This window comes from Lysinibacillus sp. FSL P4-0201, assembly GCF_038593425.1.
GTDB classification, from domain to species: Bacteria; Bacillota; Bacilli; order Bacillales_A; family Planococcaceae; genus Lysinibacillus; species Lysinibacillus capsici.
Map to the genome: position 1 here is coordinate 2589645 of NZ_CP151995.1, position 115343 is coordinate 2704987.

121 protein-coding genes (1 of these 121 only partly in view) are annotated in these 115343 nt (G+C 36.1%); 45 read left to right on the forward strand and 76 right to left on the reverse strand.

From position 1 onward, the window contains the following. Nucleotides 1–72: 72 nt before the first annotated feature. Together MKY76_RS13020 and MKY76_RS13025 are read right to left on the reverse strand one after the other, a co-directional pair. Nucleotides 73–462, reverse strand: a complete 390-nt coding sequence (locus tag MKY76_RS13020; RefSeq protein ID WP_342556691.1) for a VOC family protein — start codon at nt 460–462, stop codon at nt 73–75. Nucleotides 463–695: 233 nt separating this feature from the next. Then, the gene (locus MKY76_RS13025) at nt 696–1100 is read right to left on the reverse strand and encodes a MerR family transcriptional regulator (protein WP_342556692.1); all 405 of its coding nucleotides are present in this window, start codon (nt 1098–1100) and stop codon (nt 696–698) included. Between the two features lie 552 nt (nt 1101–1652). On the opposite strand from MKY76_RS13025, the gene MKY76_RS13030 reads away from it, so the two are divergent. Beyond that, complete coding sequence (locus tag MKY76_RS13030; protein WP_342556693.1) at nt 1653–2282, forward strand: TetR/AcrR family transcriptional regulator; 630 nt, start codon at nt 1653–1655, stop codon at nt 2280–2282. 28 nt (nt 2283–2310) lie between these two features. Further along, nucleotides 2311–2475: a DUF2197 domain-containing protein gene (locus MKY76_RS13035; RefSeq protein ID WP_066037314.1), complete on the forward strand. Its 165-nt coding sequence runs from the start codon at nt 2311–2313 to the stop codon at nt 2473–2475. Nucleotides 2476–2809: 334 nt separating this feature from the next. Here MKY76_RS13035 and MKY76_RS13040 read toward each other — a convergent pair whose 3' ends face one another. Then, the gene (locus MKY76_RS13040; protein WP_342556694.1) at nt 2810–3370 is read right to left on the reverse strand and encodes a hypothetical protein; all 561 of its coding nucleotides are present in this window, start codon (nt 3368–3370) and stop codon (nt 2810–2812) included. Nucleotides 3371–3676: 306 nt separating this feature from the next. On the opposite strand from MKY76_RS13040, the gene MKY76_RS13045 reads away from it, so the two are divergent. Beyond that, nucleotides 3677–4618 carry a DMT family transporter gene (locus MKY76_RS13045; RefSeq protein WP_048392645.1) on the forward strand — a complete coding sequence of 314 codons (942 nt, stop codon included), beginning with the start codon at nt 3677–3679 and terminating at the stop codon, nt 4616–4618. A gap of 131 nt (nt 4619–4749) precedes the next feature. Here MKY76_RS13045 and MKY76_RS13050 read toward each other — a convergent pair whose 3' ends face one another. The 11 genes from MKY76_RS13050 to MKY76_RS13100 form a co-directional block, all read right to left on the reverse strand. Further along, nucleotides 4750–5229, reverse strand: coding sequence for a GNAT family N-acetyltransferase (locus tag MKY76_RS13050; RefSeq protein WP_342556695.1), 480 nt, complete (start codon nt 5227–5229; stop codon nt 4750–4752). 247 nt (nt 5230–5476) lie between these two features. Next, on the reverse strand, nt 5477–6328 hold the full coding sequence (locus MKY76_RS13055) for a hypothetical protein (protein ID WP_342556696.1): 852 nt from the start codon (nt 6326–6328) through the stop codon (nt 5477–5479). Between the two features lie 846 nt (nt 6329–7174). Then, on the reverse strand, nt 7175–7345 hold the full coding sequence (locus tag MKY76_RS13060) for a hypothetical protein (protein ID WP_181574716.1): 171 nt from the start codon (nt 7343–7345) through the stop codon (nt 7175–7177). Between the two features lie 118 nt (nt 7346–7463). Continuing rightward, nucleotides 7464–7832, reverse strand: a complete 369-nt coding sequence (locus MKY76_RS13065; protein ID WP_048392639.1) for a hypothetical protein — start codon at nt 7830–7832, stop codon at nt 7464–7466. A 95-nt stretch (nt 7833–7927) separates the two neighbouring features. After that, nucleotides 7928–8302: a DUF6713 family protein gene (locus MKY76_RS13070; RefSeq protein ID WP_342556697.1), complete on the reverse strand. Its 375-nt coding sequence runs from the start codon at nt 8300–8302 to the stop codon at nt 7928–7930. Between the two features lie 267 nt (nt 8303–8569). Then, the gene (locus tag MKY76_RS13075) at nt 8570–9175 is read right to left on the reverse strand and encodes an ABC-2 transporter permease (RefSeq protein WP_054550271.1); all 606 of its coding nucleotides are present in this window, start codon (nt 9173–9175) and stop codon (nt 8570–8572) included. Next, on the reverse strand, nt 9168–10034 hold the full coding sequence (locus tag MKY76_RS13080) for an ABC transporter ATP-binding protein (protein WP_048392631.1): 867 nt from the start codon (nt 10032–10034) through the stop codon (nt 9168–9170). The genes MKY76_RS13075 and MKY76_RS13080 overlap by 8 nt, the downstream gene beginning before the upstream one ends. Nucleotides 10035–10039: 5 nt before the next feature. Further along, complete coding sequence (locus MKY76_RS13085) at nt 10040–10411, reverse strand: GntR family transcriptional regulator (RefSeq protein ID WP_004225203.1); 372 nt, start codon at nt 10409–10411, stop codon at nt 10040–10042. 15 nt (nt 10412–10426) lie between these two features. Beyond that, nucleotides 10427–10732, reverse strand: a complete 306-nt coding sequence (locus tag MKY76_RS13090; RefSeq protein WP_342556698.1) for a YfzA family protein — start codon at nt 10730–10732, stop codon at nt 10427–10429. A gap of 346 nt (nt 10733–11078) precedes the next feature. Beyond that, nucleotides 11079–11924: an MBL fold metallo-hydrolase gene (locus MKY76_RS13095; protein WP_342556699.1), complete on the reverse strand. Its 846-nt coding sequence runs from the start codon at nt 11922–11924 to the stop codon at nt 11079–11081. Between the two features lie 86 nt (nt 11925–12010). Then, nucleotides 12011–12151: a hypothetical protein gene (locus tag MKY76_RS13100; protein ID WP_342556700.1), complete on the reverse strand. Its 141-nt coding sequence runs from the start codon at nt 12149–12151 to the stop codon at nt 12011–12013. A 273-nt stretch (nt 12152–12424) separates the two neighbouring features. Here MKY76_RS13100 and MKY76_RS13105 point away from each other — a divergent pair, with 273 nt between their 5' ends. The 4 genes from MKY76_RS13105 to MKY76_RS13120 all read left to right on the forward strand — a co-directional run bounded on the left by MKY76_RS13105 (nt 12425) and on the right by MKY76_RS13120 (nt 14898). Continuing rightward, nucleotides 12425–12934 carry a DUF3231 family protein gene (locus MKY76_RS13105; protein ID WP_048392625.1) on the forward strand — a complete coding sequence of 170 codons (510 nt, stop codon included), beginning with the start codon at nt 12425–12427 and terminating at the stop codon, nt 12932–12934. Between the two features lie 29 nt (nt 12935–12963). Further along, on the forward strand, nt 12964–13821 hold the full coding sequence (locus tag MKY76_RS13110; protein ID WP_048392622.1) for a manganese catalase family protein: 858 nt from the start codon (nt 12964–12966) through the stop codon (nt 13819–13821). Nucleotides 13822–14179: 358 nt separating this feature from the next. Then, the gene (locus tag MKY76_RS13115; protein ID WP_004225198.1) at nt 14180–14296 is read left to right on the forward strand and encodes a YjcZ family sporulation protein; all 117 of its coding nucleotides are present in this window, start codon (nt 14180–14182) and stop codon (nt 14294–14296) included. Between the two features lie 203 nt (nt 14297–14499). Then, nucleotides 14500–14898, forward strand: coding sequence for a hypothetical protein (locus MKY76_RS13120; RefSeq protein ID WP_257960856.1), 399 nt, complete (start codon nt 14500–14502; stop codon nt 14896–14898). Nucleotides 14899–15104: 206 nt separating this feature from the next. Here the strand turns inward: MKY76_RS13120 and MKY76_RS13125 are convergent, their stop codons facing one another. The 7 genes from MKY76_RS13125 to MKY76_RS13155 form a co-directional block, all read right to left on the reverse strand. Then, nucleotides 15105–15305, reverse strand: coding sequence for a cold-shock protein (locus MKY76_RS13125; RefSeq protein WP_004225195.1), 201 nt, complete (start codon nt 15303–15305; stop codon nt 15105–15107). A 289-nt stretch (nt 15306–15594) separates the two neighbouring features. After that, nucleotides 15595–15711, reverse strand: a complete 117-nt coding sequence (locus MKY76_RS13130) for an RCC1 domain-containing protein (RefSeq protein WP_259950391.1) — start codon at nt 15709–15711, stop codon at nt 15595–15597. 80 nt (nt 15712–15791) lie between these two features. Next, complete coding sequence (locus MKY76_RS13135; RefSeq protein WP_328024565.1) at nt 15792–16676, reverse strand: cation diffusion facilitator family transporter; 885 nt, start codon at nt 16674–16676, stop codon at nt 15792–15794. 342 nt (nt 16677–17018) lie between these two features. Next, nucleotides 17019–17774: an SDR family oxidoreductase gene (locus MKY76_RS13140; protein ID WP_342556701.1), complete on the reverse strand. Its 756-nt coding sequence runs from the start codon at nt 17772–17774 to the stop codon at nt 17019–17021. 209 nt (nt 17775–17983) lie between these two features. Further along, nucleotides 17984–18640 carry a hypothetical protein gene (locus tag MKY76_RS13145; RefSeq protein ID WP_305192827.1) on the reverse strand — a complete coding sequence of 219 codons (657 nt, stop codon included), beginning with the start codon at nt 18638–18640 and terminating at the stop codon, nt 17984–17986. A gap of 46 nt (nt 18641–18686) precedes the next feature. Further along, entirely contained in the window at nt 18687–19160 is a 474-nt protein-coding gene (locus MKY76_RS13150) for a GNAT family N-acetyltransferase (protein WP_112118527.1), read from the reverse strand. A gap of 270 nt (nt 19161–19430) precedes the next feature. Beyond that, complete coding sequence (locus tag MKY76_RS13155) at nt 19431–20906, reverse strand: methyl-accepting chemotaxis protein (RefSeq protein WP_066037302.1); 1476 nt, start codon at nt 20904–20906, stop codon at nt 19431–19433. A 137-nt stretch (nt 20907–21043) separates the two neighbouring features. On the opposite strand from MKY76_RS13155, the gene MKY76_RS13160 reads away from it, so the two are divergent. Then, nucleotides 21044–22006 carry an MBL fold metallo-hydrolase gene (locus MKY76_RS13160; RefSeq protein ID WP_342556702.1) on the forward strand — a complete coding sequence of 321 codons (963 nt, stop codon included), beginning with the start codon at nt 21044–21046 and terminating at the stop codon, nt 22004–22006. Nucleotides 22007–22200: 194 nt separating this feature from the next. On the opposite strand, the gene MKY76_RS13165 is transcribed toward MKY76_RS13160, so the two are convergent. Next, nucleotides 22201–24018 (reverse strand): DNA ligase D, encoded by a 1818-nt coding sequence (locus MKY76_RS13165; protein ID WP_342556703.1) that lies wholly within the window; start codon nt 24016–24018, stop codon nt 22201–22203. A gap of 106 nt (nt 24019–24124) precedes the next feature. Here MKY76_RS13165 and MKY76_RS13170 point away from each other — a divergent pair, with 106 nt between their 5' ends. Next, a complete protein-coding gene (locus MKY76_RS13170; RefSeq protein WP_004225181.1) occupies nt 24125–24946 on the forward strand; it encodes a Ku protein in 822 nt (273 codons plus the stop codon). A 31-nt stretch (nt 24947–24977) separates the two neighbouring features. Here the strand turns inward: MKY76_RS13170 and MKY76_RS13175 are convergent, their stop codons facing one another. Beyond that, on the reverse strand, nt 24978–25499 hold the full coding sequence (locus MKY76_RS13175; protein ID WP_066037299.1) for an AAA family ATPase: 522 nt from the start codon (nt 25497–25499) through the stop codon (nt 24978–24980). 140 nt (nt 25500–25639) lie between these two features. Here MKY76_RS13175 and MKY76_RS13180 point away from each other — a divergent pair, with 140 nt between their 5' ends. Then, on the forward strand, nt 25640–26647 hold the full coding sequence (locus MKY76_RS13180; protein WP_342556704.1) for a serine hydrolase domain-containing protein: 1008 nt from the start codon (nt 25640–25642) through the stop codon (nt 26645–26647). A 14-nt stretch (nt 26648–26661) separates the two neighbouring features. Here MKY76_RS13180 and MKY76_RS13185 read toward each other — a convergent pair whose 3' ends face one another. After that, a complete protein-coding gene (locus tag MKY76_RS13185; RefSeq protein WP_342556705.1) occupies nt 26662–27192 on the reverse strand; it encodes a dihydrofolate reductase family protein in 531 nt (176 codons plus the stop codon). A gap of 100 nt (nt 27193–27292) precedes the next feature. Between MKY76_RS13185 and MKY76_RS13190 the strand changes: the two genes are divergently transcribed. Together MKY76_RS13190 and MKY76_RS13195 are read left to right on the forward strand one after the other, a co-directional pair. Then, nucleotides 27293–28246, forward strand: a complete 954-nt coding sequence (locus MKY76_RS13190; protein WP_066037296.1) for a YafY family protein — start codon at nt 27293–27295, stop codon at nt 28244–28246. A 90-nt stretch (nt 28247–28336) separates the two neighbouring features. Then, nucleotides 28337–29383 (forward strand): DUF418 domain-containing protein, encoded by a 1047-nt coding sequence (locus MKY76_RS13195; protein ID WP_342556706.1) that lies wholly within the window; start codon nt 28337–28339, stop codon nt 29381–29383. A 358-nt stretch (nt 29384–29741) separates the two neighbouring features. Here the strand turns inward: MKY76_RS13195 and MKY76_RS13200 are convergent, their stop codons facing one another. Next, nucleotides 29742–30596, reverse strand: a complete 855-nt coding sequence (locus MKY76_RS13200; protein WP_342556707.1) for a malate synthase — start codon at nt 30594–30596, stop codon at nt 29742–29744. A 426-nt stretch (nt 30597–31022) separates the two neighbouring features. Between MKY76_RS13200 and MKY76_RS13205 the strand changes: the two genes are divergently transcribed. Then, nucleotides 31023–31268, forward strand: coding sequence for a hypothetical protein (locus MKY76_RS13205; protein ID WP_048392591.1), 246 nt, complete (start codon nt 31023–31025; stop codon nt 31266–31268). A gap of 53 nt (nt 31269–31321) precedes the next feature. On the opposite strand, the gene MKY76_RS13210 is transcribed toward MKY76_RS13205, so the two are convergent. Together MKY76_RS13210 and MKY76_RS13215 are read right to left on the reverse strand one after the other, a co-directional pair. After that, nucleotides 31322–31714, reverse strand: a complete 393-nt coding sequence (locus tag MKY76_RS13210; RefSeq protein WP_036076405.1) for a RidA family protein — start codon at nt 31712–31714, stop codon at nt 31322–31324. 708 nt (nt 31715–32422) lie between these two features. Continuing rightward, nucleotides 32423–32971, reverse strand: coding sequence for a hypothetical protein (locus tag MKY76_RS13215; protein ID WP_054550288.1), 549 nt, complete (start codon nt 32969–32971; stop codon nt 32423–32425). A 217-nt stretch (nt 32972–33188) separates the two neighbouring features. Here MKY76_RS13215 and MKY76_RS13220 point away from each other — a divergent pair, with 217 nt between their 5' ends. After that, the gene (locus tag MKY76_RS13220) at nt 33189–33854 is read left to right on the forward strand and encodes a response regulator transcription factor (protein ID WP_036076407.1); all 666 of its coding nucleotides are present in this window, start codon (nt 33189–33191) and stop codon (nt 33852–33854) included. Between the two features lie 106 nt (nt 33855–33960). After that, nucleotides 33961–35103: a HAMP domain-containing sensor histidine kinase gene (locus MKY76_RS13225; protein WP_244205574.1), complete on the forward strand. Its 1143-nt coding sequence runs from the start codon at nt 33961–33963 to the stop codon at nt 35101–35103. 141 nt (nt 35104–35244) lie between these two features. Here MKY76_RS13225 and MKY76_RS13230 read toward each other — a convergent pair whose 3' ends face one another. The 11 genes from MKY76_RS13230 to MKY76_RS13280 form a co-directional block, all read right to left on the reverse strand. Beyond that, nucleotides 35245–35799, reverse strand: a complete 555-nt coding sequence (locus MKY76_RS13230) for a ferric reductase-like transmembrane domain-containing protein (protein WP_036076409.1) — start codon at nt 35797–35799, stop codon at nt 35245–35247. Beyond that, a complete protein-coding gene (locus MKY76_RS13235) occupies nt 35789–36694 on the reverse strand; it encodes an FAD:protein FMN transferase (RefSeq protein ID WP_066037293.1) in 906 nt (301 codons plus the stop codon). The genes MKY76_RS13230 and MKY76_RS13235 overlap by 11 nt, the downstream gene beginning before the upstream one ends. 28 nt (nt 36695–36722) lie before the next feature. Then, entirely contained in the window at nt 36723–36980 is a 258-nt protein-coding gene (locus MKY76_RS13240; protein WP_054550292.1) for a hypothetical protein, read from the reverse strand. 17 nt (nt 36981–36997) lie between these two features. Next, nucleotides 36998–37642, reverse strand: a complete 645-nt coding sequence (locus tag MKY76_RS13245) for a copper amine oxidase N-terminal domain-containing protein (protein ID WP_342556708.1) — start codon at nt 37640–37642, stop codon at nt 36998–37000. Between the two features lie 325 nt (nt 37643–37967). Further along, nucleotides 37968–39173: an EAL-associated domain-containing protein gene (locus MKY76_RS13250; protein ID WP_036076413.1), complete on the reverse strand. Its 1206-nt coding sequence runs from the start codon at nt 39171–39173 to the stop codon at nt 37968–37970. A gap of 443 nt (nt 39174–39616) precedes the next feature. Beyond that, complete coding sequence (locus MKY76_RS13255) at nt 39617–40720, reverse strand: hypothetical protein (RefSeq protein ID WP_048392586.1); 1104 nt, start codon at nt 40718–40720, stop codon at nt 39617–39619. A gap of 14 nt (nt 40721–40734) precedes the next feature. Further along, on the reverse strand, nt 40735–42066 hold the full coding sequence (locus tag MKY76_RS13260) for an SPFH domain-containing protein (protein ID WP_048392584.1): 1332 nt from the start codon (nt 42064–42066) through the stop codon (nt 40735–40737). A gap of 163 nt (nt 42067–42229) precedes the next feature. Continuing rightward, complete coding sequence (locus MKY76_RS13265) at nt 42230–42604, reverse strand: DUF423 domain-containing protein (protein ID WP_048392583.1); 375 nt, start codon at nt 42602–42604, stop codon at nt 42230–42232. Between the two features lie 11 nt (nt 42605–42615). Then, entirely contained in the window at nt 42616–43041 is a 426-nt protein-coding gene (locus tag MKY76_RS13270) for a thioesterase family protein (protein WP_004225136.1), read from the reverse strand. 711 nt (nt 43042–43752) lie between these two features. Further along, nucleotides 43753–44256, reverse strand: coding sequence for a hypothetical protein (locus MKY76_RS13275; protein WP_281216338.1), 504 nt, complete (start codon nt 44254–44256; stop codon nt 43753–43755). 203 nt (nt 44257–44459) lie between these two features. After that, nucleotides 44460–44636: a hypothetical protein gene (locus MKY76_RS13280; protein WP_342556709.1), complete on the reverse strand. Its 177-nt coding sequence runs from the start codon at nt 44634–44636 to the stop codon at nt 44460–44462. Nucleotides 44637–45121: 485 nt separating this feature from the next. Between MKY76_RS13280 and catA the strand changes: the two genes are divergently transcribed. Continuing rightward, nucleotides 45122–45772, forward strand: a complete 651-nt coding sequence (gene catA / locus MKY76_RS13285) for a type A chloramphenicol O-acetyltransferase (protein ID WP_054550359.1) — start codon at nt 45122–45124, stop codon at nt 45770–45772. A 521-nt stretch (nt 45773–46293) separates the two neighbouring features. Here the strand turns inward: catA and MKY76_RS13290 are convergent. From MKY76_RS13290 to MKY76_RS13300, 3 genes are all read right to left on the reverse strand, one after another. Further along, the gene (locus MKY76_RS13290) at nt 46294–46482 is read right to left on the reverse strand and encodes a hypothetical protein (RefSeq protein WP_054550360.1); all 189 of its coding nucleotides are present in this window, start codon (nt 46480–46482) and stop codon (nt 46294–46296) included. Nucleotides 46483–46692: 210 nt separating this feature from the next. Further along, nucleotides 46693–48051, reverse strand: coding sequence for an aspartate aminotransferase family protein (locus tag MKY76_RS13295; protein WP_054550361.1), 1359 nt, complete (start codon nt 48049–48051; stop codon nt 46693–46695). 641 nt (nt 48052–48692) lie between these two features. Next, nucleotides 48693–49373 carry a TraR/DksA C4-type zinc finger protein gene (locus MKY76_RS13300; RefSeq protein WP_342557907.1) on the reverse strand — a complete coding sequence of 227 codons (681 nt, stop codon included), beginning with the start codon at nt 49371–49373 and terminating at the stop codon, nt 48693–48695. A 235-nt stretch (nt 49374–49608) separates the two neighbouring features. On the opposite strand from MKY76_RS13300, the gene MKY76_RS13305 reads away from it, so the two are divergent. The 7 genes from MKY76_RS13305 to MKY76_RS13335 all read left to right on the forward strand — a co-directional run bounded on the left by MKY76_RS13305 (nt 49609) and on the right by MKY76_RS13335 (nt 57355). After that, nucleotides 49609–50238: a LysE family transporter gene (locus MKY76_RS13305; protein ID WP_342556710.1), complete on the forward strand. Its 630-nt coding sequence runs from the start codon at nt 49609–49611 to the stop codon at nt 50236–50238. A 72-nt stretch (nt 50239–50310) separates the two neighbouring features. Then, nucleotides 50311–51543: an MFS transporter gene (locus MKY76_RS13310; RefSeq protein WP_342556711.1), complete on the forward strand. Its 1233-nt coding sequence runs from the start codon at nt 50311–50313 to the stop codon at nt 51541–51543. 902 nt (nt 51544–52445) lie between these two features. After that, nucleotides 52446–52784: an ATPase gene (locus MKY76_RS13315; protein ID WP_342556712.1), complete on the forward strand. Its 339-nt coding sequence runs from the start codon at nt 52446–52448 to the stop codon at nt 52782–52784. 270 nt (nt 52785–53054) lie between these two features. Next, on the forward strand, nt 53055–53444 hold the full coding sequence (locus tag MKY76_RS13320) for a hypothetical protein (protein ID WP_048392570.1): 390 nt from the start codon (nt 53055–53057) through the stop codon (nt 53442–53444). A gap of 287 nt (nt 53445–53731) precedes the next feature. Continuing rightward, nucleotides 53732–54856, forward strand: coding sequence for a tyrosine-type recombinase/integrase (locus tag MKY76_RS13325; RefSeq protein WP_112118499.1), 1125 nt, complete (start codon nt 53732–53734; stop codon nt 54854–54856). A 14-nt stretch (nt 54857–54870) separates the two neighbouring features. Next, nucleotides 54871–56982: a tyrosine-type recombinase/integrase gene (locus MKY76_RS13330; protein WP_112118498.1), complete on the forward strand. Its 2112-nt coding sequence runs from the start codon at nt 54871–54873 to the stop codon at nt 56980–56982. Beyond that, complete coding sequence (locus MKY76_RS13335; RefSeq protein ID WP_112118497.1) at nt 56975–57355, forward strand: DUF6262 family protein; 381 nt, start codon at nt 56975–56977, stop codon at nt 57353–57355. The genes MKY76_RS13330 and MKY76_RS13335 overlap by 8 nt, the downstream gene beginning before the upstream one ends. Nucleotides 57356–57681: 326 nt before the next feature. Here MKY76_RS13335 and MKY76_RS13340 read toward each other — a convergent pair whose 3' ends face one another. Beyond that, nucleotides 57682–58506, reverse strand: coding sequence for a cupin domain-containing protein (locus tag MKY76_RS13340; protein ID WP_112118496.1), 825 nt, complete (start codon nt 58504–58506; stop codon nt 57682–57684). 1054 nt (nt 58507–59560) lie between these two features. Between MKY76_RS13340 and MKY76_RS13345 the strand changes: the two genes are divergently transcribed. Then, nucleotides 59561–59830, forward strand: a complete 270-nt coding sequence (locus MKY76_RS13345; protein ID WP_342556713.1) for a hypothetical protein — start codon at nt 59561–59563, stop codon at nt 59828–59830. 208 nt (nt 59831–60038) lie between these two features. Continuing rightward, on the forward strand, nt 60039–61418 hold the full coding sequence (locus MKY76_RS13350; protein WP_342556714.1) for a flagellin: 1380 nt from the start codon (nt 60039–60041) through the stop codon (nt 61416–61418). 58 nt (nt 61419–61476) lie between these two features. Here the strand turns inward: MKY76_RS13350 and MKY76_RS13355 are convergent, their stop codons facing one another. The 3 genes from MKY76_RS13355 to MKY76_RS13365 all read right to left on the reverse strand — a co-directional run bounded on the left by MKY76_RS13355 (nt 61477) and on the right by MKY76_RS13365 (nt 68545). Then, entirely contained in the window at nt 61477–65604 is a 4128-nt protein-coding gene (locus tag MKY76_RS13355; protein ID WP_342556715.1) for a chitobiase/beta-hexosaminidase C-terminal domain-containing protein, read from the reverse strand. A gap of 63 nt (nt 65605–65667) precedes the next feature. After that, entirely contained in the window at nt 65668–67524 is a 1857-nt protein-coding gene (locus MKY76_RS13360; protein WP_315059014.1) for an S-layer homology domain-containing protein, read from the reverse strand. 511 nt (nt 67525–68035) lie between these two features. Beyond that, nucleotides 68036–68545, reverse strand: a complete 510-nt coding sequence (locus MKY76_RS13365) for a ClbS/DfsB family four-helix bundle protein (protein WP_054550367.1) — start codon at nt 68543–68545, stop codon at nt 68036–68038. Nucleotides 68546–68791: 246 nt separating this feature from the next. Between MKY76_RS13365 and MKY76_RS13370 the strand changes: the two genes are divergently transcribed. Further along, a complete protein-coding gene (locus MKY76_RS13370) occupies nt 68792–68995 on the forward strand; it encodes a hypothetical protein (RefSeq protein ID WP_048392560.1) in 204 nt (67 codons plus the stop codon). A 174-nt stretch (nt 68996–69169) separates the two neighbouring features. Continuing rightward, nucleotides 69170–69631, forward strand: coding sequence for a DinB family protein (locus MKY76_RS13375; RefSeq protein ID WP_048392558.1), 462 nt, complete (start codon nt 69170–69172; stop codon nt 69629–69631). A 463-nt stretch (nt 69632–70094) separates the two neighbouring features. Here MKY76_RS13375 and MKY76_RS13380 read toward each other — a convergent pair whose 3' ends face one another. After that, on the reverse strand, nt 70095–70256 hold the full coding sequence (locus MKY76_RS13380) for a hypothetical protein (RefSeq protein WP_199768259.1): 162 nt from the start codon (nt 70254–70256) through the stop codon (nt 70095–70097). A gap of 398 nt (nt 70257–70654) precedes the next feature. Between MKY76_RS13380 and MKY76_RS13385 the strand changes: the two genes are divergently transcribed. Then, a complete protein-coding gene (locus MKY76_RS13385; RefSeq protein WP_288584944.1) occupies nt 70655–72079 on the forward strand; it encodes a VanZ family protein in 1425 nt (474 codons plus the stop codon). 1922 nt (nt 72080–74001) lie between these two features. Here the strand turns inward: MKY76_RS13385 and MKY76_RS13390 are convergent. After that, nucleotides 74002–74436: a hypothetical protein gene (locus tag MKY76_RS13390; protein ID WP_112118491.1), complete on the reverse strand. Its 435-nt coding sequence runs from the start codon at nt 74434–74436 to the stop codon at nt 74002–74004. Nucleotides 74437–74570: 134 nt separating this feature from the next. Between MKY76_RS13390 and MKY76_RS13395 the strand changes: the two genes are divergently transcribed. Then, nucleotides 74571–75485 (forward strand): class I SAM-dependent methyltransferase, encoded by a 915-nt coding sequence (locus tag MKY76_RS13395; RefSeq protein WP_342556716.1) that lies wholly within the window; start codon nt 74571–74573, stop codon nt 75483–75485. Nucleotides 75486–75646: 161 nt separating this feature from the next. Here the strand turns inward: MKY76_RS13395 and MKY76_RS13400 are convergent, their stop codons facing one another. Next, nucleotides 75647–76018, reverse strand: a complete 372-nt coding sequence (locus MKY76_RS13400) for a VOC family protein (RefSeq protein ID WP_342557908.1) — start codon at nt 76016–76018, stop codon at nt 75647–75649. A 142-nt stretch (nt 76019–76160) separates the two neighbouring features. Here MKY76_RS13400 and MKY76_RS13405 point away from each other — a divergent pair, with 142 nt between their 5' ends. After that, nucleotides 76161–77354 (forward strand): Ger(x)C family spore germination protein, encoded by a 1194-nt coding sequence (locus tag MKY76_RS13405; RefSeq protein WP_103118276.1) that lies wholly within the window; start codon nt 76161–76163, stop codon nt 77352–77354. Between the two features lie 47 nt (nt 77355–77401). Here the strand turns inward: MKY76_RS13405 and MKY76_RS13410 are convergent, their stop codons facing one another. Then, the gene (locus tag MKY76_RS13410; protein WP_066037270.1) at nt 77402–78157 is read right to left on the reverse strand and encodes a class I SAM-dependent methyltransferase; all 756 of its coding nucleotides are present in this window, start codon (nt 78155–78157) and stop codon (nt 77402–77404) included. Between the two features lie 267 nt (nt 78158–78424). On the opposite strand from MKY76_RS13410, the gene MKY76_RS13415 reads away from it, so the two are divergent. From MKY76_RS13415 to MKY76_RS13425, 3 genes are all read left to right on the forward strand, one after another. Further along, nucleotides 78425–79291, forward strand: a complete 867-nt coding sequence (locus tag MKY76_RS13415) for an AraC family transcriptional regulator (RefSeq protein ID WP_342556717.1) — start codon at nt 78425–78427, stop codon at nt 79289–79291. Nucleotides 79292–79307: 16 nt separating this feature from the next. Next, nucleotides 79308–79883: a GNAT family protein gene (locus MKY76_RS13420; protein WP_342556718.1), complete on the forward strand. Its 576-nt coding sequence runs from the start codon at nt 79308–79310 to the stop codon at nt 79881–79883. A 142-nt stretch (nt 79884–80025) separates the two neighbouring features. Continuing rightward, nucleotides 80026–80448 carry a hypothetical protein gene (locus tag MKY76_RS13425; RefSeq protein WP_305192850.1) on the forward strand — a complete coding sequence of 141 codons (423 nt, stop codon included), beginning with the start codon at nt 80026–80028 and terminating at the stop codon, nt 80446–80448. Nucleotides 80449–80529: 81 nt separating this feature from the next. Here MKY76_RS13425 and MKY76_RS13430 read toward each other — a convergent pair whose 3' ends face one another. Further along, nucleotides 80530–81372, reverse strand: coding sequence for an alpha/beta hydrolase (locus MKY76_RS13430; protein ID WP_066037267.1), 843 nt, complete (start codon nt 81370–81372; stop codon nt 80530–80532). 185 nt (nt 81373–81557) lie between these two features. Here MKY76_RS13430 and MKY76_RS13435 point away from each other — a divergent pair, with 185 nt between their 5' ends. Next, a complete protein-coding gene (locus MKY76_RS13435; protein ID WP_054550378.1) occupies nt 81558–82001 on the forward strand; it encodes an SMI1/KNR4 family protein in 444 nt (147 codons plus the stop codon). 30 nt (nt 82002–82031) lie between these two features. Further along, on the forward strand, nt 82032–82517 hold the full coding sequence (locus MKY76_RS13440) for a tetratricopeptide repeat protein (protein WP_319839267.1): 486 nt from the start codon (nt 82032–82034) through the stop codon (nt 82515–82517). A gap of 36 nt (nt 82518–82553) precedes the next feature. On the opposite strand, the gene MKY76_RS13445 is transcribed toward MKY76_RS13440, so the two are convergent. The 5 genes from MKY76_RS13445 to MKY76_RS13465 all read right to left on the reverse strand — a co-directional run bounded on the left by MKY76_RS13445 (nt 82554) and on the right by MKY76_RS13465 (nt 87163). Then, nucleotides 82554–82769, reverse strand: a complete 216-nt coding sequence (locus tag MKY76_RS13445; RefSeq protein ID WP_342556719.1) for a DUF3955 domain-containing protein — start codon at nt 82767–82769, stop codon at nt 82554–82556. A gap of 290 nt (nt 82770–83059) precedes the next feature. Then, nucleotides 83060–84103, reverse strand: a complete 1044-nt coding sequence (locus MKY76_RS13450; protein WP_269898298.1) for a phosphotransferase family protein — start codon at nt 84101–84103, stop codon at nt 83060–83062. Nucleotides 84104–84116: 13 nt separating this feature from the next. Further along, complete coding sequence (locus MKY76_RS13455; protein WP_259951128.1) at nt 84117–84893, reverse strand: SDR family oxidoreductase; 777 nt, start codon at nt 84891–84893, stop codon at nt 84117–84119. Further along, a complete protein-coding gene (locus MKY76_RS13460; protein ID WP_257960822.1) occupies nt 84890–86125 on the reverse strand; it encodes an acyl-CoA dehydrogenase family protein in 1236 nt (411 codons plus the stop codon). Before MKY76_RS13460 ends, MKY76_RS13455 begins: the two co-directional genes overlap by 4 nt. Before the next feature lie 150 nt (nt 86126–86275). Then, nucleotides 86276–87163 (reverse strand): LysR family transcriptional regulator, encoded by an 888-nt coding sequence (locus MKY76_RS13465; protein ID WP_342556720.1) that lies wholly within the window; start codon nt 87161–87163, stop codon nt 86276–86278. A gap of 140 nt (nt 87164–87303) precedes the next feature. Here MKY76_RS13465 and hutG point away from each other — a divergent pair, with 140 nt between their 5' ends. Further along, nucleotides 87304–88269 carry a formimidoylglutamase gene (gene hutG, locus MKY76_RS13470; protein ID WP_054550383.1) on the forward strand — a complete coding sequence of 322 codons (966 nt, stop codon included), beginning with the start codon at nt 87304–87306 and terminating at the stop codon, nt 88267–88269. Beyond that, nucleotides 88266–89450, forward strand: a complete 1185-nt coding sequence (gene gltS / locus MKY76_RS13475) for a sodium/glutamate symporter (protein WP_048392524.1) — start codon at nt 88266–88268, stop codon at nt 89448–89450. Before hutG ends, gltS begins: the two co-directional genes overlap by 4 nt. A gap of 48 nt (nt 89451–89498) precedes the next feature. Here the strand turns inward: gltS and MKY76_RS13480 are convergent, their stop codons facing one another. The 6 genes from MKY76_RS13480 to MKY76_RS13505 form a co-directional block, all read right to left on the reverse strand. Further along, complete coding sequence (locus tag MKY76_RS13480) at nt 89499–90761, reverse strand: polysaccharide deacetylase family protein (protein ID WP_342556721.1); 1263 nt, start codon at nt 90759–90761, stop codon at nt 89499–89501. A 467-nt stretch (nt 90762–91228) separates the two neighbouring features. Further along, nucleotides 91229–92065 (reverse strand): serine hydrolase, encoded by an 837-nt coding sequence (locus tag MKY76_RS13485; RefSeq protein ID WP_259951130.1) that lies wholly within the window; start codon nt 92063–92065, stop codon nt 91229–91231. 78 nt (nt 92066–92143) lie between these two features. Beyond that, nucleotides 92144–92761 carry a histidine phosphatase family protein gene (locus tag MKY76_RS13490; RefSeq protein ID WP_131520044.1) on the reverse strand — a complete coding sequence of 206 codons (618 nt, stop codon included), beginning with the start codon at nt 92759–92761 and terminating at the stop codon, nt 92144–92146. A 44-nt stretch (nt 92762–92805) separates the two neighbouring features. Then, nucleotides 92806–93225 (reverse strand): DUF3995 domain-containing protein, encoded by a 420-nt coding sequence (locus tag MKY76_RS13495; RefSeq protein WP_342556722.1) that lies wholly within the window; start codon nt 93223–93225, stop codon nt 92806–92808. A 90-nt stretch (nt 93226–93315) separates the two neighbouring features. Next, complete coding sequence (locus tag MKY76_RS13500; RefSeq protein ID WP_054550387.1) at nt 93316–93825, reverse strand: TetR/AcrR family transcriptional regulator; 510 nt, start codon at nt 93823–93825, stop codon at nt 93316–93318. A gap of 198 nt (nt 93826–94023) precedes the next feature. Further along, entirely contained in the window at nt 94024–95712 is a 1689-nt protein-coding gene (locus MKY76_RS13505; RefSeq protein ID WP_115673285.1) for an AAA family ATPase, read from the reverse strand. Between the two features lie 93 nt (nt 95713–95805). On the opposite strand from MKY76_RS13505, the gene MKY76_RS13510 reads away from it, so the two are divergent. Then, the gene (locus MKY76_RS13510) at nt 95806–96237 is read left to right on the forward strand and encodes a hypothetical protein (RefSeq protein ID WP_048392515.1); all 432 of its coding nucleotides are present in this window, start codon (nt 95806–95808) and stop codon (nt 96235–96237) included. A gap of 32 nt (nt 96238–96269) precedes the next feature. Here the strand turns inward: MKY76_RS13510 and MKY76_RS13515 are convergent, their stop codons facing one another. The 4 genes from MKY76_RS13515 to MKY76_RS13530 all read right to left on the reverse strand — a co-directional run bounded on the left by MKY76_RS13515 (nt 96270) and on the right by MKY76_RS13530 (nt 98839). Beyond that, nucleotides 96270–97190 (reverse strand): WYL domain-containing protein, encoded by a 921-nt coding sequence (locus MKY76_RS13515; RefSeq protein WP_342556723.1) that lies wholly within the window; start codon nt 97188–97190, stop codon nt 96270–96272. Nucleotides 97191–97586: 396 nt separating this feature from the next. Then, nucleotides 97587–97901 (reverse strand): YbjQ family protein, encoded by a 315-nt coding sequence (locus tag MKY76_RS13520; RefSeq protein WP_004225046.1) that lies wholly within the window; start codon nt 97899–97901, stop codon nt 97587–97589. Next, nucleotides 97901–98392, reverse strand: coding sequence for a nucleoside 2-deoxyribosyltransferase (locus MKY76_RS13525; RefSeq protein WP_115673287.1), 492 nt, complete (start codon nt 98390–98392; stop codon nt 97901–97903). Before MKY76_RS13525 ends, MKY76_RS13520 begins: the two co-directional genes overlap by 1 nt. 12 nt (nt 98393–98404) lie before the next feature. Next, nucleotides 98405–98839, reverse strand: a complete 435-nt coding sequence (locus MKY76_RS13530) for a GNAT family N-acetyltransferase (protein ID WP_115673288.1) — start codon at nt 98837–98839, stop codon at nt 98405–98407. 183 nt (nt 98840–99022) lie between these two features. Between MKY76_RS13530 and MKY76_RS13535 the strand changes: the two genes are divergently transcribed. Both MKY76_RS13535 and MKY76_RS13540 read left to right on the forward strand, forming a co-directional pair. Beyond that, complete coding sequence (locus tag MKY76_RS13535) at nt 99023–100189, forward strand: immunity 26/phosphotriesterase HocA family protein (RefSeq protein WP_115673289.1); 1167 nt, start codon at nt 99023–99025, stop codon at nt 100187–100189. Nucleotides 100190–100305: 116 nt separating this feature from the next. Then, nucleotides 100306–101340 carry a YdcF family protein gene (locus tag MKY76_RS13540; RefSeq protein ID WP_342556724.1) on the forward strand — a complete coding sequence of 345 codons (1035 nt, stop codon included), beginning with the start codon at nt 100306–100308 and terminating at the stop codon, nt 101338–101340. A gap of 61 nt (nt 101341–101401) precedes the next feature. Here MKY76_RS13540 and MKY76_RS13545 read toward each other — a convergent pair whose 3' ends face one another. The 9 genes from MKY76_RS13545 to MKY76_RS13585 form a co-directional block, all read right to left on the reverse strand. Then, nucleotides 101402–101650 carry a hypothetical protein gene (locus tag MKY76_RS13545; RefSeq protein ID WP_342556725.1) on the reverse strand — a complete coding sequence of 83 codons (249 nt, stop codon included), beginning with the start codon at nt 101648–101650 and terminating at the stop codon, nt 101402–101404. Between the two features lie 32 nt (nt 101651–101682). Beyond that, on the reverse strand, nt 101683–101868 hold the full coding sequence (locus MKY76_RS13550; protein WP_342556726.1) for a hypothetical protein: 186 nt from the start codon (nt 101866–101868) through the stop codon (nt 101683–101685). A gap of 21 nt (nt 101869–101889) precedes the next feature. After that, nucleotides 101890–102357 (reverse strand): DUF4259 domain-containing protein, encoded by a 468-nt coding sequence (locus tag MKY76_RS13555; protein WP_048392504.1) that lies wholly within the window; start codon nt 102355–102357, stop codon nt 101890–101892. A 129-nt stretch (nt 102358–102486) separates the two neighbouring features. Then, complete coding sequence (locus tag MKY76_RS13560; protein ID WP_048392502.1) at nt 102487–103287, reverse strand: hypothetical protein; 801 nt, start codon at nt 103285–103287, stop codon at nt 102487–102489. 17 nt (nt 103288–103304) lie between these two features. Next, entirely contained in the window at nt 103305–104000 is a 696-nt protein-coding gene (locus tag MKY76_RS13565; RefSeq protein WP_342556727.1) for a DUF4274 domain-containing protein, read from the reverse strand. Nucleotides 104001–104013: 13 nt separating this feature from the next. Then, nucleotides 104014–105675: a DUF6138 family protein gene (locus MKY76_RS13570; protein ID WP_342556728.1), complete on the reverse strand. Its 1662-nt coding sequence runs from the start codon at nt 105673–105675 to the stop codon at nt 104014–104016. Between the two features lie 65 nt (nt 105676–105740). After that, a complete protein-coding gene (locus MKY76_RS13575) occupies nt 105741–106802 on the reverse strand; it encodes a suppressor of fused domain protein (protein WP_342556729.1) in 1062 nt (353 codons plus the stop codon). Between the two features lie 371 nt (nt 106803–107173). After that, nucleotides 107174–107722 (reverse strand): hypothetical protein, encoded by a 549-nt coding sequence (locus MKY76_RS13580; RefSeq protein ID WP_036076496.1) that lies wholly within the window; start codon nt 107720–107722, stop codon nt 107174–107176. 813 nt (nt 107723–108535) lie between these two features. Then, a complete protein-coding gene (locus MKY76_RS13585) occupies nt 108536–109258 on the reverse strand; it encodes an SDR family NAD(P)-dependent oxidoreductase (RefSeq protein ID WP_048392494.1) in 723 nt (240 codons plus the stop codon). Nucleotides 109259–109654: 396 nt separating this feature from the next. Here MKY76_RS13585 and MKY76_RS13590 point away from each other — a divergent pair, with 396 nt between their 5' ends. Then, a complete protein-coding gene (locus tag MKY76_RS13590) occupies nt 109655–111211 on the forward strand; it encodes an S-layer homology domain-containing protein (protein ID WP_342556730.1) in 1557 nt (518 codons plus the stop codon). Between the two features lie 68 nt (nt 111212–111279). Here MKY76_RS13590 and MKY76_RS13595 read toward each other — a convergent pair whose 3' ends face one another. Further along, nucleotides 111280–111450 (reverse strand): hypothetical protein, encoded by a 171-nt coding sequence (locus MKY76_RS13595; protein WP_167444824.1) that lies wholly within the window; start codon nt 111448–111450, stop codon nt 111280–111282. 137 nt (nt 111451–111587) lie between these two features. On the opposite strand from MKY76_RS13595, the gene MKY76_RS13600 reads away from it, so the two are divergent. Beyond that, complete coding sequence (locus MKY76_RS13600) at nt 111588–112529, forward strand: SDR family oxidoreductase (protein ID WP_167334363.1); 942 nt, start codon at nt 111588–111590, stop codon at nt 112527–112529. A gap of 445 nt (nt 112530–112974) precedes the next feature. Here MKY76_RS13600 and MKY76_RS13605 read toward each other — a convergent pair whose 3' ends face one another. After that, nucleotides 112975–113955, reverse strand: a complete 981-nt coding sequence (locus MKY76_RS13605) for a DUF2268 domain-containing putative Zn-dependent protease (protein ID WP_342556731.1) — start codon at nt 113953–113955, stop codon at nt 112975–112977. 199 nt (nt 113956–114154) lie between these two features. Between MKY76_RS13605 and MKY76_RS13610 the strand changes: the two genes are divergently transcribed. The 3 genes from MKY76_RS13610 to MKY76_RS13620 all read left to right on the forward strand — a co-directional run. Next, nucleotides 114155–114379 (forward strand): hypothetical protein, encoded by a 225-nt coding sequence (locus tag MKY76_RS13610; protein WP_004224247.1) that lies wholly within the window; start codon nt 114155–114157, stop codon nt 114377–114379. A gap of 251 nt (nt 114380–114630) precedes the next feature. Then, entirely contained in the window at nt 114631–114756 is a 126-nt protein-coding gene (locus MKY76_RS13615) for a YjcZ family sporulation protein (protein WP_081011033.1), read from the forward strand. A gap of 359 nt (nt 114757–115115) precedes the next feature. Beyond that, nucleotides 115116–115343 carry the 5' portion of a hypothetical protein gene (locus MKY76_RS13620; RefSeq protein WP_036076476.1) on the forward strand. Its footprint extends 57 nt past the window's final position, so 228 of the gene's 285 nt are visible here — the first part of the coding sequence; it begins with the start codon at nt 115116–115118; the stop codon falls past the right edge of the window.

A 115343-nucleotide genomic window follows, 5' to 3' on the forward strand; every position in this document is an offset into this window, starting at 1 on the left:
ACAATGCATATTCAGCTGCTATTGACTCCCCACTTTCTTTCCAGTAGTCCAAAGAACAATTTTCGCATTTTATTAAGTAGTTTCTTTACAAATCATTAGTAAATTGCCATCTAAATCTTTGAACACAAAATAAAAATTATCCTGAATCTCTGTAACCAGTTCAACATTATTCTCTTTCATAAATTGATATGAAGCTTCAATATCATCGGTCAAAAGCTGAATTGATGGAACTTGATAAGTGGTAATATCACCATCTTCTTTTCTCCACTTTGGCATGGAATCTAAAATTAATCCAGCTGTACCTTTCATGGGTACCACGAATAAATGTCCAAAATATTCTTCTCCCCCTTCCAAACCAAGTATTTTTCTGTACCATTCTTTTGCTTCCTCTAGGTTACGAACTGGAACAAATACACCGCCGATTCTGTTTTTTATTGGTGATTTATAGTCATGGCTAGTCACAAATACATCCTCCTTACTAATTTATTTCTACTTCTATTTCAACGTGATATTCTACTATTCCTTCTTGCACACCTTCTCGATAAGTTGAAGAAACAACACTTTTAGAAATAACTAAATAGAAGAGCTTAAAATATTGTTTCTCACCTAAAGACGTTCGTTTCAAACGTTCAATTAGAACGTCAAACAGCTTTAATTATTAGTACATTCTTTTCCTTTATTTTCTAAACACATCGTTAAAACCAGCAATTTTCTTCTTTATTTTTCTCTAAAAGGTGCTTTATTTTATTATCTATATTTAATAAAACCTGTTTAATTTGTTTAAGCTGATGTTCTCTTTGTAACATCTGCTCATACTTTTCTTGGAATATAACTTTTATTTCAAGTAGATTTTGTATATCTTCTTTTGTCAGTTTTTTATTTTGATCAATATTTCCCGACCAATCAAAAAGCATTTTGATTTCTTGGAGAGAAAATCCCGTTTGTTTAAGTTTAAGAATTGTTTCCACTGTATCAATGTCTTTCTTGTTATAATAGCGGTGCTTATTTTTAATTTCCGGTTGCAATAAATTCATTTTTTCATAATAACGAATAGTATCTTTACTAAGACCAGTACATATTGCAAATTCACCAATTTTCATTAAAATCTCCTTCTACAATATAAATTTATAAACCATTAGGGCAATTATACAATGGAAAATGAAACGAATGATATGATGGCTGAAAGTAATTCGTCCATTTGTTAACCTCCCTTCTATAACTGCTAGTATATGTAACAAGATAAATGCAATTATCAGTAATATAAATAACCAACCTTTGCTTGGTATCCATAATATTAAGAGAATACTAATTGATATGATAACAAATATGAATGTTCGTACTTCAAATCCAACTTCTTTCCATTTTTTTATCCCTGCCACTCCTATTAAAACGGCATATAACACAATTAGTATAGTTGTCAAAATTACCATCCCATCACTCCATTCTTTGATTTCATTCATCTTAAAAGATGGAGCCGACTCCATGTCAACAGATAAGAAATAGTTCCATTAAGCTCAAGTATCATAATCTTCCTCACGAAACGCCCTAGTCTAGCCCTTGACATTTCAAAGTAAAAGAAAAGCCTTCATTTAGGAACCTCTCTAAATGTTTTTTTAATCGCTTAATTAGTACAACCGTGCTAAAATAAATACATGAGTAAAAAAAATAAAACAACTAATCAAAAAGAAATGTCATTTATTGAAAAAGCTCGTAGAACTCAAATTGTGGAATGTGCTATTGAAACCATTGCAGAGGTGGGTTACGCTCAAGCTTCTTTAGGTCAAATTGCAAAACGTGCACAAATCAGTAAGGGGGTTATCTCCTATCACTTTGCAAGTAAGGGGGAATTGTTAGAGCAAGTAATTTATGATTACTATATGGCATGTCAAGCTTATACTGCTCCTCTAATCGAAAATCAAAAATCTCCTATAGATATGCTTAGCATTTATATTGAATCAAACCTTAGATTCATAGATGAAAATCAGCAACATGTTTTCGCTGTCATTGAAATTGTTTCTAATGAAAGAACTGCTGATGGCAAACTTCGTTTTGCGGCGGATCATGATGATACTATTTTTCTTCCCATTGAAAACATACTTACACTGGGAATGCACGCGGGTGTCTTCCGCGAATTCACCAAATTGGCTTCAAGAGTTATGGCGTTAACGATACGAAATTCCATTGACGGTTTCACTATTGAATTAATGAGAAATCCCCAGTTAAATGTTGAGGAATATACGAGAGAACTGATTACAATATTCGATAAATCAACTAAAAAGTAATATGTCAGAAAACTTGAGGAGGATAGCTATGCATTACTATGAGGTAATTTGTTCTAGTTGTAGAAATAAATTCAGAGTATACGAGGGGTCACTGAGATTTAGACAGTTAAAGGAAAGAACCGATAAGATTTTTCGTTGCGAAGAATGTTATAGCAAAATTCGTATGGATGCTATTAAAAATTTCTTTAGATAGCTCCATCAGCCGATCTTGAGAATAATAAAAGGGATTACAAGTTAAATAAGTATAAAGCCCAGGCTCAAAATTAATGAGTATCTGGGCTTTGTGGAATCATTTAGTTCTATCTCTACTTACAACTATGCTATCGTCAGTCGTTTCTCAAAACAAATTCTATCATTTTCTTATGCCTATCCATGTTTGCATTAAGAATTTGCTGCTGACATTCTACTTTGAACACAAAACCTTTGCAAAAATAAAAAGCAATCAAGAATCAGGAACAACTACTACTGCCCAACTCGATTGCACTCAAAGCATTTAAAAAGAACACCTATGTTAGGTGCTCTTCCGATCAATTTTTCTTGTTTAAATCATCTGGATAAACTATCGTGTTAATTACATCTCCATTTGATTCATCTTTAAAAATTACTTTGACTTTATAATCCTTTTCATCCACACCATTAAATAATTGATAGTACATACCTGTTAAAGCTAGTCCGAATGAGGCCATTGTGTCAAGACTATTATCGAATTCTTCTTTGTTTACAGATAAAGTGAATTCTGAAAAAGACTTGTCATAGGTTACATCTTTAATAGATTTGAACTCTTCACTTGTTTTAAGCTCATCTACACTTGCTAGAATGCCTTCTTTTAAACCTTTCATCATTTCTTTATGTTCTGTTTCTGACATTTTATAAGTTAAAGAACCATCATCATTCTTACTGACTTCCTTCATCCCACTGCTTTTTGCCTTTGAAATAACAGAATCAATGTCCTGACCCTCAAAAAATAGAGCTGGAATAGTTACTTCTACATCTCCACCATCTTTGCTACCTTTTTCCTGACCCTCACTACAACCAGAGATCAAAACACCTAGTAATATAAATAATGGTAGTATCCATTTTCTTGCCATTAAATCTCCTCCTCATACACCAATATACAGAATATGAAGAGATTACACTATACTTTATTAACATAAAGCTCTATTTCTTAACCGCTTCTATACATGAAAAATCATTTCTTTTTTGAGAAACTGATTTTTTATCGTTATCTTAATGTGTTTGGTGATGTTCCACATCATAAATAAAATCTATTTCTTACTTAGTGTTCAGTGCTTAATTTTATAAAATTCAACACGTACTCTGATATAATCAATCATGCGTTGTTTTACATTTCTTTTTCTTTACATTTTCTTCAACAAAGGTTGTGATGAATTTTTATGTTTGCAGTACTTTTGGCTATAAGTATTGGAGCTATTCTTGCTGTGCAAACAGCCATTAATGCTCAATTAAGAAAGTTTGTGATTTCTCCTTTTTTAGCTTCAATGATTTCCTTCGCTGTTGGTGTCATCTTCTTAACTATTACATTAGTAAGTAGTGGTTCATCACTGGGGATTCCATTAGATTTATTGTTGAACCAACCTATCTATATTTGGTTGGGGGGAATTGGTGGCGCTATTGCGATAACTACTAACATTCTCTTGTTTCCTAAATTGGGAAGTGTGCAAACAACTATCCTACCGATCTTTGGCATGACTCTCATGAGTATGTTAATCGATCATAATGGCTGGTTTAATGCAACACAATATTCCTTTGGATGGAATCGAATCTTTGGCATATTACTAGTCTTACTAGGCGTCCTTTTAGCTACAGCTATACGAAGCAAGAAAAATGAACAGTATTCTCCCCAAACAAATAAGGAGAGTGTGCGGAATCTATGGATTTGGCGCATAGTAGGGATTCTAGCAGGAATGTTACTAGCTATCCAAATCGCTGTTAATGGGCAATTAGGAAAAGTTCTTCACTCTTCTTCTCATGCTGCCCTTGTTTCATTCTTTGTTGGTACTATTACCTTGATTATAATTGTTGGGTTAAAAGATCGATCTTACACAAGTATTAAAGAGCCTTTTAAACAAGCTGCTCCTTGGTGGATATGGATTGGCGGGATCTTAGGAGGATCTTATGTTCTCATCAATGTATTTCTTGTCAATCAAATTGGAAATGGCCAAACTGTAGTTCTTGCTTTATTCGGTCAAATCACTGGTAGCTTGCTGGTACAGCAATTCGGATTGTTTAACTCGCTAAAGAATCGAATTCAACCATTACAAATAATTGGTTTAATGGTGATGATAGCCGGTGTATTTTTAATCAGGATATTTTAAATAATTTTCTTTGCTAATCTTGATCGATAAAACTCTTTTTCAAGAATGGATGCGACAATTCCCCCAAAACATAAAACCAGAGTTCATCTACAAAATGTAGCATAAACTCTGGTGACAATGGTGGTCTAACTTTATTTTATGAATTGCCTCATGATTATTTCTTCGCCGATACGTCCTATTAGCCTTTCATTCGTATCTTCAAACCCTACTTTTACATATAGTTTCTGTGCTGGAATATTAGCTTTGTCTACAACTAAAACAATTTCATCACAATTAGGAAATTCTGCTTTAACAAACTCAGCTAGTAATGTCATTCCTTGTTTTGCATAGCCCTTCCCTTGTTCTGTATGATTAATTGATAATGCAGATAATAGCATCGCATTTCTATTCGTAGAATATTTCTTAACTCGTTCATTTGCATTTAGGAGAAAGAAACCAACAGGTGTATTTTCACTTAGAATTACAATGCGATGCTGTCCTTCATTAATTTCCTCAAAATTGCTCGGCAGTGCAGAAAATTGTTTTTGCTCTTCAGTAAGTACAAAAGCGTTCAGTCCTTGCATATATTCACTTGAAAAATGTTTTAATTCAACCTTCTTCAGTTTTTCCATTACATAATTCTCCATTCACTTTTTCTATACTTTACCACTTTATTAGGTTGTGGTCATTCATTTATTTGAAATTTCGAAAAACAAGACGTTCGTTAGATAAATAAATCACGTAAAAAATGCCCAGGCTCAACATTAATTTGAGTACCTAGGCTTTGTTGTTACTTAGTATATTCATTCTAGTTACGTTTGTGGATTTGCCGCTAACACTCTACTGGCTTCATGTTGTACTTAGCAATGTATGTAATCTTTACTTGATTTCGTTCACTAACACTGCAGTATTTGGAGCAACAATCGCTTCAATGCCCGAAGCTTTGTAGCTAACTCGAATTGAGTCGTTGCTTTTATATAAATGGAAAGTATCCGAACTAAAAACAAATTCCCCGTTCTCATCTAAAACCGGTGAATAGGTGATGTCATAATGGAACTTTATGTCCTTTGCATCGGCTGGCATATCTGGTTCAGGTTGATAATCCTCAGGAACTTCCGTTGTAACGTATCTAAAAAATAGTTGTATGTCGTTATCATCTATTTTTTCCCAAAGGTCATATGTATTTCCTTGTGTCTTCATACCATCAAAATAAGTTGTTTCCTTTTCTTTATCAGTAAGGGGCAGATAAGGAACGGCTGCTTTTGCTAATTCAGTTATTTTAATTCTTTTCGTTTCTTTCCCTACGGCATTATAAACCAATAGTGTTTTGTCTATACTTCCAAGCAAATCATCTCTTTTTCCAACGAGAAGATGATTTTGAAAGGTTAAAAACACCTCATCAGTTTGCAAATTTACATTATATTGATTTACAACTTTATTCATCTCTTTATTCATTAAATGTTCTTCAAGGATATATTTTAAATTTCCAAATCCCAATAAAGGAATTATTGCTGCGATAATCATACTTAAAAACAACAAACCAAATTTTTTGGATAAACTAATCTTATTTTTAATAAAGATAATTGGAATACCCACCGCAAAAGTAAAACCTAATAAGCCAGCATATGCAAAAAATTGCATCAACCCTAATTCATCTATTTCGTACATATTAATATATACACACACACCAAGTAGAGCGATAGTGATTATTCGTATCAATTGATTTTTCATAAAATACTTCCTTCCTTTTACAAACCTCTAAAAGCTATGGTCGCACTAAGAAAAGTTCGGATAATTTCTCTACAATAGTTTGTCTATTCTCAATTATCAGCTCTGTTTTTCCTTCCTTTATTACGTAAGGACTGCCATTTCTGCTCCTATATTTTATTTTGACTACTTTTTTAATTGGCCCTAAGTTTAGACCTATGTACCATTTTTTAAAGTTTGTAATGACTAACTAGCGTTCTATTCCAATTCCATCGAATACTTTACCTATCAAATCTTAACAATGTCTCACCTAATTTTATATATGTAATATTTTCCTTTTTCTACTTCCCTTCTTCATAAATGGAAGGAGCATTACTTTTAGAAATGTGCAACTAAGTAATATCATTATTGTTGGAGGAGACTGGAATAGTTCATAAGACATTTTTCTTACTTTATCGTATATTGTTTATTTTGTAATCGTACTTTTCTTAACTTATAGTATCCAATGGGTGACTGTGCTTTTTATGGGAGGTATTTGATTTACAGCTGCAGAAAGTTATCCAGGGGATTTGAGTAGTATTTCTTTAGTTATATGGAGCTTCTTATTTTCTTGCATTCATTTTGTTATTTTAACAATGTATTTATTTCTTCATCATTTAGTGTTGTCTCTCTTTAAAATTAGGTTTCAAAGCAAGATAGCATTTTTGTTTAATACTTTTGTGACTGTTTAATTTTCTATTACTTAAAATCATTTTTATAGAACGTATCAGCAAGATAACTCGTTACTTATGAATAATACTACTCTTTAGGATCAATATCACGAGTGTGTCTCTACAATCTCTAGACACCAAGTATTTAAATCTCAATGGATTACTTTCTCTTGGATATTGTTACAGGGAGAGTGGCAACCATTAATATTAACCCTAGATAGAGAGGATATTTTAAACATTCATTCGTTGAATACCCCAATAAATAAGGCATACCTATTAAGGCCATTACTACTCCAACTACAAACAAACCCATTTCAATTTTTCTAATCATATTTTTCTCCCATCCCTTAACATTTCTTATTCATTTCTCCCTACAACCAGAGAGGCTTTATCTAAGAAGCTTCTTTAAAATAAAAGACACCCCTCAGAAATAAGGAATGTCTAACTTTTTATCTATACACATCTAACAGATTTAACAAATATCTTTCTAATTCATTAATCGCAAACAAAACTTCCTTATGAAGTCTATCCTCGACGACGCTATCATCATTAAAGACCTCTAAGTATTTATTCACTTCTACAAAGAATTTTTCATACTCCTGTAAAAACTTATCAATCGTTTGATCACCAGGTGTTACAGATAAATAAATTGTTTTAAATAAATTAAAATCACTATACGCATTACTTAAAAAATAGATAGCCAGTATTCTATCGCTATTAATATACAATTTCACAAAAGATAGATTTTGCTTCAATTTTTTCAATGCATTGATAAGATTGTTCGTTTGCTTCAACATATTTGCCGTATTACTATACATCTGATAATCACCTCCATCTTTATAATAAGCAGAAAACCAACAAATTGGAATAATTTTCTGCAAATTACTAGCTGAAAACTTCCTTTACAATACAATTAAGTCGAAATATTAATTAATAATGCTAAATGTATGACAGAAAGGACCCCCATTGGATAAATAATGGATCTTGAAAAGCTATTTTTAAATTCATTTCGAGGATGCCTTTCAAAAAATAAATGCAGGATTGCATGAATGATAAAGAATAGATCAAGGACCCAAAAAATGATGGTTTGATACTGACTGAAAAGTAAGGAAAGGATTAATACGTATAGAAACAGGTGAATAAAAGTGAATACTTTATAAGCCTTTGAATCTTCCATATCTTTAAGTATTATAAACAATCGCCACTCAGAGCGTCTTATTGCATCCATTTCGTGCAAAAGAAATAAAGAAAAGTTAAATAAAAAAAGAACGAGTAATAAATCAGGCATATAAAACCTCCTACAGACTATATACCAAATATTACTATAAAACCACTTTCGAAATACTAAGTAAACATGCCTAAATATGTCGATTTGTAGGCATATGGAGGCTTTCATTCTTTCCCTTATATTAAGCAATATAACCTTTTTACTTCATTCATTTTTGCATAAAGACATTTAAATTCCATCTTACATTCAGCTCCCAATGAAATTTTATCAAGGGCACCATTCTAAAATTGACCACTTTCCTTGCTAAGAGTAAACAAAAGCACACAATCAGAAGGCTTTTCGTTGGTAAATAATATGTGTAATCCCCCAAGAAATAATATAGATTAGCATAATAAAAAACGTCGCCCCTGTATATAAAACCGTAACGGATGTATTATCAACAAAATCAATAATTGTTGTTAAGTGTTCATTCATATACAATGCAATCGGTCTTGAAATCCAAGTTAAGAGGATAAAGCTAATAAGTATAACCGTTGTAATATAACCCTGTTTAAATATCTGAAATAATGGGAAGGTCAACGCAGCAAATAGTAAGAATAAGCCACTACCAATGGCAATGTCAGATACCGTAAAATGTTTATTGAAAGCTAGCAGCGCTAGACTTGTAACACCTATGGATAAAATCATATAGACAATCGCTCCAAGATAGCGGGATGCGATAATTTCTGTACGTGTGTATGGCAAGGAGTTTAATAATATGTTCGTCTCAACTTTTTCATCGTATGCATACGTGTTAAAGGGAATAAAAATACTGGCGACCAGAAAAATTAAAACGGGTGGTGCCCCCAACAAAATAAAAACTAAGATAAAAGGAATAAAAAGCAATAGCTGCCTTTTCTGTAGTATGACATCGCGTTTAATTAAATTAAGCATGATGGATGCCTCCTTTAAAGTAATACATGATATCTTCCAGAGAGGCACGTTCAATAATAACTGTGTCTCCAAAAATATTTTTCGCTGCTTTAATATTATCCGTTAATGCTTCAAATCCTGTGGATGCACGATGAACATGGACAAATGCTTTTTCAGTGTCTCTATCAAGTAGATTCAACTCACCTTTAACGAGCGCATAGTTTTCAGCTACATCGTGTATAGATTGATTAAATACTAATTCCCCTTTCTGTATAAAAGCTATGTAATCTGCGATACGATCTAAATCAGTTGTAATGTGCGTAGAAAAGAAAATAGTGCGATTGCCATCAACCATTAATTCCTGTAATAGATCTAACAGCTCCCGTCTAAAAATGGGATCTAATCCTGCTGTCGGCTCATCCATAATGATTAGCTCTGCATGATGTGAGAGGGCTATTGCTAATGAAGCCTTCATTTGCATCCCTTTAGAAAATGTTTTTATTGCTTTGTTAAGCGGTAATTCGAATTGTTCTACATATTGATAAAATATTGTATCGTCCCAGCGCTTGTAGGCAGGTGCAACTATACGTTTTATATCTTTTAAGTTCAACCCTTCAAAAAATATATTGCCATCGTATACAAACCCAATGCGCTGCTTAATCTCCTTCTCATGCGTCTTGTAGTCTAATCCGAAAAGCTTTACTTCTCCAGCATCTGGCCTTAATAGATTCATCATCGTTTTTATCGTTGTAGACTTACCAGCTCCATTTGCCCCAATGAAACCCGTTACAAAGCCTCTCTTTACCTGTAAATTTATATGATTTACGGAAAAGCCCTTGAACCTCTTTGTGACATTCTTTAATTCGACTACATTTTCCATACCTTTCACTCCTCGTATAAAATCTTCAATAATTCCTTTAGTTCATCAAGAGACAGGCCTATTTCTCTGCTATTCGCAATGACCGCACTTAGCTGTTCCTCAATAACCTTCAGCTTCTTTTCTCGTATAACCTCCAAATTTTGCTCCGCTACAAAAGATCCTTTGCCAACAATGGAATAGATAAAGCCCGCCTTCTCCAATTCTTCATAAGCCCGTTTTGTCGTTATTACACTAATTTGTAAATCCTTTGCGAGGTTACGCATGGAGGGTATTGCTGTGCCCTCCTGTAGTTCACCTGCTAAAATAAGTGATTTAATTTGATTTGTAATTTGTTCATAAATTGGCTCCTTTGAACTGTTCGAAATAATTATTTGCATGCCAATCCCTCTTCTTTATTTTTTTGAAAATATCGTTGAAATAATATTCCCTAGTGCTGCAATCAGTATAGCAATAACATGGATTGTGATGAACATATTAAAAAAAGGAAAGGAATAAGGCGTTATCCATTCGGTGAAAAGCCTCGAATCCAAAATCCATCTTCCCATTCTGGCAACTAAATTATTACTATCGTTCATGTTCGGCTCCAGATTAGTGCCATCGACCGCGATAAAGATCAATTGAACAATTAAAAATATACCAATAGTGATGATCCATCGTTTTAACAGATTACTTTCATCCGCTTTTTCAGTGCCTATCACTTAAACAATTCCCCCCACAAATTCATTATATTGTATATATACTATATAAACATTATATACATAAATAAAAAATTTGTTCAACCACTTTTTTTAAAAAGGAAATTTTATACCATGAAATGATCTATGACATTCAAATACAAAGAAGGAGCCTGTTTTGATAGCTATTATCAAAACAGGCTCCTATTAACAACTTGGCCATTCATCGTGTCTTGTCATTCAAATATGTTCATTCTTCAGTTGCAATCTGATAATTTATGATATAATGAATCATCTGACTAAATTGGTAAGACAATGGCTGTAGCGTGTGACGACGCTGCGGCTTTTTCTTTGTTTTTTCCTTACGTGATTAATTTAAATATTTACCCTGCTTGGGTAGTGCGATTTGTTCAAAATCATCGACTAGTTTTTTTAGGTTGCTTGTCAGTTCTTCGCCCTTCATAGGTAATCCGTGCCCTGTGATAGCAACTGAAGGTTTTAGTATTGCTAATTTTTCAATAGATGCTCGAGCATCCGACCAATCTGTTGTAAAATATTGAGGGGGACCACTGATTTCTTTTGTCTGCGTAATCACCTTATAAAGAGATTCTTGTTTGACTGTAACAAATGCATCTCCAGCAATAAGCACCTTATCCTTCTCACGGAATAAAGATATATGCCCTGGTGAATGGCCTGGCGTATGAATCCATCGGAAACCTGCCATAAATGGAACACTACCATCAGAAGGTAAAACTTTGAGGTTACCACCTAAATTTATAGCTTCATTTGGAAAAATAGGTGACATTTTAGCAACCAAGCCGTTATTTACCGTTGGATCAGGCTCGGGATAATTTTGTTTTCCAGATAAAAAGGGTATTTCCAATGTATGCGCATAGACAGGAACATCCCACCGCTCTATTAATTCTATGATTCCTCCGACATGATCAAAATGACCGTGAGTCAGTATGATTGCCTTCGGTCGAGACTTAGAACCATAACGTTCTTCAACAACTGAAATGATCTCATCCGCACTTTTGGGCATCCCCGCATCTATTAGCACAAAATCTTTCATCTGCGGTTCACCATAAAGTACAATATTTACAATTTGAATCGTATATTGATATAAATCAGGTAATATGTCTATACCTACACCGCTTCCAACAGAAGTTGCTGGGATAAATTTATAATCTTCCCCGTAATTCAAATTCTTGTCCATTTTAAATCATCTTCTTTCAATTAAGTCATTGGAGGTTCAAGCATAACCTTTATGGAAATGCCATAACCGTAGATGAAGGCATAATATTAACTTCTTACTTCTTTTTTATTGAAGGGCTGTACTTTCTGTTGCTCTTGTTCCTCTTTTACTGCTTCTAATTCTTCAGGATTAAATTCCATTGCTATTTCTTCTTGCTCTACTTCATTCTTTTGCTTTTCTTTTGTCAAAACACTCACCTCCAATATGCTTTAAAGTGGCCTTTCTTAAGAAAATCTATACTTTTCACTTTTTCAAAGCTACATTAAACGTATAACTAAACAAAAAACATCCATTCTATAAGTGCGTAGTGTCTCACTACTTAAAGAGCTGCAGAGATTTCTTTCTCTGTGGCTTCTTTTGATTTTTAGCATTAAAAATTTTATTAAAAGTGAATTTTACTTATTTTTTCAGCCATACTAACATGGCTTTAATGGCGAAAAATAAGAAAAGGATGTGTACAGATGGGTATTCTTGGTGGAAATCCAAAAGATGAACCGTTGCATTATGGTGAGGTATTTAGTGTTTGGTCGGGTTTAATTGCAGACTATGGCATGATTTCTGGCTATCAAACGTTTTATAATCATGCTGGTGATGAAGATCTTAAAAAAATTATTGAAGATATCATCGAAACATGCAGGGAAGAAGTAAAGCAATTAGAAAAAATTCTAAAAACAAATGGGATTGCACTACCTCCTGCATCACCCGAGAGACCTGTAGCAAGACTGGAAGATATTCCTCCAGGTGCAAAGTTTAATGATCCAGAAATAAGCGCTGCCCTAAGTGCTGACCTAGCAGCTGGATTAGTTGCATGTAGTCAGGCAATGGGTACTTCTACTCGTGAAGATATCGCATTAATGTTTGGGCAATTCCATATGGCTAAAGCTCAACTTGGTGCAAAGCTTTTACGTTTAAACAAAAATAAAGGCTGGCTTGTACCACCACCATTACATGTTAATTATCCTGAAAAATAAAGACTATTCCCCCGAATTGAGGAATGTAAATGTATTATTATAAAGAAGAATTGATAAACATTATTAAACCTGACAAACCAGATCCTCAAGCAGCACGAGTAATGCAAGAAATACTTGGTGGTCATTATGGTGAAATGAGAACCATGATGCAGTACTTTTTTCAAAGCTCTAATTTTAGAGGCAAAGAGACCCAATATCGTGATTTATTACGGGGCGTTTTCTTAGAAGAAATTGCACACGTTGAACTTGTACAAAATACAATCAACCAATTACTAAATGATTCTGGGGAATCCTCTGCTCCTGGAAATAACGGCATGGACCAAGCACCTTTAGATGAGGCAGTTAAACATGCCAATCCACACCATTATATTGTGGGTGCACAATCATCTTTGCCTGTAGATGCAGCAGGTAATCCCTGGAATGGCTCGTGGGTTTATGCACATGGAAACCTTATTGCAGATTTATTGGATAATTTAGTACTGGAGTCAACGGGTGTACTTCAAAAGACACGTATATATGAGATGAGCTCTAATCAGACATTTAGAGAAACACTTGCTTTTCTAATTGTTCGTGACAATGCTCATCAAAATGCATTTGCCAAAGCATTAGAAACTTTAGGGGTAGATTGGGGAAAATTATTCCCTGTACCGAACTACGATATCAACAAATACCCAGAGTGTAGAAAATTTGTTGAAATGGGTTATCACAATGCTCAATTTAACTTTAGATTAGATCCAACTCGTATCGGGGAAATCTTCCAAGGACAAACTCCAAGTAGAAATGGTGGAGAATTAAATGTGACCCCTCCACCAGAAGGATTCCCAGTACCTGTTATGCCAGAGATGCCAAATGAACACAGTCCTGGCCTGAAGGATATGAATAACTAAAATACTTTTAGCTGTAGCGTTTGTCGACGCTGCGGCTTTTTGAATGTAAAAATAGACTGTATTTACACAAACTATTAATAAGTGTATCGCATAGGCTGTGACATTGTTGACCGTCATAGTCTTATTTTTATTTTAAAGGCAATAAACTATGCACAATGAGTTAACTTTTCATATAAATAGTAGTGTTAAGCTAATCTAGTTTAACATGTACCTCCCGAATTGTTACTTAGGGTCACTTTCAGCCGAGTGACCCTTAAATATTTATTCATTTATATAAACCTCGTTTTAAAGGAGATTATTTGGCCTGAAGCTTTCTATACTTTACATATTCTAGATTTTCGAAAGGAGGGACTTTCATATGGGATATGAAGTATACGGTTCAAACTATGGCAAGCATGATAATTTATCATTCGCTCTAATTGTTGTCCTCTTTATTCTTTTAATTATTGCTGGCGCTACTTTCTTATATCATTAATAATTACCTTCTATTATCCTCAAATATTCATGCTATGATCAAAGGGTCGTCTCCCACCCTGGTGACCCTTTTTTATACTTACTTTGTAGCATAGAAGAATGTATGTAGGAAGTTTGTTTTGTTGCTTAGTGTACTAATCTAATAAACAGTTCATAGAATATATCAAGCATAATTAGGGCTAAAAATAACAAAAGAGAATGCCTATGAGCATTGATTTTATTACACTTGCCCCAACAGTCATGCAGGTGTTTAAAGCAGGAGATGCAAATCCCAAAAAAGTAAAGCGCATTGTTTATGGACAAGCTACCTCTGATGCAAATGGAATAGCCACATTATATTTTACAGACAATGCATTAGCGAATGGCAATCCTCTCTTATCTACTATTGACTATGCAGTGGCAAGTGTATACTCGACAAATCCAACGATAAACTTAAGACCGAGAGTTCAAATGAGAGAGAAGAATATTAGTGGGAAATATGTCTCTGCTAATATTACAAATATTAGTGGTGTGACAGTATTAGGAATTAATGTATTAGGAGCGGAAAATCCTGTAAGTGGCGTGATTGTAGATTTTATGATTTTAGGTAGTTTTGATTTGTAAACAGATCATACTGAACAAACTCCCTCGTGTTGCTTTTACATTCTTCTTGGTAAAACCTCATATCCTCACTTCTTTCATCGAGAATAGGCAAGTAACAAATGTATTTTGATTTGAAATGTAATGAAAAAAAATAAAGACAAAGTCGAAAAAATCGACTTTGTCTACTGAAACCACTCTATTTAAGAATGTTTTTCTTCATTTAAAAATTAAAGTTTAACGATGTTAGCAGCTTGTGGTCCACGTTGACCTTCTTCAACTGTGAATTCAACTTTTTGACCTTCTTCAAGTGATTTGAAACCTTCACCTTGGATAGCTGAGAAGTGAGCGAATACGTCTTGTCCGCCTTCTACTTCGATGAAACCAAAACCTTTTTCTGCGTTAAACCATTTTACTGTACCTTGTGTCATTTAAATGACCTCCAATAATGTTATTAAATAAAATCATACTACTTCCAAAGAAAAAAATTCACATATTACAAAAAGTAACTAACAAAACACGATTACTCTTTGTAATATGTGAATTTATTATTTCTTTAAGAAAGATTCTATTACATACAGTATATGATAAAAAATCGTATTAGTCCAGTGAAAAGTGAATTTTTTTATCAATGAAGGCTAAAACCTGCACGTACCACCAATTTTAAAGGTTAAAATTAGCCATTTCACCGCCATTAAGTAGCTACAGATTATTTATTGTTTAGTTTGAAACTACATTACCTTGGCTTTCATTATTCCTGCTCACAGCTAACATCGTGCCGTCAGCCTTTAGCCCAACAGTATGACGATAACCCGCAGCTATAGCAGCTAGAGGCAATTGTTTTTGTTTTTCAATAGCGACATTCCTTACCTCATTAATCCGTATATTTTTTGAAGCTGAATATTACATTTTAGGACTTATATGCCCTTTGCATCCTTAGGCTCTACATGGACATGCACTTCATAAACCCCTTGCTCTTCCACCATATTTTTTTCAACAACCGAAGCAACATCATGCGCTTTCGTGATATCTAACTTTGCATCTACAAGTATAACGACATCAATTACCTCATTATTCCCATAGTTTCTTCCTCTGATTTCTTTCAATCCTTTAACGCCATCTATTTTTAAAATAATCTCTTTATATGTTTGAAGAATTTTCTCATCAAATCCATCCGATAGTTCATGAGAGGCTTCCTTGAAAATCTCCCAAGCTGTTTTACAAATGATGAAACCTACGACAATCGCAGTACCCGTATCTAACCAAGGCATATGTAGTTGTGACCCTAAAATTCCTACAGCGGTTCCAATACTTACCCAAGCGTCTGACAAATTATCTTTAGCTGCAGCCATAACGGCTTTACTATTGATTTTTTTAGCCAATTGTTTGTTGTAACGATAGACTAAATACATCACCAATGCTGATCCTATCCCTACATAGGCTGCGACCATATCCGGCGATTCTTTTCCACCTTGAAAAAAGGAAGAAAAACCACCGACCAATACTTGTATACCAACGGCCATCATAATAAATGAAGCGACCATTGATGCAATGGTTTCACTTTTCCAATGACCATAGCGATGATCATGATCTGCTGGTTTTTGTGAAAGCTTTAGCCCAATAAGTACTGCAATAGAGGCAATAATATCTGTCGTATTATTCAACCCATCAGCTTTTAAAGCTTCTGAACCACTCAAGTAACCAATGCCAACTTTTATGATGGATAAAATTATATAAGCAATAATACTGATAATGGCACCACGTTCACCTAATTTAAGATTATTATATCTTTCTGCTTCCAATTCACTTACCTCCCACTTACGTACATTATCATCATAACAACCCAACATCGAGTGGGTCTACAGCAACCTTTTTGCCTTGCTATACATAAGTAGGAGGACTATAAAAGTGTTGATATGGGGAAAAAATAAAGCCCTTAGGAAGATACGCTGTCACTGGTTTAAAGCCTAGAAATTATTATACTAACCGAATAAAATAGTAGTGTATCTGTTCTTTAAGATTTTTTCCTCCAACGAACACACCTAACAAACCTTGGTCATTCCCAATTTCGGGAGTGACCCTTTTTACGTACATATAAGCACGTAGAAAAGCCTCGCCACAACTGTAGCAAGGCTTTTAATCAATTATCCTCGTAAAAATCCGCCCTCTGAGTGGATTATTTGACCAGTTATCCATGTAGCCTCCTCGCTAGCAAGAAAGCTAATCACCTTGGCCACATCCACTGGTGTCCCAATCCGTCCCATTGGAAATTTGGGTAACAGATAACTTCTAATCTCATCATTCATCCATGTGGAATCTGTTGGCCCTGGATTGACAGCATTGACGGTAATGCCCAGCGGTGCTAGCTCCTGTGCTAATGATCTAGTAAAGGCTGAAATTGCCCCTTTCGTTGCCACATAGGCTAGCTCTCCCATCATAGGACCTAAATCTTGACCAGAAGTCATATTAATAATTCTCCCTGAGTTTAAATTAACTTTTTCAAAAAGACGTGCAAATTCCACACAAAGTAGTAGGGTTGACCTTATATTCACCGCGTAATGCTCGTCTAATGTTTGAGCATCTAATGCTAGATAACCATCTTGTGCTGAATGGGCAGCATTATTCACTAAAATGGAAGGTACACCTAGTTTTTCGAAAACCGTTTGGAGTATCGTTTTTGGAGCTTGGGAATCTGATAAATCAATCGACAATTCTTCACATGAAACACCCTTACTCAAAATTTCCTGTTTGAATTCTCCTATCCACTTACGATCAGCATGCCAGTGTGTGAAAAAAACATTAACACCATCCATAGCCAATCTTCTACAAATAGCTGTTCCAATATCTTGAGGGTGGCTTGCACCCGTAATGATTGCTATTTTATGTTGTGTTTTATTCATTTCTTTTTACCCCCATGGTTATTGAGATTATTAATAAAAAAAAGAGCATCACCATAATGGTCCGCTCCGTTTTTAGAAATCAAAACCCTTACACTGCACTTCTTTGAAAATGACCATCATACCTTGACACACACCTATAAAGGAAAAAGATACAGAGTTTGTCACATGTAGAGTATGTATTCCCCTCTTCATCTAATCTGAATTATTTTTTAATCTAAAGTTTTCATCGTATTTTGAACATCAATAGAAAAGGTTTCTACATCAAATTGATGCTGCTTTATCGTATCTTCCGCTAACTGTTGAGCCTTCTTTTTAGCCTTGTGATTTTTCTCTTGAGTTAAATTAATTCTTACTTGAATTTCCTCAGACGTCATACTATGGTCAATGCTGAAAGTGCCAAAATTTTCTGCAAACATAACCTCAAATAGATTGGCCATGACATCATTATAACTTAGCCGAGTTGAGATCGCTTCTGCTGGCTCATAGAGTTGCTTTAACGTTATTTGAAAAGAGATAGGGTTTAATTCATTAGCTTTGATAACGTCCAGCATTGTTTCTTCTATATGTTGCTTTGTCTTGTGATCGACCTTGTCGGGTAATGACACAAGGAGCTCTATTTTTCCATTAGGTAAAATTCCATAATCTAATAGAAAGCTATAGGATTCTTTGCGCAATGTATAGGAAATCTCACTAATTAAAAATTGATATTGCTGAATATAACGCAATAATTCATCATTACTAGGCTGTGGCATAGAAACATTGGTTTTTTCAGCATATTGAATAGGTGCATTTGCCAAAAAGAAAAATGCACCACAAACAATGCTTAAAAGTAGAAACCATAACGTAAATAACCTTTTAATAAACATGTATAGCCCCCTTATTCGGGACTATATGCCAACTATCGAAAGTAAATTACGGTAGAATTTTATAAAACAACACACGATCTTGATTTTCACCACCATAATTACTATGAATGGACATATTTTCTATCACTTTGTCACCTTTTTCCATTCTAAAACCCAGATTCGTATGGAAGGCGATGGATACTTCATTAATAGGCGACGTGACACATTTCACAATATTTCGATGGTATTGCTTCACCACATGAAAGAATACATCATATAATCTTTTTGCAATATTCTGTTTTCTGTAATCAGGATGGACCCCAACAAAATGGATGAACGCTTCATTTGTTTTGGACTGCGATAAAAAGCCAATGAGGAAGCCAATAATTTCGCCATCCTTCTCCATAATAAGGCTTGTATTTGTAAAGTGATCAAAAAATAATTTAGGCAGCTTGTCTGACATATTCCTACCACCCCACCACTCATTAATCAATGGAGATAAAGTATAGTAATCTGAACTCTGTACACTACGAATGTTCATGGAATCCCTCCTCCTTTTCAAGTCATACAACAGATTTATGGTCTGAATGTATCTACAGCTAATATATAAATGGTGACAATCACCATAACAAACACACTACAAATGCATATTTAAGTTATTGTGCTGAGACTCATACAAACTCAAAAACAATCACCACAACCAGATATGGATAAAACAATGTCGATGAATACTATCTCTATACCCTCCATCTAGGAAGGTTAATCCTACTCTTATTTTACCCTACCATTTATTTCAATATCAATGGTTCTATTATACCTTTGCCATCACTAATGCCTTTAACGTGTTACTTAAAGCCTGAATATGATTTGTTGTATCCGTCATGCTTACTAGAAGCTGATTTTCGTCCTCCACTGAATGTAGAATAGCACCAGTAGAAGCCGCATTTTGCTCGGTCATGTGATTCAGTTTTTCAATTTGCTTTTGGATTACCTCGAATTGTGAGATGGCACTGCTTAATTCATGCATCCCTCTTGTTAAATCTGTATTCGTTTCCGTAAAAGAGTCCTTTAAACTATTAAAGAAATGACTGACATCCTGTAAAAGCTGTTCTCCATGCTGGAGTGCCTTTTCACCGTCATCAGAGCGTTGATGAGCCTCTGTTGATTTTTCAAACAAGGTTTTTGTCACATTGGTAATGCTGACAGTAATTGCAGCGCTTTCCTCTGCTAGCTTACGCACTTCATCTGCTACAATAGCAAATCCTTTTCCATGTTCTCCCGCTCTAGCTGCTTCTATCGCCGCATTTAAGGCCAATAAATTAGTCTGTTCTGCAATATGGGTAATCCCCTTTAATAGACTATCCACTGTTTGCAGGCTGTGTTGCAGCTCGTTGACAGTTTCTGCAGTTGAGCCCATGGCATGACTCATGACGCTCATTTGAGTCATTGCATCCTGCATTTTATCCCACCCTGCTAATACTTCTTGTTGTAGATCAGTAGATTTAGCGACCGTATCCTTCGAAATCGTCAATGTTTTATTGACAAAATGAACCGAGTCGCCCATTGTGCCATGAATCATTTGCAAACTGGATGCCTCCTGCTGAATACTTGCAGAAATATCCTCTGTCGCTACTAAAATTTGCTTACTAGAGCCAGAAATCCTTTGCATTGTTTGTTGGAATTGCGTGACATGTTTGTCCAATGCCTGACTGCTCTTTTCGATTTCCTGAAATGTATTTTGTAGTTGATTGAAGGATGCTTGCACTTCATTTTGCTGGATTTCTGCATGTTGAATCAATTCATTTCCCCATTTTGCCAGCAAATAAAAAGCAATAATGACCCCATTCATAATTGCCAGAAGTGTCACAAAGACAATGGTGTCATCAAATGGTCCTAACAATGATGACGAGTTGACCATATATAAAATGAAAAAACTAAAATTGGTTAGAATCCCAAAGAAAACAATCAATTCTTTTTTAAAATATAGGGCAATGATGGCCACTGTGCACAGTAAAATATAATGTTTATTTAATGAGAAGCTATCAAGCAAAAATAAGGTAAACACAACACTTGATGGAATGAGACCAAAAATAAAGCCTTTGACATACGTTTTTATAGGTAAAAAATAATTACATACCGCCAAAGCAATGACAGCTAACCCAATAAATAAAAAATGGATGCCCTTTGATAGAATCATAGGTCCACATATTAGAATGGCCAAAATTGAGATAATAGCCAAATTTACACGATGAACTTTTCGTGTATCATAACGAATTTTATGCTCCATTACTATCCCCCTAAAAAAATGAATAGACATTCAGTTTAATTTTCTATTATTATATAGTATAACAACTACTTTTTGTAGATAAATATTGCATTTATAAGCAGAATTAGCTTATTTTTGAAAAAAAGGGGGAAATTGAATTGACTAGTGTCCAACAAATCGCACCAAATTTCTACTGTATCGATACACATGATTTAGGTCGAGAGCAGCGAACAAGCTCCTATCTATTAATCGATGAAAAGATTGCTCTTATCGAAACTTCGGCCAGTCCATCCGTACCTTATATTATGGAAGGGTTACAGAAATTAAATATTGCAGTAGAGGATATAGACTATGTCATCGTGACACACATTCATTTAGACCATGCAGGCGGAGCAGGGTTATTTTTGCAAAGCTGTCCTAATGCTAAATTAGTGGTTCATCCACGAGGCGCAGCCCACATGATTGATCCCAGTCGTCTTATCCGCAGTGCTAAAGGGGTTTATGGCGCTGAATTTGACCGCCTTTTTGATCCAATTGTACCCATTGACGCTACAAGAATTATTGAAGTTCTTCACGAACAGCGTTTACAATTAGGTCAACATCATTTAACGTTTTATCATACTGAGGGGCATGCTAAGCATCATGTTTCAATGCTTTATTCCGCAACAAATGGCTTGTTTGTAGGAGATACAACAGGTGTTCGCTATCCCGAAATGGATGAGGAAGCAATTGATTTAATCATTCCGTCCACCTCTCCAAATCAATACAACCCTGAAACAATGGAACAATCCTTAAAATTGTACGAAAAGCTACAAGCAAGTGAATTATACTTCGGTCACTATGGGGCTTATAAAAATCCAGCTGAAGCCTATCGTCAGGTGCGCTATTGGACACCACTCTTTTTAGAAGAAGGTAGAAAAGCGCAAGCAGCATCCAGCCAGTTCCAAGAACAAGTTCACTACTTAGATGCTCGCTTAAAGGAACTTTTATTTAACTATCTACAGGAAAACGGCATTCCGTCCGATCATCCTGTCTATCAAACCATCCCATTCGATACCATTGTGTCCGCAATGGGCATACTGGATTATCTCGAAAAAGCAAATGCGCAGATTCCACTTTAACGGCAATAAGAGGTGTTCCCAATGACATTAGGGACACCTCTTTTTTAGAAGCGCTTATAGTACTGGTCAAAGCAAGCTTTTTGTAAAACCTGCCCTTTTACATCGGAGGGCACTCTTTTTTCAGGTGAACCGCTCGCTTTACATCGCACTGCGCTTATGCCCTGTCCAAGCTTTCCCTATCTCCATAAGTGTCCTCATTCCTTTAATTGATCTAGAACTGCTTGAAAATTTTGTTGCTCCCCTACTTCACGAAATAATTGAAAGGGATTACTCATTTTTTTCATGCGCTCCATGACAAAGGGAATCGTAAAAAGTGTTGGCGTTAGGTTTTCATTGACCTCCTCCCATAGAAGCGGTGTTGCTACTAAACCCATTTCATTGCCCCGAGTAGAATACGGGGCAATGATAGTCTTGCCCTCTGCATGCTGCACATAATCTAAATATAATTTTTCATGACGATTCTTTTTTAAACGCTCAATTGTATATAAATTTGGCTTTTGCTCACATAAAAAGCGACAAACAAACTCTGTAAATATACGTACCTCTTCATAAGTAAATGTATTTGCGGGTAAAGGAATATACAGCTGTAAACCTTTTCCACCTGATGTTTTGACGAAGGATTGGAGCTGAAAATAATCCATAATGTTCTTTAAATCAAGTGCTCCTGAAACGGCTAATGAAAAATCTTGTACTGAGGGAGGATCTAAGTCGAAAACGATTTCTGTCGGGTACGGAGAATGATGTGTTTGAAATGGAATGTGGAACTCTAATGCCAGCTGATTTCCAAGCCACAATAACGTTTCCAAGTTATTACACACGATATAATCAATATCATCCATCACAGCTGTTGCCACAAAATTAGGCATTTTTTCTGGTTTACTTTTTTGATAAAAACTTTCGCCTGGAACACCATGTGGATAGCGTATTAGCGTTAGAGGACGATCCTTTAGAAAAGGCATTAAATAGGGCGAAATATTTTGCAAATAGAACAAGTATTGATCCTTTGTAATCCCCATATTCGGCCATACAGGCTTGTCTGGATGTGTGATAGCAACTGAATCAGGGATAGGATACAGTTGACGTTGCATGTGCAGAAAATGACATTCCTTAGGTGATATCTCTAATCGAAAGGCATGAAATCTAGGTTCCCTAAGCTTACTACCATCAAAATCAATACAGGCAATATCAACACAAATCGAAGGTTCAAGTTCCCATAGCTCCTTTTTACGCAGTCCATTAGTCTGAAAGAATTTGACAAGTGTTTGATGCTCTTCCTCTGTCATCCCATGCTTAAACGTAACAACTTCTCGTAATTGATTGTCCTCAAAAACTGCACCATGAAAATAACTATTGCTATGGTCATATTGTGTGACAATGACTGTGACATAACGCCAATTTTTTATCTTTAACCAGTGATTTGATCGTATGTTTTCAAGCCATTTACTTGTTTTCTTCTTAGCAACAATGCCTTCCCCATTGTAAAGCTTGATGGACTGCCATAAGCTCTCATGCTCCTCACTACCATGTATGACTTGGATAGGCGTTGGATTCTCATAGTTTACGCTTGGCCATTTGAACTTCGTCGCAAGCTTGCCCAATTGCTCCTTACGCGTTTTTAAATAGTGGTTTTGGAGAGATTCTCCTTTAAGGGTTAAAACATCAAATGCTAGATAGTGAAAAGGACATGAATGAGCATGTTCCTGAATCACGTCTTGATTTTGCATTCTCCCCCTCTTCTGAACAACGGCAAAATCACTTTTAAAATGATTGCGTAAATAAACTAACTCTCCATCCAAGGTTAGGGGTAAAAAGGTTTGGATGGATGCATATATTTGCTGACAAAAAGCTAAAATTTCGGGAAACAAGTGATTTAAATGTCGTCCATTTCTGCTAATGAGCTTCGGCTCCTCATCCCAAACTAATAAGCAGCGAAAACCATCATATTTTGTTTCAAATAGCCATTCATCTCCACTAGGAATATCGTTTGTTTCGGATAAAAGCATTGGTTTCATTCCGCTATACCTACTTTGCTTTTTATATTCAGTGTTTGAAGATTTCATTTTAAGATACATAAAAAACCTCAAAATACATCATAGTAAGAAAAACGAGGTGACAACAATGCATACAGTGTGGAAAGGCAGTATTTCCTTTGGACTTGTTAATATTCCTGTGAAACTACATGCTGCAACTGAAAATAAAGATGTCAAATTGCGTCAGCTTCACAAAGACTGCCATACGCCGATTAGCTATAAAAAGGTTTGTGAGGGCTGTAACCAAGAGGTAACAGATGAGGATATCGTGAAGGCTTATGAATATGCCAAAAATAAATTTGTTGTGTTGGATCAAGAGGATTTAGAAAACTTGCGTAAGGAAAATGAAGATAAGGCTGTGGAAATTATTGATTTTGTGCAATTAACTGAAATCGATCCAATCTATTTTGAACGCACCTATTTTTTATCACCCGATTCGACGGGAGCCAAAGCCTATTCATTGTTACGAAAAACATTAGAACAATCAGGGAAAATTGGCATTGCCAAAATCGTTATCCGCTCTAAAGAGCAGCTTGCCATTGTGCGTGTTTATCAAAATGCCCTTGTGATGGAAACAATTCACTATCCAGATGAGGTAAGAAGCATTGGCGATGTCCCTAATATTCCAAGTGAACAGGATGTAGTACAAAAGGAGCTCGATACAGCCCTCATGTTAGTGGAACAACTAACAACTACATTCAACCCTGAAAAATATACAGATGATTACCGCAATGCTTTATTAGAACTAATTGAAGAAAAGAAAGCTACAAATACGATATCTACAAGCGATAAACAACGTCCAATTCCTGAAAATGTCACGGATTTAATGACAGCTCTACAGGCCTCTTTAGAAAAAACAAAAAAGCCCGCTACAAGAAAACGGACTACACGTACAAAGAAAAATGCTTAAGAACAAGCGTATCCTGACATCGGGATACGCTTTAGAATTGTCGAAAATAGGAATCTAAATCCTTTTTGCGCTGGATCATTAAAAGTTTAGCCAATACAGCATGTTGCTGTTTAAAGAATTTAGGCTTTCCTACCCTTTCAAAGCGTTTATTCCAACGAAACATTTTAAAAAAGATCGAAAAAGTAGGTTGATAGTGAGCTTTTTCCAAGCCCATTTTTTGTTTTATAAATCTTTTTATTATACGAAAGACTCGAATTTTATAAGGCGTATCGAGAAAGATAATGCAATCAGCTTGCTGGAAGCTATCAACAACCCAATCCTCCTGATGGATCCCCTCTATAATCCAACTGTTCGTTTGGAGAATGGTTTGTAAGTGCTCCTTTTTTTCTTCATCTGTTCTTAGAATATCCCCTGATTCCTTTCGCATCCATGCCACATTATCAAGCTCATAATAAGGAATCTGCAAGGTTTTAGATAACTTCCTCGCCAATGTTGTTTTCCCACTGCCAACGGACCCAATGATATGTATTTTTTGTGGAAACGCTTTTGTCACAGAACCCCTCCATTATATGTACCTTTGTAGAAATAATTCCTTTATTATACAATAGATTTCAGCTGACATAACGATAGTTTCCCAAGAACATTCGTTCCTAATTATGGTATAATAAAGGAAAAACTAGGAGATCTTTATTCATGACAATACATGAGCAAATGTCGCAACAACAAATAGCTGGCCTCAGCATTGCCTATATAAAGGATGGTGAGCTTCAGAAAGCAGAGTGTTTTGGTCTATTAGAGGTCGGGAAAACTAACAGAATCAATACCGAAACCATCTTCAATGCCTGTTCAATTAGTAAACTAGTTACAAGCATTTTAGTGATGAAGCTGGTCGAGCAAGGTATAGTAGATTTAGATGAGGATATTAATCAAAAGCTCACATCTTGGAAGATGCCAGAGCATAGCTACACTCAGGAAAAAAAAGTAACATTACGACATTTGTTAAGTCATCAGGCCGGGATTAGTGACCCTAAAGGCAGCTTCTCTCCCTTACATTCACTATGGCAGAGGCCTTCGATGGTCGACTTATTAAAAGGTACAACTCCTTATTGTTCCATACCAATCGATAGTACTTTTGAGGCTGAGCAAGAATTTCACTATTCAGATGCTGGCTTTTGCATTGTTCAATTGCTGATTGAGGATACAACAGGCTCAAGTTTTTCAACACTCATGACAGACGTGATTTTCCGACTACTAGCCATGACAAATAGCTTTTTTTCTTCCGCAGTCCCAACTGCCAATACAGCAAGTGGTCATCAGAAAGATGGCACCCTAACAGCACAAAGATACCCTATTTACCCGTATGATGCAGCTTGTGGATTATGGACAACACCGTCAGATCTAGCAAAATTATTACAAGAGGTAATACAGGCCTTAAAGGGAAAGGGTACACTTGGTTTAGCTTCAATCCATGAGCTAATTCGTCCTCAGGGCTGTAAAGAATGGATGGGCCTTGGTGTATTTCTTGATGATGCTGGTGAGCAGCTTGAAATATCCTCACTTGGCTGGGGCGTTGGCTATCAATGTATGCTAGTGGCCTACCCCCACCTAGGCAAAGGCTTTGTTGCCATGATTAACACCGATACAGGCGTCCATCAAATGCAAGGTCTCTTAGGAGAAATCTATCGTTCCTTTATCCAATAAAGAAGAGGCTTGATTTAAGCCTCTTTCCTTACCTCATAATGCAGTTGTACCATTTGACCATATCGTTTTGTTTCCAATAGCCTTAAGTTTTCGAATGGACGGGGAGATTTAAACAAGGGTATCCCTGAGCCCAGTAAATGGGGTGTAATCGTAATAATCCATTCGTCAATTAGCCGCTCCTGTAAAAAAGCATCTAGAAGGTCCCCTCCCCCTACCATCCAAATCTTTGTGCCTTCTTGCTCTTTTAAACGTTGAGTAAATGTGATGACATCCTCCTGGATAAACGTCACATGCTCATTTTCCCCAGTTTGAGTTGTTGAGAACACATAGCATTTTTTATCAGGATAAGGGAACGGTTTAAGATGTTCTAGGATATAATCATATGTTCGTTTTCCCATAATGACGGTATCAATGGTCTGATACATATCAGTATAGCCATTATCACCCTCTCCCTCTGTTTCCTCTAGCCACTGTAGATCATCATTTTCCTTAGCAATAAATCCATCTAAACTCCCTGCAATAAATACCAGTATTTCCCGTGACATTACGTCAGCTCCTCTTCTTTTGAAAATCTCTTGTACAATCTCTATACTAAATATAAAACATGACAACTATTGGCATGATTAAATAAAAAGGTGAAAAAATATGACCAAAGCTAAACGATTAATTGATATTTTGCTATTTGTCAGTAAGAAAAAGAAATTTACAGCGCAGGAAATTGCCGACACCTTCCATATTTCCGTGCGAACGGTGCATCGTTACCTTTTGGATTTAAGTGATATGGGGCTACCCATTTACGCGGAACAGGGAAGATATGGGGGCTATACGGTGCTATCAAATGCCATTCTCCCCCCGATATTATTTACCGAGGAAGAGGCGGTCGCCATTTTCTTTGCATTCCAGTCTTTGCACTATTATCGTGATTTACCCTTTAATACTGAAATGAAGTCTGTCTCTCAAAAGCTGTATGAATCCTTACAGAAGGAAGCCAAGAAAAAGGTGGATACGCTGCAATCCTATATTGCCTTTTGGAACCCTAAAAGAGCCATTACAACACCACTCTTAACGGACGTTTTAGAGGCTATCATCAACCAATCACAATTGCATATCCAGTATGAATCGAAGTCTGGTATCACCTCTAAGCATATCCAGCCTATTGGCGTGTACGCTCATGATGGCTTATGGTATATGCCTGCGCTACTGCTATCAAATGAAAGAATATTACTCTTCCGTGTAGATCGAATTAAAGGGATAAAAATTAGTGAAGCAACCCATAAAACGACGATGAATTTGCAGCAATGGCTTGAAACTGACTATGAGCCACAGCTGCCTATTCGGTTATATGTAGAATTATCAAGCGAGGGCGTTCGTCAATGTTTAAGTGAACCCCATCTTGAAAAAGCGGTTGTTCGACATAGTGATGGAACAGGCTATATCGATACGATCATCGATCAACATGAGCTCCACTTTAATAGCTCCCTTTTCTTTCGCCTTGGTCAACATGCGATTGTCAAAGAACCGTACGCACTAATTCAGCTTATACGTCAGCATGCATATGAGCTATTAGCGATTTACCCTGAGCCAATAGAGCCTCTATAAGATGACAATTTTGTCAGATTCACGTAACATTCATCGTTACTACTTTTAAAAGATCTTCCTTATAATTGGTTTTGAAGGAGGAGATATACGTTGCAACCGACCAACAGTAATAAACGAATTGATACATTAGATTATTTAAGAGGGTTCGCCTTACTGGGCATTATTTTAGTCAATATCCCCTCATTAATGTGGATTGAACCACCTGAATTGGCAAACGATATTGCCTATAGCCGCTTTCTAACACTTTTTGTAGAGGGTAAATTTTTTATCATTTTTTCATTTTTATTTGGAATAGGATTCTATCTCTTTATTTCACGCGCACAGGCAAGGGGCGAAAAAGCCTATGCCTTATTTAGTCGTAGGCTTTTGATTTTACTGTTTATGGGGCTAGTGCATTTTTATTTCCAACCAGGTGAAGCCTTAACTGTCTATGCTATCTTTAGCTTTGTAGCCTTACCTTTTTATAAAATGCGCAAAGACATCAATCTCATCCTTGGATTCATCCTATTAGCCATCACTGCCTATTTTGGTCTAAAAATTTTAATGCCATTTCCACTGATTTTGCTTGGTCTAGCTGCTGGTCAATATCATTTATTTGAAAATATCTCGTTACATCGAAATAAAATCATGTTCGTGACGATTGTAATGGGCTTTATAAGCATGGCTAGCTGGTTTTATCAATGGCAGTATGTCCCTGAGCCTCTTGTTAATATCCAGCATTTGCCCAAGGATCAGCTAGCGGCTCATATTACAAATATTGAGCAATTTTCATTAATCGGACTACAGTTTAGCCCATTCGCTTCTGCCTTTTACATGGGAACAATCATCCTATTATTACAAAGCACTTTGTTCCAGCGACTATTGGCACCGTTAAAAGCATATGGGCGCATGGCCTTGACTAATTACCTGGGGCAAACAGCGCTTATTCTCTTAATTGGCCATACTTTCGGTTTAATTGGACAACTTCGCTATCTTGAATCTTTGTGGATTTGTCTAGGCATTTATGGTTGCCAATTGCTCTTTAGTAAGCTATGGCTATACTTTTTCCGCTTTGGCCCTATGGAATGGCTATGGCGAATCGGGACATATTGGACAATTCCTCCCCTACGACAAAGTACGAAAGATTATTTATCGTAAAGGATAAACACCTATCAGCTTGGTGGTAAACATCATATATTGGTAATGTACCCTACTCGCTTTCCATCTTTGCTCATATCTTCAGCAAGAAACACATCCCCATTTTATTTAGTCACCAAAGTGACTAATTTAAAAACAGCGTTAAGCCATTATTAACGCTGTTTTTTTACTTTTAATACATCTAATAAGTGAATCATTGGGGTTACTTTGTGGGGAATAGGTATTAAAAGCTAATAAAGTTACTGGGACATAAACATACAAGTCACTGGATTTTAAAATCCAGTGACTTGTATTCATTACCATTATTTTTCTCTTGCAAGCAAGTATAGCTCTTTATCTTGATAATTGGTTCACTGTACTAAATACGGGTTAATGCGCCATCAGGTTTGGGAATTTCTTGAACTGTTAGCTGATTCATTTTACAAAAATGTTTAAAGAATTGTTGTGCCAACTCCAGTTCTTTTGGGTCACTTTTCAACGAAATGATATCAAGTAAAATTTGAGCCATCCATAAATTTTCGAAATAACGATATTTCCCTGTTTTCCATGTCATTTTTTCGGGGAATTTTTCATTGATATAATATTGCCAGAAAAGTAACTGATCCGATTCCTGTTCTGTCAGTTGAATTCTGTATTTTGAATGAGCAGGAATATGTCCATCTTCACACAGCTTGCCGACGAATTTTTCATTCACCATATAGACACCTAAGATGCGTCTATCACTTTCAGGCTGGCTGGAATCTCTTGCTGTTAAAAGGACAGCGCTATTTTGGTGCAAGCGGCTCGGCTTGTTTGGCTTCCCTTTATTATTACCACTCTTTAATATACCTGAAAAAACATTCCACTCTGAAACAGAACTATTCTGTTCCTCTGAATCACACCAAAAAACCATCTGTGATGCGGGATGAAGTTTATAATTACTCATAAGTTTTTCGTGTTCCAAGCGAAGCAAGAGTTCTTTCCGTTGAAGTTCTTTGGCCTCTTCCATCCGCGATTCTTCTTCTTTTCGTTCAATTTCTTTTTTTTGTATAATTTCCTCAAGTAACTTAGCATCACTTTTATCATGTATTGTTAGGTGCTTTCCAAATACATCTGGAAAAACAAACCTTTTATTTTCTGATGCAAAATGTATTTCAATACTTGAATCATTTTGATTAACTATACTACCTATGCCAAAACGCTTGTGTGTAACTTTCTTATTAATTAGATTCATTCATCTAGTCCTCCTTATGGAATAAAAATTAAGTTACTATTAGATAGTAAAATTTCAAATAACTTCTTTAAAACAATTTCGAATTTTTCTTCTGTTTAAAAATAAAAAAACGTATCCAAATTCTTTCTGCAAAATAGGACATCGGAATTCGAAATACGTTTATAAAAAAATGATCGTAAGACTATTATAACATTTTTTAATAAAATTACAAATTTATTATTGACAACACATTTTTACATGAGTTAAAATATTTATTTATTCTCTGAATGTCATTAGAATCCTGTTAGAAAAGACCATAAACTTCTAAAAAATGCCTTATAAAATCCAACTTTTCCTTGTTACCTATTTGATGCCCATAAATTCTTCACCTGTTTCTTACCCTAAGCATACAATGCAAATAATACCCTTTTTTGTAGGGAGGATTATATGAAGCAAAATAAAGGTAATCGGAATAATGAGGGATTGGAATCCGTGAGTCAAGCAGCTAAGTTGGCTGTCATTGCGGGGGCGATTACAACACTTGGAGACGCTCTAGCGACCATTGCGGCTGGTCTTGCGCTAGAGGATGAGTTGAAGGAAATTGAAAGTAATAGCAATGATATTGACAAACTACAAAAGCAAATTGACGAATTAAATTATGAAATGAAACAATTAAAAAGGATGTTACGGTAATACCGTCTGTACACAAAAACGACAATACCACATGGATATTGTCGTTTTTTAGGCTATTTAGCAGCCCAAAGTTCAATCTCTATTTTGATATCTGGTAGCCCCAATGCAGATACATAAGCAATAGTCATAGAGGGATAGGAATGACCAAACATTACTTCCCATTGCTGATAGAAATGATGCCAATCAATCTCCTCTGTCGCCCATATATTCACCTTTACCACATGAGATGCATCCAATCCCTCAGTTGCTAAAAGCGCTTCAATATTTCTAAATGTATTGGTGGTTTGTTCAATTAAATCTGCAGGCAGTTGATCATCTTGATCAACCCCAATTTGTCCAGAGAATGCATACATTGTTGCATCTTTCGGGATGATTGTGATGTGGCTATATTTCCCAACAGGGCTAGGTACCTGCATTGGATTTTTACGTACTATGTTAGTTTTCATATTCTTTTCTCCTTTAGGATTGTATTTTTTTCTAAAAAAGGGCAGACTTATCCCATGTTCGTTGATTTTAGAAAAAAACAGCTGTGGAGAACCCTATACCCATGCTTAAAAAACGAATAGCTCTTTTTTTCATGTGAATTCTCCTCCTTGGCCCTAAAGTTATGTTCACTTTACCATTTCTATCCTAGACAATCAATGAAATACCCAAACTCTTTTGCATTTCATCGATTATTTCTCAGGCAATTAACTATTCAACCATAGCAATCACAACATATATATAGTAGTGTAAAGCTAAATTAGCCTTACACCTCCGAAATTGTTACTAGGGTCACTCCATCCCAAGTGTCCCTTTGCATAAAAGAACTAGGTACCCCTCTTTGGCGGTACCTGGTTTTTTTGTTATTTGGGGTCGAGTCGCACTTATGTTGGCTAAGTTTTGTCCACCTGCATTACAGCTAGTTTTAATTCATCTGCAAGTAATGCTGAGGTGTAGAATTCTTATACGGAAATATACCATAGCCAATACAAGAACTATAAACTTAAATATAATTACACAGCACACTTCCCTAATGAGATCCTTTTGCTTTAAGCTCAAATACTAGAGATTCTTTGTCTAAGCATTGTTTATACAACAAATATAGAAAATGAATGCAGTATGCAACAAAAATGTTAAGCTTAGTAATTATGAGCCGAGTCATGTTTACATAATTAAGAGATAAAAATATGAATCCCTCCTGTAATAACACTTAATGCCGCTATTGAGATATGGATTGTTCGCAAGCTTCGATTTTTTCTATAGTTGAATAAATTCATTCCTATAATAGCAGTAATTGATAAAAGAATAATTGCAATTAAGCCAATAATTCCTTCATTCTCCAATTCACCCTCATTAAAGTACATGATTATCCCATGACCAATACCTAACAACAATGCCATTGTGCCAAAAAGAATATGATATCTACCTATTAACTTTGCTACGTATAAATATAGCCCTTTAGATTGTGGGAAAGTACGAGTTACAGACTTCAAGAAAGTTCTAATAGGAAAAATCATACCCGCTGCACCAATTCCTATGAATGTACACCAACCAATTAATTCACCAAGGTCCTCATAACGCCCTTCTTCGTGTTGTTGTCTACCGTTACCCTCATCATACTCATCTTTTCCTTCAAAAATATCATCTGCATAAATGGGATTTACATCATACAAAAAAAACATAACTACCAATACTATCCCAAACATTTTTAAATATCGCATAGGAGATCTCCTTCCATATTGAGGTTCAACATTAGTCTAAGCAACCAATATGAAAAAAATCTGAAAAACGGTACTAGAAAAAATTACGATATTTAATTTAAATTTCTTTTTTGGCTTAGAATAAGTAGAAGATTGGTCGCACAAAAAATTCAGGTGGATTTCATAATGTTGTTATAAATTAGTTATATTGAATATAAAAAAGGTAGGAGGAGCTTCGTTGAAAATACTGATAGCAGAAGATGATAATCGATTAAGAAAAAACATTGTTCACATCATTCAAAAAGAATTTCATCAGGTGGATGCTGTAGATAATGGTCAGCATGCATTAGAATACATACTGTTTCATACATACGATCTAGTCATTTTAGATTGGATGATGCCAGAAATAAGCGGTATTGATGTGTGCAAAGAAGCTAGAAGAAATGGTTATGAAGGTGGCATTTTAATACTAACAGCAAAGGATGATTGCAATGACATCATCTGCGGATTAGATGCAGGTGCTGACGATTATGTTGTTAAACCATTTAAAATGGAAGAACTCTTAGCGAGAATACGTGCCATTTTAAGAAGAAAAAATAAATCCATTCATCAAATCATTCAAATTGATGATTTAAAGTTATATTTGGATTCCAGAACACTTTTTAAAGATAATCAAGAAATACTATTAACTAAAAACGAATTTTTATTGTTAGAGTACCTTTTTATCAACAAAGGCATCATTCTTACTAGAGAACAAATTTACACACAAGTATGGGGCTTTGATCATGAAATGACAAACAACAACCTTGATGCGTTAGTAAAATTAGTTCGTAAAAAAATCGATCATAATCGTCCAAAATCCATTATTGAAAACATTAGAGGAATAGGATACAGAGTGAGGTAGCATGTTTAAGAAAACTCGTAAAAAACTAACTTTATTTAACTCCATTTATTTTATAGGCTTTTTCTTTGCTTTTCTTATTATTCTATATTTTTCATTAGTTCAACTAATGGATTATCAACAAATAGAAGAACTAGAAACTTATTATAAAGAACAATATCATGACTTTTTTGAGCACAAAAATGATAATGAAGGGAAATTAGAATTTAACCCAAATGGTATGTATTTTTACTATATTTATACAAAAGACCAGATACTAGTCCACGGTGACGAAAACTATCAAGGTTTATTTAAAGATCTAGAAAAAATCATTCAAACGGAAGATCCTTCTAAACGTTTTGTAAAAAATATAAAGTGGCGCGATAAACATCTTTTAATTTTATCGAAACCCATTCAGCCGAACGATGAATTTCTTGGATATATTGTTATAGGCAAATCGACCACATCACAATATCATTTTTTTCAAAAAATGATCTTACTGTTTATTGTTTTAATTATAATTTTTACGATAATAATTGGATTCTTAAGTTACTACATGGCAGGAAAAGCCATGATTCCCATTCAACATGCACTTGAAAAACAGAAAAGCTTTGTTTCAGATGCTTCTCATGAGTTAAGAACACCGCTAAGTGTATTTTATAGTTCACTCGATATTTTAGAAACTGATGAAGCTAATAATATGAGTGATTTCGGTAAAGAATTGATTGAAGATTTAAAGCATGAAGCAGAGTTAATGAAAGAGCTATTAGATAAACTATTATTTTTAGCCCGACATGACAAAAATCGTATTCATTCAACTAAAGAAAAAATCTCCTTAACAGAGTTGCTACTAACGATTAGTAGGAAGTTTAAAAGAGCGTTACCGAAATCAATCGTTTTCGAAACAGAAATCCAACCTAATGTTGAATTTATTGGAAATTCAAATAATATAACTGAATTAATTTATATATTATTAGATAATGCCGCTCAGTACACACAAAGAGGATCAATCTATCTAAAGCTTTTACAAACTGATAAAATGATATATATCTACATTGAAGATACAGGCATTGGGATTTCTAAGGAAGACCTACCTTTTATTTTTGATAGATTTTTCCGGAGTGATGCTGTGAGAAACAGAAACGGAACAGGACTAGGACTTGCTATAGCTGATTCTATTGTTCAAGATCACGGAGGAACATTCACAGTTCAAAGCGAATTGGAAAAAGGTACAACATTTTGTATTCAATTTCCTCTTTATACTAAAAAATAGGCTCTTCATCGTTACATGATGGATAAACCATAGAATGGCATTACATGTATCAGTAGTGCCATTCAACTAGTTTATTTTTTTGAGCTACTTTGGCAGTCTAGCTAACATGGAGAAACTGCCTTTCATCCATTCATGCATCGCTTACTTGCTAACCCCTTGCTTTTGATCTTTCTTCTTAAATCCATCACTCATCAACCTTACAAGTAGTGCGGTAATTATAACCATTACCGTACTGCTATAAAATAAAATTACCAACATTTGATTAGAGTCAGTACCAATGAATAGCCCATGAATAAGTGATAATATCCAAGCAGGTAAAACAAGAAAATGCATCTTCTTCCAAAGTGAAAAGTTCATTTTATTTATCCATATATCTGATGTTAAAAGAACTATTAAAAATAAATAAAAAGCTATGGTTCCTAGCCCAGACAACAATGCCTGATAGTTAGCGCTAAAAGGTAATACGATTTCAGAAATAGTATAGGGTTCGTATTGATCAATCATTAGTAAAAGTAAATGTACAATAACAGTTATAAATCCCATCCATCCACTCATTTGATGTAATTGAAAGTATAAGTTTTTATTGGACTTGAGAGTAGAAGATTTCCTTAGTAAACCAAAAAAAATTGACATACTGAAGTAAAAATAACTTAAAAGCCCTAATAATCGAATCCATTCCCAAGTACTAAATAACATCTAATTTTTCTCCTCCTTTCAGCCAATATATACTTCCATCATCTTTTGCTATTAAGCAAGCACAAGGCATCTGTAGTTTGTCAAACCATACTTGTAATTCTTGTTCATTTAATAAAAAAGCCAGTTTTGTTGCCACTTCTGCTTGACATAATGAGTTTGTTATTATCGTTGTTTGAAGGATAGGGCTAATGATTACCTCTCCGGTTCTTCCATCTAATAAGTGATGCTTTTCTTTCCCCTGCTGTTTCCAACTTCTGAATATACGATTCGATGTGGCAATTGCTCCATTTTGAATTCTAATTGAACTGATCTCTTCGTGTATATGAAATGGATGAGCAATCCCAATGGTCCATGTCTTTTTGCCTGACGACCACATTTTCATATCTCCACCACCATCTACAATTCCAAACTCTGGAGAAACCTGTCTAAGCCAATCAGCTATTTTTTCAACTACGTATCCTTTGGCAAATCCACCTAAATCAATTAATTGATTATCCGTTTTTAAAACTTCATTGTGATCCAAAAAAAGAAATGGCTTATTTGTCTTTTTTTCTATTTGTATTGCCTTATACGTTGATTCTTGAAAAGGAAAGGATCGATCATACCCATGTTGTTCTAAATGTAATTTTAAATACGGAGAAAATATATTATTAGTTAATGTATAATAGTTGTCTGCTGCTTTTAAACAATCATATAATGCAGGAGAAATTCTACCTATTTCTCCTACCTTTAGTTGATTAATTTGATTTAACTCATTATTTGGCTCAAATCTCGACCACTCTCTTGCAACGTGTTGCAACCATTTCACCACTTTGTCTTTCCAATCCATTTTTTGCGTTCCAGCAATTTCAATATAAAAGTTTGTATTCATCGTGTTTAATGAAAGGGTATCCAAGCAACTTCAACTCCACTTCAAACTAAGTTTAGGATCGTTTGGTAGTTCGATCGGTACGAATTTTATTTTGTTGTAGTTGATTCACTCCAACAATTTCAAAATTTGTCCAATCTAATTGAACAAGTTCCTTTTCTCGGTCTGACATTTTTTTTGATTGTTCATTTGTCAAATTTAAATCAGCTATGTTTATATCTGATGGAACATTATTAAATTGCGTTAATAGTAAAGAAGATAATATTACTCCAGAAGTGCCTAATATCCATTTAGCTTTCTTTTGATCTTTCATTCAATCATCTCCCTTTTTTATTTTAATAACTTCAATACAACAGCGTTATTCATTTCTTGCCATTCAGCCACATAGCCCAAACCATTTGAAATTACACTAATTGGAACATATATATTATCATTCAAGTAAAATGTAACAGCTGGTATCGGTGTTTTTATCTCGTTATAGTACACTACATTTGTCCCCGCACGAAAAATTAGTTCTGTACCAGCTTTATTAATTTCTAATATTTTACTATTATCATAATTAACTACTTTTGCACCTAAAAGTTCAGCAACAATTTTACCTGGCACATATATTTCACCATCTAAAGGAATCAAGTAAAGTGACACTGTATTATTATTATTTTCTAGTTTTAATTGAATTTCTTTCGCTTCTTTTAGGGGTAACTCTCCTTTATTTACATAAGTCGATCTTGTCCAAATATTCCATGTATTACTATTTGTTTCAGGGTATCTTTGGTCATAATATTCATATTCATCCTCTTCTTTATAATAATCATAATCATCATCTTCCTCGTCATCATCATAATCATCATTGTGCTTTTTATGAACATCACCCTCGTATTTTTTATAATCTTCTTCATCATCCGCATTTGCTATGTTGGCATCAACAAATGGCCAAATTAAACTAATAATTAGCAGTATTTTGATAATCCTCATTTTTTCAGCTCCTTTATGATATTTCCATCTTAATTAAGCTAAATGAAAAAATACTGAAAAAACAAAATCATTCATTACAAATTTAACAAATGTATAGACTGCCATTTTTGTTTCGATAGAGGTAGTTAATTTTCTATGAGAATTTAAATAGCATTCTTGATTGAAATCAAAAAAAAATTGCCTTCTGCAAATATAGAAGGCAACTTCAGTATTTTACTAGGCTTTTAGGATTCTCCCCCATAATACCTAATACATTTAATTAAAATAAATAGATCGAATTACAATTTGTACCCATGAAATATTGTCACTAAAGAAATTACTAATATTATCTAAAGATTTTATGCTCATAAAGATAGTCATAGGAAAGGTCAACAAACAAATATTCATGCTCGTTGATCGCAATGGAGAATGTTCTTGTAATTTCTCCTGTTTCAATATCCCGATACAATTCAGAGATTTCCCCACTTTGATCGTTGCGCATTTTGATAATCGTTTGAAGGAAATAAGGGCGCCAGCTCCAATTTTTATTGATGGCACGTGGCTGTAGCTCCCAATTCCCATCAATTCGCATAACGTTAGGCGTTAACTGGAACCCATCCTCATTACAAATATAGAGACGGAAGGAGTAGTTATCCAATAATTCAGCTAAGTACTCTAAATGGGAGACATTGTCGCTTGTTGGTTTCACACGGTGAACAATCGCCTCTAATTCCTCCCTTAATTTTTTCAACTGCAAATATTGCGCCTCCAGCATTTTCTTTTCGGAAGTAATAAATTGCTGGCATTCTTTTTTAAAACGTTCCTTTAATATATCCTTATCGACAAAAGTCATAGCTGGATTTGCTAGGTAAGGCCCTTGATAAAATCTACCGCCATTTTTCCAAGCAAATTGTAGCTGATAAACCGTTTCAATATCTTCAAATAATAGATTCGCTCCAATTTTATAAGCTAGGCTACCAATGGCAGAAATCATGTCCGATTGAGCAGACCAAGAATCGTAATTTAAATCACGTGTATTGACCTTTAAGATATGTGGTGCCAATAGTGCAATATGCTCTAAATGACTTTCGGCTCCTACTTCCTGAACGGCAATTTTTACCCCAAACGTCGTAAAATAGCGTAGGGCGTGATGTAATTTGTTAATATCCCCTATAAAACGATGCTCTGATACGACAAGTACGATACGCTGTAAATCTTTTTCCTCTATATATTGTTGGATAATATTAAAATGACTTTCACCAAAATCTTGCATCAATAAATTTGGATTGCTTGGGATATAAATATCAATTTCTGGTGCAATTTCATCAATTTTGGCTAATGCCGCATGTAAAATTTTATGTTCCATATCAATTCGATATTCTTCTGGAATATCTTCATTGTTGACAAAATCCTTTAAATTAATTTGCTGACCTTGAATTTGTAGATATCCGGAAATTTCGTAGGCAATCACCGTATGCGCATCTGCGCTAAATATCGGTTGATAATACCCATGTATTTGATCTAAATTTGTTAACACTTCAATTGCGTCCATCATCGAAACCTCCAATATGAATAACGTTTTCATTGTTATTCAAAAATAACATTACATTTATCATGACTAGCTTAAAAAATGCTCTCTGACTGTATAATAAGTTGTTTAAAGTAAAATCGCAACTTCACTTCTCATCATTAAAGGAAATCCGTCCTAATTTTTAACCACCATAATTGCATTATTTCTAACGACTTTCCTACATAGTAGGTTGCTTGTTACACCATCTTGCAACGTTATGCTTTTGTCCAACCAAGGCTGTTCTGATATTTTACTCTCCCTTTAATCTATGCAACTTGACGCAATGACAGCCGTGATAATGGATGATGATTATCCTATACCAGTCAATTAATTCAGTCATTTACCCAGTATTTAAGGACAATTTTATGAAAAAAACAGTATCCCAAAAGGACAATAAGAGGCTCCTACTGGCATACTGTTTATTATTATTCAGACATAAAGAAATACCAAATCAGAGCGATTACTGCTAATGATAAAATAACAGCAATTGTTACACGAAGCGGTGAAATAGGCGCATTACCACCAACTCGACCCGTTTGTCCATTCACCATAAAGCGGTAAATCTTTTCCTTATAGCGGAAAGAAGATAACCAAATCGGTAACATTAAATATTTGTATGTAATATCATCATGGTTTGTGGAAAAGCGTAGATTGGATACTACATCCGCCCTATTTTCCCAACGAATTTTGGATGTAATCTGCGCATGGAGGTGATCATGGATTTCACTTTTTGCTTGGCTCCAGCCATCCTGCAAACCAACACTGTAACGCTCTGATAAAAATCCAGCTACATATTGAGGTTTATAGGCCTTATTATTAAGAAGATTAAATGGTTCAATTTTTCGCATCATGTCTCGATCATAGCGTGTTGTGGCACTCACTAAATGATCGTCTATAAATTCCTGATAAAACCCACTTGTTGAATACCAATCTGTTTCAGTATGCGTTTTACCATCTTTATCCGTAACCGTTCGATGTCGTCCATATCTTGCGGAGTATCGGGAGCTTGTTTTTGAATCAAACGTCCAATACGGGAGGTATACCCCTTTAAAGGCATCAGGCTTTGCACTTATTTTGGCAGCCTTTGGTGTAAACCATCGACCTTTGATCCATTTCTGAAAATGTTCTCCTGCCTGCTTATCCGTTACTTCAAAAGCACATACGCCATTGGGAGCAAGCGTATTTTCAGCGCTCGCTTCCATGACCTGATTTGAGCCGCAGTAAGGACAACTGTCAGCGACCTGCAGAGCATCATAAATTGTCTCGGCCGCGCAAGCTTTACAAATAACTGTTTTCTTCTCCACGCCCCAATTGAAATTCCCACGTTCCTCTGCTTTTAAGAAGTCCATTTCCTGTGCAACCTTTTCCTCTTCTTGCTCAGGGGTTGCAATTTCAGATTCAAATCCACAATACGGACAGGTCAGCTTACCTGTAGCAGGATTAAACTCAATTGATGCACTACAGGATGGACATTCCGCATCAAAGTCAAGCTTTACTTGTTTGACATGTTCAACTTCTTGCGTTGACATAGGTCATCATCTCCTTACTTGACATCCTTTTCATCAAAAACATCGCCGCATTCTGGACAGAATTTAGGCGGATTGGCAGGGTCCTCTGGTGCCCACCCACATTTATCGCATGCATAGAGTAAAGCACCAGCTGGTTTTTTAGAGCCACACTCGCTACAAAACTTTCCTTTATTCACCGCTCCACATGTACATGTCCAGCCCTCTTCCGCTGGTTTTGCTGCACCGCAATTTGAACAGAATTTCCCTGTGTTGTCATGACCACATGCACATGTCCATGTACCAGATGCTTTGGCTGATTGATTTTGCATCGCAGCCTGAGCCATTTGCGCTTGTTTATTTTGCTCATTCATTTGATAAAGCTGACCAGCATTGACTCCACCTGCTTGTGCAGCCATATTCATCCCCATAAAGCCTGCCATAGCGCCACCATCATTGTTAGCAGCTGCAATCATCGCTTCTGCCTGAGCGCCTGTTAAATGGGCAGCAGCCATACCTGGATCACGCATGACCGCATTGCGTTGTAGTTGTTTTATCATGGCTTCGTCTTCCTCAGAAGCCTTTAGGGTACTAATCCCAAATGACACAACAGCTAAACCACGTGTAGCAAGCCACTTTTCTGATAATACCTTATTGAGTGCGTCTGCTAACGCAACCGTATGCGCAGGTATTTCACTATAACGAACGCCACTTGCTGAAATTTGTGCAAAGGCTGGCTGTAACGCTGTCATTAATTCTGATTTTAACTGGCTATCAATGGCCTCTCGCGTATATTCACGCTCTACATTTCCACATACATTTGTATAGAATAATAATGGATCAATGATTCTATAAGAATACTCACCATGACAACGAATGGCAATGTCGATATCTAATCCGATATTACGATCAATAACACGGAATGGAATTGGTGCGGGAGTACCATATTTATTGCCAACAATCTCCTTTTTATTAAAATAATAAACTCGCTGATCTTTAGCAGGTTCTCCACCAAATGTAAAACGCTTGCCTATCTGTTTAAATGTTTCCATAATGCCATGAGATAAATCTGAGCCATACATAATCGAAGGCTCTGTAGATGTATCATAGACATATTCCCCAGCTTCTGAAGAAAACTCTACAACCTTCCCCTGTTCAACAATCATCATACATTGCCCTTCATTGATGGCAATAATCGAGCCATTGCTAATAATGTTGTCATTTCCTTTATTTGAACCTCGTTTAGAAGTGCGTTTAATACCCTTAGTTACTAGAACATCTGAGGATAATGCCTCACAATAAAAATATTCACGCCATTGATCCTCTAAAACACCTGTTAATGCCCCAACGCCTGCTTTCAATAAACCCATAAATATTCCCACCTTCACATTGATGTTTAGCTTATTTTAACATCTCTTCATACTATGTAATACGCAAAATCAGACAAATTGTTTCATTTTCTTCCTATCAACTAAAAAAACGAGAAGCGCCAATGATATAAATCATCAAAACGTTCTCGTTACTTTTTCTGTATTAGGATAAGGCAGCTATTATCACAAGCACCCACGCAATAATAAATAACATGCCACCAATTGGCGTAATCGCACCTAGCTTTTTCACACCTGTCACAGCTAGCACATATAGACTACCAGAGAAGAATACAATCCCTGTAAACATTAAGTAACCTGCCCAAGAAAGCAAACTAGAGCTTCCTAAAAATGCCTCATTGGATAGTATGCCAAGGGCTAGAATCCCTAAAGCATGATACATCTGATATTGCACAGCCGTTTCCCAAATGGCTGCATAGTGCGGTGAGGCAAACTTATCCTTGAGTGCATGTGCACCAAAAGCACCTAAAACAACACCAAGAGCTGCCAAAATAGCGCCTAAAGCTATAAACATTTCCATCTATTGTTCTCCTATTTTGCCTCGACGGCAATTTCTTTATATTTGGCATCCCAAGCTGGGTCAATCTTACTTAATGATACCGGTCGCAATGTATCCTTATGCGCAAGAATATGTACGGATTGAGCTGTGGCTGCTACCGTGCCATCCTCATGTAAAATTTCATAGCCATACGTCGTTCGTAAACGATCATGCTTTTCTACCCAAGTGCGCACCGTCGCCACTTGTCCATAATGCATGGCTGCTTTATACGAAATCGATAAATCCATCACTGGCGATACATAGCCATCTTTTTCTAAGGCAGCATACTCAAAGCCTGCATCACTTACAAGCTGGGTACGCCCAATTTCCATCCAAATAATATAGTTTGCATGGTACACCACGCCCATTTGGTCGGTCTCTGCATACCGTATTTCAATCTGTTTCTCACTCACAAACATTTTCTTCACCTCGTCCTACATTATAGCGTAAAAGTGTTGATTTGGTGGGGTTTTTGCTCTACTGATTAGAAAAAGTTAATAAATTGTAATTTGAAAAAATTTGAAATTAGATTCAGAAAAATATTTGGTGAAAAATGTTTTTTCTGTTTTTACCCGTTGTACCCCACTTATTTGGGGTACAAAAGTTTAAAAATAAAAGATACTGGTCAGGTACTGGAAATCAAAAATGTAATTTTTTTTAACAATGGAATTCGAAGCAAAAAAAGGTTTTAGTTTATAAGTTTTCGATAAATATGATTGAGAAAAACCACTCATCACTTTATTAGAACTGCCCCGTAAAAGTTAAACATCAATCTAACTTTACGGGGCAGTTCACACACAGAGTTGTCTTTTATTCATTTATTATTTTATTGACTATCCAAAAATTATAAAAAAGGCAATAAAAAACATCATTGCGAATGAACCTATAGCAATTAATACATTTACATATGACAGCAATTCACTCGCTCTTTTCCATCCTTCTAAATAGACCTATGACAAAAGTAAACATACCTATATTAGCAAACACACTTGTTAACAGCTTTCCTACCCAATCTTCCTTCTTTGCAAAGGTTGAATGTGCAATGCGAGATGATATAATTACAATAGCTATTAGACTAACATAGAAAAAAATCCATAAATCTCCAATATATCATTTGGGTGCAAAATCCATTAGATACATCCTTCACTTTGCATGAAATCTTCAATCTTTTTCCGTACTACTGCTGGGGAAATTAGTTGAATATGTTCCCCTTTATCGTCACATGTAAAAATTCCTTTGAAAACTTCAGGCATAGCGTCGTACTGTTTTTTTAACTGTTCATTAAATTTTTTGAAACAGTCATATTGATATTTTTCCAATAAATAAGGTATTAGAAAAGATGAACGCAAGATTTCGTATTCCTGATAATTATATGGTGTACTTTCTGGTCGCCTTTTTAAGATTTCCAACATCTTTTTCATTAAAATCGCAACTTCTTCTTCGCTTGCATAGGCAGCATATCCTCTAATCGCAGTTAGCCGCATATCCAAATATCTCTCTTTTTTATATACTTTGAGAAAAAAGTCCTTTCCGTTCTCAGGCAAGTCAAATACTATTTGTTTTAATAATACATTACGTTTAGCAATATCCTTTGTATTAAAATATGTTTCCATTATTGAATTTCTTTTGTCCATATTTCACACATCCATTCCTAAGCTACGAAGTTACATTTTGTTTTTTAACAATACGGTACGAAATAGTTACTATATTTCTGTTATGTCAAGCGTACCATTTCCAACATGTCTTTACGATTTTAAGCGTTAATTTTCAATATCGTTTTTAACATAAATATCTAAAAACTTATTCCTAGGAATAACTACTTCCTATCCAACTACACTCACCCTCTACCGCTAAATTGTTGACTCCATTCCTCGTAACTTACGAATGGTACTACAACACGTGGAGGCTTCACCTCTTTGTAATCCTTATTAAAAGCTTGTTTGTAAGTTAACCCTAAATCAGACATATAAGCATCAATACGAACAGCCAATTGCTTTTGGTAGGTATCGTCCATGTAGTCTCTGCCTCATCGATACTCTGGTAACTTGCCATTCACCATATATATTTTGTGCCATCGACACTGACTATCCATCGATGCAATGCCCCATAACCTTGGTGCTTTTGATTTCCATTTACCATAATGTTAGTAGCCATCTTTATCAGCTTTCTATGTGACTTACGAACCCTTGTATCAAGTGATGACATCCAGACTTTAGTGAGCTGTTTTAATTGTACTAATACTATTATCTATTGTGTTTTTCGGCGAAGAAATATTAGAATTTTTCAAAGATGCCCTTCCTGAAGACGATTTCTCATATTGTGCAGTAGTTTTTTGATTAGCAGTTTAAGCTCGCTATGCTAATCTAAATTAATAATCGAAACCGTAATAATATGTTAAGATTGACTTATATAAAATTAAAGGAATGATCTTATGAAAAAAGCAGTCAAATTAGCTTCCTAAAATTATCTAGATTTTAAATTTTAGGAGGCTTTAGTAAGATGAAATTCAATAAAATTGATATTAATAATTGGGAACGAAAAGAAATTTTCAATCATTTCTTAAATCAACAAACGAGCTTTAGCATCACCAGAAATATTGATATTACTGAACTTTATAAAATTACAAAAGATAAGGGATATAAATTCTATCCTGTATTCATCTTTTTAATTACTCACGTGGCAAATTCAAATAAACATTTTAGAATGAACTTTAATTCTGCTGGAGAGTTTGGATACTGGGATAAGGTAGTCCCAATGTATACTATCTTTGATAAGACATCAGAGTTATTTTCAGCCATTTATACAAATACAGATGAAGGTTTTAAAAAGTTTTATGAGAACTATATTTCCGATACTGAGAAGTACAATGGTACAGGAAAACTGTTTCCTAAAACACCGATACCTGAAAATGTCGTCAATATTTCTATGATTCCATGGACTTCTTTTACTGGTTTTAACTTAAACGTGAATAATAGCCCAAATTATTGTTTGCCGATAATCACTGCAGGTAGGTTTATCAATAAAACTAGTAATATTTATTTACCTTTATCCTTGCAGGTTCATCATTCTGTCTGCGATGGTTACCATGCAGCTCTATTTATGGATAGATTTCAGACTCTTGTAGAAAATAAACTAGAGTTTCTTATATAAATAAAACACGAAACACTGACTAATCTCTTTTAGTTGGTGTTTTTTTCTAACCAGTAGGAAAACAGGGTAGTATATATGCCTTATTTTGTGTTCCTTGTATCTGATTATTGTCTTTCTGCTTTCCTTCTATATCCACTCAAGTTACTGAACAATATCTTTCTAGTAATCGATTAACCAATACCAATTGAGTTCAATGCTCCTTGCATCTGCGTTTTCGCATAGCCAATCATTGTTTTAAGGTTTTCCAATTCCCTTTCAACTTTCAGGCGGTTACCCTTTTCATTTTCATACATTTCAAGTATTTATTCTTTTGTATTTTCCTGCTTGCCCAATTTAGTGATCTGTAAGAATCCCTAAACTGTTCAAACGTGTATTTCCTATCGTTCTTTATAGCGTCTGCCAGTAAAAAAACAGAATAAAAAGCCACTCAAAATGAATGGCTCAATCACAAACTTAGTATTAAATTCTCGGACTAAAAATTATTACTTATCTTGCCAACAATTTTGTTAGTGGCACTACATTTATTGTAATCGCTCTAAATCCTGATATTCTTTCATATAAGGACCATCTTCTGCAACAAATGAATGATACAATGCCTTTACTGCGAAATTTTTCTCTAAACCCATTTCAGATTTTAGCTTTTTTAATTCATCATGCAATGTTCGATGTTCATTTATAAGCTTTAGCATAACTGTCTTATTATATTTCATTACATCCGTCCTTTTTATTTACAACATGAAAGCTATAATACACTATTTTCACTTATAATCGCAAGAACAGCCTTGAACACCCCCACTTCCATCGTCATTTGTTTGTTTTGGAATGTTTACATCAAGTTTCTTTATATAATAAAAACACCTCATATGAGATGTTTAGTTGCTTCAATCTAGTAAATTGTATAAATTCTTCATAAATCTATATTACTGTCCTAAAATCTCCTGGATAGATTGTTCTAAAATATCCATAGCCAGTTCTAATTCATGCTCCTTAATGATAAGTGGTGGAGTGAGAGTAAGCACATTTCCTTGGGATACTTTAAAGCTTAATCCCTTTTCCATACATTTATACATTACTTGCTCTGCTTCAGATATAGCTTTTTCTTTCGAATTTCGGTTTAATACTAATTCTACTCCGTATAAAAGACCGATTCCTCGAACATCACCTATAATTTCATACTGTTCTTGCATCTTTTCAAGACGTATCCTCATATAATTTCCTAATTGATTAGCCTTATCAATTAATTTAAACTCCTCGATATAATTAAGAGTAGCCAATGCTGCTGCACAACCTAATGAACTTTTTTCATGAGTGTAATGACCAAGTGCAATATCTTGGGCAACATCAAGTTCTCCTTTTACCAGCATCGCTGCCATTGGAAAAACGCCTCCACCCAATCCTTTTCCCAATAATACAATATCTGGAATAACTCCAAAGTTTTCAAAAGTGAACATTTTACCTGTTCGCCCTAAAGCTGTTGGAATTTCATCAAAAATCAATAATATATTGTTTCTATCACAAATATTACGTAAACGTTGATAGTACTCTTTTGGTGGGATATGCACGTCTGTACAACGAACAGGCTCTAAAATAATTGCACCGATTTCATTTTCTCTTTCAAGTATATACTCAAGATAGTCAAGAGATTTAAATCTACCATTGTCATCATCAAACAAACCACGATATGAATTGTAAGGAGCTATATGCAGACTCCCTGGCATTAAAGGACCCATACCGTTACGGAAAAGTGCTTCTCCTCCAACTGAAATAGCGTCTAAAGAAGCACCGTGAAATGAATCCCACATAGAAATAGTTTTAAATTTGCCTGTTACCTTTCTAACAAGTTTTAAAGCCATTCCAACAGCTGAAGTTCCCCCAGGAGTCAACAGTACTTTATTTAAACTTTCTGGTGCAATATCAACTAATTTTTTTGCTAGCTGGATCGCAACTTTATTTGTATAACGTCTTGGTGAGAATGGAAGGATATCTAACTGCTCTTTTACTGCTTGAATAACATATTCATTACCATAACCTATTTGATGAACATTATTTCCATGAAAATCCATATACTTTCTTCCATCTATATCCTCTATGTAAATTCCATAGCTTTTTTCAATAATATTTAAACAAGGAGTAGAAAGAGATTGATGTAAATAATACTTGGAATCATCGTTTAAAAGCTCAAATGATTCTTTGCTCAAGTGTTTTCCTTGCCATAAAGTACGAGTTTTTGTTAAATTAATGTCCCCTTCTGTTCTTAAAACTTCAATGTTTTTTTCCATTATTTCTTCTCCTCTCATTATAGGTAATTAATTTTTTTACTTAAACAAAATAACATTTGTTTTTTAATTAGATATTAATATCTTGTAAATCTTTTCACCTAATAACATTTAGACGTAGTTGTTGTGAATCAATAATAATAATCTATGCTCATAGAACACCGACGAATCAAAGGAGAGAAAAATTTGGTCGAATTTCCAAATAAGAAAGTAAAGTTCCCTGAGCACTAGCTTCAACTTTAAGCATTGGTAATTATTTGCTCTCAAAACCACACCAAACTCTGACCTCTCGACTCGAAGTGTTTTGGCTGTATGACGCAGTTTTCAAAGCAAAAGAAAAAGCCTCCATCCTAAGATGAAAGCTTAAATATTATAGTAATCCTCTTGGCAAGAGCTCACTTGTAACTCGTGATAGAGCGACACCACGTTATATGTCATGCTCCAAACAGAATTATGGAGTGCAGGTCGATCGTTGGTCTGTCTTTCCCTAATATTGAGGTTATTGAAAATACCACATGACCTACCTCCGAGTTTACATCCTATTTTTCTTATTACAAAACATGCTGCAAGTTTTGCATTTGTTCAAAACATTTTATTAAAGCATTCATTTATAACAATTGCGCCTATCTTTTTGAATCCCACATTTAATCCTCTAAATAATCAAACTTTCTCGCGTGTTCTACTTCCTGAATGGAAACTTGGCGTGTTAATTCATCTGTTTCAGAGATATGGTATGAATCCCATTCGTCATTAACGGCAATTTCTTCAGGATCTTCATATAATTCATCATAATCTTCAAAATCCCCTTCAAAATCGGAAGGTGTTTCAGAAGTTCCATATTTTGCTACAACTTGAAATATATCTTCATAATCATGAATATCATCCTTGTCATCACGGCCAGCAAAAGAATTGTCAACTGGAGGAAGCATCACTTGCTCTTCAACCGGTCGATCTGTTGGAACGTCTTTTGCAGTATGTTCAATACAAAAAGAGGTATAAGGCAATGCCACCAATCGATCATATGGGATATCTTGTTGACAAACTTCACATACGCCATAGGTACCATCCTCAATCTTTTGTAAGGCCGTATTTACTTTTGCTAACTCATCATTGTCATGGACTTTTAACGCCATATCTTTTTCACGCTCGTATAATTCGGTACCCAGATCTGCTGGATGATTATCGATTGTTGACAACTCATCAACAGAATCCCGTAAACTACCTCGTTCTAAATATTCTTCATCTGTATCCATTCTTCGTTGGAGCGAGTGTTTTTGCTCAATTAACATATTTTTTAGCTTTGATATCTTCTTCTCATTTAGAATAGTCATCACGTCCTTTTCATTATTATGAACGAATTTGATTGAATTATTTGTTTTAAAGGATAAATTTAAAGACAAAAACGAAACTATATTCTTTGATAAATATGCTATATATAATTAGTTTAGCGTGCGATAAGGACATATTAAATCCGCATGTTTTTTATGCCCTTTTAGATTGTCCTAAAAGTTATTGCCTTCGAATAAAATGCAATTACATTTGATTATTGGAGGCTATTTTATGGATTCTATATTTACCTTTATCTTTTTAGGCATATCAATGGCTGCAACAATTGGACCTGTTAAGACTGTCCTATTGAATACAGGTTTAAAAAATGGCTTTTTTCATGCATGGTTTTTTAGTCTGGGTGCCATAGCGACTGACATTATCTATATGTTTATCGTATATTTTGGAATTGGACAATTTATCAATTCCATCTGGTTGAAAACAATCCTTTGGTCCTTCGGCTGTTTTGTTCTTTTGTACACCGGTATCGAAAATTTACTGTCGCTACATAAAATTGAGATGGATTCGAAAACAGGGAAAAGAACACGACTGAGACAATCCCTCATGACTGGATTTTTCATGTCTTTTTTGAATCCGCTAACCATCCTTTTCTGGCTAGGAATATACGGCTCCATACTCGCAAAAACAGCTGGTATCTCATCAGGGTATGAAATCATTTTGGTGAGTATCGCCATTTTGATGGGCATTATTTTTGTAGATTTTATTTATGCCTTTTTATCCAGTGTCGCTCGAAAATTATTATCTATACAGCTTTTGAAAACGGTCTCTTTTATCTCAGCCTTATTAATGATTGGTTTCGGGATCTACTTTGGGAAGCAGGCTTACCAAGTGTTATTCCAATAAACCCACCGACAGCGCATAAAATGAACACGAAAGGAAACCATACTTTAAAAGAATATTAGTCGAGGTGTGGTAATGGACCAAGAGAAGGTTAATGTAAGTGTCTGGTGTATTGTAAGTTTGACTTCTATTCCGCTCATCATGACACTTGGAAATTCAATGCTTATTCCCGTGCTTCCTATACTTGAGGATAAGGTAGGGATCACATCATTTCAGTCGAGCATGATCATAACAAGCTATTCAGTCGCAGCTATTTTTCTGATCCCCGTAGCTGGCTATTTATCGGACCGCTTCGGCAGAAGAATGGTCATATTACCAAGCTTAACTTTAGCTTTAATCGGTGGTCTGATTGCTGGATTTGCTTCATGGAAAATGGATGACCCATACGCAATGATTATCGCCGGAAGAATTATTCAGGGAATTGGGGCCGCTGGTGCAATGCCGATCGTATTGCCTCTTGTAGGTGATCTTTACCAGGATGATGATGAAAAAATAAGTTCTACATTAGGGATAATTGAAACGTCTAACACGTTTGGGAAAGTGTTAAGTCCCATTTTAGGATCAATATTTGCTGCGTTTTTATGGTTCCTGCCCTTCTTTTCCATTTCAGCGCTTAGTTTGATTTCGATTGTACTTATTTTTTTCTTCGTTAAAGCTCCTAAAGATGATGATGAACCTTTGAAGCTCAAAGAGTTTTTACGTAATACAAAAAAAGTTTTCAAGGAGGAAGGTAAATGGTTATATACCGTATTCCTTAACGGGGTCCTTGTGATGCTCATATTATTTAGTATGCTATTTTTCTTGTCAGAAAATCTCGAAAAAGTTCATGATATAAAAGGGATTAAAAAAGGGTTTGTCCTGGCCATCCCGCTTTTATTACTTTGTATAGCTTCATTTATATCTGGTCGAAAAATTAAAGGAAACCTGGGAAGGATTAAAAAAATAATCATTGCCTCCTTGATTGCAATGTCTGTCAGTATTGTCTTTGTTGGGTTTACAAGTAAAAAACTGATTCTTTTATTAGTCGTTACGAGTATAGTGGGGATTGCTATTGGTGCACTATTGCCCGCACTTGACACAATTATTACTGACAATATTAGAAAAGAGTTAAGAGGAACCGTATCCTCTTTTTACAGCTCGGCACGATTTATAGGGGTTGCAGCGGGTCCTCCTATTATGTCACTTGTCATGAAAAATTATCTCCATGCCAGCTATATTACGGCAGGTGTTTTGGGATTCGTTCTCCTGTTTGTTGTCTTAAAGTTTATCAAAGTAGAAGATATTGAAAAAACCAATGAAATGGCATAAAAATAAAGAGCTTTAGACTGAATGACCTTATTTGAAAGCACTTAGTTTATCCAGATCTCATACTAAAATAATTCCGCTTAAAAATACTTTTAGGAATATCTTATAAGAAGTAGTCTCTCGGCTACTTCATCATTTGTTGTCGTATTGGATAATTTCATGAACTTCCAATAGCGCGTATGCTATCCCATCAAGCAATCTCTGAAGTACTTCAACCTCTCGATCCCCATGCACTATCGAAATGCGCTTTTGCACCTTTTCCTTAATTCGATAATTTAATGAATATATACGCCGTTGTAATTCCTGTATACAACGGTTGTGCCCACATGCCTTTGGTAATGTTGATTCAATCACTCCAATTCAGCTATTGTTATCAGCTTTCGTTACTGGCTGCCTTGCTTATTCGATTGTTTCAGCCATCTTTAGTAACTGTTGTTTGACCTGTTACATAGTTTCTTCCTCCTAAGTTACGATATACTACGTTTACTAGATTGACTTTAAAGGCATCAACCAATTCGAGCTGTAGCGTCTGCAAACGCTACGGCTTTTTTTATGTATCTTTAATTGCAAATTAATAATTGTGTGTATCGCAAGCACTTATTCGTTTGTGGCGTTAGTTGACCGTCACTGCCTCTCTCATTTTAGGGTCATTACCAACCCAGTGACACTAGTTACTTTCCTCATATTGTTCAATAGCTCCACTATTCGATGTTCTACTAAGGTACTATGTCATGAGATATAGGTTAACCTTCACTTACATACTTCGCATTACTTACTAAACCAATCCACATTTTTCTTTAATTTATAGATATGATTAATAAGACTAGAGAGTATACAGAATACTTCATACTATGAAAATATAATCTGCAGATTATACAAATTTTGTTTATTTGGAGGTGAAATAAATGAGTTTAACTACTGGCCCAATTGAAAATACAGGAAATCAACCAGCTAATGCAGCTAGTGTTCGTGTCAAAATTCTTAACCTTACGGGAGGTTTATTAACTGGCGTAGTAAGAGTTTTTAGACTAGATGGGTCAAGACAATTATTATCAACAACTCCTTTTGCCGCTATTGCGAATGGTTCTACTTTTGTAACGCCTGGTGTAGTTGGAGCTCAATATGAAGTTGAAATTGTTCCAAATCAAAATGGTGGAATATATAGCGTTTATGGACGAACAGCTTCAGGTGTAATTATTGCTGCCCAACGGTTTGTGAACTCAGAATTAACACAGATTCTTTAGAATTTAATGTTAAGATTATAAAAGCCCTATACCAGTGTATAGGGCTTTCCATATTCATTCATTTACCTCTCCAGCACATTTTCTTTCTGACATGAACTTCAAATTGTCCAGTTAATCCCCATTCATATCCGAAATTGTAAATCTATCTCACCCTACTATTAGCTTCTAATGACTTCAGACCAGAAACTATTCTTCACTCCCCCTCCTTAATGTCCAAACAACTGTATTTGATATGAATAAGATATTTAGAGAATAGGAGGTGAATATAAAATGGCATCATTTGAAATAGGGGCGAGAGGTCTTTTCAATTTTCGAAACGAACGCTTTTTCGTATTAGTTGAAGATGAAATTACAATTCCAGAAAAAGGTGTGGAGATTGATCCAGTTAATATCTATGAGATTGACCAACAAACTTTCGATTTTATCAGAGATGAAGGAGATACACCTCTAGTTGTACCACGTTTTAATCTTCCTCCTGTACCACCTGGATTTGAATTAGAACGAAAATGTATTTTTACAGTCGATAATTCATACTTTGTGATCTATGAATTAGAAAATGGCACTGATAACTTTGTTATTTTAAGAATCAGTGCAGCTTTATTTAACTCATTGAGAAATTCTGGTGTTCGTGAATGTATTCCTCAAAATTTTATTAATTAATAAAAAAATTATTATATTTATAGTAATGTTCAGCAAGAATCCTCTTCCTTGCTGAACATTTTATTCATTAAATAGACTAAACTAATAAGAGGATAATATGTTCAATATATGAGCATATATCCTCTTTTTCAATACATATTAGATTTATTAACTCGATTTAAAAATATTAGTCTAATATGTATATAATATAAGTGAACATACATTTGTTTTTGTGGTTATTATATTCCATATCGAAATATAATCTGTTAGAAAATGAGCGTTACTATTACTTTTTAGGGGGAAGTGCTATGAGAGTTCAGGAGGTTATTTTAGAAAATAACATTAAGCGATATATATTACTCGACCAAGAAGGAATTCCCGTACTAGTAGCCATGAAATACATAAAGTATTTAGATAAGACGGGGAAAAGCTCTAATACGCAGAAATCGTATTGTTATTCCTTAAAGCATTTTTTTACCTATTTGAAAGAAGTGAACAAAGATTATAAACATATTCGATTAGAGGATTTGGTGGACTTTGTGGGGTGGTTAAGAAGTCCTTACGGAAATTCCAAAGTCGCTCCGATTAAACAAGAAATAGCAATACGAGCAGAAACAACTGTTAACCATACCATCACAGTTATAGCAAACTTTTATGACTATTTATTTCGAAATGAAGAAGTACAAAATGACATGATGGAAAAGTTAATGAAACAAGTGTTCACTGGAGGTAACACACGTTACAAAAGCTTCTTACACCATATTACTAAAGATAAGCCCTCCGCAAGAAACGTACTTAAATTAAATGAACCACGTAAAAAAGTAAATACACTAACGAAGGAACAAGTACAACAAGTATTGCAAGCAACTACGAATATCCGAGATAAGTTCCTGATTCAATTGTTATATGAAACGGGATTTCGTATTGGTGAAGCTATAGGTCTCTTTATGGAGGATTTTAAATTTGACTTTCAAAAAGGACATCGAATTCGCCTTGTTGAGCGAGGGGAATTGGAGAATGGCGCTAAGTTAAAAACCGGAGAAAGAGAGATATACGTGTCACAATCCTTAATGGATTTATACGATGATTATTTGTACGAAGTGTTGGATGAATTAGATTTAGATTCAAACTTTGTTTTTGTGAAAATACGAGGTGGAAATGTCGGGAAACCAATGGATTATTTGGATGTAGAATCTCTATTTAAGCGTTTAAAAAAGAAAACAGGAATAAAAAAGCTACACCCTCACCTATTTCGGCATACACACGCTACAATTTACTATCAGCAAACAAAGGATATCAAACAAGTGCAAGAACGATTAGGACACGCTCATATCCAAACAACAATGAACTTATATTTACATCCTTCTGACGAAGATATTCGAGAAGATTGGAATAAGGCACAATTTGCATTTAACCTAAAGAAAAATGACTAAAAGGAGTTACTTAGATGAAACAAATGAAGATTATTGGATCAGAAGAAATAGGATTTCATGAAGGCTTAGAAAGTGAACTTTCAACTTATTTTGATAAAGTAATACACGAGGATGGCTCGGTTTTGGTTGAACAAATAAGTAATCCCTATTTCCTCGTCAATGACAAATGGAAAATCAACGATATAGGTAAAATTAAACAATTTAAAGAAGAGGTAGAGAACTATAAGCATTCAAACCAAAATGTTCATTTTCGATTCAATAATCCTTTGGTTAACTTAGAAGTGAAATATGTCTATTACCAACATTTATTTAACGATTATTGGTCAATCACGTATGCCTTTGTAAATCAACCGCCATTAAGACGAGTGACGGAGTTCATAAACGAAAAGTACCCCAAACTATCATCAATGTTGGAATTGGATATTGAAAAAGCAGAACGAGAGTATATATTTTGGTTGAATGAAAAAGGAATCCAAACTCAACAAATAAGAAGAAGAAAGCTCCAGAAAGACGATATAGGTAAATCTCCCGTTGCACGTTTTCTGAGAACTATTTATACAGCCCTTTCGCAATACACAGATAAACGAGAAGAGTGGGAAAAGGATAGATGGGATGTTCGTCATTTACATGATAGATACGGTATTAATTATAATAAAAGCAAATACCAATATTATATTGATTTCTCAAAGATTCCTACTACCATTCGTGAGCAAGTCAAAAAGTATTTTAAGCAACGATTACTTAGTAAAAATAAATTCGCATGGGGTACAGCATTAAATTATATACTGTTTTTACCATCTTTTTTTACATTTGTATTTACACTAGAACCAAATTGGAAAGATTTAAAAGCTTTAAAGCGAAATCACATAGAAAAATACATCGAATATCTACATGAATATACTCAAATTCAACTGAAACAAAAGAATGCACATCCTGAAGCATATATATCAATAGCATTAGGCACTATACAAAAATTTCTTGAAGATATTCAACGATATGAGTATGATATAGCTCCTGAAAAACATGTAAGATTACTGATTTTTCCTGAAGATAAGCCTAAACTACGAGAAAAATCCGCTGACCAAATCGGTTACATTCCGGATTTTGTCTTAGAGCAGCTTTTTTCTCATCTAGATGAATTACATAAAGATATTGTTCCGATTGTTTGGGTCGCATTTAAAACCGGGCTTAGAATATCCGATGCATTAGAACTAACCTTTGACTGCTTAGTTCAACTAAACGGGCAATACTCTATAGTAACAGATATAAGAAAAACCTATGTGAAAGAACATCGTATTCCAATTGATGAAGAGTTAGCGGGAATCCTTGCCGTTCTAATCGATAAATCAAAAAAATTTAGTAATCAAGATAATAATCCAAAGGATTATATTTTTGTGCGGTATCGTGGCAAACGAAAAGGACAACCATATGGGCAAAATTGGGTTAATACCGCACTAAATATATTGGCAAAAAAAGTGAATATCACTGACGAAAACGGCAATCTCTTTCATTTCGCGATGCATCAGTTTCGACATACTTATGGAGTGAAAATGATAAATAGTGGTGCAGATATTTTAACTGTTCAAGAGCTTTTAGCTCATGCTTCTCCAGAAATGACAATGCGATACGCTAAACTATTAGATGAAACCAAAAGAGAAGCCTTTAAATCCGCTGTGAAGCAAGGAGTATTCAGCTTCGATTTAAATGGTGAAATTCAAGAAATTAAGGAAGGAGAAGATATACCAATAGATATTTTGGATGCTTTATGGCAAGATCATAAACTAAATGCGATGGATAACCCCTATGGAACGTGCCACGCTCGTTTAAACGGTAATTGTCCTTATATGGAAGAACCTCCTTGTCTAACTTGTGGTGACAACAAAACGCCATGTAAAGACTTAGCAGTAGGTTTTTCAGAATACGATATGCAAAAATATGAGCTGCACATTAATACAACGACAAAAGCAATTAAAATAGCAAAACAAAGAGGAAGAGAAGATATAGCCGAGAAGAACCAAAAGAACTTACGACGATACCAAAATATTTTAACTACCCTTCAAGAAGGAAACGTTATATTCGGTAGACATGAACGGATGAAAAGAAAGTTAGGTGTTAAGAATGACTGAATATGACCGTTCTGCTCATTTAAAAGCAGTTCATGCCCAACGTAAGGCAAACACCTATCAAAAAGTAGATGAAGCCATTAAAAGGCTCATACGCACTAACGAGAATATTAATTTTAATAGTGTTTCTAGTGAAGCTGGTGTATCGAAAGCAACACTTTACAACAATAAGGATATTCGTGAACGAATCGAAACATTAAGACAGCAACAAGCACAAGTACCTTCACCAAAACAAGTGAAGCGAGAAATGAATGAAAATAATAAAGACGCCCTTATTGAATCTCTAAAAAGAAAGGTTAAGAAATTGGAGAGTGAAAATAAAGAACTAAAGGAACAATTGAAATTCGCTTACGCAGAGGTGTATAAAGAGTTATGATGGAGATGTGAAATGAAAATAAAGTTAATTAACTTTAAAAGTTCAAATAAGCATAACCCCGTTCAATATAGGACGGGGTTAAAAATATAGTTGTATATTTTTTTATTTAAGAAACTTCACGTTAATTGTTTAAAAATCTAAGTTTTATTCAAAAATAGCTCCCTTTAACAGAAGACTGGATTTCAAGATAACCATAAAGCTCTTCCACTATTAGCCTTCGTTTGTTTAATTACATTCCTTCACAATCTCAAAAAATTTTTTCTTAAATAGATAAATATTGAAATTCTAAAAGTCTTTTATCTGTATCCATTATTTTTACAGTATTTCTACATATTTTTGCTTTGTTGTAGAAGTTTAGATTCCCCTGTCCGTTCCCATTCTTCCACTGTCTCATATGCCTTTTCTGGAGAATATCCTTTTCCTACTAGAACCCCCATAAGAATAAATTCCTGAAGAATGTGTGTTGGATTTATCCCTCTTTGAACATCCTTTAATCCTTCATTTACCAAGAATTCCGTGTACCGCACCCATTCATCTGGAGTCTTGCCAGAAATAACAGAATTTCTATTATTGTTATTTTCACCCTTTTCTCCAGCCATTGCTGCAGCTTTAGTAGGGTGAACGGTTCCAAACGGATGGTTAGGCGGGGCATAGATAGAATAAAGTTTTAGTGGAATACTTCCTGTATTTGTTAAGTTATGCCATGTTCCGGCAGGGATAAAAATGGCATAATCATCATTGACATTTCTTTTAAAGGTTAAATTATCTTTACTCTTGCCCATTTGAGTTACCCCTTGACCCTGCTCTATACGTAAAAATTGATCGACATTAGGATGCATTTCTAGTCCAATATCTTCTCCGGGATTTAGACTCATTAATGTTAGCTGTAAATGCTTTCCTGTCCATAAAGCTGTACGATACGTATTGTTTTGCTTTGACGCCTCGTTAATATTAATGACAAATGGGTTAGCTCCATAATCTTTTAACATTATTTCATTATTACCATTGGAAGCATGATAAGGATTTAATTGATTTGCAGGAATTGCCCCATAAGGGTATGTCCAGTAATTCGGGTATTCCATATAATTATGCATTGATGCATTTCCATAATAAGGGGTTTGATATGGATACCCGTTAGAGTGATAGTACATTTAATTCATTCCCTTCACAGATTCATTGTATTATCATATGCAATTGTTTTAGAAACGTCTTTCATTGAAAATTAGTTTTATGTTTATCCGCAAAAAATAAGAAATATTGTCAAAGCAGCAATGATTACTGTTTAAAGAAAATTTCCCAATGCATCTATTAGCTATATTTACTCCACAATCTGGCCCGTTTGTTGAATAAAATGACTAACATTTATAAAGGTCTTTATTATTTTTGAAAAGACTTTATTAAAGTACATTAAGATTCGATATTTTAAATAGATAAAGACCAAACATATTAGTCATATAAAATATGTTTGGTCCATTAATTTATTTAATTTTTTTCGATTTTAGTCTTGATAAGAAAGAAAGTGTTCAGTAAAGTTTCTTTGTTTTTATGACACTCACCAATAAACACAGAATAGGTTAACTAAAAATACATTTTGTGTTAACCTATATACATACCATTATTTGGAGGTGTGTGTGTTGACTGACAAAAATAAAATATTACTTAGTTCGGTTGGCAGTTTGGCTTTATTTACTTTAGGAGGATACAGGATATTCACTAACAACTTAGAAGTTATGTCCATACTAGTAGCCTATATTTTCTTTATTTGTGGAGTTATAGGCTTTGTTTTTAATGTAGTAAAGTTGTCAAAAACCCCACGTACTTAGCATTGCTTCGTTGCAATGCTTTTTTCGTTTCCCATAGTCATTCATTCTTTCATCTGCACAAAATATTGATTTGGTCGAGTTTTGATCTAAGGAAATTGGAATGGTGAGATTAGAGGGATTTGTTAGTACTTTATATTCTTATGTGTAAAATGTAAGCCTGACAAACCTATATTTGTACTTTGTGAGGTTCAAGTTTGAATAAAAACATACTGGTACTATTACTGCACAGTTTAATATATCTGTCCTATTTTTACAGGTAATTCCATAAAGAAGGTTAAATAGTCTGCTATTAAATCGATTACCGATTTTTATTTTTATGTACAAAACATGTTAATTTTCCTAAAATGGTAAATAGTAGATAGATATATTGAGGTGAATACAAATGAATAATTGTCCTAATTGTTTAGCCAGTAACCCTTTTAAGAAAGTATACAGAGATGGTTTAGTATTTGTAAAATGTGAATATTGTAATTCGATTTTTGAAGATACTTTAACGAGAAAAAAGAGAGAAGTGTCAGAGAAAGTACAAAAGGAAGTCCAAAACAAAGTCACAAACGAAGAAAACATACGAGCAGCTGAAAAATTCGTTTGGGGTATTGTAGTTCTACTCATTATTGCAGTTATTATTGACGCCATGTTATGGAGTAATTAGTTGCGTTTATTTAGTTGAAGTGCATTTTAACAAAAAAATTTTCGCTTCTGCCAAATTCATTTGAAAAGATATTATTCGATTAAATCAACCTAGAATAATTAATGACTATTTTCCTAACACAATAAAACTAATTACATATTAATTAATGGACTATAGTAGAATTTTACAGTATTATTTTACTAATACAGATATTTAAAGGGGCTAGAAAATGCGGATTCAATACAATCAAGGCTTGTTTACACAAAATCGATATAACCAAACAAATTCGGAAATTAATAAAACATTAAATAAACTTTCTTCAGGCTATAAAATCAATCAAGCTGCTGACGATGCTGCCGGTTTAACTATTAGTGAAAAAATGCGTGCGCAAATTCGAGGGTTGAATCAAGCTGGGGAGAACATTCAAGATGGATTGTCTTTAATTAACACAGCTGATGGAGCCTTAGCAAATATGTTAGATCCTAATCTACAGCGACTTAGAGAGCTTGCAGCGCAAGCTTCAAATGATACTTTAACAGATGGCGATAGGCAAAAGGTTCAACAAGAGGTGGACCAAATCATAAAAGGACTAAGTGATATTGCCTCTAATACGGAATTTAATGGTATGGTTTTGCTTGCTGGAACGAAAGATAAAAATGGAAATAGTATAACATCTGGTTCTTTATCTCAATATGTTCAACAAGTTACAACTAGTGGTGGAATAACGGATAAATATACATATAATTCAATTGATTATGCCAGCGCTATTATTGATTTTAGCAATATTAACTCAGCTAGTGATGTAGCTAAGTTAAATGGAGAAGGAGTTAACTATACTTGTTGTACTTGTAATCAAGCCTATAGTATTAAATTTGTAAATGGTAATCCAGATACATCAAGATTAAATGATTCTAATCCGGTAATGGAAGTGGATGTGAGTACAATTACAAACGGGACTGATTTAGTCAACAAGATAATTGAAACAGCTTATGGTCAGCCAGGATTCGTATATGATCCAACTCCACCTAATTCGAATACTCTACCAAATGGCGCAACAAATTTTGTAAAGCACTTTTCACAGTTAGCTTCTGATGGTGGAAAATTATATATATACGATTTTAGACCTGAGAATTATGGTTTGAATTGGCCAAGTAATGGTAGTGGAGTATTTGAACTTAATGTTTTTGGTGAACCAGGGAAAGAAAAAGATTTGTTCTTACATTTAGATATACAAGTAGGGAGTAATACTGGACAAAGTGTTAAAGTATTAATACCTAACGTAACGGTAGAGCAACTAAATATCGATCCTCTATCTGTTAATTCTCAAGAGAATGCAAATTCAGCAATTACTATTATTGAAAATGCAATTAAGAGAGTGTCATCTGCAAGATCAACTATAGGTGCATATCAAAATATGTTTGAACATGCCTACAATAACGTTAAAAACGCTGAAGAAAACTTAATGAAAGCTGAATCAACTTTACGTGATTCGGATATAGCAAAAGAAACGTCTAAATTGAAAAAAGATCAAGTTCTTTTGCAATCATCTCAATCGATGATGGCGCAAATTAATCAAATGAGCCAGGGAATTCTGAACATATTAGGTTAATTAGCAAACAACCCAGCACCAAATCAATATAGACTAGTGCTGGATTGTTTTTTAGATACTACTTAAATTCAATTTCCTCTGCCGAAGCCCCTTTAGTATACGTAATGGTCGCTCCATCAGGTAAATTTCGTATTTCTTTTACATTTTTTCCTTCGATAATAATTTCACCAATTTTCGTACCTTTAAAGTCAATAATCGCATTTCCTTTTTTTGGACTAATCGTTACTGTTTTATCCGCAAATCCTTCCCCATGGAATTCAGCATATTGACTAAATACCGCAATTCCATTTTTAATATTCGTATTTTTCCCTAACGATAGCGAAATGCTTGGGCGATTCATGATCAGTTTACCTGTTTTGTAGTTATCAAAATTGTATACATTTTCAGGTGTTATTGGTGTTGGTATTTCCTCATTGTCTGCTTTCAAATCAATTTGAACTAATACTGGGTCATGATCTGATGCACGGCCTTGTGCTTCTGTAAAGTTCGCATTTATATGAATCAAGTCAATTTCTGTAACGTCAGCAAGCTTATTCGAAACTAAAATATGATCCAACACTTGATTGTTTCCTTGGAAGAAGTACGTAAAACGATCTTGCTCCGGGGCCTTATCTATCATATTCGTTAAAACATCACCCTTTAACGTTTGAAGAGCTGGTGTGAATTCAAAGTCATTCATGTCCCCTGCTACAATGATATTTAAATCTGGATTAATGGCAAGTCCTTCATCGATAAAATCATTGATGGCTTGAGCAAGCTGAATACGTTTCTTTACTGATTCTAGCACTGGTGGCTGAGTTGGTCCCCAAAGTGAACCATCTCCACCTTTAGAGTTTAGGTGAGCTCCGATAATCACTACACGTTCTTTCTGGAATTCAAATTCGGCTGCAATTGGTTTTCGTGTATCTACAAATTTTGATGGATCAACAAAGCCAGGATTTAAAGCGAGACTTCCATCTGCTGTCCACGTATTGGTTTGGTCACCCATCCCTTTTATACCTGACACTAATGAAACACGTTCTGGATTATATAGGTAACCTACACGAATATTACCGCCAGGTGCACCACCTACTGTATTGTTAATTGGCATGACATCAATCCAATCATACGCAGGACCACCCGCAGCTTTAATTGCATGAATTAATCGCATGTAGCTTTCCGATGCATCTGCATTTCCTGAATCGGTTTGTCCATCATTATCTTGAACTTCGACTAATGTAATAATATCTGGTGATTTCATATTATTCACAAATGTCGCTGCTATTCTGGCTACTTTTTCGTTTGATGTATTGGCAGGATTATTTGAAAAGTTTTCGATATTATAGGAAGCGACATTTAACTTGTCCGCTACTGGTTCAAGATGAGTCACTTCTTGCTGAAGATTCGCTTTTGTCACTTCTGGGAAGACTTTATTTGTGTTCAGTCGATAGCCATCTGTAAAATTCTCTACAAATCCGATAAGGGCATCATTAAAACGATCACCTGAATCATAATTTTTACCAGCTACCCCTTCAAGCATAATTTTTTCTGGGTTATAATCATCGGCCGCTATATTTAAACCACCATTCACATTGAATGTATTATTAGTTGTGCTCGGTACAACAATTGGAGAATCATTATTATAAATCGGTCCTATTACTCTCGCATCCGGGAATGATACCAGCATATACTCGATAGATTCCCAAAAATCGATGCCATCTTCTTGTGGGTCAAAAATTGCAAAACTATCATTATCGATAATTTTATTTGGTGGCAACAGATCCTCCCCTATCACAAGGGCTTCTGGAATTCCTGCTGTACCTGTTTTTGTAATATTCGTTGCTGCAATTTGTGTATCTGTCAATCGAGAGTTGCCACCCGCCTCTACTACATTTCCTGAAACGTTAATAACGTCCCCTACTGCTACATTATGTCCTGTCTTATTTACTTTGATAGCAGTTGATTTTACGCCATCAAATGACGACTCGTTTTCTTGCATAATAAAGCTAGTTGAATTTAAAACGAATGTTACAATTCCCGCCACATCATTTACTGTTAAATCGACATATGGTGATTTATGGCTTGCCCCTTGAATATCGCTAATCTTGGCATTTTTAGTATCAATAATTTCATAAACAAATGTAGCAATTGCACTGTTCGTTAATCCTTCTTTCACTGCAATCGCTTTAAGCGTCATTGGTTTATTAACAAGGATTTCCTCTGTATACTTTGCACTAGCTGTTGTTGGCGTTGAGCCATTCACTGTGTAATAAATCGTTGCTCCTTCCGTCATTGTAGAAAGGGAGACTTTCGTGCCAGCTGTTACGCCCCCGACGTGAGAAGCTTTGATATCCTGCACCTTTGTTACATCTTCAATAACGCGAAGAGGGAGCAATTGATGGTTTGTATATTGACCAACAATCCCTGTAATTTCCCCATACGTTTTTCCACTCACTAAACCAGAATCTCTTGTTTTATCGTAAATAGCAAATGGGCCTACTTCGTCAGTACCTGTAAAGTTTTGACCCGAACCAGTAACGGTAACATTTTTAATTGTAACTAGTTTCGATTCATTGTCTTCCGCAACCTCATTACTTTTAATAAGATGTGGCTCTGGTATTGTCGAAGGAACAGGCATACCAACAAGTGAAATATTCGTTAATTGCTTTAGACCGCTATATTCATCTACTCGTCCTTGCACCGTCACTCGATCACCGACATTTGCGGCAAGACTATCCACAGGATAAATGGCTATCGCCGCCCCATCTTCATCTTGAATGTGCGCTGTAGCCGTTTCTAATTTTGCTGTCACGATCCCTGATACGATAACAGTTTGCCCGATTTCTTTATTACGAGCTTCCGTAATGGATATAACAGTTGGCTCTTCTTTAACCGTATAATCAAAGGATGCAATGTCACTATCATCTAGGCCTGTTGCAGTAGCAAATGCTTTTATAGTCATGGCTTCATTTACAACAATCCCCGCTGCTGCATCATAAACCTCACTAGCTACTGACGGTTCAGAACCATCGATTGTGTAATAGATGGTTGCATTTGGGGTATTTGTAGACAATGTTACTTTCGTTCCTGCATAAACTTCGCCTGTTGCTGGTAAAGCCTTAATATTCTCTACTTGTGTTGGCTCATAGTTTGATACTAATTGGAAGCTTTCCGCGCTTAACGTTTTTAATTGATAGGTCCCGTTAAAAATTGACGCAATCCCTGTCACTGTGATGACATCATTGTTATTGAAGCCATCTGCTTCAAACTGAGAGAACTGATAGCCTGTACGGTTATCATGGCGAATTAACAGCTCGTTATTTGCTGCATCGACTGCTTTAAATTCAAATGTACCATACGTACCAGATGGCGCTAAATCTTTAATCTTCACATTTTCAAGTGTGATTAATCTTCCTTGTGTGCTATCATCCGCAATCGGTAAATTTACTGTCTGCGGTGTAGGTGCCGTCCCTGTAGAAATCCGTTCAATTGTCGGTGTATTAAATTGAACTTCTCCACTATATAAACTAGTTTTCCCTGTGATGCTGACAATATCTCCAACAGCTAAGCTCCCTGCTTCTGCAGAACTAGAGAAGACATATACCCCTGCTGTCTCATCCTGAACATAGAAGGCCTTGCCTCCCCAGCTACCAGGTGTTGTCGTAACCGTCCCTTGAATTTGAACTGTGCGGTCTGTTCCAACAGCTACACGAGCTTCGGCAATTGTTGCTGTCTCGGGAGGATTTGGTTCAGTAGTATCGTCCCTAACAAACTCCATTGAAGTTGGTGATTTTAGCCCTGCATGGTTGCCAAAATATTTTTCCAGTGAACCTGTTATTCTAACTTTTTTCCCAAGATTACTTGGGTTAGTAAATAATCCGAAATTGGCTCTATAGGAGCTTGGTAATTGAATATACAGCATTTTCGTGACATCTGTTTCATCTGGTGTATCAGCGATCGCAATATTTGTGTCACTATCTGCTATCACAGAATAAGAAGTTTCACTTTTGGCGAACCCTACTATATATCCCTCTACAGTAACATTACTCTTTACTGCGGTTGGATCAAATTGATTGACCGCTTCCCCCACTCCAATAGATTCTGTCGTTTCGGCCTTTACAACTGTGAAGTAAGGTGAAATCATAGAGATTACAAGTAAAAATGATAACGCTATTTTGGTAACGACATTACATTCATATTTCTTCATTCGCTTAGCTCCTTATGATTTTAGTCTAAATTAATCTTTTCCTTAGGTTTTACATGGAAGTTATTATTCAATTACTGTGTTCCCTACAACGGTTAACCCATCTAAAGAGAGGGTTACATTCGGCGCATAAATGATTAAATCCCCCGAAATAGTACCTGTACTACCAGATGGCATTAAAGAGTACCTCCCTGAAGCTGTTGGTGCAGTTAGCGTTACATTCCCATTCAAGGTATGACCATTCAAATCTATTACTACTAAATCTGTTAGCGTTACATCTGCAGTCACTGGAGCTGTTAACTTAATTAAGTCTCCTACTTTAGCTTTATTTAGTGCTTGTTTTAATTCCTCAGCATTCTTTACATGAAATTCATTCCCTTTTTCTGGTGGGATAACCGGATCAGGCGTCACATTTCCTCCCCCTGTGTCTGAGCCCCCCGTACTTGGCGAAGAGCCTCCAATAATTGCTTTAATTTGGGAAGCAACGGAGGTAAAGTTAGTAATAATATTTGTTACTGTAGAGCCTGCAGGAATTGTTAAGTTATTAATGCGTAAACCTGAACTAATTGTGAGTCGAGTATCAGCATTTAACACCGTTAAATCATTCATTACACCATCCACGTTCAATAATAATTTTACTGCTACTGGAAGCAATAATTGTTCAAACTTTACATTCCCAGTCATATTCAGCTTTGCCGTAGATTCAATTATTACCTTCGTTGCTGCTCCATCAATACTTATAGCGGATATGTTACCTGTTATGATAAGTTCTGGAATCGTCGTGTCTGACACTATGGAAAAGTTACGCTTAACTTGTACTTTTCCAGCTCGCGAATTTTTAATTTTCAATACAGGTGTACGTTGCTTTTCGCTTTCTAATGAAGCCATTGCCTCATCACTCGGATTGGCTATAATTAAATCGCCTGCAAGTGTGACACCATCAAATTCAATTTTAGTTTTAACATTTGAAGTTATAATTACATTTCCTGTAACCGTTACATTTTTAACCGTCATATTATCTGCATTGATCGTAATAGAATCGAGCGTTGCATTTGTATTAAATACAACTTCCTTTTTTTCTGGATCTGTCTGATTTAAAACAATCGTATTTACTTTTGTTATGGTCCCATTTTCGATAGTAGCTGTAATTTTTGCCCCTGTTAGTGCGGTTTTGTTTTCAGCTGTAAAAATTGACTTTACTGAATCACCAAATAAATAAGTCTTACCATGAATAGCTAATTCATTTGCTGTATATTCCTCAACTTTAAACGTTACACTTTGAGAAGGTTGAGTAGGAGGATTAACAATACCTTCTGAACGAGTAATAAATGCCGCCATTTGACCACGTGTTACATTTGAAGATCCATCAAATAAGGTAGCTGTCTTACCTGTCGTTACGTTGTTTTCATATAAAGCAGTAATCGCATCTTTGTATTCTACACGCACATCAGTGAATGGTAATGAATTCGTATTAGAAGCTTTTAATTTAAAAGCATTCGCTAAAATTTTTGCTACATGGTTACGTTGAATAAATTCATGCTGACGAAATGTACCATCTTCATAGCCATCAATAATTCCCTCTTGCCTTAAGGCAGCAATTGCACCAAAATATAGATGATTAGTAGGAATATCTTTAAAGTTTGGATTGCTCACATTTGATGTATCCAGTTCTAAAACACCTGCAATAATTTTAGCGGCTTGACCACGAGTTAAGTTTTGTTCGGGTTTAAATGTCCCATCTTTAAATCCCTTAATAATCCCACGATCATTTAAATTTTTAATTTCTTCATAAAATGGATGCGTTCGCTGAACATCCTTAAAACTACTGGCTTCAGATGTAATAGGTGCTACCACTACCGCTGAAGCTGTTAATGCCATTGCTGTTAATGCGTTTAAATACTTGGATTTTCCCCATTTACTCATACTTTGAGTAATCCCTCCCTATTCCTGTTTAGTAAAGATAAGTTTTAAATCCTCTTAACAAAATTACTGGTAATTATCAAACAATACCAAAATATTGTTTAACATAATAATTTTAACAGAAAAATAATAAATACTTTGTTATTTAATATGAATATTCTAAATTCTATGTAAAATAGTACATATTTATCTTTTACAATAGTCATTCGAATAGTTGTTTTATATTATGTAATTACATTTTCGTATGAGCTAATGTACCAGCTCAGTTCCGGCGGCATAAAAAAACTTCACTACTTTTGTAGAGAAGGACTGACATGACACCATAATAGCAGCTCGCTGAAAGATTGTTGCTTGACTGATTCCCTTCCACCTCCTTCATATGAAGCATCGAGATACAGTAAAACGTACCATAACCCATCGCACTTGTTGTCATAGTGGATAATAAAAAGCCCTCCATTTGTGGAAGGCTAAAGTCAATTCGTTTGGTTTGTTATAGTAAGGAACATCTAATCTTTTAAAGGTTCATCTTCTTCCATTTTCGAATTTTGGTTCTGAAATTTGTAAATGGAGCAACTGAGTTAATATGAACCCATTTCCAAACAGGCCAATTAGCTTGTGTTTTTGCCCATCGTCTTTGATCAACTTCAAATAATTCCTTTTCTGAAAGGGTATTTAACCACTCACATAAATGATTGACAGCTTCATTAAGCATTGATTGTTGTTCCTTCAAAGAGTACTCTCCGTATTGTTTATAAAAAGAGTTATACAATCCACTTAGATTATTCCATTTATAGCCTTCTGCAGGTGTATGTACTTCTTCGCCCTTTTGTTCTTTTTGCTCCCAGTGAAGCAAAAGATTTATCCAACCAAGTTGATAAGAAAGATTTTCAGACGGCGTTTTATCAACTTCTTTAATCCGTTTGTTTTTCAAGATTTCTGGTATATCATGAAATTCGGCAATATATTTTTTATACTTTTCGTTAATCGTACTAATCAATTCTTCTTTGTTGGCATACTGTCTCACTCTATTTCCGTCCCTTCCACCTATTTCTTAAGTTCAGTCTAACATAACGCGAATACGCTAATTTTGAAATTTTTTTAAAAAAGTTGTTATATGGTAAGTGTTACCTTCTATTTTTTCGGTGGATGTATAAGTAACCAAAATTTACACACACTAACCTTGAGTGTATTACCCATAACGAGTGAAACAGAGGGTTTTATTACGTTCTTCTTTTCTTATGTGTGATGATTAATAATAGAGGTGCTTGAAGTGACTACATTCGGAAAATGCTTATATATCGCATTCTTCATCATTATTTTTTTATTTACAACCATTTGGAATTATATTAAAAATGGTCATTGGGCTTTGCTAGAAAATTTATTCTTTGCCTTTTGGGTGGCCAGTTTCTTATTCATGGCATTACTACTCAGAAGTAAAAAAGAAGAATCGGAAAAAGCTGAAAATAGAAGCTGATTTGCCTGTTTTAACTAGTGTTAAAATCCGCATCTATATTTGCTGTAGCTCTAATAAGCTGCAGCTTTTTTATTGTTGCATTCATAAAAGCTAGTCAGAACTACTATTTTATCGGTATATTAAAACTTAAAATGTTATACTATTCAATAAATTACTTTGAAGAAAGGAACGTGAATGATGGAGGCGAAGACCATTTTGTTAGATCAACTTTTAGCTAATGCAAATGACCCAAGTTGGTATATCTCATTTTCTGAAGTCGTAGAAGGGTTATCTGAAGCAGAAGCCTTTTGGAAACCCGATTCTTCTAGCCATAGTATGGCTGAAATTGTCCAGCATCTAATCTACTGGAATGAAATTTGGCAAATACGGTATCGAGAAAATCAAGTGAAGGCTCCTTCGCAAACAAATAATGCGAATACGTTTCTAGTTAAAGAGGAGGTAACTTTCTATGAATTAAAAGAAAAGTTATTACATATCCTACTTACGTGGCAAGAATTAATTGAGGAAGAGCAACTTTTATCTATCGTAAATGGGTTCCCTGTGAAGGCGCAATGGTGGGCCATCATATCTAATGCCGCTACCCATAATGCCTATCATATTGGACAGCTCGCCTATTTACGTAAAATGGAAAAATAGACATTTATATGCTATACTCTTAAAATAGGACTACTGTTAATAGTCCTATTTTTATGTGCTGCCGCTTATTTAACTCAAATAACACCAAAGGGAGATGCATGTGAGCCTTGAAGAAATTACACAGATCTATTCATTTTTCTTAACAACGCCACTTATAGTAAGGCTAGTTGTATTTAATTTTATTTTTAAAGCTTACAAACATACTATGGTTATTTTATTGGATGCGATTGTTTTAGTATCAACCACTATTTGGTTAATATTGATTAGAGAGGTCATTTTCCCTCTGCCTTCGTTAATTTTAAATGTATTTAGTGTACTCTACATCCTATTGATTATTGACATTTCTCTCAATTATTATCGCTTAAAAAGGAAGAGCTCCTTGCAGTGAAAAGCCCAATTTATACATATAAACAAGCTCCAAACAAAAGAAAAAAGCATCTTTTTTCAAGATGCTTTGCTCTTACTATTGGGGCAATTCTTCTGGTGCTTTCTCAAATTCAAGTATATGTCCATCAATTTTTGCTCTTTCTAGTTCCTCAATAAATTCTTCTTTACGTTCATCAAGTCTGGAGTCAAGTGTGTTTTGATAACCCGGAAATAGATTGTAATCTACTGGTTTCCCCATAAGTTCACCTCTTATTCTCAGCTTTTTTATTTATTATAGGGTATATTGATATTTTCTGACAATTGTTTATGTCAATTTTGATTACAAGGACTGACAAGACAATACAACGGAAGTCTTATAAAAAACGCCTACCTATACTTTATTGCCCATAAAATTATGCTGATAAATCGAAACAGCAAGGTTTATCTTTGCCTCTAAACGTGCAATTTTCACAAACTTTGTTGATAATCCCTAGACTGTTCCTCCCCTTTTTCACGGAAAATAAAAGCATTTTCCCTCAATTAGGTATGCTACAAAATCTTAAGAAATCTTCATAATTTTTCTCAATAATTATTAATAATTACCATTTACAATAAGAAAAGTCGACAATAGATTAACATAGTTAGGAGCATCTTGTCTTGGGCGTTACAGATATTATGAATAACATTCGAATTTTAATGTTGCCAGTCATCCTTATAGTTGGTGCTGAGTTCTTACTTATTGGACTTTATTATTTCCTCTATCATAAAAAACATCAGTCAAATCGAAAAAAAATAAACTTTAAGCAACTGATACTTGTAGCACTCTTTATCGGCTATATTGTATTTGTGTGTGAACTAACGATTTTTGGGCGTGGTTCTTCCCATTTCATGCAAATGAATCTACAACCATTTAGTGGCTATATAGATGCATGGAAGAAATACTCGTTACGTGATCTTCAAAATTGTATTTTTAACATTTTAATGTTTGTGCCACTAGGCATTTTCTTACCTTTACTTTTCTCTAAATTTAAATTGTTTAAATGGCTTCTTCCTGTAGTGGTGATGGCAACCTTATCCATTGAAACGTATCAAACACTTACAGGAGCAGGGATTTTCGAGCTTGATGACTTAATCAACAACTCGCTTGGTGGGATTATTGGATACCAGTTATATAGACTAGGATCTTCCATTGTTCAGCATAAAAAAATAAAAATGAAAAGTTTGATCGGTAACCTAGCCATTCCTCTCATGATGGGTTTGATTTTTATTGGCATGATGATTGTCTACGCTCAACAGGAATTTGGTCATTTAGCAATTAATGCCTACACAAAATCAAATATGTCGGATGTTGATGTAACAACCTCATTAGATTTACATACAGCATCTACCGTTGCCCCCGTGTATAAAAAAATAATTCATACAGATGAAGTTGAGACTTTGTTGCAAAAGAAATTGGATTTATCAGAGTTAAGTCGGCAGGATATTAGTGGTGATCGTGAGCTCTTATTGAAAGATAAAGCCGAGAACTCGTATACGCTATTTATTAATTCAGAGGGTAATTGGTCGCTAACAGAAGATCTTTATACGCCCGTACAACCTTCTTTAGCTGTGCAAGAGACACTTGTGAAGAAGGCAAAGAGTATGATGGATGAGCTTTCTCTCCTTCCTAAAGATGGGGAGTTTACAGCTTTGGATAATGGCGTATTTGAATGGACGCTTCCTGACCAAGCTGAATTGAACCAAGATTATTGGCTTGGTGAGGTAGAGCTCGGTTTGAAGCCAGATGGTAGTTTGTATTCATTATCGTATAATATTCATGAGCATCAATTGATCCGTGAAGTAAATATTTTGTCACCTGCAGAGGTGTATGAACGAATTAAAAATGGCAAATTTCCACAGATAAAATATAATGCACTTGTAACAGAAGAAGAACTGTTGATAAAAAAAGGCGATCAGCTTACTGTCGATTTAATAGAGCTCTCGTATATGTATGATACAAAAGATTTCTATCAACCCATATACAGAGTTTCTGGTACATTAAATGGAAAAAGTTGGTTCACCTTGATTCAGGCGAGAAAGTAGCTTTTTTGATACCGCTAACTAAGGAAAGCCCAGACTTGATACTGGGCTTTCTTTTTATATGAGTTGAAACAGTTAATTTCTCTTTCAACATCTCAAACTTTGGACTACTTCTAACAAAACGGTTAGCCCATCTGGGAATGACTTTGTCGTTCAAAATGACGGTGTCTATCAAATCACCATTTCGATTAATGCGCAAGCAACAGCAGCCCCTGATCCTGATCAACCATTTTTCACAGTGAGCATTACCGTCAATGGTCAACCGATTTTTCTAAACGGCATTGCAGTCTTTAATGTTGTCAATAGAAGTAGCTCGGCCTATGTGGTCCAACCTATATTAGCCGCAGGGGATTTGGTGGGAGCCAGTGCAGCTTCAGATTCCTTCGTCGCTAGTTATGCTAACCGCTCCTTAACGATTGTTCAATTGAGTGGTTAGATTAAAAGTATATAAAGGACAGTAGCTCTCATCTCTAAATTTTAGAGAGGGGATCTTTTTGATTTGACTAAGAGAGTATTCGGCTCTCTCTAATACTTCATTACATATTTCTTACTTATAATCAAGTGACTCTCAAGTCGCATATAACAAAAAACCAGATGCTCTCTTTTGGGGAGCACCTGGTTTTATTGTGAAAGTGAATCTTACTAACTTACTTAGTTTTGATTCGTTATAATACTACGACAACTTGAGGCGCTGAACAAGTTAAAATATTTTCCAATAGGATTTTAGGGGGAATTAATGCTTTTTCGAGAAAATAAATCATTCTATCAAATTTTAAGTCTTTCTTAGTTTCATTAAAATAAGAAATAATGAAAATGACTGAACGTAGCTCATGACACAGGGTCATTTACCAATGACAGCCCCACTGTATAGGTGGGTGACTGTTTGCTATTTTCACATAATTTAAAGTATGTTTCTACAAACTGAAAGTGATAACAATGCTCTCCCTGCTCTAACTGAAAAATTTCTGCTGAAAGCGTGAAATCCACTTCATCATTCTCGCATGGTGATGGGAAAGCAATACAAGCAAGACATGCGCTGTTAAAACCATACAGGTCTCTATGGTTTTAACTATGATAGGTGAAGCTACTAATTTTTCGTGCTATTCATAAAATATGTTGAAGAAACACGTCTGTAAAGGAACATTAAACAAAAAGACCAGTCACTCTTTTAAAGAGAACTGGCCATTTTGCGTTTAGGTTGAAGACTATGAAATATCTTCATTCACAGATTAACATATTATAATGAACAATATCTGAACAACCATACAAAAAAGACTAGACTCTCACATGATGATGTAAGCTCTAGTCTTTTAAGTGAAAGTGAATCTTACTAAATCTTGTCTAGCTTTAGATTCAAATTACAATACGAATGAACAGGCTAAAGGTTTCATAAATTCTTTATTTTTTCGTTAAATTATAGGACTACCACCACAAAAAGACCAGGAAACACGAAAAAATGTGAATCCTGGCCCTTTTGTGAAAAGTGAATGTTACTAGTTTGCTTTAGTTCTTTGTATTCTACTGATGAGTTAGACGGCTGATGTTTTAAAAAGTTACACATTCATAAAAATTTTTTACTCTACTAATTAAATGGCAAATCAAACACGCCGTCAGCTCCATCTACCATACTAATTGACATAGCACATGCTCCTCTGACTTATATAGGCTTCTTTTTCCAGTAAAGATATTTGTCCTTCAGCAGCTACTCTTCCTTTAGCCCATATTTTCCCTTCCGAAGCCGTGACACTCCAGTTAAATTGTTGTGTGCCTTTATTTTTCACCTCATATCAGATACCGAGTTCTTCATCAGAATGGTCACTATAAAAGGAGGTGTGAAATTCACCATTCCCAGTTGGTTCATCTACATAATTCACAGGGAAGATCTATGCTGTATCCCTACTTATTTAGCTTGTGTTGGATACTAACTAATTCTGTGAATCTTCCGTTGCTTTTTCTAAAAGACTAAAAAAAGCGTGATCTTTTATCAGTTCAAAGCTTTCATTTGTGTTAAGGAGAACCAATATTTTATTTTTAGAATCAATGAACATCGGGTAGCTTGTATTGAGTGAAATTGTCATTCGGTAATCGTAATCAATAGTTTTTATGGCTGTTTTTTTGAATGTTGCCTGTTGAAAAGACTGTATCAATTCTTGCTGTGTTTCTTTTGATATTTTCATTTCAGAAAAGATATCTTCTGTATCTGTATCTATACGATGTAGCGTAACAGTGGAATTCTCCACATGAAAATTAGCATTTTCTAATAGATCAATAGCAGAATAGCTTTGATCTTTCCATGTAATGAGCATACCACTAACAATTACTGCTAAGAGTAAAGATAAGCCTATTTTAAATTTTTTCATATTACTCCTCTTTCTCAGTACCTAAAACTTGACAAAAAAATGTTTTTATGCTAAAATTTACATTTAAATAAATATTATATATAATAGGATTCTCCTGGCCAGGGGAATCCTATTTTTTGTTAAGGAGTGTTGGTATGAATCAACAGGAATCTAGTATCACTTCATTAGTTGCTGCCTTTAGTAGAGCCTACCATAGCCAATTTGATACGCCGAAAATTTTTGATGATTATATAGCCAAAGAATTGATTTCACAAGAAGAATATCAAAATATCCAAGCTAATTTGATACAAGGCATTGCATTTTTTAATAAAGATATCGCTACAAAGTTTAAAGACGATTCAAAGGAATTAATAAAATGGATTACACAAGTTCAACTCTCACCGACTCCTTTGGCACGTGCTGCTTATTGTGAAAGGGTCTTGCATAGCGAAATACAGCTTGGTGTCGAGCAATATGTCATCTTAGGTGCTGGCTTTGATACTTTTCCATATCGTCAGCAACAAGGACAAACCATGCTGGAAATTTTTGAGGTGGATTATCCCACAACACAGGAATCCAAAATGAAAAGATTACAGGAAGCTTCTCTCCCCCTCTTGAATCATCTGCATTTTGTACCAATGGATTTTACAAAGCAATTTCAATCTCAATTATTTTCAGAGCAAGGCTTTCAATCTAAAAAAACATTTTTTAGTCTGTTAGGTGTGTCCTATTATTTAACAAAAGATGAATTAGCAAGTTTACTCAATCATCTATTTGCCTTAGTTCCATCAGGTAGTTCCATTGTTTTGGATTATGGTGATGAAACACTCTTCACGGAAAAAGGACTCTCCAATAGAGTAGAAAACATGGTCAAAATGGCCGCAGTTGGTGGTGAACCAATGAAATCATGCTATGCTTATGAGGACATGGAGAGGATGCTAGATCGATTAGGTTTGCTTATATATGAACATCTATCTCCTACAGCGATTCAAGAGCTGTATTTTCAAAATCGAACAGATTACTTATGTGCTTTTGAAACTATCCATTACATGCATATTGTTAAAAAATAGGTCCATCCCATTTGATTTTATAAAATTCTAAATTTTCTTTTTATTACCCAGGCAATTAACTATTTCAATATAGAGAATTAGTATACTATAGTAGTGTAAAGCTAATTAGCCTTACACCTCCTAGATTTGTTACTAGGGTCACTGTTAACGCAGTGACCCGCTTATAATGATTGACAAACACCTAAAGGATTCCCATCAGGGTCATAGAAGGTAAAAAATTTGGTGTCCCCTTCTCCTTCTAAAGCCTCGACCTGAACATGATGATCCACTAGAAATAAATAGGTCTCTTCAATATTTTGAGAGAGGAAGTTCACATATTTCCCCACACCAAAGTGATTGTCTGGAAAATGACATGGCTGATGCTCCTTAGCTTTTACTAAGCAAATGACCGTGGGGGATTGTTCAGTGATTTTCATAACTGCTGCGCCCTCTTCTATATATTGAAGCTTAAATCCGAGTATTTCCTCCGATAATTTAGGATCTTTTATTGGAATAAAAATGGCCTCTACACCTTTAAATAAGGATTGTTTCATTTTTGTTACCTCCATTTCACAGTTTGTTTTCTTCATTTTATTCTCCTTCAAAAAGATTCATTGAGATTTTCATTATTGATTATTTTGCCTGTCTTTTGCTTATCCTTAATAGTATCCGAAATGTCTTCTTTTCCTGGAGGAGGTGTCCACCATTAAACACAAGGTATCATTCATCCTATTGCTGTCAGTACTTCTTTTACTAGGTGGATGCTGGAATAAGCGGGAGTTAAACGAACTAGCTATTGTTACGGCTGTTGGTGTGGATAAATCGGACGAGCAATTCGAAATTTCTGTTCAGATTGTTAATCCAAGTCAAGTGGCTTCGAACAAAGCATCTGGCATTCAAGTCCCTGTTTTTACCCACCATGCAAAAGGTAAATCATTATTTGATGCCATTCGAAAATTAACAGCGCTAACACCTAGAAAGCCTTATTATGCGCATGCCCAAATTATTATTATTGGTGAAGAAATGGCTGAGGAAGGTATGAATAGCATTTTAGATTTATTTCAAAGAGACCCAGAAGGACGAAGTGATTTTAACTTTATTGTTTCTCATGATTCGACTGCACAAGAAATATTAAGTGTTTTAACCCCTTTAGAGGATGTGCCTGCTAGCAAAATGTTTAAATCATTAAAGGTTTCTGAAGCAGTATTGGGCACAACAGAATCTGTTATTCTTGATGATTTAATTCAATCGTTAGGCAGTATTGATCATAGTGCCGTCTTACCCTCTATTCATATATACGGTGATGCAGATGCTGGAGATTTTAACTCGAATATAGAAAAAATTGATAGCCCTGCACAATTAAAATATGGTGGACTGGCTATTTTTAAAAATTATAAGCTCATCGGCTATTTATCAGAACAAGAAAGCAGAGACTATAATTTTTTAAATAATAATATAAAAAGTACATTTGAAATTATTGCTTGTCCTGAAGAAGGGAAAATCTCAACAGAAATTATTAATTCTTCTACTAAAATGACGGGTCATTTTCAAAATGATGTACCCTCGATTTCCATTAAACTTGATATTGAGCAAAACGTTGCAGAGGTAAGTTGCTCTTTGGATTTAACAAAATCAAAAACCATCGATGCTTTAAATAAAGAAACAAGCAAACAAATCAAGGAACGATTAGAACGTACGCTTCAAACAATTCAACAAACCTATCAAGCCGATTTATTAAAATTTAGTAATGTATTACACCGAGAGGACTATCGAGCATGGAATCGAATTAAAAAGAACTGGCAAACCCTCTACCCTAATCTTGAAGTTCAAATTGAAGTCAATGTGCATACAAAAGGAGTAGGAACTGCAACAAAATTAAAGCTTGACTAATTCGTAAAAATGACCAGTACTCTTTTATTGAGTACTGGTCATTTTAATTAACGTACCGCTTCAAACGTTATGAGTGACGTTTCTTCAGTTGGTTGTTGAAGGAACTTATAATTCGCAGAACAAGTTATTGCAGAAAAGCCAATACTTTGTAATAGAAGCTTAAATTCTTCAATTCCATACCAGCGTAATAAAAACTTTTGTAGTTCTGTATCACTTAATGTGCCTTGTTGCCACTTCTCATATTTTAAAACCATCAGCGTATATTGCTCCACCCAATTCATGGCAATCGATTTTCTTTCAAGGGCAATTCCTTCATCTTGTGAAATTTGATGGTAAGATGTCGTAATTTCTCCTGTTTTCCAGTCTGTAGGAAGTAATAAATCTACTAGGAGTCTCCCACCAGGGACAAGGTGCTGATACATAGAGGTTAAAGCTGATAGTGCTTCTTGATGATTTTCAATTAAACAAAATGAGCCTGTAGGCATAACAATGGCTTCGTATTGTTGACCTAAGGTGAATTGGCAAACATTTCCTTCATACAGCACTGGCGTCAATCCTCGTTCTTGGCATCTTTTTCGACAGGATGCTAGCATTTCTGGGGAATGATCAATTCCCTCTATTTCAAAGCCTTTTTCCATAAAAGGAATATAGAAACGTCCAGAACCAACCCCTGCTTCTAGAATCTTCCCCTTTACACCTTGCAGTCGTTCTAGATAATATTCAATATCTCCATCAAGCGAGTATCCAACTGGTTTCGTAAAATCATAAAGTGCTGTGCTTAACGGTCCGTAATTTTTGTACATATATTCTCCTCCGATTGTTTGCGGAAGAAATCAACTAATCTATTTATTCTCCCGCACCTTAATTATATTCAATGGGAAAACAGAGCTGACTATCATCATCTATCACTCACTTTCTTGTAAATTTAGTTAAATTATACATTTAATTGTTGTTTTAATCAATGTTTCTATTGATTTCCTATACATTACAATTTAATGTACAAATTAGCACAAATTATCAAAAAACCCTTCCCATTAAACGGTACCATTGAGTTAAGAAAGGATGATGGTATGGATTATTTTGAAAGAATTCAAAACGCCATAGAGTTTATTGAGAAAAACCTACGTGAAAAGTTAACGATTACAGATATTTCTTCTCAGTCTTACTTTTCAGCATTTCATTTCCAACGACTTTTCCAAGCCATTACAGGTTTTTCTGTGCAGCAGTATATTCGCAACAGGAGGCTTTCTGAAGCAGCTTCCTTATTAGCAACAACAACGCAGAATATACTTGAGATTGCAATCAACTTTCAATATGGTTCTCAGGAGGCATTTACACGGGCATTTGTTCAGTATTTTGGTGTCACACCTGCTAAATACCGAAAAGGAGCCAACTCCATACCATTTCAAACCAAAATAAACTTTTTGGATTATAAACTGGAAGGAGAACTCCCTATGCAGCGACCGGAAATACTTCACTTATCTAAAAAACGTATTACAGGCTATGAATACAAAACATCCTTACAAGACGAACAGTACTATGCAGAAATCCCTGGCTTTTATTTGGATTTTGGTCAGCAGCAATATTATGAACGAATTTCCCATAAGGTAGCCCCTAATATGGCGTATGGTATTTCTACAAACTTTCAGGAGGATGGCCGGTTTTCTTTTATTGTAGGAGAGGAAGTCGAAATCTTTGAGGAGCAATTAGAGAAAGGCTTCACCCACCTTGAAATTCCTGCTGGTAAATATGCAGAGTTTACATTGAATGGCACTGCGGAAGGAATTCAAAATACAAGACGTTTCATTTACGGAGTATGGTTGCCAAATTCTAATTATGAGCGCGATACGGGTCCTGATTTTGAAATAACCGATGTCATAGAATCTATCTATCCACAGGAGATGAAAATGAAAATCTACATTCCCATTAAAGAATAATAAAGGAGCAAGGTCGATGAATATCGAGAAAGTATTTAAGCAATTCCCAACCTTACATTCAGCTAATTTACAATTAAAAAAAATAGAAGAATCACATATACAAGAGCTATTTGCTATTTATGATAATGATAAGGTATTTGAGTATTGTGGCATCATCCCAAAACACAACCTTCAAACCGTTCAAAAAATGATTGGCCATTTTGACCGTGATTATACAAAGAAAAGCAGGATTAAATGGGGGATCTTCGAAAAATCACAGCGTGAAAAACTAGTAGGGATTATCGAAGCGATGGACTTTAATCAAAAAGTAGATATGGTAACAATTGGTTACTATTTAGCTGAAGCATCCTGGGGAAAAGGCATTGCATCAGAGGCAGTTGCAATCATCGTAAAATTTTTATTGGAAGAGGTAAATGTTAATCGAATACAGGCAGAAGTCATGCCTTTAAATGAACCCTCGAAAAAGGTTCTGTTAAAAAATGGATTTTCAAAAGAAGGTCTTTTGAGACAAGCTTCCTTATGGTCTGGTAAGGGTGTTGTTGATTTAGAGATATACGGCTTATTGAAAGGCGATTACGACTTGAAAGACTAAACTCTACTAATGAGTTTAGTCTTTTCTTATATTGTACAGATAAATGGACATTTTACCATCTCCTAAAGGGCTCTTTAACATAGACTAGAAATAGATGACTCATGCTAGCATGACATTGTAATCATAAAGGAGCGTTTTAGAAATGGATGGAAACAGATATTTAACACGAATGAATTGGGAATTTAACAATTATCATAAATTTTCTAAATGCTATTGTGAATCAAAGAATGTTTACTTTGGTCACTCTCCCAGTGTAGATCATCCTATTATTGAGGAAGATTCTTATAAAATAAAATATTATAATAGTCCCCAATTTGAAAAAAAATATCAGAAACAAAATCAAATTGAAAAGCATTGTCAAAGCTGTATTTGTAGTCACTTAGAATGTTTTGAACCAGGGACTTTAGTAGATGTATACCTTTCAGATGGCAGCCAATTTCTAGGAATATACTTTATTTATCTTATTCCGCAAAGCTGCTGCGGGTACTTCCTTCAAATCGATGATATGGCACGGCCTGTCATTATGGACTGTCAAAACATTGATGCGATACGTAAAACTTGTTGAGGTAGTTGATGCTTTGGCTTTTTTCTTTTTATTATTAAAAAAGGCTGGTTAATTGCTATACAAGCATAACCAGCCATTCGACTACCTCTCGTTTATCCATTGAATTAGTTGTTCATTAAAAAATACAGGCTCTTCAAACATAGGATTATGACCACTTTTTTCAAAAATGACTTTCTTTACATAGGGAATATGATCTACTGCATCCCATAATGAAATAGGGGCTACTAAATAATCATACCTGCCTAGACCTAGAAAAATTGGCTTGTTAACTTGTAGCATTTGTTGTAAAAGGTTCTGCTCCGCAAAAGCTACTCCCCATAGATAATCAATAATTTCCATATTCGGATGAACGTTATCCCACATAGAGGTAGCATTGAACATAAAATCATAAAAACTATGCGCCCCCATACGAATACACATATGAACAAAGCGTCGTTCAGGCTCCTTCTTTAGATCCTGTTCCAATAAGGCTATTTCGTGCGCAAATTGATGTTTACGCTCCATACTTGCATGTGCCTCAAAATAAGACAAGCTTTGTTGCTGTCTTTCTTGACTATTCGATGTTGCTGTATTTAAGAGTACGAGTTTTTGAACATGCTGGGGATAGGCTTTGGCATACGCCATTGCCATAAATGCATGTCCTGAATGTCCTAAAACTATTAAATTATCTAGCTGTAGGATTTGTCTCGCACACTCCATATCCTTCACTATTTTGTTTAATGTGTAATCTTCTTGCGTAAATGCTTGAGCTGGCTTACCAAAACCTCGATGATCTAAAAAAATCACCTGGAAATGTTGATAAAAGTCTTCTGAGAACAGACGTGGATAATAAACACTACTCCCCACCACTAAAATTGGTTGGCCTTGCCCCTTTATACAATAGTTTAATTCAAATCCATCACACATAAGTTTTTGATATGTCATTATCTTCATCCTCTTTTCTATTTTTGTATCATCACTCCCTTCCCTCTTGGTTTTCCCGTGTTTTTTCCATTGAACGCTCTAGCATTCTATCACCCCAGTAGATGTTATTATTTACATTAACAATATCATTCCCACAGATTCCTAGCAATGAAGGATCGTGTATACTGAATAAAAGGAGAATGTCTATGAAGGAAGATCTAATAAAGCGTTTGCGGTTATTTTTATTTAATGAGAAGCATCAAACGTTAGTGGGTAAACCTGCAAGTCAAAGGGAAATCATAGAGGCACAGCAACAACTTCATGTACAATTTCACAGCGACTACGTAGCGTTCATTGAAACGTTTGGTGGGGCATATGCAGGTATAGCAATCCATGCTTTTTCTAACGGCTCAAGTCTTGGAAACGAAACCGTTGTCGATTTAACACTGGATTTTCGTCAACAATATAAAGAGTTCCTATCTCCAAATGTTTTAGAAACGAGCTATGTTATTTCAATGGATGGTGGAGGTAATCCCATTTTCATCGATCCATCAGGCCATGTTTTTATTTGCGATCATGATTGTGGAGAAATTAAGCGAATAGCTGATTCATTTGAGTTGCTGATAGAAGATTGTTTTTATGAATGGTAAGTTACTTAAGTAAAGAAGAGGTTAAATATAATGGACAAACAATTAGAACACATACTTACATTAAGAAAAAACGGACAGCTTGAGGAAGCAAATCAATGTATGGTGGCACTGGTCAAGGAACAGCCTCAAAATGCTTATTATCAATTTCAATGTGCTTGGACATTTGATTCTTTAGGGCAGGAAAAAGAGGCTGTTCCGCACTACGAAGAAGCGATAAAGTTGGGGCTAGAACCAGAAGTTTTAGTGGATGCCTATCTCGGTTTAGGGAGCACCTATCGTACTATAGGGCAATACGAGCAAGCAAAACGGATCTTTGAACAAGCCATTCAAGAGTTCCCCAAGGCTGAGCATATCAAGGTCTTCTATGCCATGACACTCTATAATCTTGGCGAACATGCAAAATCAATGGAAACATTATTGAACACGATATTACGCACAGCCAATCATCAAGGCATTCAAGATTATAAAAAAGCTATTCACTACTACAGTGATAAGCTAGATCAAACATGGTTATAAAAAACAGGCCCTATTTAGAGCCTGTTTTTAGCATTATTATATGGAAGTTTGCTTTTTGGATGTAGAAGATAACGCCACAATCAAGAATGTAAGTATACCGCTAAAGAAAAATAAATAGCTCAATGGAATTAAAAAGAAGTTTTTCTCCACTATCGTACCATCTGCTAGTATCTCATCTCCTATAAGGCCTTTTATAAATAAACATACGATCCCCATGATCATCGGAATTGTGGCAAGTAAATATTTCCCCATTATTTCTTCCTCCATTTGTTAAATCCTTGTTGTAATTGATGATAGCGTTATTTTTATTGCAAGTCAATTATTTTTTATCGAAAAACAATAAATAGTTATTGATTAACACTCCCACCTAAAAGAACGAACGTTCCCTCCTCTTTTAATTTCTTGTACGTGATTTATTATGTTTTTTGAGTAAATTTTGTGCGAGTTAGTATAAATAATTATATAAATTAATGTCGGATAATCTGTTATAATAGGCTTTAAAAAACAGCTACTTTATTAAAAGTAACCGTTTTTCCATAAAATCATATTGATTGAGAAGCTTGTTGTATGAGGGCAGCGACCATTTTATCCATCTGAGCAAAGCGATCATCCTGCGTTTGTCCTTGAACATAGCGATAATAGATTTGCTGACAAATAACGGCTAATTTAAAATAAGCAAATGTACAGTAATAATGAATAGCTGACACATCTCGCCCACTTTTCTCTGCATAACGATCAATAAATTGCTGTCGGGTATAAAAGCCTGGTAATACAGTTACTGGTGGTTCACCAAGTGCATATAATAGCATTTTCGGGTCATCCGCTTGCATCCAATAACTCATTGCTACACCAACATCAGCAAGTGGGTCCCCTACTGTTGCCATCTCCCAATCAAAAAGGCCAATTATTTCGGTATAGTCCTCAGAGAACATTGCATTATTCAATTTATAATCATAATGAATAATGGTTGCCTCATGATTGGACGGAAGATTGTTTTTTAACCACTCTGTTAACATCGCTACTTCTGCATGTTCTGCTGTTTTCGCATTTTCATAACGCTCAATCCAGCCATACACTTGTCTTTCAAGAAATCCGTCAGGCTTCACGATATCCTTTAACGGAGTGTCCTGATAAGGAATAGCATGTAATGCAACTAAAGAATCAACCATCAGTTCGGACAATTGACGTGCTAGCTCCTCTGTTGGTTCTGTGCCTTTTGGAAAATGTGTATCAAGGACGATTCCTTTTTTGCGCTCCATTAAAAAGAAATCACTACCGATAATGTCTCGATCCTCTACATAGACATATGGTTTTGGAACCGATGGTAAAAATGGATGCAGTGCCGATAAAATCGTAAATTCCCGCTTCATATCATGCGCTTTTTTGGCAACTGGTCCAAGCGGAGGACGACGTAGAACAGCTTCAAAATCAGCTATTTTTAAACAATACGTCAAATTGGAATGCCCTGCACTAAATTGTGCTATTTCAAGCTTCCCCTGTGGAAGCTCAGTGAAATAACTCTCTAAAAAGGCATGTAGTTTATCAACATCCAAACGTTCACTTGACCTTACTTGCATCGTATCCATTCTATTTCCCTCCTTAAATAATGGAGCTCATGCCCCCATCTACTACAATGACATCCCCTGTTACATAGTCCGAAGCTGGTGCTGCTAAAAATAAAGCTACGCCCTTCAAATCATTTTCGGAGCCTAAGCGTTTCAACGGTGTAACACCCATCAAATAGTCTTGTCCACGTTCGATTAAGACATTGGACATTTTCGTAGGGAAAAAACCTGGTGCAATAGCGTTGACATTGACTCCATGTGGCCCCCATTTGACGGCTAAATCCTTCGTTAAAGTAATGACAGCCCCTTTACTCGCGTTATAGGCAATCGTATCCATAAAGGCTGGTAGCGTCCCACCTAGTCCAGCAATAGAAGCAATATTAATGATTTTGCCGCTTTTCTGCTCTAGCATAATTTTGCCAACGGCTTGGCTGAATAAAAATGTCCCGTTGACATTGACATCAAATACTTTTTGCCAGGCTTCGTAGGGCATATCAATGGCAGGTGTTCCCCATGATGCGCCACTGTTATTGACTAAAATATCAATTCTACCAAATGTTGTAATCGTTTGGGCTACCACATTGGCAATATCCTCAGGCTTTGTGACATCACAGGCTAGAGCTAATGATTGAACACCAAGCTTTTCGAGTCCTGCTGCAACCTCCTCACATGCCTCCACCTTTCGTGAGCATAAGACCACATTGGCTCCAGCCTCTGCAAATCCTTGAGCAATTTGCGCACCGAGTCCACGTCCTCCACCTGTCACAATCGCTGTTTTACCTTTTAAGCTAAATAACTCTAGGACCGTCATTTCACCAGCTCCTCTTGTTTGTTGGCATGCTTTTTCAATTCTAGTTTAGCAATGGTATTACGATGCACCTCATCTGGTCCATCCGCTAAACGTAATGTACGAGAATTTGCCCATTGTGCAGCAAGCGTTGTATCGGGACCTACCCCAGCAGCACCAAATGCTTGGATAGCTCGATCAATGACTCTGAGTGCCATATTTGGAGCAACTACCTTAATCATAGCAATTTCAGCTTTTGCCTCTTTGTTGCCTACTGTGTCCATCATATAAGCAGCCTTCAATGTTAAAAGTCTTGCTTGCTCAATATCCATCCGAGATTCCGCAATGCGCTCCCGCATTACCCCTTGATCTGCTAGTGGTCGATGAAATGCCTGCCGCGCTTGTACACGCACACACATTTCCTCTAATGCACGCTCTGCGGCACCAATAAGACGCATACAATGATGAATTCTACCTGGCCCTAGTCTGCCTTGCGCAATGGCAAAGCCTTTACCTTCACCCCATAAAATATTTTCTACCGGTACACGCACATTGGTAAATGTAACCTCACCATGTCCTTCTGGCGCATGGTCGTAGCCAAAAGCCGTTAGCATACGCTCCACTTTTACTCCTGGTGTATCCATCGGTACAAGAATCATAGACTGCTGCTCGTGGATAGGAGCCGTTGTATCTTTATGCTTGCCCATAAAAATAGCCACCCTACAGCGAGGATCCCCAGCACCAGTTGTCCACCATTTATGGCCATTTAAAATGTATTCATCTCCATCGCGTTCAATGCTTGCCTCAATATTTGTAGCATCACTGGATGCAACGGCTGGCTCCGTCATCGCAAAGCAGGACCGTATTTCGCCTCGTAATAATGGTTCCAGCCACTGTTTTTTTTGCAGTGCCGATCCATAGCGTACAAGTACTTCCATATTGCCTGTGTCAGGTGCATTACAGTTAAACACTTCGGGGGCAAGAAGTGAGCGGCCCATGATTTCACATAAAGGTGCGTATTCTAAGTTGGTTAAACCTGCCCCATATTCACTATCTGGTAAAAATAAATTCCACAAACCTGCCTGTTGCGCCTTCTGTTTCAGCTCCTCCATAATCGGTGGAATCGCTCCCCAACGATCCTCCATTGCCTCAACCTGTGCAGCATAAACGGCCTCATTTGGATAAATGTATTGCGCCATAAAATTCTTCAGCTTGTCCTGTAACTTCTCAACTTTTTCACTATAGGAAAAATTCATTAGAAGATACCCCCTTTGCTTGAACTTCGCAAAATGAATGAATGTTCATTTTCATTCTTACAATAAATGTTACCGCTATTTTTCTAGTAAAGCAATGTTCTATTTTTGAATTTTCTAACAAAAGAGAAAATTCATTACTATGGACTTACATCATTTATTTTCAAAAAACTGTACTATATCCTTCAGTAATTGTCGGATGGCTAATGGTAAATGACGGTTTTTTAAGTACACTAGATAGACATTGCGACTTAAATTCAGACCCTCTATTTCTTTTTTTACAATCGTTTTGGCAGTCGGTCCTTGCAAGTAATTTTTAGGTAATATGGTCACTCCTAAATGTTCTCGTACAAGCGATACAGCGGTTTCAAAACGCTCAATTTCAAATTGAATATTGATGTTTTTACCAGCCTGTTCAAATGACGTTAAGATATCTCGTCTTGTTTGAAAGCCCTCGGTACTAATAATAAATGGTTCTTCACAAATATCTGAGATGGTTAAAGTATCCTTTTGAGCTAACGGATGATGTAAAGGTAATACTGCGACCAACCGTTCTTCATATAAAGTTTGAACTTCCAACTCTGGATCATCCATTAGCTGATTGGTGATGATTAAATGAGTTTTATAGCTTTTCAAGGATTTTTTCACACGTTTACTACCTAAAATATCGACTAAGTGAATTTTCATGTGAGGATAGTCTTTTTTATAGTTGGCGATTACCTTTGGCAGCCAATGCTTAATAGATTCCATGACACCAATGGTGATGTCTCTCGTGCCATGAACAATCACTTCATCCATTTCGATTTTTAGCACTTCCATATTTTTTACAATAACTTTTGCTCGTTCAAAAAGTAACTCTCCAGCTTCTGTTAATTGCAGATTTCTAGTATTTCTCTCTAATAAAGGGGAGCCAATCTCTTGTTCTAATTTTTTGATCGCATTACTTAAGGAAGGCTGCGAAATATGCAGTCTTTCTGCGGCTTTTGAGAAATTCATCTGTTCTGAAACAGCGATAAAATAGTGTAATTGTTTTATGTCCACCTATAGATACCTCCCAAATTTATAGTTAAAAGCTATAGATTAATATTAATTATATATTAGTAATTATAATTATGTGAATATATAATGAATTACAACAATACTTTTTCTACAATAATATTCACAATGGGGTTGATAAGTTTATGTACACAATGACAGATCAAAAACAATGGAAAGGCCGAATAGATTCAACGACAAATACAAGCAGCTTTCGTTTACATCAACAAGTAAAAAGAGTTGCGATTAATGATGTAAGCGCTTCAGATAAGAAAAGTGCTGCTCTCGTTGGCTTTATCTGCGATGAAGGGGTACGTCGAAATCAAGGCCGTGTAGGGGCAGCAAATGGTCCAAACGCCCTACGAGAAGGCTTAGCCAGTTTACCGTGGACATTTGAGGACGATCAGCAAATTATTGATGTTGGCAATATCGTTTGTCTAAACCATGCTTTAGAGGAGGCGCAACGTGAGCTTGGTGAAGTCGTAGCAACAGTACTACAAAAAAACATATCATGTGTGGTGCTAGGTGGCGGGCATGAAACGCTGTATGGCCATTATTTAGGTGTTCGTTCTGCTCTACCAAAGGAAGCTAAAATCGGCATCATCAATATAGATGCTCACTTTGATTTACGACCATATGATGAACAACCTTCGTCAGGTACGATGTTCCGTCAAATTTTAGAGCAGGATCCACATGCTGACTATTTTGTTGTTGGTATTCAACGCTACGGCAATACAAGAGAACTTTTCGAAAAAGCTGATGAATTGAACGTGAAGTATGTTTATGAGGATCAAATGACGGTAGCCTACCAACAACAATTAACGGATGCATTACAACATTTTATGGATAAGCATGATTATATTCTTTTAACATTATGTATGGATGTATTGAATGCAGCATTTGCTCCAGGTGTAAGTGCTCCATCACCGTTTGGGCTTGACCCATCGACTGTGCGCTCAATTTTGCAACAAGTCACTTCACACCCTCACACCCATTCATTTGATATATGTGAGGTCAATCCGTTATTAGATGAAAACGGACGTACAGTGAAATTAGGTGCCTATTTTGTATATGAGGCACTGAACAACTTACTTAGGGGGCAAGGTTCATGATCGAAATTAATCAAATTACAACGGTATTCCTAGCTGTTGCACTCTTTGCATTAGGAAGCTTTCTTATCAATAAAATAGGCTTTTTAAAGCGTTTCTGTATCCCAGCACCAGTGGTTGGTGGTTTATTGTTCGCTGCTCTTGCCACTATCTTAAAAACAACGGGTATTTTAGAAATATCACTTGATACTTCTTTACAAAGCTTATTTATGATTACTTTCTTTACGACAATTGGCTTAGGTGCAAGCTTTAAACTTGTAAAGCTCGGTGGTAAATTACTGATTATCTACTGGCTAGCATGTGGCTTCCTAGCGTTAATGCAAAATGTCATTGGGGTATCTTTGGCATCACTTATGGGGATCCATCCTTTAATCGGTATGATGGCGGGTGCCGTTTCTATGGAGGGTGGTCATGGCGCTGCAGCTGCATTTGGCCAAACCTTAGAAGATTTAGGGATTTCTTCAGCTATGACAATTGGTGCTGCTGCAGCAACATGTGGTCTAGTTGCTGGTGGCTTAATTGGTGGTCCAATTGTCAAATATTTAGTAGGTAAATATAATTTAACACCAGATGAACAAGAATCGGAAGAAGTCGAATATGAAAATAAACATGAGCAAATTACATCGGATTCGTTCTTTACACAGGTCTTATTAATTACTTTCTGTATGGCTGTTGGTACGTACGTCGGCACACTATTCTCAGAAGCAACAGGTTTCGTTCTACCTGGCTATGTAGGAGCAATGTTTGTGGCTGTATTAGTGCGCAATATTATGGATAAATTCAAACCTGAAGCCATTAATATGAAAAGCATCTCATTAATTGGAGATGTCACATTAGGTGTATTCCTTTCCATGGCTCTCATGAGTATTAAATTATGGGAAATTGCTGATTTGGCACTACCATTATTTATCATTGTTTTTGCGCAAGTATTCTTTATTGTTGTATTTAGTATTTTTGTGTTATTTAAATTACTTGGCAAAAACTACGATGCTGCTGTTATGGTTGCAGGTTTTGCAGGACATGGTCTAGGCGCAACACCAAATGCCATGGCCAATATGTCAGCCGTTGTGCAACGCTTCGGTCCTTCTAAAAAAGCCTTTCTTGTCGTACCGATTGTCGGCGCATTTTTAATTGACGTATTTGGGATTCCTATTATTATTACAACTATCAATTTATTTAAATAAAAAAGAGCTTTGCATTCGTTCTGAGTAGACGATTGCAAAGCTTTTCTATTATTGTAATATCTCACTTACTGTAACAAATTCATAGCCTTGTTTTTGTAAATAAAGAATAACATTTTCTAAACCATTGGCTGTCGTTTGATGGATATCGTGCATTAGAATAATACTCCCATCTTTTACAGAGGCTTTGACATACGCTAAAATTTTATCTGGATTATGATGTTTCCAATCCAGTGTATCAATCGACCACAAAATCGAGGGGATTGTCATGACAGAACGTACTTGGTCATTGGTCGCGCCATAGGGTGGACGGAAAACAGTTGGATACTGCCCGATGGCTGCATAAATAGCGTTACTTGTGCCATTGACTTCTTGTTTAACGCCTGCTATAGATAAGGCCGTTAATTTTTTATGGCTCAAGGTATGGTTTCCGATTTCATGCCCTGCTTCATAGACTTGTTTAACGATTGCAGCATTTCTTGACACATTTTTACCTACCATAAAGAATGTAGCCTTGGCATCGTATTTCTTTAACGTTGCCAAAATTTGTGGTGTCACCTTAGCATCTGGCCCATCATCAAATGTTAAGGCTACCCGTTTTTTTGCGCCTTTCGCTACTGGCACGCCTTTATTATAAACTTTATTATCTATTAACTGAATATCGGCTAGCTCAGAAGCTTTGACATACCCTTTTTGGTCGCCTGCTTCTACATAAGCCCAACCAGCAAGTGTTATGTAATACTGGACAGTTGTTTTATTGGGAAGTGTACCAAGAACTTCTCCGTTTGGATTAGCTGTTAAACGTAATTCAGCACCAGCAACAGCATTAATTTTTTTCTTCGTTGGAGCTGGTTTTTTTAATGCGTTTGTCGCTACATATCCTATCTCCTCGCCATATTGAACGAAAGACCAACCACCAGGTGCTGTGCCATATACATAAATTATTCGTCCTTCATAGAGCTGTCCTACATGCTGGGCATGTTGACTTGGGGCTGTAAATAATGTTGTACCACCCTTTTGAATCACTAGGTATCCCTCAGACTTCAACTTGACTAAAGCATCAGATGTGACATAGCCCTCCTGCTCTGGCGTTTGAATATGTGTCCAACCTTTACTTACTTTTGTTACTGAAACAAAGCTACCTTTCGAAAGTTCCCCGATCTCCGCACTATTCGTAGAAGCTTCTTCAAAAATAACCGTATCTTTGAATACCTTGTGAATCACCACTGATCCTTCAGCATTTACTGAAAGTTGCCCTGCCAAGATGCACATCATAAACGTCAAAACGATGGCAAAGGGTAAAAATTTTTTCATTGATCTACACCGCCCTTAGATGTCTTCCATGTCTGTTTGCTAAAAAATTGCTAAGATTTAACTTTTATTATAGAGTAAACAACCCTGCCATAAAATAGTAATAATCAACTAGATTCCCTTTTAGAATGCTGCTAAAATTCATATTTTAGTAAATACTTATACATTCCTCCTTCCCTTTTTACTGAGAAACTATGCATAGGTTATGATAATTAAATGATGGTGGCTTATTTTGTAGATTTTGTGTTAGCTCCTTTATCTCATGCTGCTAAACGGCCTATGGACTTAGGTGAGTAACCTTCTCCTTACTGGGAGCGGGCTCTCACCTCTTTGAGAAGCAGCTCTCCCCGTATTTGATGGTTCCTATAAAAAGCTGGTTATCCACCACCGAACCTCAGCTATATAATCCCCCTTTCTATTAAGACGTTAGGAACCATGAAAAAGTTGAGGTTTTTTCATTATTCTTCCTGCTATAAAGCTTCGAAGGCCGTTAGGGCATCTTCAATATGTGGGGGTGGGTTCCATATATAGCTAGGAGCATTGGTTGTAATGAATAAAAAAGATTTCCCTTCTTTCTCGATTATGGTCGCCAGACACAGTCCTGCTTCTGGGGTATAGCCTGTTTTTCCACCTATTATCGGACTGTCTAGACCCGGTAATTTTGTAAATAATGAGTTTGTGATGATTAATTGATTGGGAACATAGGTTGTGTAGTTTTTTGAGGTAAATATTTGATAAAAGGTAGGATTTTCCAATGCATATCGCAGAAGCTTGCTGATATCCCGCACGGTGGATACATGTGCCTCATCATGTAGGCCACTGGTATTAACAAAATGTGTCTCATGCATGCCTAATTCTTGCGCCTTGTTATTCATCAACGTGACAAATTTGTCCTCACTGCCAGCGACAGCATCTGCAAGTGTTCCTGTTGCATCGGCACCTGAGGCAAGGAGTGTACCATACAATAAATCCTCCATCGTGACAAAATCTCCTGCTTGAAAGCCTGCCATCGAAGCATTTTGTGCCGTATAGTTCGCAATCGTTTGAGGCTCTACAATGGTTTGTGTTTGTAAATTATCTGTCATCTCTATGGCAACAATGGCTGTCATGATCTTTGTTAAAGATGCAGGATAAATAATAGCATCCGCATTTTTTTCGTATAATACATCGCCCTGTTCATTGAGTAACAAAGCATTTTGACTATGTAATGATGGCAGTTCTAGATGCGTGAATTCATATGTTTTGCTTGTATAATAAAATAAGAAAACCATGATACAAATACAGCCTACTAACATCCATTTTTTCATAAAAAACGCCTCCTACACATTATAAGAGGCGGCATTTCTGAATATTCCTTGAGAAAAATGGGATGCGCTCAAATATTTTCACAGGTAAAAATCATCATCGAAATTTGAACTAATTCTTGTAATCTCTTTATTTGTTAATTTGAACATTACATCTTGAGAAACCTCTAACTTGAGCGTCTCTTCTTTGCTTAGACTTGCATAGACGCCGCGTAAAATACGACCAGTTAAGCCATGCGAGACAATAATCACTTTTGAAAGTGGTTGAATCGTTTCAAGCAAAGCAGTTAATCTGCTTACAACAGCTTCATAGGTTTCCCCATCTGGTGCACGAAAATACCAATTGAAGGCATCTGTGTTCGTTAACAAGGCAGGCCATTGTTGCTGTATTTCCGCCATGGTTAATCCAGCCCATTGTCCCACAGCAACCTCTGTTAAACGTGGATCCTGCCTCACCTTGTTGCTGTCATAGCCCAGTGTTTCACAAAGTATGGCTGTGCTTTGCATGGCTCTTCCCATTGGACTTGATAGGATGGTCCATTCATCTGCATCGCCAATGAGTGATTTCAGCATGCGTGCATTTTGCTGAACCTGCTCCCGACCACGCTCAGTGAGTGGTGAATCAAGCTGTCCTTGATATCTCCCTTGTGTATTATAATTTGTCTCACCATGGCGAAGTAAGTAGATCATTTGCTCCATTTTATACCCCCCATTCTGCTCCCCTTATTAAAGTAAAATTGCTGTTAAACTAACACCAGCACATAAACAAAGCTAAGAAACAAGCATAAAGGACTATACCATTTTGAATCATTTTGAGCAAATGTGGAGCGCTTAATCGTTTTAAAAATACCAACATACTTAAAATCACCAATTGCTCGTAGCAAAAATACTAGCGCACAAACGATACTTCCTACTTTTGAAAAAATAGAGGCTTGAAAAAATGGCATGAAGCCTCCTTGAACAAGGATGATACCACTTGCTAGCATCAACAGCATTGCAACAAAGAGCGTTCCCCATTTTCTAGGCGTAAAAACGGCTTGTTGGCTGCCTTCTTTCATAGGAATAACAGCTTCTGTACCCCATCGACCACCAAAGGCCCAATAAATATGTAGGATACTAATGAGCCCTAATAGTCCCACTGCGACAATTGATAAAATAAACATGTTCTACCTCCTCTTCATTTGCATACGCTACCGTATGTTCTGGCGTTAAATATAGTCCCTCAAAGCCCATTTTAGCTCCGAGAGACCTTCTTACTGTATTAACAGCTTAATCATTTTTTCGAGATCGAAATGAGGATTGGCTTCAAATCGTGTCATCCAGCCTATATAGGTTAAATAAGCTAATCTTGCACGATCAGTGGATTCGTCTATGCTGATACCACTTTTTTGATAGAGTGTCGCCACACAGGCTATTCGCTGCTCCTCTATTTGAACGATACGCTTTGCGACATCTGAATCATATTTGGCCCAAGCATAAATGCCTATCTCCATCTTTTTATTTTTGTGAAAACTTATCCGTAAAAGCTGCTCTAGAGTAGCATCAACTTGCTCCATATTTTGAATAATGGCCTTTGTTGCGTGGTTTTCCCAATAGTCTAGCATGGCATCTAATAGTTGTTGACGATCACGAAAATAATGATAAAAGCTACCTTTACTAATGTTTAATGATCGAGCAAGTGCTTCAATACGTACTTTATGAATCCCCGCTTCTGCTAATTGCTCTAGACCCGCTCTAATCCAATCCTCTTTCGTTACTTGCATAATTGCCCTCCAAAAAATACGTTAGCGTATGTTTTGTCTTATATTACCACTTCATACATCACTCATCAACTTTTATCGTTTTTATGGCGTACATTAATATGATTATTCACTGTAACATGAACTGTTACTAGTCGTGGTAAAATACATGCACACACTAAAATAAACACTAATAGCTTTTTCATGAATTTACTCCTTGTCTTAAAAAGTATTGTCAAACAACTTTTCTGCAATGCCCTGTAAAATATCCTGCTCCTCAAATGTCATGAGTTCTTCTCTCGAGATTGTTGCCTGTTGAATCAATCGGTTTGATTGGATCGTCACTAGTTTCTCAAACAAGTTTCGAATATAACGACCATTCGAGAAATTAGGGATAGTTTCAATTGGCATATGACGTAGCTGTGTTTTCATATGTTGGGCAAATGCTTCGCCAAATTGATAATCGTTCGTTTGACAAAGCATCGCAAAAATATCATAGAGTTCATCCGTGCTAAAATTATCAAATTGTACAAAATGATTAAAGCGAGATTTAAAGCCTGGATTAGATTGTAAAAAATCTTCTATTAGCTCTGTATAGCCCGCAACAATAATTACCAAGTCATCACGTAGATCCTCCATTGCCTTTAATAAACTATCAATAGCTTCCTTCCCAAATGCATCCTGTTTATCATTTATTAATGAATAGGCTTCATCAATAAAAAGTACCCCGCCCTTTGCTTTGTTAACGACTTCCTGAACCTTTAACGCTGTTTGTCCAACATAGCCAGCGACTAAACCTGCACGATCTGTTTCCACAAAATGCCCACTTGAAAGGACGCCAAGATGCTTGTAGATTTGGCCAATAATGCGTGCCACTGTTGTTTTACCTGTGCCTGGATTGCCCGAGAAGACAAGATGATACGTAATAGGAAAGCTTGTTAAACCATGATCCACACGCAGACTTTGAATTTTAATAAAGTTTATTAAATTATGTAATTCCTTCTTTGCATTCGGAAGACCTACAAGACTATCTAATTGTTTTTGTAGCTTGGCAATCTCTTGCTCGACTTCAGGTGTAATGCGTAACCGCTCATCGTTAATAAATTCACCACTATAGATAATTTTGCCTTCTTCATTATAATAATCGCCTCGTCCATGTTTTTTGCCTTGAACAAGGTCACCAATATAGGAAGCTTGCCCATTGGCATAATAGAGCGTTCCTTGCCCTGTCATCATATCCTCTTTAAATTGCCCTTCCGCTTCTAAAATTCCATCCCTAGAATATACTTTGCCTTTACCATGCTTTAGGTCCTCAAAGAAATGACCTTCATAGTGGAGATTAGTTACACCACGTGCAAGCTCCTCAGCTGTTGGTGATTCCGTAGGGTAATATAGCTTCCCAGCCCCTTGCATATGATGCCAAATAAAATCACCCTCATATTGTAAAAATCCATTTGGATAGTATTGCTTGCCTTTTCCCTTTTTCATGCCATGGACAAAGTCACCCTCATACTGCGGTTGATTTAAATGTGGATACTGTGCTCGTAGTGTTTGATAAGGGCGAATTACTTCTTCTTCATAATATAAAACACCATAGCCATCCATTAAATCATTGCGAAAATGACCTTCATAATGGATATGACCATCCTTATATAAAATGCCATGACCCTGTTTTTTATTTTGTATGAATTCACCCTGATAAATGAGTTGTCCTTTCAAATACATAATGCCATTGCCTTGCTTCATATGATTGACGAATTCACCCTCGAATAATAATTCTCCCTCTTGATCAAATAGCGAGCCTTTGCCGTCATATATATCGTGACCGAAATCATTCTTCTTGACGCCACCTCGATACATGATGATTCCACTTGGGTAAAATAGTTCTTTTTCTTCATGATTATGTGTCATTTAATTGCCTTCCTTCATCATTTCAGTATATGCTCAATTATAGCGTGGAAAAGAATACATATGTGTGAATTTTTAGAATTTAAGGAGACAAGCATGAAAAAAAGATACAAACTACTTCTAGGCATTTTACTACCACTACTTATTCTGTATATCTCGACAATGCTGTTAACACGAGACACTGATTTTACAACAGAGGTAACAGAACGTCTCGAAATGGAGGAAATTCATGAGATTGAAATTATTCGTTCCTCAGATGAAAAAACAGTAACGATTACTGACGCAGCAGAAATCAATCAAATTATGCAGCCATTCAAGGACCTACCTTTAAAAAAGGTGTGGTTTTCGAATTCTGATTCTCATGAAGCATACTGGCTAACACTCTCAATTAATGACAACAGGGAAATTGGCTTGCGTTTAGATGATGACCAGCATTTATTCGTGTATTTATATGAGGAAAATTACATGAAAGATTATAAGCTCACTAAGGATATCGATACGACATTTATCAAACAATTGTTTCAGTAAACGTAAAAACCCGTGCATGTACGCACGGGTTTTTATATGTAACGATAATTTTGCTGCATAGCTTGTAAGGTCTCAATGATCTCTTCTCTCAGTTCAATTGGCTCTAATACCTCCATATCGGCTCCTTGACTTAACAACCACTCTTTCACGCCATATTCTAACACTTCTGCCTCAAAAACATATTCATGATTGTTTTGTGAAACTAGGTGGGCTGTTGGGAAACGACTGTAGACTATTTGAGGAGAACGGCCTTTATAGAGAAGACGGATATGAGTAAGGTCATTAGTGCCCTCTACTTGTAATGGATGTACAGATGGAAATTCAAAATGGATAGTCATTTCACGAAAATGCTGAATACGATCCATTCTGTAAACAGTTGGGGTTTCTTGATTATCTCCTATTAAATAAAAATAATGTGTTGAAAAGATAACAGCGAGCGGCTTTAAAATTTTTGCAGTTGGAATCGCTTCACCCTCCTGTAAATAATCAATTGTAATGACCTTTCTCTTTTGAATAGCTGTTGAAATTCCCCATATCAAGGACAATAATGACTTGTTTTGATGGATATCTTCATATACAATTTTTTCATTTAATAACAGTTGATCGTCTGCTACACGTGAGAGAAGTTGATTAACGATCTCACCGATATCCGATTTTACGAGAGCTTTTGAGGCAATCAGTATTTTAACGATGACTAGTACCTGTTCTTTAGATAAACGATTGTTTTTTGTATGCATTAATTTATACACTTTTTCTGTACGTACATATTGTAAATGGTAATCTAGCTTAGCCTTTTCCAGATACGTACGAATTTCATCGATATCCCGTTGTATGGTTTTTTCACCAACCTGATGTGTCAATGCTTCTTGCTTCTTGTTGATTCCTTGGCCATCCATCAATCGATCAAACATCGATAGTACGCGGTAGCCTTTGCCTTGTTGTGAATCTACCATATATCCCACTCTTTCTTCTATCATGCCCAGCTTGCAGTATATTGGCCATAAATAGCCCTTCTACTGATTGCGTCCAGATTTTTTGCGAGTTGCTCAAAAAGCTTTCTCTTCAAAATCTGTGACCTCCGCTTGGGCTTTTATCTTGATTCAGTTGGTGTTTTGACACCTACTCCATTTGTGCATTCATCTCATTATCTATAAACTGAATCAAGATAAAACTTCTACTTTATTGGTATAATTTGTACTATACGCATCCTATCATAAATCACCATTCAAGCAGCACAATAGACTGTATTTTTGACATAATTAACTAAAATTTTACAGCATTTTAGATGAATGTGTCACTTTTTAACCATTGAAAAAGGACTTCCATTGAATGAAAGTCCTTGTACTCTTTTATTTGAATTTTACAGCTGTTCCATATACCAATACTTCGGATGTACCATCCATGACAGATGAAGTAGCATAACGAACGCCTACAACTGCATCTGCACCTAATTGTTTGGCTTCCTCTACCATTGCCTCTGTGGCAATTTCACGAGAGCGCACAAGCATCTCCGCATACTCCTTCATTTCTCCACCGACAATATTGCGAAGACCTGCTATCATGTCACGACCAATATTTCTAGATTGAACAGAATTCCCTTTCACTAGCCCTAATGTTTCCATGATATCTTTTCCTGCCACCATGTCTGATGTAGCTAATAGCATCATGATGCCTCCCCGTTCTGTAGTTTTTGTATGGCTTTCACAGCCTCTTCAATAGAAGATGTAATCACGCCATTGCGTTTAATTAACCCCACAACAAATAAATTACGATAAACAAACTGATTCTCTAGCCCATCTCGGATCAGTGCCTCTATTTTTTGCATATTGTCCCGCCCTTGCTGACGAACATCTGTTAGCACACCAATAATGGGACGATTCAGCATCGAAAACGCACCTATCTCTGCGGCAACGCCTGAATCAATTTCCACCCCATCTAATACAGCTATCAGAACATCGCTATCCTGTAGCATCTCTAAATCTGCTTGGGCAATCGCTAAGCTATCTGCATAGGCAGATTTATCATTGATGGCCTCATTCTCCTGAGGTACATATAATGCGATGCCTGGTGCTGCCTCGCGAATAGCTGCTGCCAATTGTTCATTTACAAAACGATCGCCTAACGAAAATAACCCATTTGCTAAATATGCTTTCATGTATAAAACTCCTTAATCAATTGTTTTTTCAAATATAATTTTATGTCTGCCTTTTTCATCAATAAATGTTGATCGTATATCGAAACCATGCTTGAGGTTGGTAATAAGCATGGCTTTGAATGTATTTCTTCCATATGTACGAACTTTGTGAAAGCCTAAAGTCTTGATATATTCATGCTGTTGTTTCATTAATTGACTTGCAATTCCCTGACCTCGATGTGCTACATGAACGCCACCCAACCAACTATAAAAAATATCATCTGGATGTGGGTAGCCTAGTTTAAAGCCGATCAATGTGTCACCTTCCACTGCCAATATGCAAAGAAGGCCTTCTTTCTTTTCTAGCTTTTCGAGTGGCAAATTTGCTCCATCAAAAACGTGAGCGTGGATTTCTTGTAATTGTTCAAGCCAAGCATAGGGTATGCCTTCAATCGTCACAATATGCATATTCATCACCTCTGTCTGTCATTATAGCAGTTCTATAGCCTGAAGAAAAAGGTAGGCATCTGCTCCAAAAGCAATTATTATCACTGCATAAAAGTAACTATTTTCCATCTAAGCTATTTTCGACACCCACCAAATTCAGTATACTTGACCAAAATACAAAACAATAGCTAGGAGGAAATTCGATTGACACCATTTACTAGTTGGTTAACGAATTCATTGCGCCCCTATTTCGGCCTACATACTTTAGAAGCACATTGGGAAACGATTCCGATTCGAGAGGATTATTTTATTTGCCTTGAAGGCGATCTCATTAAAAAAAGAATTTTCGTGAATGAGCATAGCTACCAAGAAGCGGATGTCGACATTTTAACACGTAATCGTGAAGTCATTGTCCCTCAAACTGCGCGTGGAAAAGAAAAGAAATTGAATTATACCAATATCTCCGCTGTGAAAGCTGCAGGCGTTGTTTTTTCTGTTGGTCTAGGTAATGAAAACCATCCATCTAGCTATATCACAGCTCGTAACACTAAAACATATTACCAGCTACCATTAACAGGCTTTGAGCATTTAACGACTAAGTCGGCTCTCTTGAATTGGTTAGAGCAATTTCCCTCCCAGCTTCCTGCTGATTACTCAGACAAGCTAGAAAAGCTAACCAAGATGAAAAGTCTACGCTATAAGACTGTGCCAGGTGATATTTTTCGTGTAGAAATCGATTTATTTGTAGATGGCTATGTGCTTGTCATTGGCGATTTACGTCAAATGCAAAAGGATCATCTTTTTGGAGAAGATAGTATTTGGCATAATGTAATGACAATGCCATTGTTTGTACGGCCCTATTTGTTGACAACGACAGAGCGCCTGCCTTCTCTTGAGGAAATCATATCTGCTCCATTGGCCCCTCAAACCCATATTGTGATGGATGACCATTTTATGCGAGGATGCTATGAAAAGATAGGCCATAAAATGTTAACAGAATCCGATATTGTCTTTCCAATGGGCTATGGCGTGACACTAAACTATGGGAAAGAGCCTCGATATCGTCTATCCTGGGGAACAGGAACAATTAGTAAACCTGCACCTTCCACCTCCTATCAAACAGCTAGCCGTTTTACCAATCATGGTGTCTATGCAGGCGTTGCCAGTGATTGGTTGAAGCAAGAGGAAGGAATTGTAACAGAGTCGCTAGATCATCCACACTTCCGCGAAGATCGTCAGCGGGCACTCGCTGAATTTAGTTTTCCAGAAGATATCTCCTACGATGACTTTAATCGCCAAACGGGTGGATTGACCCGCACCCAATATATTCATTACCTCAATAAAACCTATCATCGTACACACAAAAAATAGAGGGAGCTTCTAGATGCTCCCCCTCCACTTTTTCATCGATGGTTGATTTCATCCAATAATTACTTATAATATAGAGATATCATTAACCAACTTCCATCACTAGAGGTGCATTTTGTATGTATTTTGGCATTATTCCACTGATTCTTTTCATCGTTTTTCTTATTTCTTACTTTAAAGACCCAAGAAAAATGATCAACGGACTATTATTTAATCTATTTGTCTGTTCATTTCTGCTATTCTGCGTCATTCTATCTTTAGCATCTGACTATTACTTTTTAAGGCTTATTGTCATTATTCCACTGATTGCTCTTTTCATTTTAATTCCTTTTGGTATTGTTGCTTTAATGTTTGGTTTATTTTTAAATGCGAGAGTATTAATGAAGCGAGAAGGTAGACGTTTAGCCAATTCCTTAACATTACTTGTGGCGATTGGCATTTTACTTTTTATCCTATTACCGATTATAAATCCAGCGAGTTTGTTTTCAGTCCACCTCCAGCCCATTTTTGGTGGAATTTCACTCATTACGTTTTATTTTTTTATCCATTTATCCAATTTTTTATCTGCTTATTTTCTCTACCAATTCAATCGCCCTCGATTGAATCAAGATTTTATTATTGTACTAGGCAGTGGATTAATTAATGATAAGGTGCCTCCACTTTTAGCTAGTAGAATTCAAAAGGCAATTGACTTCTATCATAAGCAAGCAGCAGTGACTACTCCACCTACCATTATTTTCTCTGGTGGACAAGGTCCTGGTGAAAATCTACCCGAAGCTGAAGCGATGCAACGATATGCAATAGAAAAAGGCATTCCCATTGAGCATACACTCCAGGAGAACCGCTCTGTGAATACCTATCAAAATATGTTATTTTCTAAGCAGCTCATGGATGATCGGAAACAGGGTGAGGCCTATAACAGTATTTTCACCACGAATAATTTCCATCTTTTTCGTGCGGGTATTTATGCAAGACTTGCGGGCTTAGATAGTCAGGGCATTGGCTCTAAGACAGCCTTTTATTATTGGCCAAATGCGATGATTCGTGAATATGTAGCGATTGTTGTAATGGCACGAAAACGACATATGAAAATGATTGGACCTATTGTAATCATTTCGATTGCGCTATCTCTATTCAGCTTTTTCTTTGTATAGGTTCTAGGAAATGGATTCGTACACTTTTTATAGAAAGTGTTACGAATCCTTTTTGATGCTATCATACCCAAAATTTCTTCAGCTGTTGTTCATATAATGTCTCATAGTAAAGTTTTCGAGGATAGCGTTGTTCTTGTAATACCTGATAGAGAATGGATTGACCTTCCTCATAGCGAATCCCCTCATCACAATTATCAAATAGTTTTCGTGTCAGCTGTCTTACTAGGTGAACATCTTTTGTGTTCACTCTCCAGCCAAATTGAATTAAATCCAGCTGATCGAGCGGATCTCGATAAGTATCAAGTACCACACAGACATGTGGTTGCTGCTTATTCGCAAATACTAAAACATGTCCTGTATGAATGGATGACCAAAATAACGTTCGTAAATCTCTGCTATCGGTACTTGGATTTCAAGCACATCCATGATCGTCTGTAAAGTTGGATGTGCTATATAGTCATCGCTTGTCTCATCTGGATATTCAACCAACTCCATGATGGAAGCCATCATCCAAAAATCATAGGTCATTTCCAATCACTCCATCTATTTTTATTGTGGCAAACGGTTAATCGCTTGTTCCACCGTCTGAATAAGATAGGCTAAGTTGGTCTGCCATTCTGGCCAACTCTTGGACTCTTGCCATAATTCTACAATCTCTCTACTACCATGTTGATCAGGTACTTCATCTCTAATGTCCTGTAAATACCGCAATATAAATGTCAAAGAGCTTTCATCTACTACCCATTGTATTTGTTCATCCTTACTTTCTTGACCATGAATGGTTCCCGTATTCAGATATTGACTATAAAGCTCTGCCAAAGCCAGGGCACTTATATCGTAGAAAAAATCTATATCCTCCAATGTTTTACCAAAAAAGCCTTGCTGTTTCATAGCCTGTACAATATCCGATAATGTTAGCTGATTGGATTCCTTATGCTGTTCCATAAACTCCCGCAAAAACGCCACTACATCTAAACCTTCATCACTTTCCAATGCTTTGTATCCCCAAGCCCCCATCTCACTGCACCTCTCTTATTTATTCTAGTAAAGCTCTGGTAAAAGTAAAATCTGCACGCATGACCATGACAGCTGTTCATTATAGTAGCCGCTCTTAAAATTCCTTTGCTATATCAATAATCCTTAGCTTTATAGGTAGGAGGCAAAGTAAAACTTCATCTTTTCCTGTGAATAGCCATCCTGTCCTCTCCAAGTCGCCATTGACATAAAATCAGTTCCACGTCCACGCTCCTTGCGATAATCATCCTTTGATACGAGTAGTCCCGCATAACCCCAGATTTCCATGACTACATCTCGTTCATGTTGATTGGACTTGAAAACATCTTTCCAGCGCTTTTCAAGCTGTCTAGCTGCATCTGTGTCGTTACAGGATTCTATTGCTGCTACCATCTGTTTTAAGATGGCTACGTCATCCTCACTTACATTCAATGCTTCTTGTTCTTTCACTAGGCATTCTAAGTCTAGTAAACAATAGATGAGCCAATTGAGGCGAACCCCTCCCCACTTGATGCGTTCAAAATTAAGCACATTTAAATCTTCATTGACATACGTAGCATTGGACATGATTTTCCGCTCATTACAGTAGCCACAGCCACTATAGGAGACCAATGCCACAGGTTGTTCATCATACGTATGCATTGGTAAATTATGCGTAAGAGCCCAGCTCGATAAGGCACTGCGTAAATGTACTTTGCGCGTCGATAAGCTATGCAAAAATGCCTTTACCACAAGCTCCTTTGTTAAGAATTTCTCATGCAGCTGTCGCAATCTTTGTACACATTCATCATGGGAAATCGTTAATCGATCAAACATCAAGCCCTTACTTTTAGCATATTGAAAATCTTCTTCTGTATAGGTATAACCACCTGAACGCCATCCACCAGATTGCCAATAGGTTTGCATTAATATTTTCCTTGCTTTTTGGTCCATTATTCTCTCCTCGCTAGCTAGCACTTTAATTTTTCTTGTAAGGTTAGTGCCATCTCTTTCCATGGTCGCTTCCAATCGGAACTCGCTATCTCTTCCTCTGTTAGTGCTAGCCAATATTCTCCTTCCATTAGCTCAAACATGTCTATCATGGTAATAGGGGCACAAACTGGATTAGCTAATGCTGCGAGCATAGGCTCGGGGCCATCATCCCAGTTATAGCTATTGACAATGGCATGTAAAATAACAGCTGAGGATACCTTGCTTATGCGCTGGCACATTGTATTGAGAGAATCCTCATATAAAATGGCATCAGCTTGCTGTTGTTCTTCTGCATTCAAAGTTAGACGGATTGCACCTGGTGTATCTACCAATAAATCAGCGATTCTTGCATGCTCCCTTGCCGCAAACCAAGCTGTAGCGGTAATCCCCTCTGGCTCAGATAAATTTACACCCTTTGCAAGTAGTAAAGAAATCACTTCTTTCTGCTTAAACTTTACCGCTTTTTTAAGTGCTGTATCACCAAGCTTATCTCGTGCCTCCAAGTCTATATGCTGTGCCAAAAGAAGCTTGATTCCTTCATGTGGCATTCGATTTGTTATAAAAAGCATTAATGGTGTTCTCCCACGTGCATCTCGCTCATTTACATCTAATTTACTCATGGCCTCACGAACGACCTCTAAATCCTTGGATTTACTCACTTCCGTCCATTCCATTCGTCTACCCCCTTCAGGAATCCATCCATTGCAGTAATTTCTCAAGTTCATCCCTTATTGGTGCTGATTCTTGCTTTAGTCGCTGAGCAAGCTTCTTGGAACTACCGAATATTCGATATAAAACAAATGGACGCTGATAATCTGCTTTCTTTTCAAGTTCTTGTCCGAGTGCCACGAGCAAATCTAAATCCATGATGTCAATGTTCTTTATTGGCTTAGCTGATTCACTTGCACCAAGTAAAATAGCTACAAACACAGGCATCATCTCTACTGATAAGCCATGTGCTTCAAGAAAGGCTTCCGCATAAGCATCTTGTACGGATTGATGCTCTGTATCAACGAGTAACATGTATCGTTGAACAAGTGGAAAATAATCCTTGCTATAAAGTCCTAATCCAAAAACCGCATAGGTGCTGGGCATAGCTGATTTTTCACTCGGCTCAACATCCTGATACCAAGCATATTCCTCCATAGCGAGCTGGGCATAGTCCGCTAATAAAGGGAAAAGATTTGGATATTGTAGGCAATTGGCGAAAAATTGATGAAGCTTTGATTTAGCTAACTTTTTAATAGGAAGATAATTTTTCGCTTTACTCTTTAAAGTCAGCTTATAGCCCTTTGGAAAACCTTCTTGTAGCAGTTGAATGATATAGTAAAGGGCTTCACGATAAGCGTTTTCCTCTTCTACCATCACTCGTATATCAATCGTTTGTAAAATATCATTTGCCTGTCCTTCGAATACATCCCGCTTTCTTATACTTTCAAAACGACCGCTTCCTTTTTCCAAATAATTAGCTGCCTGCAGCGAGCCAAGCTGCTTCGCAAGTTCCAAGTATTCTAATCGAGTGGCTGGCTCTTTTTGACCAATCTTCAACGCGACATAAAGAAAGAAATCTAGTTTTTCCTTCTCTAGTTGTTGTACCGAGTCCTCTGTTTTCAATACCCACTCTTTCCTATAATCGCCTGCTTGTTCAAAATAGTGCGTTAAAAAATGCTCCTCTGCCCACTGCTTAAAGGCCATTGTATAATAATAAATCCATTTGTCTAAACGTTCTTTATTCGCCCGATGCTTTTCTTGAAGCCGATGAATAAGTGGTTCGACTTCCTCAGCTGTTTGATGGAAAAAATGTGGATTGACCAAATGCTTCGCAAGGAAAAATTCATCATTGTCACTTGGCCTAACTGGTAGCTCTGCCATCACCTTTGTTTCTATAAAGCTTGCCAGCACTTTTTTCGTTGACGCTAGTTTACGATTATTCAACAGCTCCTTTTGATAATGAAGCACCGTTTTATCATGTTCAAATTCCAGCACAACCTCAAAGCGGTAATCAAAAAATCGGGGACCGTATTGCTCAGATTGAAATACTTCCTCTGTTTTAGTACATAAAGCACTAAAAAGCTCTTCAATATGCTGGACATCTGTAAATTCTTGTATGTATGAACCCGCTTCCACCTTATAGGAGCTATCACTCCAACTAAATGGCTCATAAACATCTATAAAGATTGTGCCATTAGAACTTTTTCCTTTTTTCCAGGCAACTTTCAAATATTGAAGGATGCCTGCTTGTAACCTACTTTGCTCTTTCAGCCCTGTTATTCGTTTACTCTCTTGTTGATAAACAGCCGTGATTTGCTCCCACACAGCCGCTAGAAAATGCTCTACACACTGCTTCACTGTACATCCTCCCTTTCTATTGTTAGAGAAAAATCTCCCGCTAAAGCCTTAGCGAGAGATCCATCTTATCCGATTGTTTTCACAACCGCTCCTTCTTGATTTTTAATATGTGTCTTCAAAATTTGAAAACTTACACCAGCTAAAGAAGAAATAGTGAATTGACTTTCTTGCGGTATCAGCCTCTGACTTAATTCTCCTACCGCTGCCTTGTTCAATGTGATCGTAATCTCTTGACCATTCTCTGAATAGCCTACCTGAGGGCCTGCTTTAAATATTATCGTTATTTGTTGACCGACTAAGGTAAGATCTTTATCTTTCAGAATACGTCCACGTAATAATTTACTAATGACAGCTGCTTGCTTTGCTCCAAGTTGAACAACATTAGACGGTTTGTTAAACCAGCTCTTTTTTTCTACTTCCCAAGCAAGTTGATCTACGAAAAGAAACCCCGTATTAGAGCCATCTTCCTCCATTCCTCGCACAACTGCCTCGGCAACTTCAGGATTTTGCAGGAGAGAAGTTCTTGTTAAATCCGTAGTATAGCTTGGTATTTGCTTCATGCCAGCCTGTAGTACACCAAGTGTATTCCATGTCTGCATCGCTTCTAACTCATCCTCTGAAATACCGACCATTTGGATAAACTCCATCTTGCCATTTGGTGTATCGATTTCAGCAAGCTCTGGATCATGTGTAAAAGCTAGTGCCGTTAATTGTGTGTCGGCATCGAGGCAAATCGGACCATTTGCATCCAAATAATCTCCCGCTCTAAATACATTACCACTATTAAACACATATCTGCCCATATTCTGTAGTAAATTCAATGCCCAAGCAGGTGGCTCTTCCTCATCATGTTGACGTACTAGTCGAAATGTTAATTCAAATCCATATCCACTATAGTCCTTGTTTTCAAATTCCTTTTCATATAGTTCCGAGAAGCCATATGTAACAAAATGCCAATGCGGAATGGATGTTTCGCTTTTATAAACACTAATTCCATCTAAAGGATCTTGTCCTCCTAGTGAATAGGGAATCAAAGTTCCATAATGCTTTGGCTCCTGCTCACCATATACCTGTGCTAATGCCTGATCAATCGCATCCCAGCCAACTGCTGCTATTTCATCACTCATTTCATATCCTCCTTGCTGATATTCACTCATAGAACGTACGTATCTATTATTTATGATAGCAATTTTATGGTGACTCTTTTAACAGGAATAGGACTCATTTTACAATTTCCAGCAACTAGGTTTATTGACATTCTATATGGGGTAAATATGACTAATATTGATGACGCCTTAGCGTAATTGCGTTCATTTTTTTCGAGTTTGCTCGAAAAGTATTGGGACACCATTGAAGCAAAAAGTACAATTTGTACCTTTATCGCACCACCGATAAAGAAGGGTGTTTTCCGCTGAAAGATAAAAAGACAATCCTCTTACAAAATAGAAGATTGTCGCATGAGTGTCTATTTTACTATTTAAACGTCAGGCAGTGCATCTTAACCATATAGCATAGCTGGCTCACGAACCGTTTGTAAATAATCTGCCAATTTCCCTGCAAATACTTTCTCTAAATACGGTAATTGCGCTAGGCAATGAGGCGTCATTAATGCTGGGTTTTGATATATTTTTAGCCCTCCCACCTTTAGTAGCGTCGCTACAAACTGGGAACAAAAATAAGCACGCTCACGTCTCACTTCCTTTTGCATCACCACACCAAAAAGTCCGATAAAATTATATTTATAGCGATCTCGATTCCAGTACATATAACGGACAATTTTCATCATGTCTAAATATTGATAATGTGATATACGACAGCGATAAATAACACAATCCGCACACTCAAATAGCCCTCTTTCTGCATCCTCTCGTAAAAAGCCCCCACTTAACGGATTGTTCAATTGCCTTCGACCAAAGCTATACATCTCAAATAGCCCCTCATCAAAGGCTATGGATGCATGATTCATCTCCTTGCCTGTATACATGCCGATCGCTTTTGATAATAACGTCCCTGTTTTGGTTAATACTATGTAAATCGTATGTGCCATATCTTCACCTACTTCAATATTCTCTCTCCTACTACCAATACGTTTTAAATCTTCAAATGGTTTCGTGAATTTCCTTTTTTTATAATTATACACAGCGAATCTTAAATATTTCCTAGTAGAACCTGAAGATTTTCTTAAGATTTGATAGGCTGGAAGTGTTTTTAGAATTTGATTATGACGATGAAAGGATGTTGATTTTTTTACTACCTTTATTTATATGAGCTTAATTGTAGTGTTATGTGTGAAGGGGTCGTGAAAATTTTTTCTAAGGTAAGGAATCTATTTCTCCTTTTTATTAAAAAGGCAAGGGGTTGATTTCCGTTCCGCCAGCGTCCTTTCCAGGGGGCGTCCCATGAGCCGCTTCACTCACTTTCGTTCGCTCCAGGGTCTCATCTGTGACGCTAAAAACCCTAGGAGTGACGCTGGCTCCACTCCAATCAACCCTTCTGCAAAAGTGTCTTTACTTTTTTCATCCTTGCATAGCAATCAAATAGTCCAATATCTGTATTCTTAGGAGGATAGGATTTTTATTTTCAATGTGGAGAAGTGATGAGTGACAACACCCCTCCATAAAGAGGAATGAAAACCTTTGCTAAAAAAACATTTTTGTGGGTTGGGGTGAAAGGCTACTTGACTACCATGGGATAACGAGACAGGCAAGCCACTAAACAGAGGAAGCTGCTCTACGCTCGCCCACAGGAAAGCAAGTAGCCTGCAATGGAAACCATTTTCACTTTTCACAAAAATGCTATGGATGGTTTTGTTTTTCAACACTATGACGCTACTCAATCTTGAGTAGTGTTCACTGAGTAATCATGCATTTAAATCCGTTATGGCTGGGACATTAATTTCTTTTACACAGGAGACTGCTGATAGATTAATTACACATTGCACAAGAGAGACAATATCTTGTACGGGGATTCGTGTACCTTCATATAAATGAATGGCTTTTTCCGCTCCTTCTTCATAGGGTACTTCTGCTGCCAGTTCACCAGGATTAATGCATGTGACAGAAATTTTATCTTTCCTTAAATGTTCACGCAGTGCATTTGTAATGCCCCTTACGCCGAATTTAGATGTGACAAATGAAACTTGTGCATTGTTTGTGTGATCTAAGCCTGCTGTAGATCCAATTAAAATAACCTTTCCCTGCTCCGCTTGTCTTAAGTTGGGTAAAAGTGCCTGAATATATGTAATAGTAGAAGTTAGATTGATATTGATTAATTTCGAAATATCCTCTACTTCATCCTTATCAAATGTATAATCATCTTCAAAACCATGCTTTTCCCATACACCCACATTATAAATTAATACATCGAGCGGAATGCCTTGTAACACTTCTTTTAAAGTGGAAATTTGTTGTTGACTAGACAGATCAATGGATAGCCAGTGACGATTTACTCCATCATTTAGTTCTAAACTATTGGGTCTCGTTCGTGCTACCATCCATACTGTATCTCCTTTGACAGGTAACCCCTTAACAAATGCATCTCCCAATCCTTGGCTAGCTCCAAAGATAATAAAATTCCTACTCATATTACCATCCTTTCTCATGACAAAATGTAATGAAATCTGTAGCTTGTTGCCGATCAATATATCCTTAAGTGAAAGGAATTTCTGCCTTTCAAAATTATCGCTACTAACTGAAAAGAATGAATAACTTTCACCTTATTTGATCTTAACTTATTTAATGCTATTAATCTCTTTTTATCACTTGAACTTGCCACTGCAAATTATTGTGAAGAGAACCTAAAGTAGTTGCAGTCACACAGCCTTCTGCAAATAAACCAACAATAATTATTTCTTTAATACCAGTAGCATTTATAAATCTAGTTAGCTCTGGGTCACTTTATATTTGTTATTTATTACCAATAGAATTTATCTGTTTAAACATGCTATCATTTTGTGGATATTGGTTAAAGCAGGTGAAAGATGAAAAGAAAGCTTATTTATACAATAATGTTCGTTTTATTCTGTTTCGTTTTTTTAATGAATCACATTTCTGTCTCTGCAAGTGGCTTTGATGATATAAAAAAACTGCCGAATCAAATGCAACAAGAAGTACAGGATCTAACAAAAAGAAATATTATTAAGGGAACAACACCGACAACTTTTTCCCCAAACACGACGATTACTCGTGGTCAAGTTGTCGTAATGATGGGACGATATATCGAACAGAACGGCATAGCGAAGGTTGATAAAAATTGGGAGGAAATGGATCGTTTTATGGATATGCCCCTTCGTGTGAAGGATCGTGAATTGCTAAAGTATTCAACTTTACTTTACGATAATGGCATCTTCAAAGGAGAAAATGGACGCCTAAATCCATATAATCACATGACACGAGAACAAATGGCACTAACGTTAAACCGACTTATGGTATTAGCCCGAAACTATTCATTGATTGACTATGCCTATGATTTGCAAAGTGATGTAGTGGATATACAGAAAGCAAATAAAGAAGCTAGACCCTATATAGAGGCCCTTAATGCTTTAGGCATTTCCAATGTAGATACTTTCAATCCCAAAAACAGTGTGACACGTGTGCAGTTTGCTTCTTTTTTATCAAGAACAATCAAATTAATTGAGCGCAATCACCATGTTATTCATTTTGAAAAAACAGCTGAAGAGCTAGGATTTCAAAAAATTTCAAATGTAACAACGATCAATAAATCCCATTTACATGTGTCCTTTTCTAATTCTCTTCTTCATATTTATGCACGCTATGATGGTAACTTTGCCATCGACGAAGAAGTGCTAATTGAAGGGACTAGCCTTTTTGGTCGCCCTCACGAATCACGATTACAGCTAAGAAATCAATTTATGCAATCAAATGCTTTCTCCATTGTAAAAAAATACATTCCAGGTCAACATGGATATATCAATATGAACCTTTTCTTAATGCATAGTTTTACAGATGCGCATTACAAATTATTAGATACAGGAAAAGAATATGGATCAGAAGCAGGATATTTAGATAAACAAGGTATATCTATGTATTTCATAAACAGTGATTCTGGCATAATAGAGCATACAATCAATGGAACTGTATTATCTATTAAAAATGAAGAAATTATAAGAACACCCAAGACGGTGCATTACCGATATTATTTCGACTATCAAGGTGTGATGGTATCTGATACAGATGCCATGAATCATATCGGTGATAAGCGTTACACAGTAACAAATAATGGAGATATTCTATTTGAAGGAAAAGTACTAAAAGATCGTACATTTTATTATTTACCTATCATTCGGCCGGTACCTTTTCATACCTATAATGATGATTTCGGTGGATTTACGTATACCGATGATGTGACATTGCAACAAATTTTAGCATTCCACAAAACGGACGGACAAAAATCAAGTATTCCCAGACAATACATGCATCCAAAGGTGCTAGTGATTGATGGGAAGAAAAATATATATGGTACAATTAATCTACGGGATGCAACGTTCGGGACTTTCGAAGAGATTAAAAATTATTAATATTCTTATAAATAAAGAGGCCATCTGGTGTTGTTTTTTCAGCATCAGATGGCTTCTTCGTTTACAGTTTATTCATTGTCCCAAATCGGATAATATGACTCGTAGATTGGGTAGCTATAATAAGGTGGTCTTACGCCAATGGTTGGTGTTAACCAGGTGTCATTCAAATAATGGATCTCAAGTGTAGACGCTTCATTTTCTAATAATCGCGTAACTTCTGGGAAAAATTCAACCTCCATTTTCAGTCCTCCTGTTTCCTTCACGGCTTGTTTGGATGTTTAACACAAAAAGCTAAGCTTTCATAGTATATGTGGAAAAGGAGGGATTGGTTATTACTAATCCGAATGACAAGGACTATCGTGAATTATTAGCACAAATCCACTTTTATCAAAAGTGGTTTGAGGACAATAAAAAGGAAGATCCATACCCGCAATATCCTGTCTATGGGAAGATTACGCAATATAAAGAAGTGCCACTTACTCAACCTGAACAAAGACAATTACGCCAACCGGGATTGGAAAGCTTAATGGTTCCTAAGCCCATCATAGAAAATCCTCATTATAAAGGGAGTGGTAAATTAAAGGGAAAAGTGGCGCTTATTACTGGGGGTGATAGCGGGATGGGTGCAGCTGCTGCCATTGCCTTTGCGAAAGAAGAGGCCGATGTGGCCATTGCTTATTTAGATGAGCATGAAGATGCGCTAAGAACGAAAAAAAGAGTTGAAGAATTAGGACAAAAATGTCTGCTGCTTCCTGGAGATCTTCGCTTTAAAAAACAATGTGTAGACATTGTTTCCGAAACGATGAACACTTTTGGTCAATTGGATATTTTATGTAACCATGTTGGGATTCAATTTCAGCAAAATGAGCTGACAGACATCACGGATGAACAGTTTGATGAAACCTTTAAATTAAATGTATATGCTCACTTCTATACGACAAAAGCCGCTCTCCCTTATTTACGAGCAGGAAGCTCCATTATTGGCACTGCCTCCGTTGTGGCTTATGCTGGAGAACCTTTACTCATCGATTATTCTGCTACAAAGGCGGCTATCGTAGGCTGGACTCGTTCCCTAGCTAAAAGCGTTGCCAAAAAACAGATTCGTGTCAACGCGATAGCCCCTGGCCGTATTTGGACACCACTTATTCCTTCTAGCTTTTCCTCTGATGAAAACGCCTTACATGGAACTAATTTATTTAACCGAATGGCTCAGCCCTTTGAAGTCGCCCCTACTTTTGTCTATTTAGCATCAGATGATTCGAGGCATGTTACAGGGCAAGTCTTGCATGTAGATGGTGGCGAATCAACCAATTCATAATCGACATTATATTTAAAATATGTACTAAAAGTTTTCTATTAAATGAAAATATAAATTCATCCATAGCAGACAAGGAAAATCCACCTTTTTTATCCATGATGCCTAGGATTATACCTATAATAAAAGCTTTACACCCTTATTTCAATTACTTTTCAATTTACTTACAGTGGTAATGTTCTTAAGTTCTTTCACATACATTAATGTCGGGATAGCACCTTTAACATCGCCCCCAAGATGTTTTTGTACAATGCTATCCCTTTTTACATACTCTGTTAGTTGGAGATTTCCCCAAGATTTAATTCATTAATAAGCCGTTGCATTGTTCTTGGGAAGATTCTCCTCATTCCATCAGGCTAATAGGACTGTGCGGCATTACATAAGCCACTGCGATTTAATACCGTAGTCTTTAATTTTGAACTCTCACAAATAAATGTCATCAAAATAGTTATTGATAGTGTTCCAAGTATTTTCCTTCTTCGAAAATTTCTTGTGCACTTAAGGCTGTCCAATCCTCTGGTGTTTGATCAGGATGCAAGTCAAGATAGGATTTAACCATCTTATAGCCTTCACTGTAACCATAATTATACGGTAATTCTTTGCCACCATGGACAATCTCTAAGGAACGTTTTAAGTTAGACTTGTTTAAATCTGGTTCAATTTGAGACCATAATTCCTTATTGTAGGTCAAGTCCACCGAAATCAGGTTGATGTCAGGAAATACGGACTTTTGGAACATGACGGCTTTTCCTTCGAAGACTATATTATCCAAAATCGAAAACGTGTTAACTTTATTCGTATGCTTCTCCGCCCAAACGCTGTGATGGTATTCATGGGCAATGGTTCCCTTTAAATATTCATCTGAACCACCTAGAGAATACGGAATGATAATTTTGCCCGCCCCAACTGCGAATGGTATCCTATTATTGGTTGCGGAAGGGAATACACAAACGGCTACATCGCTTTGAGAGGGTAAGAGGTCTGCGGATTTCAATAACGATTCTTGAATGAGTTGATTGATTTCTGCTTTATGCGTCTCCATTTTTTCACTCACCACTTGAATTTCTGTTAACCCTGTAGGAACCGTAGTAAGCAGGGTTTCTGCCATATGATAATATTCCCCATTTTCAAAACAATCCTGGTAGATCGGTTGAATAACTTCCTTATTGTACAAATCCAGAGTTTCCGAGCTTGAAAGATTCGGATTCTCTTTGAGCTTTTCCATATACGGATAAAACAGTTGATTGGCATGAATGATTTTGTATTTTTGTTTGGTTTGAGGGTGCTCAAATGAGAGCACCATCTCTTCATCATCTGTTATTTGCTTTTTCTCATGAAGTTGGCTCTCACTTTTTTCTGTTGGTGTACAGGCAGCAAGCATAAGTAGTAAGAGACCTAGAATAAAGGTGATTCCCTTTTTAAATTTCATCCATTCTCCTCCCGATCGTTAGTAACTAAAAATTCTTTATAACCCCATATATAACTTATATTACCATAAAAATAGTAATGAAAGAATGATTGATTTGTCAGTATTTAGTTAGCATCTCCACAAACAGAGTGTACGATTTTGTGAAGGTAAGAACCTCTAGCCACGCCTTTCATATATTATAGTGAAAGGAGTGGCTATTGTGCCTTGGCAACATAAAATTCCGTATTTAATCGGTCAGCCTGTTGGTGTTTCTTTTACAAATGGTCAAGGAACTTCTGGTGTCCTCTGTGGCGTATCGGGAGGAAAACTGCTTGTTCTTGAATATTTGTATCAAAGTCAATTTGCCTTAAAGCAATACGACCTTCATATGATTCATGATGTGAACGGCTTCCCCCCTTGTCACACGCAGCAGCCGTTATACTAAAAAAACATCCTAGAACGGATGTTTTTTTACATCGTGTTGAATACCAATACAATTAGTAGAATTTGTTTCATTATTCTTGATGCTATACAGGCTAACAACTAACTCAAGCTACTATTCCATCATAATAATAAAGTAAAGCTTTCACCTCTTTATTCCCGAATGAAGGGACAACTCATTTTTTCTCTACTCGCTAACACCCCCCTTTTGTCCAATACATACTTTAAAAGAAAGAAAGAAAGGAGGTGTGTTTCATGAGTTACTGTAATTTCAATAGTTACTGTGGCGGGGACAATGGAAGCGGCAATAGCTCTACATTCGTGCTTATTGTTGTACTATTCATCCTTCTTATTATCGTTGGTGCTAGCTTCATGTGTTAATTGATCGTCTCAGGCTTTAGCCTCTGTTCCATTACAGAAGCTAAAGCCTTTTTAGCATGAATCGCTACCACAGCTATTCAAATCTCCTCCCTTTTCGTTTTATTCTAGCTCATTCATTTTTACTCACAATTAAAAGTTAGTAATTTAGATAGATAACTATCTTAAACCGCTAGCTTCACATAATAATAGTAGTGTAAAGTTCTTGTAACTTTACTTTACACTCCTTTTGGTACTTGGGGTCACTTTCGTCCGAGTGACCCTGTTCTAGCAACACACATTTAGTTTCTCCTTTTCCCTATCAAGCGGAATCATCGGAACATTCCTACAACAAATTCGTTTTTATAGGAAGGAGGAAAACAATGGGAATTAATTTAAATCTCTGGTCATTTATCTTATCTTTGGGCTGTATTCTTTTATTTTTTCTATCAGGTTCAATGAAAGACTTCTTTGACACCTATCTTCATTTCCATCCATTACTGTTGACACTACTCTTGTCTATTGCCTGTTTCTACCTAAGCCTGGTCGGTATGAAAAATGTTAAAAATTTAACGACCTTGCTTCGAGGAATTTTAACAATGGTCATTACA

Excerpts from the sequence above, each read along its gene's own strand:
- MKY76_RS13025 (WP_342556692.1), bottom strand. The coding sequence starts at position 1,100 with ATGAAAATTGGTGAATTTGCAATATGTACTGGTCTTAGTAAAGATACT.
- MKY76_RS13030 (WP_342556693.1), top strand. The coding sequence starts at position 1,653 with ATGAGTAAAAAAAATAAAACAACTAATCAAAAAGAAATGTCATTTATT.
- MKY76_RS13035 (WP_066037314.1), top strand. The coding sequence starts at position 2,311 with ATGCATTACTATGAGGTAATTTGTTCTAGTTGTAGAAATAAATTCAGA.
- MKY76_RS13040 (WP_342556694.1), bottom strand. The coding sequence starts at position 3,370 with ATGGCAAGAAAATGGATACTACCATTATTTATATTACTAGGTGTTTTG.
- MKY76_RS13045 (WP_048392645.1), top strand. The coding sequence starts at position 3,677 with ATGTTTGCAGTACTTTTGGCTATAAGTATTGGAGCTATTCTTGCTGTG.
- MKY76_RS13050 (WP_342556695.1), bottom strand. The coding sequence starts at position 5,229 with ATGGAAAAACTGAAGAAGGTTGAATTAAAACATTTTTCAAGTGAATAT.
- MKY76_RS13055 (WP_342556696.1), bottom strand. The coding sequence starts at position 6,328 with ATGAAAAATCAATTGATACGAATAATCACTATCGCTCTACTTGGTGTG.
- MKY76_RS13060 (WP_181574716.1), bottom strand. The coding sequence starts at position 7,345 with ATGATTAGAAAAATTGAAATGGGTTTGTTTGTAGTTGGAGTAGTAATG.
- MKY76_RS13065 (WP_048392639.1), bottom strand. The coding sequence starts at position 7,832 with ATGTATAGTAATACGGCAAATATGTTGAAGCAAACGAACAATCTTATC.
- MKY76_RS13070 (WP_342556697.1), bottom strand. The coding sequence starts at position 8,302 with ATGCCTGATTTATTACTCGTTCTTTTTTTATTTAACTTTTCTTTATTT.
- MKY76_RS13075 (WP_054550271.1), bottom strand. The coding sequence starts at position 9,175 with ATGCTTAATTTAATTAAACGCGATGTCATACTACAGAAAAGGCAGCTA.
- MKY76_RS13080 (WP_048392631.1), bottom strand. The coding sequence starts at position 10,034 with ATGGAAAATGTAGTCGAATTAAAGAATGTCACAAAGAGGTTCAAGGGC.
- MKY76_RS13085 (WP_004225203.1), bottom strand. The coding sequence starts at position 10,411 with ATGCAAATAATTATTTCGAACAGTTCAAAGGAGCCAATTTATGAACAA.
- MKY76_RS13095 (WP_342556699.1), bottom strand. The coding sequence starts at position 11,924 with ATGGACAAGAATTTGAATTACGGGGAAGATTATAAATTTATCCCAGCA.
- MKY76_RS13105 (WP_048392625.1), top strand. The coding sequence starts at position 12,425 with ATGGGTATTCTTGGTGGAAATCCAAAAGATGAACCGTTGCATTATGGT.
- MKY76_RS13110 (WP_048392622.1), top strand. The coding sequence starts at position 12,964 with ATGTATTATTATAAAGAAGAATTGATAAACATTATTAAACCTGACAAA.
- MKY76_RS13115 (WP_004225198.1), top strand. The coding sequence starts at position 14,180 with ATGGGATATGAAGTATACGGTTCAAACTATGGCAAGCATGATAATTTA.
- MKY76_RS13120 (WP_257960856.1), top strand. The coding sequence starts at position 14,500 with ATGAGCATTGATTTTATTACACTTGCCCCAACAGTCATGCAGGTGTTT.
- MKY76_RS13125 (WP_004225195.1), bottom strand. The coding sequence starts at position 15,305 with ATGACACAAGGTACAGTAAAATGGTTTAACGCAGAAAAAGGTTTTGGT.
- MKY76_RS13140 (WP_342556701.1), bottom strand. The coding sequence starts at position 17,774 with ATGAATAAAACACAACATAAAATAGCAATCATTACGGGTGCAAGCCAC.
- MKY76_RS13145 (WP_305192827.1), bottom strand. The coding sequence starts at position 18,640 with ATGTTTATTAAAAGGTTATTTACGTTATGGTTTCTACTTTTAAGCATT.
- MKY76_RS13150 (WP_112118527.1), bottom strand. The coding sequence starts at position 19,160 with ATGAACATTCGTAGTGTACAGAGTTCAGATTACTATACTTTATCTCCA.
- MKY76_RS13155 (WP_066037302.1), bottom strand. The coding sequence starts at position 20,906 with ATGGAGCATAAAATTCGTTATGATACACGAAAAGTTCATCGTGTAAAT.
- MKY76_RS13165 (WP_342556703.1), bottom strand. The coding sequence starts at position 24,018 with ATGAAACCAATGCTTTTATCCGAAACAAACGATATTCCTAGTGGAGAT.
- MKY76_RS13170 (WP_004225181.1), top strand. The coding sequence starts at position 24,125 with ATGCATACAGTGTGGAAAGGCAGTATTTCCTTTGGACTTGTTAATATT.
- MKY76_RS13180 (WP_342556704.1), top strand. The coding sequence starts at position 25,640 with ATGACAATACATGAGCAAATGTCGCAACAACAAATAGCTGGCCTCAGC.
- MKY76_RS13185 (WP_342556705.1), bottom strand. The coding sequence starts at position 27,192 with ATGTCACGGGAAATACTGGTATTTATTGCAGGGAGTTTAGATGGATTT.
- MKY76_RS13190 (WP_066037296.1), top strand. The coding sequence starts at position 27,293 with ATGACCAAAGCTAAACGATTAATTGATATTTTGCTATTTGTCAGTAAG.
- MKY76_RS13200 (WP_342556707.1), bottom strand. The coding sequence starts at position 30,596 with ATGAATCTAATTAATAAGAAAGTTACACACAAGCGTTTTGGCATAGGT.
- MKY76_RS13205 (WP_048392591.1), top strand. The coding sequence starts at position 31,023 with ATGAAGCAAAATAAAGGTAATCGGAATAATGAGGGATTGGAATCCGTG.
- MKY76_RS13210 (WP_036076405.1), bottom strand. The coding sequence starts at position 31,714 with ATGAAAACTAACATAGTACGTAAAAATCCAATGCAGGTACCTAGCCCT.
- MKY76_RS13215 (WP_054550288.1), bottom strand. The coding sequence starts at position 32,971 with ATGCGATATTTAAAAATGTTTGGGATAGTATTGGTAGTTATGTTTTTT.
- MKY76_RS13225 (WP_244205574.1), top strand. The coding sequence starts at position 33,961 with ATGGATTATCAACAAATAGAAGAACTAGAAACTTATTATAAAGAACAA.
- MKY76_RS13230 (WP_036076409.1), bottom strand. The coding sequence starts at position 35,799 with ATGTTATTTAGTACTTGGGAATGGATTCGATTATTAGGGCTTTTAAGT.
- MKY76_RS13240 (WP_054550292.1), bottom strand. The coding sequence starts at position 36,980 with ATGAAAGATCAAAAGAAAGCTAAATGGATATTAGGCACTTCTGGAGTA.
- MKY76_RS13245 (WP_342556708.1), bottom strand. The coding sequence starts at position 37,642 with ATGAGGATTATCAAAATACTGCTAATTATTAGTTTAATTTGGCCATTT.
- MKY76_RS13250 (WP_036076413.1), bottom strand. The coding sequence starts at position 39,173 with ATGGACGCAATTGAAGTGTTAACAAATTTAGATCAAATACATGGGTAT.
- MKY76_RS13255 (WP_048392586.1), bottom strand. The coding sequence starts at position 40,720 with ATGTCAACGCAAGAAGTTGAACATGTCAAACAAGTAAAGCTTGACTTT.
- MKY76_RS13260 (WP_048392584.1), bottom strand. The coding sequence starts at position 42,066 with ATGGGTTTATTGAAAGCAGGCGTTGGGGCATTAACAGGTGTTTTAGAG.
- MKY76_RS13265 (WP_048392583.1), bottom strand. The coding sequence starts at position 42,604 with ATGGAAATGTTTATAGCTTTAGGCGCTATTTTGGCAGCTCTTGGTGTT.
- MKY76_RS13270 (WP_004225136.1), bottom strand. The coding sequence starts at position 43,041 with ATGTTTGTGAGTGAGAAACAGATTGAAATACGGTATGCAGAGACCGAC.
- MKY76_RS13275 (WP_281216338.1), bottom strand. The coding sequence starts at position 44,256 with ATGGACAAAAGAAATTCAATAATGGAAACATATTTTAATACAAAGGAT.
- MKY76_RS13280 (WP_342556709.1), bottom strand. The coding sequence starts at position 44,636 with ATGGACGATACCTACCAAAAGCAATTGGCTGTTCGTATTGATGCTTAT.
- catA (WP_054550359.1), top strand. The coding sequence starts at position 45,122 with ATGAAATTCAATAAAATTGATATTAATAATTGGGAACGAAAAGAAATT.
- MKY76_RS13290 (WP_054550360.1), bottom strand. The coding sequence starts at position 46,482 with ATGAAATATAATAAGACAGTTATGCTAAAGCTTATAAATGAACATCGA.
- MKY76_RS13295 (WP_054550361.1), bottom strand. The coding sequence starts at position 48,051 with ATGGAAAAAAACATTGAAGTTTTAAGAACAGAAGGGGACATTAATTTA.
- MKY76_RS13305 (WP_342556710.1), top strand. The coding sequence starts at position 49,609 with ATGGATTCTATATTTACCTTTATCTTTTTAGGCATATCAATGGCTGCA.
- MKY76_RS13310 (WP_342556711.1), top strand. The coding sequence starts at position 50,311 with ATGGACCAAGAGAAGGTTAATGTAAGTGTCTGGTGTATTGTAAGTTTG.
- MKY76_RS13315 (WP_342556712.1), top strand. The coding sequence starts at position 52,446 with ATGAGTTTAACTACTGGCCCAATTGAAAATACAGGAAATCAACCAGCT.
- MKY76_RS13320 (WP_048392570.1), top strand. The coding sequence starts at position 53,055 with ATGGCATCATTTGAAATAGGGGCGAGAGGTCTTTTCAATTTTCGAAAC.
- MKY76_RS13325 (WP_112118499.1), top strand. The coding sequence starts at position 53,732 with ATGAGAGTTCAGGAGGTTATTTTAGAAAATAACATTAAGCGATATATA.
- MKY76_RS13330 (WP_112118498.1), top strand. The coding sequence starts at position 54,871 with ATGAAACAAATGAAGATTATTGGATCAGAAGAAATAGGATTTCATGAA.
- MKY76_RS13335 (WP_112118497.1), top strand. The coding sequence starts at position 56,975 with ATGACTGAATATGACCGTTCTGCTCATTTAAAAGCAGTTCATGCCCAA.
- MKY76_RS13340 (WP_112118496.1), bottom strand. The coding sequence starts at position 58,506 with ATGTACTATCACTCTAACGGGTATCCATATCAAACCCCTTATTATGGA.
- MKY76_RS13345 (WP_342556713.1), top strand. The coding sequence starts at position 59,561 with ATGAATAATTGTCCTAATTGTTTAGCCAGTAACCCTTTTAAGAAAGTA.
- MKY76_RS13350 (WP_342556714.1), top strand. The coding sequence starts at position 60,039 with ATGCGGATTCAATACAATCAAGGCTTGTTTACACAAAATCGATATAAC.
- MKY76_RS13355 (WP_342556715.1), bottom strand. The coding sequence starts at position 65,604 with ATGAAGAAATATGAATGTAATGTCGTTACCAAAATAGCGTTATCATTT.
- MKY76_RS13360 (WP_315059014.1), bottom strand. The coding sequence starts at position 67,524 with ATGAGTAAATGGGGAAAATCCAAGTATTTAAACGCATTAACAGCAATG.
- MKY76_RS13375 (WP_048392558.1), top strand. The coding sequence starts at position 69,170 with ATGATGGAGGCGAAGACCATTTTGTTAGATCAACTTTTAGCTAATGCA.
- MKY76_RS13380 (WP_199768259.1), bottom strand. The coding sequence starts at position 70,256 with ATGGGGAAACCAGTAGATTACAATCTATTTCCGGGTTATCAAAACACA.
- MKY76_RS13390 (WP_112118491.1), bottom strand. The coding sequence starts at position 74,436 with ATGAAAAAATTTAAAATAGGCTTATCTTTACTCTTAGCAGTAATTGTT.
- MKY76_RS13395 (WP_342556716.1), top strand. The coding sequence starts at position 74,571 with ATGAATCAACAGGAATCTAGTATCACTTCATTAGTTGCTGCCTTTAGT.
- MKY76_RS13400 (WP_342557908.1), bottom strand. The coding sequence starts at position 76,018 with ATGAAACAATCCTTATTTAAAGGTGTAGAGGCCATTTTTATTCCAATA.
- MKY76_RS13410 (WP_066037270.1), bottom strand. The coding sequence starts at position 78,157 with ATGTACAAAAATTACGGACCGTTAAGCACAGCACTTTATGATTTTACG.
- MKY76_RS13415 (WP_342556717.1), top strand. The coding sequence starts at position 78,425 with ATGGATTATTTTGAAAGAATTCAAAACGCCATAGAGTTTATTGAGAAA.
- MKY76_RS13420 (WP_342556718.1), top strand. The coding sequence starts at position 79,308 with ATGAATATCGAGAAAGTATTTAAGCAATTCCCAACCTTACATTCAGCT.
- MKY76_RS13425 (WP_305192850.1), top strand. The coding sequence starts at position 80,026 with ATGGATGGAAACAGATATTTAACACGAATGAATTGGGAATTTAACAAT.
- MKY76_RS13430 (WP_066037267.1), bottom strand. The coding sequence starts at position 81,372 with ATGACATATCAAAAACTTATGTGTGATGGATTTGAATTAAACTATTGT.
- MKY76_RS13435 (WP_054550378.1), top strand. The coding sequence starts at position 81,558 with ATGAAGGAAGATCTAATAAAGCGTTTGCGGTTATTTTTATTTAATGAG.
- MKY76_RS13440 (WP_319839267.1), top strand. The coding sequence starts at position 82,032 with ATGGACAAACAATTAGAACACATACTTACATTAAGAAAAAACGGACAG.
- MKY76_RS13445 (WP_342556719.1), bottom strand. The coding sequence starts at position 82,769 with ATGGGGAAATATTTACTTGCCACAATTCCGATGATCATGGGGATCGTA.
- MKY76_RS13450 (WP_269898298.1), bottom strand. The coding sequence starts at position 84,103 with ATGGATACGATGCAAGTAAGGTCAAGTGAACGTTTGGATGTTGATAAA.
- MKY76_RS13455 (WP_259951128.1), bottom strand. The coding sequence starts at position 84,893 with ATGACGGTCCTAGAGTTATTTAGCTTAAAAGGTAAAACAGCGATTGTG.
- MKY76_RS13460 (WP_257960822.1), bottom strand. The coding sequence starts at position 86,125 with ATGAATTTTTCCTATAGTGAAAAAGTTGAGAAGTTACAGGACAAGCTG.
- hutG (WP_054550383.1), top strand. The coding sequence starts at position 87,304 with ATGTACACAATGACAGATCAAAAACAATGGAAAGGCCGAATAGATTCA.
- gltS (WP_048392524.1), top strand. The coding sequence starts at position 88,266 with ATGATCGAAATTAATCAAATTACAACGGTATTCCTAGCTGTTGCACTC.
- MKY76_RS13480 (WP_342556721.1), bottom strand. The coding sequence starts at position 90,761 with ATGAAAAAATTTTTACCCTTTGCCATCGTTTTGACGTTTATGATGTGC.
- MKY76_RS13485 (WP_259951130.1), bottom strand. The coding sequence starts at position 92,065 with ATGAAAAAATGGATGTTAGTAGGCTGTATTTGTATCATGGTTTTCTTA.
- MKY76_RS13490 (WP_131520044.1), bottom strand. The coding sequence starts at position 92,761 with ATGGAGCAAATGATCTACTTACTTCGCCATGGTGAGACAAATTATAAT.
- MKY76_RS13495 (WP_342556722.1), bottom strand. The coding sequence starts at position 93,225 with ATGTTTATTTTATCAATTGTCGCAGTGGGACTATTAGGGCTCATTAGT.
- MKY76_RS13500 (WP_054550387.1), bottom strand. The coding sequence starts at position 93,825 with ATGCAAGTAACGAAAGAGGATTGGATTAGAGCGGGTCTAGAGCAATTA.
- MKY76_RS13505 (WP_115673285.1), bottom strand. The coding sequence starts at position 95,712 with ATGACACATAATCATGAAGAAAAAGAACTATTTTACCCAAGTGGAATC.
- MKY76_RS13510 (WP_048392515.1), top strand. The coding sequence starts at position 95,806 with ATGAAAAAAAGATACAAACTACTTCTAGGCATTTTACTACCACTACTT.
- MKY76_RS13515 (WP_342556723.1), bottom strand. The coding sequence starts at position 97,190 with ATGGTAGATTCACAACAAGGCAAAGGCTACCGCGTACTATCGATGTTT.
- MKY76_RS13520 (WP_004225046.1), bottom strand. The coding sequence starts at position 97,901 with ATGCTATTAGCTACATCAGACATGGTGGCAGGAAAAGATATCATGGAA.
- MKY76_RS13525 (WP_115673287.1), bottom strand. The coding sequence starts at position 98,392 with ATGAAAGCATATTTAGCAAATGGGTTATTTTCGTTAGGCGATCGTTTT.
- MKY76_RS13530 (WP_115673288.1), bottom strand. The coding sequence starts at position 98,839 with ATGCATATTGTGACGATTGAAGGCATACCCTATGCTTGGCTTGAACAA.
- MKY76_RS13540 (WP_342556724.1), top strand. The coding sequence starts at position 100,306 with ATGTATTTTGGCATTATTCCACTGATTCTTTTCATCGTTTTTCTTATT.
- MKY76_RS13550 (WP_342556726.1), bottom strand. The coding sequence starts at position 101,868 with ATGACCTATGATTTTTGGATGATGGCTTCCATCATGGAGTTGGTTGAA.
- MKY76_RS13555 (WP_048392504.1), bottom strand. The coding sequence starts at position 102,357 with ATGGGGGCTTGGGGATACAAAGCATTGGAAAGTGATGAAGGTTTAGAT.
- MKY76_RS13560 (WP_048392502.1), bottom strand. The coding sequence starts at position 103,287 with ATGGACCAAAAAGCAAGGAAAATATTAATGCAAACCTATTGGCAATCT.
- MKY76_RS13565 (WP_342556727.1), bottom strand. The coding sequence starts at position 104,000 with ATGGAATGGACGGAAGTGAGTAAATCCAAGGATTTAGAGGTCGTTCGT.
- MKY76_RS13575 (WP_342556729.1), bottom strand. The coding sequence starts at position 106,802 with ATGAGTGATGAAATAGCAGCAGTTGGCTGGGATGCGATTGATCAGGCA.
- MKY76_RS13580 (WP_036076496.1), bottom strand. The coding sequence starts at position 107,722 with ATGGCACATACGATTTACATAGTATTAACCAAAACAGGGACGTTATTA.
- MKY76_RS13585 (WP_048392494.1), bottom strand. The coding sequence starts at position 109,258 with ATGAGTAGGAATTTTATTATCTTTGGAGCTAGCCAAGGATTGGGAGAT.
- MKY76_RS13590 (WP_342556730.1), top strand. The coding sequence starts at position 109,655 with ATGAAAAGAAAGCTTATTTATACAATAATGTTCGTTTTATTCTGTTTC.
- MKY76_RS13595 (WP_167444824.1), bottom strand. The coding sequence starts at position 111,450 with ATGGAGGTTGAATTTTTCCCAGAAGTTACGCGATTATTAGAAAATGAA.
- MKY76_RS13605 (WP_342556731.1), bottom strand. The coding sequence starts at position 113,955 with ATGAAATTTAAAAAGGGAATCACCTTTATTCTAGGTCTCTTACTACTT.
- MKY76_RS13615 (WP_081011033.1), top strand. The coding sequence starts at position 114,631 with ATGAGTTACTGTAATTTCAATAGTTACTGTGGCGGGGACAATGGAAGC.